112 protein-coding genes and 2 pseudogenes (2 of these 114 only partly in view) are annotated in these 111,091 nt (G+C 59.4%); 54 read left to right on the top strand and 60 right to left on the bottom strand.

Going from position 1 to position 111,091, the window contains the following annotated elements; translation table 11 throughout:
• The 4 genes from AC07W5_RS02540 to pilG all read right to left on the bottom strand — a co-directional run.
• On the bottom strand, positions 1-537 hold the 5' end (the start) of the coding sequence (locus tag AC07W5_RS02540) for a methyl-accepting chemotaxis protein (protein ID WP_495013105.1). 1,524 nt of this gene lie to the left of the window's left edge; only the first 537 of its 2,061 coding nucleotides appear in the window; it begins with the start codon at positions 535-537; the stop codon falls past the left edge of the window.
• A gap of 134 nt (positions 538-671) precedes the next feature.
• Positions 672-1,211, bottom strand: a complete 540-nt coding sequence (locus tag AC07W5_RS02535; protein ID WP_494990697.1) for a chemotaxis protein CheW — start codon at positions 1,209-1,211, stop codon at positions 672-674.
• Between the two features lie 10 nt (positions 1,212-1,221).
• Positions 1,222-1,599 carry a twitching motility response regulator PilH gene (gene pilH / locus AC07W5_RS02530; RefSeq protein WP_495013104.1) on the bottom strand — a complete coding sequence of 126 codons (378 nt, stop codon included), beginning with the start codon at positions 1,597-1,599 and terminating at the stop codon, positions 1,222-1,224.
• Positions 1,600-1,642: 43 nt separating this feature from the next.
• Positions 1,643-2,050, bottom strand: a complete 408-nt coding sequence (gene pilG / locus AC07W5_RS02525; RefSeq protein ID WP_494990699.1) for a twitching motility response regulator PilG — start codon at positions 2,048-2,050, stop codon at positions 1,643-1,645.
• Positions 2,051-2,276: 226 nt separating this feature from the next.
• Between pilG and gshB the strand changes: the two genes are divergently transcribed.
• From gshB to AC07W5_RS02490, 7 genes are all read left to right on the top strand, one after another.
• The gene (gene gshB / locus AC07W5_RS02520) at positions 2,277-3,230 is read left to right on the top strand and encodes a glutathione synthase (protein WP_494990700.1); all 954 of its coding nucleotides are present in this window, start codon (positions 2,277-2,279) and stop codon (positions 3,228-3,230) included.
• A 77-nt stretch (positions 3,231-3,307) separates the two neighbouring features.
• Positions 3,308-4,207, top strand: coding sequence for an energy transducer TonB (locus tag AC07W5_RS02515; RefSeq protein WP_494990701.1), 900 nt, complete (start codon positions 3,308-3,310; stop codon positions 4,205-4,207).
• Positions 4,208-4,443: 236 nt separating this feature from the next.
• A complete protein-coding gene (locus AC07W5_RS02510) occupies positions 4,444-5,013 on the top strand; it encodes a YqgE/AlgH family protein (protein WP_494991174.1) in 570 nt (189 codons plus the stop codon).
• Positions 5,013-5,453 (top strand): Holliday junction resolvase RuvX, encoded by a 441-nt coding sequence (gene ruvX, locus AC07W5_RS02505; RefSeq protein WP_494990702.1) that lies wholly within the window; start codon positions 5,013-5,015, stop codon positions 5,451-5,453. Before AC07W5_RS02510 ends, ruvX begins: the two co-directional genes overlap by 1 nt.
• Before the next feature lie 120 nt (positions 5,454-5,573).
• Positions 5,574-6,080: a bifunctional pyr operon transcriptional regulator/uracil phosphoribosyltransferase PyrR gene (pyrR, locus tag AC07W5_RS02500; protein WP_494990703.1), complete on the top strand. Its 507-nt coding sequence runs from the start codon at positions 5,574-5,576 to the stop codon at positions 6,078-6,080.
• A 12-nt stretch (positions 6,081-6,092) separates the two neighbouring features.
• Positions 6,093-7,097, top strand: a complete 1,005-nt coding sequence (locus tag AC07W5_RS02495; protein ID WP_494990704.1) for an aspartate carbamoyltransferase catalytic subunit — start codon at positions 6,093-6,095, stop codon at positions 7,095-7,097.
• Positions 7,094-8,365 carry a dihydroorotase gene (locus AC07W5_RS02490; RefSeq protein ID WP_495022729.1) on the top strand — a complete coding sequence of 424 codons (1,272 nt, stop codon included), beginning with the start codon at positions 7,094-7,096 and terminating at the stop codon, positions 8,363-8,365. The genes AC07W5_RS02495 and AC07W5_RS02490 overlap by 4 nt, the downstream gene beginning before the upstream one ends.
• Positions 8,366-8,513: 148 nt before the next feature.
• Here AC07W5_RS02490 and AC07W5_RS02485 read toward each other — a convergent pair whose 3' ends face one another.
• On the bottom strand, positions 8,514-8,933 hold the full coding sequence (locus AC07W5_RS02485) for an NINE protein (protein WP_494990706.1): 420 nt from the start codon (positions 8,931-8,933) through the stop codon (positions 8,514-8,516).
• Positions 8,934-9,184: 251 nt separating this feature from the next.
• Between AC07W5_RS02485 and AC07W5_RS02480 the strand changes: the two genes are divergently transcribed.
• Complete coding sequence (locus AC07W5_RS02480) at positions 9,185-9,808, top strand: C40 family peptidase (protein WP_494990707.1); 624 nt, start codon at positions 9,185-9,187, stop codon at positions 9,806-9,808.
• A 151-nt stretch (positions 9,809-9,959) separates the two neighbouring features.
• On the opposite strand, the gene AC07W5_RS02475 is transcribed toward AC07W5_RS02480, so the two are convergent.
• Complete coding sequence (locus AC07W5_RS02475) at positions 9,960-10,994, bottom strand: type IV pilus twitching motility protein PilT (protein ID WP_494990708.1); 1,035 nt, start codon at positions 10,992-10,994, stop codon at positions 9,960-9,962.
• 56 nt (positions 10,995-11,050) lie between these two features.
• Between AC07W5_RS02475 and AC07W5_RS02470 the strand changes: the two genes are divergently transcribed.
• The 10 genes from AC07W5_RS02470 to AC07W5_RS02425 all read left to right on the top strand — a co-directional run bounded on the left by AC07W5_RS02470 (position 11,051) and on the right by AC07W5_RS02425 (position 18,018).
• Positions 11,051-11,737 (top strand): YggS family pyridoxal phosphate-dependent enzyme, encoded by a 687-nt coding sequence (locus AC07W5_RS02470; protein ID WP_495022728.1) that lies wholly within the window; start codon positions 11,051-11,053, stop codon positions 11,735-11,737.
• A 34-nt stretch (positions 11,738-11,771) separates the two neighbouring features.
• Positions 11,772-12,590 (top strand): pyrroline-5-carboxylate reductase, encoded by an 819-nt coding sequence (proC, locus tag AC07W5_RS02465; protein ID WP_494990710.1) that lies wholly within the window; start codon positions 11,772-11,774, stop codon positions 12,588-12,590.
• 10 nt (positions 12,591-12,600) lie between these two features.
• The gene (locus tag AC07W5_RS02460; RefSeq protein WP_494990711.1) at positions 12,601-13,191 is read left to right on the top strand and encodes a YggT family protein; all 591 of its coding nucleotides are present in this window, start codon (positions 12,601-12,603) and stop codon (positions 13,189-13,191) included.
• Positions 13,192-13,206: 15 nt separating this feature from the next.
• The gene (locus AC07W5_RS02455) at positions 13,207-13,494 is read left to right on the top strand and encodes a DUF167 domain-containing protein (protein ID WP_494990712.1); all 288 of its coding nucleotides are present in this window, start codon (positions 13,207-13,209) and stop codon (positions 13,492-13,494) included.
• Between the two features lie 170 nt (positions 13,495-13,664).
• Entirely contained in the window at positions 13,665-14,804 is a 1,140-nt protein-coding gene (gene metX / locus AC07W5_RS02450) for a homoserine O-succinyltransferase MetX (RefSeq protein WP_494990713.1), read from the top strand.
• 7 nt (positions 14,805-14,811) lie between these two features.
• On the top strand, positions 14,812-15,432 hold the full coding sequence (metW, locus tag AC07W5_RS02445; RefSeq protein WP_494990714.1) for a methionine biosynthesis protein MetW: 621 nt from the start codon (positions 14,812-14,814) through the stop codon (positions 15,430-15,432).
• Positions 15,433-15,458: 26 nt separating this feature from the next.
• Positions 15,459-15,893, top strand: coding sequence for a DUF4426 domain-containing protein (locus AC07W5_RS02440; protein WP_494990715.1), 435 nt, complete (start codon positions 15,459-15,461; stop codon positions 15,891-15,893).
• Positions 15,893-16,486 (top strand): RdgB/HAM1 family non-canonical purine NTP pyrophosphatase, encoded by a 594-nt coding sequence (gene rdgB / locus AC07W5_RS02435; protein ID WP_494990716.1) that lies wholly within the window; start codon positions 15,893-15,895, stop codon positions 16,484-16,486. Before AC07W5_RS02440 ends, rdgB begins: the two co-directional genes overlap by 1 nt.
• Positions 16,483-17,685 (top strand): radical SAM family heme chaperone HemW, encoded by a 1,203-nt coding sequence (gene hemW / locus AC07W5_RS02430; protein ID WP_494990717.1) that lies wholly within the window; start codon positions 16,483-16,485, stop codon positions 17,683-17,685. The genes rdgB and hemW overlap by 4 nt, the downstream gene beginning before the upstream one ends.
• A 9-nt stretch (positions 17,686-17,694) precedes the next feature.
• Positions 17,695-18,018, top strand: coding sequence for a DUF3392 domain-containing protein (locus AC07W5_RS02425; protein WP_494990718.1), 324 nt, complete (start codon positions 17,695-17,697; stop codon positions 18,016-18,018).
• Between the two features lie 136 nt (positions 18,019-18,154).
• Here AC07W5_RS02425 and trmB read toward each other — a convergent pair whose 3' ends face one another.
• The 4 genes from trmB to AC07W5_RS02405 form a co-directional block, all read right to left on the bottom strand.
• Positions 18,155-18,880 (bottom strand): tRNA (guanosine(46)-N7)-methyltransferase TrmB, encoded by a 726-nt coding sequence (gene trmB / locus AC07W5_RS02420; RefSeq protein WP_495022727.1) that lies wholly within the window; start codon positions 18,878-18,880, stop codon positions 18,155-18,157.
• 9 nt (positions 18,881-18,889) lie between these two features.
• Positions 18,890-19,684 (bottom strand): thiazole synthase, encoded by a 795-nt coding sequence (locus AC07W5_RS02415; RefSeq protein WP_494990720.1) that lies wholly within the window; start codon positions 19,682-19,684, stop codon positions 18,890-18,892.
• Between the two features lie 61 nt (positions 19,685-19,745).
• Positions 19,746-19,946, bottom strand: a complete 201-nt coding sequence (gene thiS, locus AC07W5_RS02410) for a sulfur carrier protein ThiS (RefSeq protein ID WP_494991175.1) — start codon at positions 19,944-19,946, stop codon at positions 19,746-19,748.
• A 90-nt stretch (positions 19,947-20,036) separates the two neighbouring features.
• Positions 20,037-20,408: a DUF423 domain-containing protein gene (locus AC07W5_RS02405; protein ID WP_494990721.1), complete on the bottom strand. Its 372-nt coding sequence runs from the start codon at positions 20,406-20,408 to the stop codon at positions 20,037-20,039.
• 74 nt (positions 20,409-20,482) lie between these two features.
• On the opposite strand from AC07W5_RS02405, the gene mtgA reads away from it, so the two are divergent.
• Positions 20,483-21,205, top strand: a complete 723-nt coding sequence (mtgA, locus tag AC07W5_RS02400) for a monofunctional biosynthetic peptidoglycan transglycosylase (protein WP_495022726.1) — start codon at positions 20,483-20,485, stop codon at positions 21,203-21,205.
• Between the two features lie 174 nt (positions 21,206-21,379).
• Here mtgA and rpoH read toward each other — a convergent pair whose 3' ends face one another.
• The 4 genes from rpoH to ftsY all read right to left on the bottom strand — a co-directional run bounded on the left by rpoH (position 21,380) and on the right by ftsY (position 25,573).
• Positions 21,380-22,234 (bottom strand): RNA polymerase sigma factor RpoH, encoded by an 855-nt coding sequence (gene rpoH, locus AC07W5_RS02395; protein ID WP_494990723.1) that lies wholly within the window; start codon positions 22,232-22,234, stop codon positions 21,380-21,382.
• A 113-nt stretch (positions 22,235-22,347) separates the two neighbouring features.
• Positions 22,348-23,370, bottom strand: coding sequence for a permease-like cell division protein FtsX (gene ftsX, locus AC07W5_RS02390; protein WP_494990724.1), 1,023 nt, complete (start codon positions 23,368-23,370; stop codon positions 22,348-22,350).
• Positions 23,367-24,038 carry a cell division ATP-binding protein FtsE gene (gene ftsE / locus AC07W5_RS02385; protein WP_494990725.1) on the bottom strand — a complete coding sequence of 224 codons (672 nt, stop codon included), beginning with the start codon at positions 24,036-24,038 and terminating at the stop codon, positions 23,367-23,369. The genes ftsX and ftsE overlap by 4 nt, the downstream gene beginning before the upstream one ends.
• A complete protein-coding gene (gene ftsY, locus AC07W5_RS02380; protein WP_495022725.1) occupies positions 24,035-25,573 on the bottom strand; it encodes a signal recognition particle-docking protein FtsY in 1,539 nt (512 codons plus the stop codon). Before ftsY ends, ftsE begins: the two co-directional genes overlap by 4 nt.
• Here ftsY and AC07W5_RS02375 point away from each other — a divergent pair.
• The 8 genes from AC07W5_RS02375 (at position 25,572) to AC07W5_RS02340 (ending at position 32,477) form a co-directional block, all read left to right on the top strand.
• Positions 25,572-25,718, top strand: a complete 147-nt coding sequence (locus tag AC07W5_RS02375) for a hypothetical protein (RefSeq protein WP_494990727.1) — start codon at positions 25,572-25,574, stop codon at positions 25,716-25,718. The genes ftsY and AC07W5_RS02375 overlap by 2 nt on opposite strands.
• 290 nt (positions 25,719-26,008) lie before the next feature.
• Complete coding sequence (locus AC07W5_RS02370) at positions 26,009-27,364, top strand: M16 family metallopeptidase (RefSeq protein ID WP_495013095.1); 1,356 nt, start codon at positions 26,009-26,011, stop codon at positions 27,362-27,364.
• A complete protein-coding gene (locus AC07W5_RS02365) occupies positions 27,357-28,847 on the top strand; it encodes a M16 family metallopeptidase (protein ID WP_495022724.1) in 1,491 nt (496 codons plus the stop codon). The genes AC07W5_RS02370 and AC07W5_RS02365 overlap by 8 nt, the downstream gene beginning before the upstream one ends.
• A complete protein-coding gene (gene rsmD / locus AC07W5_RS02360; RefSeq protein WP_494990730.1) occupies positions 28,847-29,467 on the top strand; it encodes a 16S rRNA (guanine(966)-N(2))-methyltransferase RsmD in 621 nt (206 codons plus the stop codon). Before AC07W5_RS02365 ends, rsmD begins: the two co-directional genes overlap by 1 nt.
• Before the next feature lie 77 nt (positions 29,468-29,544).
• Positions 29,545-30,543, top strand: a complete 999-nt coding sequence (locus tag AC07W5_RS02355; protein ID WP_494990731.1) for a hydrolase — start codon at positions 29,545-29,547, stop codon at positions 30,541-30,543.
• Between the two features lie 2 nt (positions 30,544-30,545).
• Entirely contained in the window at positions 30,546-31,397 is an 852-nt protein-coding gene (locus AC07W5_RS02350; protein WP_494990732.1) for an AraC family transcriptional regulator, read from the top strand.
• A 34-nt stretch (positions 31,398-31,431) separates the two neighbouring features.
• The gene (locus AC07W5_RS02345; protein WP_494990733.1) at positions 31,432-32,151 is read left to right on the top strand and encodes an AzlC family ABC transporter permease; all 720 of its coding nucleotides are present in this window, start codon (positions 31,432-31,434) and stop codon (positions 32,149-32,151) included.
• Positions 32,148-32,477 (top strand): AzlD domain-containing protein, encoded by a 330-nt coding sequence (locus AC07W5_RS02340; protein WP_494990734.1) that lies wholly within the window; start codon positions 32,148-32,150, stop codon positions 32,475-32,477. Before AC07W5_RS02345 ends, AC07W5_RS02340 begins: the two co-directional genes overlap by 4 nt.
• A 119-nt stretch (positions 32,478-32,596) precedes the next feature.
• Here the strand turns inward: AC07W5_RS02340 and AC07W5_RS02335 are convergent, their stop codons facing one another.
• Together AC07W5_RS02335 and AC07W5_RS02330 are read right to left on the bottom strand one after the other, a co-directional pair.
• Entirely contained in the window at positions 32,597-33,451 is an 855-nt protein-coding gene (locus tag AC07W5_RS02335) for a sulfurtransferase (RefSeq protein ID WP_495013093.1), read from the bottom strand.
• A 33-nt stretch (positions 33,452-33,484) separates the two neighbouring features.
• Positions 33,485-34,156 carry a TetR/AcrR family transcriptional regulator gene (locus AC07W5_RS02330; protein ID WP_494990736.1) on the bottom strand — a complete coding sequence of 224 codons (672 nt, stop codon included), beginning with the start codon at positions 34,154-34,156 and terminating at the stop codon, positions 33,485-33,487.
• Between the two features lie 146 nt (positions 34,157-34,302).
• Here AC07W5_RS02330 and AC07W5_RS02325 point away from each other — a divergent pair, with 146 nt between their 5' ends.
• The 5 genes from AC07W5_RS02325 (at position 34,303) to AC07W5_RS02305 (ending at position 38,990) form a co-directional block, all read left to right on the top strand.
• On the top strand, positions 34,303-35,733 hold the full coding sequence (locus AC07W5_RS02325; protein ID WP_495022723.1) for a coniferyl aldehyde dehydrogenase: 1,431 nt from the start codon (positions 34,303-34,305) through the stop codon (positions 35,731-35,733).
• 27 nt (positions 35,734-35,760) lie between these two features.
• A complete protein-coding gene (locus AC07W5_RS02320) occupies positions 35,761-36,306 on the top strand; it encodes a twin-arginine translocation pathway signal protein (RefSeq protein WP_495022722.1) in 546 nt (181 codons plus the stop codon).
• 135 nt (positions 36,307-36,441) lie between these two features.
• Positions 36,442-38,037 carry a GMC family oxidoreductase gene (locus tag AC07W5_RS02315; protein WP_495013090.1) on the top strand — a complete coding sequence of 532 codons (1,596 nt, stop codon included), beginning with the start codon at positions 36,442-36,444 and terminating at the stop codon, positions 38,035-38,037.
• A 115-nt stretch (positions 38,038-38,152) separates the two neighbouring features.
• Positions 38,153-38,632: a pantetheine-phosphate adenylyltransferase gene (coaD, locus tag AC07W5_RS02310; protein WP_494990740.1), complete on the top strand. Its 480-nt coding sequence runs from the start codon at positions 38,153-38,155 to the stop codon at positions 38,630-38,632.
• Positions 38,633-38,738: 106 nt separating this feature from the next.
• Positions 38,739-38,990, top strand: coding sequence for a YfhL family 4Fe-4S dicluster ferredoxin (locus tag AC07W5_RS02305; protein ID WP_495013089.1), 252 nt, complete (start codon positions 38,739-38,741; stop codon positions 38,988-38,990).
• Between the two features lie 24 nt (positions 38,991-39,014).
• On the opposite strand, the gene mutM is transcribed toward AC07W5_RS02305, so the two are convergent.
• Positions 39,015-39,827 carry a bifunctional DNA-formamidopyrimidine glycosylase/DNA-(apurinic or apyrimidinic site) lyase gene (gene mutM, locus AC07W5_RS02300; protein ID WP_494990741.1) on the bottom strand — a complete coding sequence of 271 codons (813 nt, stop codon included), beginning with the start codon at positions 39,825-39,827 and terminating at the stop codon, positions 39,015-39,017.
• A 229-nt stretch (positions 39,828-40,056) separates the two neighbouring features.
• Between mutM and AC07W5_RS02295 the strand changes: the two genes are divergently transcribed.
• The 3 genes from AC07W5_RS02295 (at position 40,057) to ilvD (ending at position 44,068) form a co-directional block, all read left to right on the top strand.
• Positions 40,057-41,253, top strand: coding sequence for a class I SAM-dependent rRNA methyltransferase (locus AC07W5_RS02295; protein WP_494990742.1), 1,197 nt, complete (start codon positions 40,057-40,059; stop codon positions 41,251-41,253).
• Between the two features lie 179 nt (positions 41,254-41,432).
• A complete protein-coding gene (locus AC07W5_RS02290; protein ID WP_495022721.1) occupies positions 41,433-41,891 on the top strand; it encodes an REP-associated tyrosine transposase in 459 nt (152 codons plus the stop codon).
• Between the two features lie 335 nt (positions 41,892-42,226).
• Complete coding sequence (ilvD, locus tag AC07W5_RS02285; protein ID WP_494990744.1) at positions 42,227-44,068, top strand: dihydroxy-acid dehydratase; 1,842 nt, start codon at positions 42,227-42,229, stop codon at positions 44,066-44,068.
• 155 nt (positions 44,069-44,223) lie between these two features.
• Here the strand turns inward: ilvD and AC07W5_RS02280 are convergent, their stop codons facing one another.
• Complete coding sequence (locus AC07W5_RS02280) at positions 44,224-45,279, bottom strand: HAD family hydrolase (RefSeq protein ID WP_495022720.1); 1,056 nt, start codon at positions 45,277-45,279, stop codon at positions 44,224-44,226.
• Positions 45,280-45,520: 241 nt separating this feature from the next.
• Here AC07W5_RS02280 and AC07W5_RS02275 point away from each other — a divergent pair, with 241 nt between their 5' ends.
• On the top strand, positions 45,521-46,912 hold the full coding sequence (locus AC07W5_RS02275; RefSeq protein WP_495022719.1) for an L-cystine transporter: 1,392 nt from the start codon (positions 45,521-45,523) through the stop codon (positions 46,910-46,912).
• A gap of 112 nt (positions 46,913-47,024) precedes the next feature.
• Here the strand turns inward: AC07W5_RS02275 and AC07W5_RS02270 are convergent, their stop codons facing one another.
• Positions 47,025-47,537: a dihydrofolate reductase gene (locus AC07W5_RS02270; protein ID WP_495022718.1), complete on the bottom strand. Its 513-nt coding sequence runs from the start codon at positions 47,535-47,537 to the stop codon at positions 47,025-47,027.
• Positions 47,538-47,631: 94 nt separating this feature from the next.
• Between AC07W5_RS02270 and AC07W5_RS02265 the strand changes: the two genes are divergently transcribed.
• Together AC07W5_RS02265 and AC07W5_RS02260 are read left to right on the top strand one after the other, a co-directional pair.
• Positions 47,632-49,011: a DUF2868 domain-containing protein gene (locus tag AC07W5_RS02265; protein WP_495022717.1), complete on the top strand. Its 1,380-nt coding sequence runs from the start codon at positions 47,632-47,634 to the stop codon at positions 49,009-49,011.
• The gene (locus AC07W5_RS02260; protein ID WP_495022716.1) at positions 49,004-50,368 is read left to right on the top strand and encodes a GTPase/DUF3482 domain-containing protein; all 1,365 of its coding nucleotides are present in this window, start codon (positions 49,004-49,006) and stop codon (positions 50,366-50,368) included. Before AC07W5_RS02265 ends, AC07W5_RS02260 begins: the two co-directional genes overlap by 8 nt.
• A 112-nt stretch (positions 50,369-50,480) precedes the next feature.
• On the opposite strand, the pseudogene AC07W5_RS02255 reads toward AC07W5_RS02260, so the two are convergent.
• The 7 genes and pseudogenes from AC07W5_RS02255 to AC07W5_RS02225 all read right to left on the bottom strand — a co-directional run.
• Positions 50,481-50,729 (bottom strand): annotated as a pseudogene (locus AC07W5_RS02255) (HD domain-containing protein); the annotation flags it as partial.
• Positions 50,729-51,862, bottom strand: a complete 1,134-nt coding sequence (locus AC07W5_RS02250) for a TIGR03364 family FAD-dependent oxidoreductase (RefSeq protein ID WP_495022715.1) — start codon at positions 51,860-51,862, stop codon at positions 50,729-50,731. The gene AC07W5_RS02250 and the pseudogene AC07W5_RS02255, both read right to left, overlap by 1 nt.
• A 126-nt stretch (positions 51,863-51,988) precedes the next feature.
• Positions 51,989-53,014, bottom strand: coding sequence for a putative 2-aminoethylphosphonate ABC transporter substrate-binding protein (locus AC07W5_RS02245; protein ID WP_495022714.1), 1,026 nt, complete (start codon positions 53,012-53,014; stop codon positions 51,989-51,991).
• 47 nt (positions 53,015-53,061) lie between these two features.
• A complete protein-coding gene (locus AC07W5_RS02240; RefSeq protein WP_495022713.1) occupies positions 53,062-54,786 on the bottom strand; it encodes a putative 2-aminoethylphosphonate ABC transporter permease subunit in 1,725 nt (574 codons plus the stop codon).
• The gene (locus AC07W5_RS02235; RefSeq protein ID WP_495022712.1) at positions 54,786-55,862 is read right to left on the bottom strand and encodes a putative 2-aminoethylphosphonate ABC transporter ATP-binding protein; all 1,077 of its coding nucleotides are present in this window, start codon (positions 55,860-55,862) and stop codon (positions 54,786-54,788) included. The genes AC07W5_RS02240 and AC07W5_RS02235 overlap by 1 nt, the downstream gene beginning before the upstream one ends.
• 224 nt (positions 55,863-56,086) lie before the next feature.
• Positions 56,087-56,950 carry a LysR family transcriptional regulator gene (locus AC07W5_RS02230; protein WP_495022711.1) on the bottom strand — a complete coding sequence of 288 codons (864 nt, stop codon included), beginning with the start codon at positions 56,948-56,950 and terminating at the stop codon, positions 56,087-56,089.
• 16 nt (positions 56,951-56,966) lie between these two features.
• Positions 56,967-59,246 carry a heavy metal translocating P-type ATPase gene (locus AC07W5_RS02225; RefSeq protein WP_495022710.1) on the bottom strand — a complete coding sequence of 760 codons (2,280 nt, stop codon included), beginning with the start codon at positions 59,244-59,246 and terminating at the stop codon, positions 56,967-56,969.
• A gap of 84 nt (positions 59,247-59,330) precedes the next feature.
• Here AC07W5_RS02225 and cadR point away from each other — a divergent pair, with 84 nt between their 5' ends.
• Positions 59,331-59,780: a Cd(II)/Pb(II)-responsive transcriptional regulator gene (cadR, locus tag AC07W5_RS02220; protein WP_495022709.1), complete on the top strand. Its 450-nt coding sequence runs from the start codon at positions 59,331-59,333 to the stop codon at positions 59,778-59,780.
• 93 nt (positions 59,781-59,873) lie between these two features.
• On the opposite strand, the gene AC07W5_RS02215 is transcribed toward cadR, so the two are convergent.
• The 3 genes from AC07W5_RS02215 to AC07W5_RS02205 all read right to left on the bottom strand — a co-directional run bounded on the left by AC07W5_RS02215 (position 59,874) and on the right by AC07W5_RS02205 (position 62,582).
• Entirely contained in the window at positions 59,874-60,845 is a 972-nt protein-coding gene (locus AC07W5_RS02215; RefSeq protein WP_495022708.1) for a thymidylate synthase, read from the bottom strand.
• A gap of 48 nt (positions 60,846-60,893) precedes the next feature.
• Positions 60,894-61,715, bottom strand: coding sequence for a prolipoprotein diacylglyceryl transferase (gene lgt, locus AC07W5_RS02210; protein WP_489069213.1), 822 nt, complete (start codon positions 61,713-61,715; stop codon positions 60,894-60,896).
• Between the two features lie 84 nt (positions 61,716-61,799).
• Positions 61,800-62,582, bottom strand: coding sequence for a sulfite exporter TauE/SafE family protein (locus AC07W5_RS02205; RefSeq protein ID WP_494990759.1), 783 nt, complete (start codon positions 62,580-62,582; stop codon positions 61,800-61,802).
• Positions 62,583-62,704: 122 nt separating this feature from the next.
• Here AC07W5_RS02205 and AC07W5_RS02200 point away from each other — a divergent pair, with 122 nt between their 5' ends.
• A complete protein-coding gene (locus AC07W5_RS02200; RefSeq protein WP_495022707.1) occupies positions 62,705-63,451 on the top strand; it encodes an NRDE family protein in 747 nt (248 codons plus the stop codon).
• A gap of 116 nt (positions 63,452-63,567) precedes the next feature.
• Here AC07W5_RS02200 and ptsP read toward each other — a convergent pair whose 3' ends face one another.
• Both ptsP and AC07W5_RS02190 read right to left on the bottom strand, forming a co-directional pair.
• Entirely contained in the window at positions 63,568-65,847 is a 2,280-nt protein-coding gene (gene ptsP, locus AC07W5_RS02195; RefSeq protein WP_495022706.1) for a phosphoenolpyruvate--protein phosphotransferase, read from the bottom strand.
• Between the two features lie 22 nt (positions 65,848-65,869).
• Positions 65,870-66,349, bottom strand: a complete 480-nt coding sequence (locus tag AC07W5_RS02190) for an RNA pyrophosphohydrolase (RefSeq protein ID WP_150806187.1) — start codon at positions 66,347-66,349, stop codon at positions 65,870-65,872.
• Positions 66,350-66,492: 143 nt separating this feature from the next.
• On the opposite strand from AC07W5_RS02190, the gene AC07W5_RS02185 reads away from it, so the two are divergent.
• Entirely contained in the window at positions 66,493-67,149 is a 657-nt protein-coding gene (locus tag AC07W5_RS02185) for a histidinol-phosphatase (RefSeq protein ID WP_495022705.1), read from the top strand.
• A gap of 71 nt (positions 67,150-67,220) precedes the next feature.
• Here the strand turns inward: AC07W5_RS02185 and AC07W5_RS02180 are convergent, their stop codons facing one another.
• Positions 67,221-67,649: a DUF2269 family protein gene (locus AC07W5_RS02180; RefSeq protein ID WP_494990763.1), complete on the bottom strand. Its 429-nt coding sequence runs from the start codon at positions 67,647-67,649 to the stop codon at positions 67,221-67,223.
• A gap of 39 nt (positions 67,650-67,688) precedes the next feature.
• Positions 67,689-69,203 carry a threonine ammonia-lyase, biosynthetic gene (gene ilvA / locus AC07W5_RS02175; protein ID WP_495013070.1) on the bottom strand — a complete coding sequence of 505 codons (1,515 nt, stop codon included), beginning with the start codon at positions 69,201-69,203 and terminating at the stop codon, positions 67,689-67,691.
• A gap of 145 nt (positions 69,204-69,348) precedes the next feature.
• On the opposite strand from ilvA, the gene rpiA reads away from it, so the two are divergent.
• Positions 69,349-70,020: a ribose-5-phosphate isomerase RpiA gene (rpiA, locus tag AC07W5_RS02170; RefSeq protein ID WP_494990765.1), complete on the top strand. Its 672-nt coding sequence runs from the start codon at positions 69,349-69,351 to the stop codon at positions 70,018-70,020.
• Between the two features lie 136 nt (positions 70,021-70,156).
• Here the strand turns inward: rpiA and AC07W5_RS02165 are convergent, their stop codons facing one another.
• From AC07W5_RS02165 to AC07W5_RS02155, 3 genes are all read right to left on the bottom strand, one after another.
• Positions 70,157-71,074 carry an SdiA-regulated domain-containing protein gene (locus AC07W5_RS02165; protein ID WP_495022704.1) on the bottom strand — a complete coding sequence of 306 codons (918 nt, stop codon included), beginning with the start codon at positions 71,072-71,074 and terminating at the stop codon, positions 70,157-70,159.
• A gap of 169 nt (positions 71,075-71,243) precedes the next feature.
• Positions 71,244-71,909 carry a fumarylacetoacetate hydrolase family protein gene (locus AC07W5_RS02160; protein WP_495022703.1) on the bottom strand — a complete coding sequence of 222 codons (666 nt, stop codon included), beginning with the start codon at positions 71,907-71,909 and terminating at the stop codon, positions 71,244-71,246.
• Between the two features lie 70 nt (positions 71,910-71,979).
• Positions 71,980-73,374: an FAD-binding oxidoreductase gene (locus AC07W5_RS02155; protein WP_494990768.1), complete on the bottom strand. Its 1,395-nt coding sequence runs from the start codon at positions 73,372-73,374 to the stop codon at positions 71,980-71,982.
• 203 nt (positions 73,375-73,577) lie between these two features.
• On the opposite strand from AC07W5_RS02155, the gene serA reads away from it, so the two are divergent.
• The gene (gene serA, locus AC07W5_RS02150; protein WP_494990769.1) at positions 73,578-74,807 is read left to right on the top strand and encodes a phosphoglycerate dehydrogenase; all 1,230 of its coding nucleotides are present in this window, start codon (positions 73,578-73,580) and stop codon (positions 74,805-74,807) included.
• Between the two features lie 61 nt (positions 74,808-74,868).
• Here serA and AC07W5_RS02145 read toward each other — a convergent pair whose 3' ends face one another.
• Positions 74,869-75,309, bottom strand: a complete 441-nt coding sequence (locus AC07W5_RS02145; protein WP_494990770.1) for a DUF4399 domain-containing protein — start codon at positions 75,307-75,309, stop codon at positions 74,869-74,871.
• A 134-nt stretch (positions 75,310-75,443) separates the two neighbouring features.
• On the opposite strand from AC07W5_RS02145, the gene AC07W5_RS02140 reads away from it, so the two are divergent.
• Positions 75,444-76,217 carry a transporter substrate-binding domain-containing protein gene (locus tag AC07W5_RS02140; RefSeq protein WP_495010380.1) on the top strand — a complete coding sequence of 258 codons (774 nt, stop codon included), beginning with the start codon at positions 75,444-75,446 and terminating at the stop codon, positions 76,215-76,217.
• 187 nt (positions 76,218-76,404) lie between these two features.
• On the opposite strand, the gene AC07W5_RS02135 is transcribed toward AC07W5_RS02140, so the two are convergent.
• Positions 76,405-76,890 carry a 2-thiouracil desulfurase family protein gene (locus AC07W5_RS02135; RefSeq protein WP_495022702.1) on the bottom strand — a complete coding sequence of 162 codons (486 nt, stop codon included), beginning with the start codon at positions 76,888-76,890 and terminating at the stop codon, positions 76,405-76,407.
• 2 nt (positions 76,891-76,892) lie between these two features.
• A complete protein-coding gene (locus AC07W5_RS02130) occupies positions 76,893-77,525 on the bottom strand; it encodes a 2OG-Fe(II) oxygenase (protein ID WP_495022793.1) in 633 nt (210 codons plus the stop codon).
• A gap of 108 nt (positions 77,526-77,633) precedes the next feature.
• On the opposite strand from AC07W5_RS02130, the gene AC07W5_RS02125 reads away from it, so the two are divergent.
• On the top strand, positions 77,634-78,386 hold the full coding sequence (locus AC07W5_RS02125) for a DUF2059 domain-containing protein (protein ID WP_495010382.1): 753 nt from the start codon (positions 77,634-77,636) through the stop codon (positions 78,384-78,386).
• A 128-nt stretch (positions 78,387-78,514) separates the two neighbouring features.
• Here AC07W5_RS02125 and bipL read toward each other — a convergent pair whose 3' ends face one another.
• A complete protein-coding gene (gene bipL / locus AC07W5_RS02120; protein ID WP_495022701.1) occupies positions 78,515-79,468 on the bottom strand; it encodes a phospholipase BipL in 954 nt (317 codons plus the stop codon).
• A gap of 109 nt (positions 79,469-79,577) precedes the next feature.
• On the opposite strand from bipL, the gene AC07W5_RS02115 reads away from it, so the two are divergent.
• Positions 79,578-80,159 carry a DUF6436 domain-containing protein gene (locus AC07W5_RS02115; RefSeq protein ID WP_495022700.1) on the top strand — a complete coding sequence of 194 codons (582 nt, stop codon included), beginning with the start codon at positions 79,578-79,580 and terminating at the stop codon, positions 80,157-80,159.
• 104 nt (positions 80,160-80,263) lie between these two features.
• A complete protein-coding gene (locus AC07W5_RS02110) occupies positions 80,264-82,675 on the top strand; it encodes a penicillin acylase family protein (protein WP_495022699.1) in 2,412 nt (803 codons plus the stop codon).
• A 29-nt stretch (positions 82,676-82,704) separates the two neighbouring features.
• Here the strand turns inward: AC07W5_RS02110 and AC07W5_RS02105 are convergent.
• Positions 82,705-82,902 (bottom strand): annotated as a pseudogene (locus AC07W5_RS02105) (helix-turn-helix domain-containing protein); the annotation flags it as partial.
• A 52-nt stretch (positions 82,903-82,954) separates the two neighbouring features.
• Entirely contained in the window at positions 82,955-83,920 is a 966-nt protein-coding gene (locus AC07W5_RS02100) for a GlxA family transcriptional regulator (protein ID WP_495022698.1), read from the bottom strand.
• 200 nt (positions 83,921-84,120) lie between these two features.
• On the opposite strand from AC07W5_RS02100, the gene AC07W5_RS02095 reads away from it, so the two are divergent.
• The gene (locus AC07W5_RS02095) at positions 84,121-84,777 is read left to right on the top strand and encodes an HD domain-containing protein (RefSeq protein WP_494990778.1); all 657 of its coding nucleotides are present in this window, start codon (positions 84,121-84,123) and stop codon (positions 84,775-84,777) included.
• A gap of 185 nt (positions 84,778-84,962) precedes the next feature.
• On the opposite strand, the gene AC07W5_RS02090 is transcribed toward AC07W5_RS02095, so the two are convergent.
• The 8 genes from AC07W5_RS02090 to AC07W5_RS02055 all read right to left on the bottom strand — a co-directional run bounded on the left by AC07W5_RS02090 (position 84,963) and on the right by AC07W5_RS02055 (position 94,148).
• Positions 84,963-85,853: an ABC transporter permease subunit gene (locus AC07W5_RS02090; RefSeq protein WP_494990779.1), complete on the bottom strand. Its 891-nt coding sequence runs from the start codon at positions 85,851-85,853 to the stop codon at positions 84,963-84,965.
• On the bottom strand, positions 85,850-86,770 hold the full coding sequence (locus tag AC07W5_RS02085; RefSeq protein ID WP_494990780.1) for an ABC transporter permease subunit: 921 nt from the start codon (positions 86,768-86,770) through the stop codon (positions 85,850-85,852). The genes AC07W5_RS02090 and AC07W5_RS02085 overlap by 4 nt, the downstream gene beginning before the upstream one ends.
• On the bottom strand, positions 86,767-87,909 hold the full coding sequence (locus AC07W5_RS02080; protein ID WP_494990781.1) for an ABC transporter ATP-binding protein: 1,143 nt from the start codon (positions 87,907-87,909) through the stop codon (positions 86,767-86,769). Before AC07W5_RS02080 ends, AC07W5_RS02085 begins: the two co-directional genes overlap by 4 nt.
• 71 nt (positions 87,910-87,980) lie before the next feature.
• Positions 87,981-89,075 carry a polyamine ABC transporter substrate-binding protein gene (locus tag AC07W5_RS02075; protein ID WP_495010386.1) on the bottom strand — a complete coding sequence of 365 codons (1,095 nt, stop codon included), beginning with the start codon at positions 89,073-89,075 and terminating at the stop codon, positions 87,981-87,983.
• A 187-nt stretch (positions 89,076-89,262) separates the two neighbouring features.
• Positions 89,263-90,372 (bottom strand): polyamine ABC transporter substrate-binding protein, encoded by a 1,110-nt coding sequence (locus AC07W5_RS02070; protein ID WP_494990783.1) that lies wholly within the window; start codon positions 90,370-90,372, stop codon positions 89,263-89,265.
• 169 nt (positions 90,373-90,541) lie between these two features.
• The gene (locus AC07W5_RS02065; RefSeq protein WP_495022697.1) at positions 90,542-91,906 is read right to left on the bottom strand and encodes an aspartate aminotransferase family protein; all 1,365 of its coding nucleotides are present in this window, start codon (positions 91,904-91,906) and stop codon (positions 90,542-90,544) included.
• A 55-nt stretch (positions 91,907-91,961) separates the two neighbouring features.
• A complete protein-coding gene (locus AC07W5_RS02060; protein WP_494990785.1) occupies positions 91,962-93,320 on the bottom strand; it encodes a glutamine synthetase family protein in 1,359 nt (452 codons plus the stop codon).
• 36 nt (positions 93,321-93,356) lie between these two features.
• Entirely contained in the window at positions 93,357-94,148 is a 792-nt protein-coding gene (locus tag AC07W5_RS02055; protein WP_495022696.1) for a gamma-glutamyl-gamma-aminobutyrate hydrolase family protein, read from the bottom strand.
• A 278-nt stretch (positions 94,149-94,426) separates the two neighbouring features.
• Here AC07W5_RS02055 and AC07W5_RS02050 point away from each other — a divergent pair, with 278 nt between their 5' ends.
• From AC07W5_RS02050 to AC07W5_RS02040, 3 genes are all read left to right on the top strand, one after another.
• The gene (locus AC07W5_RS02050; RefSeq protein WP_495010387.1) at positions 94,427-95,803 is read left to right on the top strand and encodes a glutamine synthetase family protein; all 1,377 of its coding nucleotides are present in this window, start codon (positions 94,427-94,429) and stop codon (positions 95,801-95,803) included.
• A 244-nt stretch (positions 95,804-96,047) separates the two neighbouring features.
• Complete coding sequence (locus AC07W5_RS02045) at positions 96,048-96,800, top strand: carbonic anhydrase (RefSeq protein ID WP_494990788.1); 753 nt, start codon at positions 96,048-96,050, stop codon at positions 96,798-96,800.
• A gap of 92 nt (positions 96,801-96,892) precedes the next feature.
• The gene (locus tag AC07W5_RS02040; RefSeq protein WP_495010388.1) at positions 96,893-97,525 is read left to right on the top strand and encodes a TetR/AcrR family transcriptional regulator; all 633 of its coding nucleotides are present in this window, start codon (positions 96,893-96,895) and stop codon (positions 97,523-97,525) included.
• Positions 97,526-97,734: 209 nt separating this feature from the next.
• Here the strand turns inward: AC07W5_RS02040 and AC07W5_RS02035 are convergent, their stop codons facing one another.
• From AC07W5_RS02035 to argE, 9 genes are all read right to left on the bottom strand, one after another.
• Entirely contained in the window at positions 97,735-97,950 is a 216-nt protein-coding gene (locus tag AC07W5_RS02035) for a TOBE domain-containing protein (RefSeq protein ID WP_419113863.1), read from the bottom strand.
• Between the two features lie 42 nt (positions 97,951-97,992).
• The gene (ssuB, locus tag AC07W5_RS02030) at positions 97,993-98,799 is read right to left on the bottom strand and encodes an aliphatic sulfonates ABC transporter ATP-binding protein (protein WP_495022695.1); all 807 of its coding nucleotides are present in this window, start codon (positions 98,797-98,799) and stop codon (positions 97,993-97,995) included.
• The gene (gene ssuC / locus AC07W5_RS02025) at positions 98,796-99,584 is read right to left on the bottom strand and encodes an aliphatic sulfonate ABC transporter permease SsuC (RefSeq protein ID WP_495022694.1); all 789 of its coding nucleotides are present in this window, start codon (positions 99,582-99,584) and stop codon (positions 98,796-98,798) included. The genes ssuB and ssuC overlap by 4 nt, the downstream gene beginning before the upstream one ends.
• Before the next feature lie 88 nt (positions 99,585-99,672).
• On the bottom strand, positions 99,673-100,641 hold the full coding sequence (locus tag AC07W5_RS02020) for a sulfonate ABC transporter substrate-binding protein (RefSeq protein ID WP_495022693.1): 969 nt from the start codon (positions 100,639-100,641) through the stop codon (positions 99,673-99,675).
• 89 nt (positions 100,642-100,730) lie between these two features.
• Positions 100,731-101,324, bottom strand: a complete 594-nt coding sequence (gene ssuE, locus AC07W5_RS02015) for an NADPH-dependent FMN reductase (RefSeq protein WP_495010392.1) — start codon at positions 101,322-101,324, stop codon at positions 100,731-100,733.
• A 349-nt stretch (positions 101,325-101,673) separates the two neighbouring features.
• A complete protein-coding gene (locus AC07W5_RS02010; protein WP_495022692.1) occupies positions 101,674-102,312 on the bottom strand; it encodes a peroxiredoxin in 639 nt (212 codons plus the stop codon).
• A 155-nt stretch (positions 102,313-102,467) separates the two neighbouring features.
• Positions 102,468-103,796, bottom strand: coding sequence for an OprD family porin (locus tag AC07W5_RS02005; RefSeq protein WP_495022691.1), 1,329 nt, complete (start codon positions 103,794-103,796; stop codon positions 102,468-102,470).
• A 555-nt stretch (positions 103,797-104,351) separates the two neighbouring features.
• Positions 104,352-105,650 (bottom strand): amino-acid N-acetyltransferase, encoded by a 1,299-nt coding sequence (gene argA / locus AC07W5_RS02000; RefSeq protein WP_495022690.1) that lies wholly within the window; start codon positions 105,648-105,650, stop codon positions 104,352-104,354.
• A 160-nt stretch (positions 105,651-105,810) separates the two neighbouring features.
• Positions 105,811-106,959: an acetylornithine deacetylase gene (argE, locus tag AC07W5_RS01995; protein WP_494990798.1), complete on the bottom strand. Its 1,149-nt coding sequence runs from the start codon at positions 106,957-106,959 to the stop codon at positions 105,811-105,813.
• Between the two features lie 157 nt (positions 106,960-107,116).
• On the opposite strand from argE, the gene AC07W5_RS01990 reads away from it, so the two are divergent.
• A complete protein-coding gene (locus AC07W5_RS01990; RefSeq protein WP_494990799.1) occupies positions 107,117-108,484 on the top strand; it encodes a CYTH domain-containing protein in 1,368 nt (455 codons plus the stop codon).
• Between the two features lie 120 nt (positions 108,485-108,604).
• Here the strand turns inward: AC07W5_RS01990 and AC07W5_RS01985 are convergent, their stop codons facing one another.
• Positions 108,605-109,069, bottom strand: a complete 465-nt coding sequence (locus AC07W5_RS01985; protein ID WP_494990800.1) for an Lrp/AsnC family transcriptional regulator — start codon at positions 109,067-109,069, stop codon at positions 108,605-108,607.
• A 126-nt stretch (positions 109,070-109,195) separates the two neighbouring features.
• Between AC07W5_RS01985 and AC07W5_RS01980 the strand changes: the two genes are divergently transcribed.
• Positions 109,196-109,534 (top strand): ACT-like domain-containing protein, encoded by a 339-nt coding sequence (locus tag AC07W5_RS01980; protein WP_494990801.1) that lies wholly within the window; start codon positions 109,196-109,198, stop codon positions 109,532-109,534.
• A gap of 140 nt (positions 109,535-109,674) precedes the next feature.
• A protein-coding gene (tfpB, locus tag AC07W5_RS01975; RefSeq protein WP_495022689.1) for a type IV pilus assembly ATPase TfpB crosses the window boundary here: on the top strand, positions 109,675-111,091 show its 5' portion. The gene runs 365 nt beyond the window's last position; the window shows 1,417 of its 1,782 coding nt (coding positions 1-1,417); it begins with the start codon at positions 109,675-109,677; its stop codon lies beyond the right edge, outside the window.

The following is a 111,091-nucleotide window of genomic DNA, read 5'->3' as shown; positions in this document are numbered from 1 at the left end:
GGCCACCTGACTGGCAGGAGCCCCGCGCTGCAGCAGGATCTCCACGACTTTTTCGTACTCGACCTGCAATTGCGGCACGGTCTCGGCCAGCGTCGCCGCGACCTGGTGCAAGGACAGCACGGTTTGTTCGCTGGAAAGAATCGCATCGGTGTTCTTCAGCAAGCGTTCCCAATCCAGCTGCACCGCACGCATTTCCGGGCGCACGTCCGGCGGCGCCCCCGGCAGACCGGTGCTCGGGTCGCCTTTTTTCAGATAACCCCAGCGTTGCGCAAAATCATTGCGCGCATCGCTCAGCAGCTTGAATGCGGCCGCCTTGCCGGCCGCCGCCTCGGTGGCGTTCTTGGCGATACGCTGGGACAGCACCCGCAGTTCACCGGCATGGCCGATGTACTGCTTGTCGTAGTTGGACTGAGTGTTGAGGTAAGCGAAGTTGGCGAACAGCAGCATGATGAACACGATCAGGGCGATGAACAGCACGATGATCTGCGAACGGCTGCGTGACCCTTCCATTGATTTGCCTGTATTTGCTTTTATCATCGGTCCTCGCCTAAATACCTGAATTCCTACCTTCTGTAGGAGCGAGCGGTGCGGCGATCCGACTTGCCCGCGAAATGGGCAGCGCGGTTTTACAGGTTCACCGCGTTATCGTTCATCGCGGGCAAGCCTCGCTCCTACAGCGCTACATCCATGAAGCCCGGCGACTGTGCCAGGGCGAACGGGCTGAAGACCTGCCAGAGTTGTTCGCGCTGGAACTGCCCCTTCACGTACGGTGCAATCGCGACTTCCAGCGGGTACGACGACACCGACTCTAGACTGTCGTGCGCAAAGTGCTGCATGCCGAACACCTCATCCACCATCAAGCCGGCAAACACATCATTGTGCTCGACCACCAGCACTCGCCGCTGTTTACGCAACGCTGACAGCTCGTGTCCGAAGAAACCGCACAAATCCATGATTGGCAACAGCCGTCCGCGCAGATTGGCGACACCTTTGACCCAGGGTTTTACCCCGGGTAGCACGGTATAACGCGGCTCATGCAGGACCTCGCTGACTTCACCCATGGGCGCGACGTACCAGCATTCGCCGATACGAAAGCCAATCCCGCTCCAGCTCTGCTGGCGGGTTTCCTGGGACGGCAAATCCGCCGCCAGCAGGCGACAGCGCTGGTCGATCTCCAGCAATAGCTCAAAAGCAGTTTGCGAGTCGGTCATACGACCGCCGTCAGCCGGCCGACTTGTTATCAAGAACCGCGCTCAAGGTCTTGATCAGGGTTTCTTCATCCACAGGTTTGGTCAGGTAGTCCTTGGCGCCCTGGCGGGTACCCCAGACTTTGTCGGTTTCCTGATCCTTGGTGGTGATGATGATCACCGGAATGTGGCTGGTTTCAGCGTCCTTGGTCAGCTGGCGGGTCGCCTGAAAACCGTTGAGGCCCGGCATGACGATGTCCATCAGGACGGCGTCGGGCTTTTCCTGGCGGGCCAGGGCCACACCGTCGGCGCCGTTTTCAGCCTTTAACACTTCATGGCCGTGCTTTTCCAGCATGCCAGTCAGTTTGTACATTTCGGTCGGCGAGTCATCGACGATCAGAATACGTGCCATGGTCTTCCCCATTGGTATAGGCGTGCGGCCCGCTGGCCGCACGTCAATGTGCTTGCTCTACTGCAGCGAAACCCGGCACATGGGCCTTGATCGCGCTCAGCAGTTCTTCCTTGCTGAAGGGCTTGGTCAAAAACTGGTCAGAGCCGACGATCCGACCCTTGGCCTTGTCGAACAGACCGTCCTTGGAGGACAGCATAATCACTGGCGTGGACTTGAACGCGCTGTTGTTCTTGATCAGGGCGCAGGTTTGATAACCATCCAGACGCGGCATCATGATGTCGACGAAGATGATTCCGGGATGATTATCGGCAATCTTGGCCAGCGCATCGAAACCATCGATCGCCGTGATCACTTCGCAACCCACGTTCTTCAATAATGTTTCGGCAGTACGGCGAATCGTCTTCGAATCGTCGATCACCATGACCTTCAAGGCGCTGGAATGCTGTTCCATATCTGCTCTACCATCGCCACAGCGAATCGATTTTGTCCGTGTACCGGTTACCAGCACTTGAAACCCTTGATGTTCAAGGGCTCGGGAGCCTTTTTAGCACAGTCGCAAGCTTCAATCTATCGGCCGACCAGCGAGGTGTTTTTTCCTTGACCGGGAACAAGCCGAGCGCCACTCTGACGCCACTTTTTCAAGCCATATCGGCCTTGCCGAATCGAGGATATTGCCCATGAGCGTTCGCGTCGGGATTGTCATGGACCCCATTGCCAGCATCTCCTATAAAAAGGATAGCTCGCTGGCCATGCTGCTTGCCGCCCAGGAGCGCGGCTGGTCGCTGTTCTATATGGAGCAGCGCGACCTCTACCAGAATGCCGGTGAGGCGCGGGCGCGGATGCGTCCCCTGAAAGTTTTTGCCAACCCGGAAAAATGGTTCGAACTGGAAGCCGAAACCGACAACGCCCTGAGCGATCTGGACGTGATCCTGATGCGCAAGGATCCGCCGTTCGACATGGAGTTCGTCTACTCCACCTACCTGCTGGAACAAGCCGAACGCGCCGGTGTGTTAGTGGTGAACAAGCCGCAAAGCCTGCGCGACTGTAATGAAAAGCTGTTCGCCACACTATTCCCGCAGTGCACGCCGCCGACCGTGGTCAGCCGTCGCCCGGATATCTTGCGCGAGTTCGCCGACCACCACGGTGACGTGATTCTCAAACCGCTGGACGGCATGGGCGGCGCATCGATCTTCCGTCACACCGCCGGCCACCCGAACCTCTCGGTCATTCTGGAAACCCTGACCCTGCACGGCAAGCAGCAAATCATGGCTCAGGGCTATTTGCCGGCGATCAAGGACGGCGACAAACGCATTTTGATGATCGATGGCGAGCCGGTACCGTATTGCCTGGCGCGAATCCCGGCAGCCGGCGAAACCCGCGGCAACCTCGCGGCCGGTGGTCGTGGCGAAGCGCGACCGCTGACGGAGAAGGATCGCTGGATCGCCGCTCAGGTTGGTCCGACCCTGCGTGAAAAAGGCCTGCTGTTCGTCGGCCTCGACGTGATTGGCGAGCACCTGACGGAAATCAACGTCACCAGCCCGACCTGTATCCGTGAGATCGACAACGCCTATGGCACGAAAATCGGCGAAATGCTGATGGATGCCATCGATCTGAAGCTTAAAGCCCGTTGATATAGAACACACAAGCACAAACCAACATTGCGTTATCATGCGCCGCCTGTGAAACGCGCGATGTTGGTTTTCTTGACATGACACTCCCCGCCGATCTACCCCCCGAACTCTCCAACAGCGGCGTGCGTGCGGCCGATCGCCTCGGCTTTACCCTGTTTCTCGCGGCGCTGATTCATCTGGCGCTGATCCTGGGTCTGGGGTTTACCTTCGCCGAACCCAGGCAGATCAGCAAAACCCTGGAAATCACTCTCGCCACCTTCAAAAGCGAAACCAAGCCGAAGAAGGCTGATTTCCTCGCCCAGGACAACCAGCAAGGCAGCGGCACCCTGGACAAAAAAGCGATCCCGAAAACCACCGAAGTTGCGCCATTCCAGGACAACACGGTGAAAAAGGTCACGCCACCGCCCTCAGTGAAAGCCGAGGTCCTGGAGGCCGCGCCGAAAGCTGCGGTCGCCACCATTACGCCGAAACCGAAGAAGACCACCACCACGCGTGAAGAGCTCAAGACCGAGCCCAAACCCAAGGCCGCCACACCGAGTTTCGACAGCTCACAACTCTCCAGCGAAATCTCCAGCCTGGAAGCCGAACTTGCCAATGAACAGCAGTTGTATGCCAAGCGCCCGCGCATCCACCGCCTGAGCGCCGCTTCGACCATGCACGACAAAGGTGCCTGGTATAAGGACGAATGGCGCAAGAAGGTCGAACGCATCGGCAACCTGAACTATCCCGACGAGGCCCGGCGCAAGCAGATTTACGGTAATTTGCGACTGATGGTCTCGATCAACCGCGACGGTTCGCTGTATGAAGTGCTGGTGCTGGAGTCCTCAGGTCAGCCGCTGCTGGATCAGGCAGCACAGCGAATCGTCCGCCTGGCTGCGCCCTTTGCACCGTTCAGCGGCGACCTGTCGGATATCGACCGACTGGAAATCATCCGTACCTGGAAGTTTGCCCGTGGGGACAAGTTGTCGAGTAATTAGGTAAACGCAGGCTCTTTGTAGCAGCTGGCGAAGCCTGCGTTCGGCTCGGTCCGCGTTCGGGCGCAGCAGTCGTAAATGGCCAAACCGCGTTTTCCCGGAAGGATCGCGATCACAGGTTTTACGAGGACTGCGTCCTCGAACGCAGGCTTCGCCAGCTGCTACGGGGGAGTACCGCTCACCATTTCCTGTGCATCACCAGCTTGTCAGCTCGCCCCGCCAACGCCACACTAGCGCACATGAAGAACGTCAGCCCCAGCTACCTCAAGCATCACTTCCTGATCGCCATGCCGCATATGGCCGACCCGAACTTTGCGCATTCCTTGATCTACATCGTCGAGCACACTGCCAATGGTGCCATGGGGTTGGTGATCAATCGCCCACAGGACCTGAGCCTGGCGGACATCCTCGAACAGCTGCGCCCCGACATCGAGCCTGCGCCGCTCTGCCAGCACGTGCCGATCTTTACCGGTGGCCCGGTGCAGACCGACCGCGGGTTTGTCTTGCACCCCAGCGGTTCGACCTACCAGGCAACGGTGGAGCTCAACGGCCTGGCGCTGTCGACTTCCCAGGATGTGCTGTTCGCCATCGCCGATGGCGTTGGCCCGCCAAAAAGCCTGATCGCCCTCGGCTACTCCGGCTGGGACGCCGGGCAACTGGAGGCCGAACTGGCCGAAAACGCCTGGCTGACCTGTCCGTTCGACGCTGACATTCTGTTCAACACCAGCAGCGAACTGCGCCTGGAAGCAGCTGCCAAGCGATTGGGCATCAACCTGAACCTGTTGACCAGCCAGGCGGGGCACGCCTGATGGCCGCATTGCGTTTGCTGCTGGGTTTCGACTTCGGGACCAAACAGATCGGCGTCGCCGTCGGCCAGGTGATTACCGGCCAGGCCCGTGAACTCTGCACCCTGAAGGCGCAGAACGGCATTCCCGACTGGAATCAGGTCGAAGCACTGATCAAAGAGTGGAAACCCGACGCCGTGGTGGTTGGCCTGCCGCTGAACATGGATGGCACGCCCAGCGACATGTGCGCGCGTGCCGAGAAATTCGCCAGGCGCTTGAATGGCCGCTACAACCTGCCCTTCTATACCCATGATGAACGCCTGACCACCTTCGAGGCCAAGGGCGAACGCCTGGCCCGCGGCGGCCAGCGTGGCAGCTATCGCGACAACCCGGTCGACGCCATCGCCGCAGCCCTGCTGCTGCAAGGCTGGCTCGACGAAAATGCAGCGCTGTTCGAATCCTGAAAAGTCGAATCCTGAAGACGTGTGGCTGTCATCAGCGACGCGCCTCCTGGCCGCAAACCAAGCAGTTACAACCCGAGCCTCATTGTGCAGAACCCGGCTCGGGCCCATGAAGGAGCAACCATGAGCCTGCCCAACCCCACCGAACTGATCAGCCAGATGGCGATCGATCTCAAGGTCCACCTGGCCCAACGCGCCATCAGCGAGCCGCGCTACATCGGCATTCGCACTGGCGGCGTCTGGGTTGCCCAGGCCTTGCTGGAAGCCCTGGGCAGCAATTCGCCACTGGGCACGCTGGATGTCTCTTTCTACCGCGACGACTTCAGCCAGAATGGCCTGCACCCACAAGTGCGCCCATCCGAGCTGCCATTCGAGATCGAAGGCCAGCATCTGGTGCTGATCGACGATGTGCTGATGAGCGGACGGACCATCCGCGCGGCGCTCAACGAGCTTTTCGATTACGGCCGCCCTGCCAGCGTCACGCTGGTCTGCCTGCTGGATCTGAACGCCGCCGAGCTGCCGATCCGACCGAATGTGGTCGGCGCCACGCTGTCACTTGCCGCAAACGAAAGGGTAAAGCTGTCCGGCCCTGCGCCGTTCCAACTCGAACTTCAAGACCTCGCCCTTTAAGAGTCCATTGCGATGACGCCTCTCAATACCAAGCGCCCGCTGCAGCTCAATGATCAGGGCCAGCTGCGCCACTTCCTCTCGCTCGACGGTTTGCGCCGCGAGTTGCTGACCGAAATCCTCGACACCGCTGACTCCTTCCTTGAAGTCGGCGCCCGGGCGGTCAAAAAAGTCCCGTTGCTGCGCGGCAAAACCGTGTGCAACGTGTTCTTCGAGAACTCCACCCGCACCCGTACCACCTTCGAACTGGCCGCCCAGCGGCTGTCGGCGGACGTCATCACGCTGAACGTGTCGACCTCCTCCGCGAGCAAAGGCGAAACCCTGCTCGACACCCTGCGCAACCTTGAAGCCATGGCTGCCGATATGTTCGTGGTGCGCCACGGCGATTCCGGTGCAGCACACTTCATCGCCGAACACGTATGCCCGCAGGTGGCGATTATCAACGGTGGCGACGGCCGTCACGCGCACCCGACCCAGGGCATGCTCGACATGCTGACCATCCGTCGGCACAAGGGTGGTTTTGAAAACCTCTCGGTGGCCATCGTCGGCGACATCCTGCACTCGCGGGTCGCGCGCTCGAACATGCTCGCGCTGAAGACCCTCGGATGCCCGGATATCCGCGTGATCGCGCCGAAAACATTGCTGCCAATCGGTATCGAGCAGTACGGCGTGAAGGTCTATACCGACATGACCGAAGGTCTGAAAGACGTCGACGTGGTGATCATGCTGCGCCTGCAGCGCGAGCGCATGACCGGCGGCTTGCTGCCGAGCGAAGGCGAGTTCTACCGTTTGTTCGGCCTGACCACCGCGCGTCTGGCCGGCGCCAAACCGGATGCCATCGTCATGCACCCGGGGCCGATCAACCGTGGGGTGGAGATTGAATCGGCGGTAGCCGACGGTCCGCACTCGGTGATCCTCAACCAGGTGACCTATGGCATCGCAATACGTATGGCCGTGCTGTCCATGGCCATGAGCGGGCAAACTGCCCAGCGTCAATTCCAGCAGGAGAACGCCCAGTGAAGCTCAGCATCCTCGGCGCCCGCGTCATCGATCCAGACAGCGGTCTGGATCAAGTTACCGATATCCACGTCGAAGCCTGCAAGATCGTCGCCCTTGGCGCTGCTCCGGCCGGTTTCGTTGCCGTCGACACCATCGACGCCAAAGGCCTTGTGGCCGCACCCGGCCTCGTCGACCTGAATGTCGCCCTGCGCGAGCCGGGTTACAGCCGCAAAGGCACGATTGCCAGCGAAACCCGCGCTGCCGCGGCCGGTGGCGTCACCAGCCTGTGCTGCCCGCCCCGGACCAAACCGGTACTCGATACCTCGGCAGTCGCCGAACTGATCCTGGACCGTGCTCGCGAAGCCGGCAACTGCAAGGTTTTCCCGATCGGCGCATTGAGCAAAGGCCTGGAAGGCGAGCAGCTGGCAGAGCTGATCGCCCTGCGCGATGCCGGCTGCGTCGCGTTTGGCAACGGCCTGGACAGTTTCCGCAACACCCGCACCCTGTGCCGGGCGCTGGAATACGCAGCGACTTTCGATTTGACGGTGATTTTCCACTCTCAGGATCATGATTTGGCAGAGGGCGGCCTGGCCCACGAGGGCCCGACCGCCAGCTTCCTGGGTTTGCCGGGGATTCCGGAAACCGCCGAAACCGTGGCTCTGGCCCGGGATCTGCTGTTGGTCGAGCAAAGCGGCGTGCGCGCGCACTTCAGCCAGCTGACCAGCGCACGTGGCGTGGCCCTGATCGCGCAGGCCCAGGCTCGCGGGTTGCCGGTGACTGCCGATGTGGCACTGTATCAATTGATTCTGACGGACGAAGCGCTGATCGATTTCAACAGCCTGTATCACGTGCAACCACCGCTGCGCACCCGCGCCGACCGCGATGGCCTGCGCGCGGCGGTGAAATCTGGCGTGGTTCAGGCCATTTCCAGCCATCACCAGCCCCATGAGCTGGACGCCAAACTGGCGCCGTTCGGTGCTACCGAACCGGGCATCAGCAGTGTCGAATTGCTGCTGCCATTGGCCATGACCCTGGTTGAAGATGGTTTGCTGGATCTGCCAACGCTATTGGCGCGCCTGAGTGCCGGACCGGCCAACGCACTGCGCCTGCCAGCTGGCAAGCTTGCGGCAGGCGCGCCTGCCGACCTGGTGCTGTTCGATCCGGCCGCGTCGACGGTTGCCGGTGAGGCCTGGCTGTCCAAAGGCGAAAACTGCCCGTTCCTCGGCCATAGCCTGCCGGCGGCCGTGCGTTACACGCTGGTGGACGGGCGGATCAGCTACCAGGCCTGATACCGCGTGATGATCGTTCCCACGCTCCCGCGTGGGAATGCCTCACTGGACGCTCTGCGTCCGCTCCTGAATGTGACGCGGAGCGTCACGGGCTGCATTCCCACGCAGAGCGTGGGAACGATCATCGCGCGAGCGTGGGAACGATCATTTAACGACGCTGTGCATTCCTGATGGAAATCTGATCATTCAGCGTCCAGAAGTCATACAGCACGCCAATCAGGAACAACCCTCCGGTCAGCAGGTAAATAATCCCGCTGATCCATTTTCCCTGATACATGCGATGTAAACCGAACACACCGAGGAACGCCAGCAGTATCCAGGCGACGTTGTACTCGATCGGGCCTGCGGTAAATCGCAGGTCGGCTTCGCGATCCATGCCTGGAATCAGAAACAAATCGATCAGCCAGCCAATCCCGAGCAAACCGAAGGTGAAAAACCAGAGAGTCCCGGTCACCGGCTTGCCGTAATAGAAGCGATGCGCTCCGGTAAAGCCGAAAATCCAGAGCAGGTAACCGATCACCTTACTGTGGGTGTCCTGCGGCGAAACATCCTGACGATAGGTGCTCATGGGTTCCCTCTTTCGATGTGATAGATAAATTTTTTTAGTAGCTCTGTGACTTTTTTGTGTCGAGCCGACGTGTGGCTCATCGACCTTGCAGTCGGCGCAAAGCCTTGTAGCGCCTGACTTGTGTCGGACAGTTGCGCCAATTTACCGCATATTTGCCGAACTTGACCCCTAGGTTGAATCGACCAGCGGCCTTAAAAAAGCCCAAAAAGCTGTTATAAAGTTGCGCGCTTACCTACATAGAGCCTTGCCTTATGCGTCCATTTTTCAAGACATGGCTAACCATTTGCCTATTAATGCCACTGGCCGCCCACGCCACCAATCGTGAGCAACGTCTTCCAAACGTTAATGGTCACACACCGAAATCCCACGTTTCACTAGCCACCACTAAACACAAACATTCTGTAAAACACCCGATTCATCTGAGCAAGGCCGACACCACTCAGGTCCCGCCAATGGCGACCAAGCAAAGCAGCAACGTGTTGAGCCGTGCCGTGAACGTGTTGGGTACTCCTTATCGTTGGGGCGGTAGCAGCCCAAGTAAAGGTTTCGATTGCAGCGGCCTGGTGAAATACGCGTTCACCGATGTCGACGAGGCCGATCTGCCACGCACCTCGAATGCCATGGCCAGCGGTCACGGACAGAAAGTCGACCGTAAGGACCTCAAGCCAGGCGATCTGATCTTCTTCAACATCAAAAGCCACAAGGTCAACCACGTGGCCATCTACCTGGGCAATGACCGCTTCATCCATGCGCCGCGCCGCGGCAAGTCGGTGACCATCGATACACTGAAGAAGCCATACTGGGAAAGCCACTACGTCGTCGCCAAGCGGGTACTGCCGAAAGACCCGAACGCCATGCGTATTGTTCAGCGTTGATTTGAAGCCTTCGAGTTTAGATCGTTCCCACGCTCCAGCGTGGGGATGCAGCCAGTGACGCTCTGCGTCACATTCAAAAAGCGGACGCAGAGCGTCCAGTGAGGCATTCCCACGCGCAGCGTGGGAACGATCAAGGCCCTCATTTCCCACTTCAAAAACCATCCGGCGACCTGGCCTTCTCACGGGCGTGCTCGCGGCTGATCAAGCCCTTGGCCACAAGGTCCTTGAGACACATATCCAGGGTTTGCATCCCCACCGAGCTACCGGTCTGCATTGACGAGTACATCTGCGCAACCTTGTCTTCACGGATCAAATTACGAATTGCCGGGGTGCCGATCATGATTTCGTGGGCCGCAACCCTGCCACCACCAATCTTTTTGATCAGACTCTGAGAAATTACCGCCTGCAACGACTCGGAAAGCATTGACCGAACCATCGATTTCTCCTGTGCTGGAAACACGTCCACCACCCGATCGATGGTTTTCGCCGCAGAAGTGGTGTGCAGCGTTCCGAACACCAGGTGCCCGGTCTCTGCAGCCGTCAGCGCCAGACGGATAGTCTCCAGGTCGCGCATCTCGCCCACCAGAATCACGTCCGGGTCTTCACGCAGGGCCGAACGCAGCGCGGTGGAAAAACTTCGGGTATCGCGGTGCACTTCACGCTGGTTGATCAGGCACTTCTTCGACTCGTGGACGAACTCGATAGGGTCTTCGATGGTGAGGATGTGGTGATGTCGATGGTTATTCAGGTAATCGATCATCGCCGCCAGGGTAGTCGACTTGCCCGAGCCGGTCGGCCCGGTGACCAGCACCAGCCCGCGGGGCACATCGGTAATCTTGCGAAACACTTCATCCATACCAAGATCGTCCAGGCTCAGGACTTTCGATGGAATAGTCCGCAACACCGCGCCGATGCCCCGATTCTGGTTGAACGCGTTGACCCGAAAGCGCGCCACACCAGGCACCTCGAAAGAGAAGTCGAGTTCCAGCAGTTCCTCGAAATCCGCCCGTTGCTTGTCGTTCATGATGTCGTAAATCAGCTCATGAACCTGCTTGTGGTCCAACGCTGGCAAATTAATCCGCCGCACATCACCATCAAGCCGGATCATCGGTGGCAAGCCAGCGGAAAGGTGCAAGTCGGACGCCCCCTGCCTGACGCTGAAGGCCAGCAGCTCAGTGATATCCATAGCGCTCCCCAATTCCAGTAGAATGCCGCAAACCTCAAACCCCTGGCGCACATTGAATGTCCACGATAGCAGACAACATCGCTCAGGTTGATGCACGGATCCGCGCCGCGGCACTTGCCGCGCAACGTGACGAAAACAGCGTCCGCCTGCTGGCTGTGAGCAAGACCAAACCCGCCGAGGCGCTACGCGAGGCTTACGCCGCCGGGATCCGCGACTTCGGTGAGAACTATCTGCAGGAAGCCTTGGGCAAACAGCTCGAATTGGCTGATCTGCCCTTGAGTTGGCACTTCATCGGCCCCATTCAATCGAACAAGACTCGCGCTATCGCCGAGAACTTCGCTTGGGTGCACTCCGTGGATCGTTTGAAAATCGCACAACGCTTGTCCGAACAACGTCCTGCCGAACTACCGCCGCTGAACATCTGTATTCAGGTCAATGTCAGCGGTGAAGCCAGCAAGTCCGGTTGCACCCCGGCCGACTTGCCTGCCCTGGCCAGCGCCATCAGTGCCTTGCCGCGCTTGAAACTGCGCGGGTTGATGGCCATTCCCGAGCCGACTGAAGATCGTGCCGCCCAGGACGCCGCCTTTGCGGTGGTGCAAACCTTGCAATCCAGCCTGAATTTGCCACTCGACACGCTTTCCATGGGCATGAGCCACGATCTGGAATCGGCCATCGCCCAAGGCGCCACCTGGGTACGGATCGGTACCGCACTGTTTGGCGCCCGCGATTACGGCCAGCCCTGAACGTGGCTGACTCACCTCTCTATAAGGACCTGTCATGAGCAAGACTCGTATTGCCTTTATCGGTGCTGGCAACATGGCCGCCAGTCTGATCGGCGGCCTGCGCGCCAAGGGGCTGGAAGCGGCACAGATCTGCGCCAGCGATCCGGGCGCCGAAACCCGGGCCAAAGTCCATGCCGAACACGGCATCGAACTGTTCGCCGACAACGCCGAAGCTGTTCAGGGCGCCGATGTGATCGTCCTGGCGGTCAAACCCCAGGCGATGAAGGCTGTGTGTGAAGCTCTGCGCCCAAGCCTGCAACCCCATCAACTGGTGGTGTCCATCGCTGCCGGCATCACCTGCGCCAGCATGAACAAGTGGCTCGGTGAGCAGCCGATCGTACGTTGCATGCCCAACACCCCGGCGTTGCTGCGCCAGGGCGTCAGCGGCCTGTACGCCACTGCCCGGGTTTCCGCCGAGCAACGTCAGCAAGCCCAAGAGCTGCTCTCGGCTGTCGGCATCGCCCTGTGGCTGGACCAGGAACAGCAGCTCGATGCCGTCACCGCCGTCTCCGGCAGTGGCCCGGCGTATTTTTTCCTGCTGATCGAAGCCATGACCGCTGCCGGCGAGAAGCTTGGCCTGCCACGGGAAACCGCCGCGCAACTGACCCTGCAAACCGCCTTGGGCGCCGCGCACATGGCAGTTGCCAGTGATGTCGACGCCGCCGAACTGCGTCGCCGCGTGACTTCACCTGCGGGCACCACAGAAGCTGCAATCAAGTCGTTCCAGGCTGGCGGCTTCGAAGCTCTGGTGGAAAAAGCACTCGGCGCCGCTGCGCACCGCTCGGCCGAAATGGCCGAACAACTGGGTCAATAAGGAGCCAAGAATGATTGGATTGAATACCGCAGCGGTTTACGTGCTGCAAACCCTCGGCAGTCTGTATCTGCTGATCGTGCTGCTGCGCTTTGTGCTGCAACTGGTGCGGGCGAACTTCTACAACCCGCTCTGCCAGTTCGCCGTGCGCGCCACCCAACCACTGCTCAAGCCCCTGCGCCGGATCATTCCAAGCATGTTCGGCCTGGACATGTCCTCACTGGTGTTGGCGATCATCGTGCAGCTGGCCTTGATGGCCCTGACCCTGTTGTTGACCTACGGCACCACCGGCAACCCGCTGCAATTGCTGATCTGGTCAATCATTGGCGCGACGGCACTGTTCCTGAAGATTTTCTTCTACGCCCTGATCATCAGCGTGATCCTCTCCTGGGTCGCTCCTGGCAGCCATAACCCGGGCGCCGAACTGGTCAATCAGATCTGCGAACCGGCCCTGGCGCCATTCCGCAAAATCCTGCCGAACCTCGGCGGCCTGGATATTTCGCCGATCCTGGCGTTCATGGTGCTCAAGCTGCTGGACATGCTGGTGATCAACAACCTCGCCGCCATGACCATGATGCCGGAAATCCTGCGCCTGCTGATCTAGCCCAGGTCTTTCTGAATGAGCTATTTCCGTTGGGACGGTGACGATCTGATTCTGGAGTGTCACCTGCAACCTGCAGCCCGTAGCGACGAGTTCGCGGGACTGCATGGTGAGCGGCTGAAAATCCGCCTCACTGCGCCACCGGTCGAAGGCAAGGCCAACGCACACCTAATGGCGTTTCTGGCCAAGGCTTTTGGGGTTTCCAAGAGCCAGGTGAGTCTGATCAGCGGTGAGTTGAATCGACAGAAACGGGTTCGGGTGAACTCGCCGAAGAAGCTTCCGGATTTGCCGGGACTGGTGCGTTAAGGCTGGCAGACTGCGTCAAGATCGTTCCCACGCTCCACGCTCTGCGTCCGCTTTGGAGGTGACGCGGAGCGCATTCCTTTGTGGCGCGTGGGAACTATCATTGATTCCTTGGTTGCTGGTCTGGGCAGCGGTCTTTAGACTTACGCCTCATTCAAGCGAGAGCAGGGTCGATGTCCACTGTCTTTCCCCACGATTCTGTTGGTCTGGTGACGCCGCAGATGGCGCACTTCAGCGAACCCCTGGCCCTTGCCTGCGGTCGTTCACTAGCTGCCTACGACCTGATCTACGAAACCTATGGCAAGCTGAACGCCACGGCCAGCAACGCCGTGCTGATCTGTCACGCCTTGTCCGGTCACCACCACGCGGCAGGCTTTCACAGCCCCGCTGACCGCAAGCCCGGCTGGTGGGACAGCTGCATCGGCCCCGGCAAGCCGATTGATACCAATAAATTCTTCGTCGTCAGCCTGAACAACCTCGGCGGCTGCAACGGCTCCACCGGCCCGAGCAGCATCAACCCGGAAAACGGCAAGCCGTTTGGCGCCGATTTCCCGGTGCTGACCGTGGAAGACTGGGTCCACAGCCAGGCGCGTCTTGCCGATCTGCTGGGCATCAGCCAGTGGGCCGCAGTAATCGGCGGCAGTCTGGGCGGCATGCAAGCCTTGCAGTGGAGCATCAGCTACCCCGACCGCATCCGCCACTGCCTGGCGATTGCCTCGGCGCCCAAATTGTCTGCGCAGAACATCGCCTTCAACGAGGTGGCCCGCCAGGCAATCCTGACCGATCCCGAGTTCCATGGCGGTTCGTTCCAAGAACTGGGCGTGATCCCCAAGCGCGGGTTGATGCTGGCGCGGATGGTCGGGCACATCACCTACCTGTCGGACGACTCCATGGGCGAGAAATTCGGCCGTGGCCTCAAGAGCGAAAAGCTTAACTACGACTTCCACAGCGTCGAGTTCCAGGTTGAAAGTTACCTGCGTTATCAGGGCGAAGAGTTTTCCGGGCGTTTTGATGCCAACACTTACCTGCTGATGACCAAAGCACTGGACTACTTCGATCCGGCGGCGAACTTCGACGATAACCTGGCGAAAACCTTCGCCGGTGCCAAGTCGAAATTCTGCGTGATGTCCTTTACCACCGACTGGCGCTTCTCGCCGGCCCGCTCGCGGGAGCTGGTGGACGCACTGATGGCAGCCAAGAAAGACGTCTGCTACCTGGAGATCGATGCTCCGCAAGGCCACGACGCCTTCCTGATTCCGATCCCGCGCTATCTGCAGGCGTTTAGCAACTACATGAACCGAATTTCGCTTTGAGGACGCCATGAGAGCCGACCTGGAAATCATCCAAGAATGGATCCCCGCCGGCAGCCGCGTGCTCGACCTCGGTTGCGGTGATGGCGAACTGCTGACCTGGCTGCGGGACCACAAGCAAGTCACTGGCTACGGTCTGGAAAACGACCCGGACAACATTGCCGAGTGCGTGGCCAAGGGCATCAACGTCATTGAGCAGGATCTGGACAAAGGGCTTGGCAACTTTGCCAGCAACAGTTTCGATATCGTTGTCATGACTCAGGCCCTGCAAGCCGTGCACTACCCGGACCGGATCCTCGACGAAATGCTGCGGGTCGGCCGTCAGTGCATCATTACCTTCCCCAACTTCGGTCACTGGCGCTGCCGCTGGTACCTGGCCAGCAAAGGCCGGATGCCCGTTTCGGAGTTCCTGCCCTACACCTGGTACAACACGCCGAACATCCACTTCTGCACGTTCGGAGACTTCGAAGAACTGTGCCGTGAGCGTGAAGCGCGGGTCATCGATCGCCTTGCCGTCGATCAACAACATCGACATGGGTGGGCCAGTAAGCTATGGCCTAATCTATTAGGTGAGATCGGCATCTACCGCGTCAGCAGCCCCGGACTGCAAGACCACAAGGTCGCGGTGTAAACCACGTTATTTCGAGGAGAACGATCATGGGTCGTTTAGCTCTGTTTCTGCTCACAGCCTGCCTGAGCGTTACGGCCATGGCGGCCGAAGCAATCAAGAGCGATCGCCAGGAAACCTTCGGTGATCTGACGGTGCACTACAACACCTTCAACTCCACCTACTTGCAACCGGATATTGCCAAAGCGGCAGAGCTGATCCGCAGCAAGAACCAGGGCGTGATCAACGTGGCGGTGCTCAAGGCCAACAAACCGGTGATCGCACAGGTCAGTGGCTCGGTAAAGGACCTGACCAGCAAGAGCATCCCGTTGAGCTTCAAACAGATCACTGAACAAGGCGCGGTCTACTACATCGCGCAATTCCCTGTGGACCAGCAGGAAACCCGTACCTTCACGATCAACGTTCAAACTGGCAGCGACACCAACAGCTTCAGTTTCAACCAAGAGCTTTTCCCAGGCGAATAATGAACTTCACGCAACTCGTATTGGCCAGCCATAACGCCGGCAAACTCAAAGAACTCCAGGCCATGCTCGGCGAGTCGGTGCACTTGCGCTCGATCGGCGAGTTCAGCAGCGTCGAGCCAGAAGAAACCGGCCTGTCGTTCGTCGAAAACGCCATTCTCAAGGCCCGTAACGCCGCACGTATTTCTGGCCTGCCGGCATTGGCCGACGATTCAGGGCTGGCGGTGGACTTCCTCGGCGGTGCGCCAGGTATCTACTCGGCACGCTACGCCGACGGCCAGGGCGATGCGGCCAACAACGCCAAACTGCTGAATGTCTTGAAAGATGTGCCTGAGGCCGAACGCGGCGCGCAGTTCGTTTGTGTGCTGGCGCTGGTGCGACATGCCGATGATCCGTTGCCGATTCTCTGCGAAGGGCTGTGGCACGGCCGTATCCTGACCCAAGCCAGCGGCGAGCACGGTTTCGGCTACGACCCGCTGTTCTGGGTGCCGGAACGCGCTTGCTCCAGTGCACAACTCAGCCCGACCGAGAAAAACCAGCTGAGCCATCGCGCCCGCGCCATGGCTCTGCTGCATCAGCGTTTGGGTCTGGCATGACTCAGGATTCATCCGTGCAGCCGCTGATTTTCGGCGGTTCGCAGACGCCTCGCGCGGCCCTGCTCCAGCTGCCGCCCCTGGCGCTGTACATCCACATCCCGTGGTGCGTGCGCAAATGCCCGTATTGCGACTTCAACTCCCACACTGCCAGCCCCGTGCTGCCGGAAGAGGAGTATGTGGACGCCCTGTTGGCTGACCTTGATCAAGACCTGCATGCGGTTTACGGCCGTGAGCTGAGTTCGATTTTCTTCGGCGGCGGCACACCAAGCCTGTTCAGCGCGCAAGCGTTGGGCCGTTTGCTTAAAGGTGTGGAGCAGCGAATTCCGTTTGCCAGCGACATCGAAATCACCCTGGAGGCTAACCCCGGGACTTTCGAGCAAGAAAAATTCGTCGCTTACCGCGCTTTGGGCATCAATCGTCTATCGATTGGTATTCAGAGCTTCCAGCAAGAGAAGCTCAAGGCGCTGGGGCGGATCCACAACGGCGATGAAGCGATTCGCGCCGCTGGCATGGCCCGACAGGCCGGGTTCGACAACTTCAACCTGGACCTGATGCACGGTTTGCCCGATCAGTCCCTGGACGATGCCCTGGACGACTTGCGTCAAGCCATCGCATTGAAGCCGACTCATCTGTCCTGGTATCAGCTGACGCTGGAGCCGAACACAGTGTTCTGGAATCAGCCGCCGACCCTCCCGGAAGACGACACCCTGTGGGATATTCAGGAGGCCGGGCAAGCGCTGCTGGCCGAGCACGGTTACGCCCAGTACGAAGTGTCGGCGTATGCCCAACCCGGTCGCCCGGCGCGGCATAACCTCAATTACTGGAGTTTCGGTGACTTCATCGGCATCGGTGCCGGGGCGCACGGCAAGCTCAGCCATTCGGACGGGCGCATTGTCCGCACCTGGAAAACGCGCCTGCCGAAGGACTACCTCAACCCGGCCAAAAGCTATAAGGCTGGTGAGAAAGCCCTGACCAACGAAGAGCTACCGTTCGAGTTCCTGATGAACGCCCTGCGCCTGACTGACGGTGTCGAGGCGCGGCTGTATCCGGAGCGCACCGGCCTGACGCTGGAAAGCCTTGCCGAAGGCCGTCGCGAGGCCGAACAAAGTGGCTTATTGCAGGTCGAACCCACACGCCTGACGGCCACCGCCCGCGGACAGCTATTCCTCAATGACTTGCTGCAATATTTTCTGATCTAAGGAAATCGAATGGATCTGGTACTCGACCTGCTCGCCACCGTGTCCCGCTGGAGTCGCAGCAACCTTTCGGAAATCGCTCTGGCGCTTGTCGGCTGCCTGCTGGTGCTGTTCGGCGCAGACATCAAAGGCTGGATCGAGCAACGCCTGGGCAGCATCGCCGGCGCCTTGCGCGTCCCGTTGATGGCCCTGCTGTGCATGATCGGCAGCGGCGCCGCACTGATCTACGCCACACCGTGGATTGTTCGCGGCCTGAGCCAGTTCAACAACTACAGCCTGGCGCCGGTGTTGTTGGTGGTGCTGGTGTTGATCGGCGTCGTCGCAGACCGCCGCTGAGCCATTGATCGTTCCCACGCTCCGCGTGGTAACGCCGCCATGGACGCTCTGCGTCCGATTTTGGCTGTGAGGCAGAGCGTCACGGGATGTGCATTCCCACGCAGAGCGTGGGAACGATCATTTCAGCACTGGCTGATCAGGCCAGCTTTTCGAACTTCAAATCCCACACGCCATGCCCAAGACGTTCGCCACGGCGTTCGAACTTGGTGATCGGGCGTTCGGCCGGACGCGGTACGCATTTGCCGTCTTCGGCGAGGTTGCGGTAGCCCGGCGCGACGTCCATGACTTCCAGCATGTACTCGGCATAGGGTTCCCAATCGGTGGCCATATGCAGCACGCCGCCAACTTTCAACTTGCTACGCACCAGCTCAGCGAACGACTCTTGAACGATGCGACGCTTGTGGTGGCGGCTCTTGTGCCACGGGTCCGGAAAAAACAGCAGCAGGCGATCGAGGCTGTTATCCGCGATACAACGATTGAGCACTTCGATCGCATCGCAATCGTAGACCCGCAGGTTGGTCAGGCCCTGAGTCAGCACGCCATTGAGCAGCGCGCCGACACCCGGACGGTGAACTTCAACGCCGATGAAATCCTGTTCCGGTGAAGCCGCAGCCATTTCCAGCAGCGAATGACCCATGCCGAAACCGATTTCCAGGGTGCGCGGCGCGGAACGACCGAACACCTGGTCGAAGTCCACCGGCGCATCGGCCAGCGGCAGAACGAACAGCGGCGTACCTTGTTCCAGACCTTTTTGCTGGCCTTCGGTCATACGCCCGGCGCGCATCACGAAGCTCTTGATGCGGCGGTGCTGGCGTTCTTCGCCTTCTTCCTGCTGGATAGGCATGTCGTTTGATTCAGTCATCAATGGCTCTTACTTGATCAGACCATCCAGCGGCGAGGAGGCGCTGGCATAAAGTTTTTTCGGCATGCGCCCGGCGAGATATGCCAGACGGCCTGCCACAATGGCGTGTTTCATGGCTTCAGCCATCATGATCGGCTGCTGCGCGTTAGCGATGGCCGAGTTCATCAGCACCGCTTCGCAACCCAGCTCCATGGCGATGGTTGCGTCGGAAGCAGTACCGACACCCGCATCCACCAACACCGGGATCCTGGCTTCTTCGAGGATGATCTGCAGGTTGTACGGGTTGCAGATCCCCAGGCCAGTACCGATCAGGCCGGCCAGCGGCATCACGGCGATGCAGCCGATTTCTGCCAATTGTCGGGCAATGATGGGGTCATCGCTGGTGTAGACCATGACGTCGAAACCTTCTTTGACCAGTACTTCAGCGGCCTTGAGGGTTTCGATTACGTTGGGAAACAGGGTTTTCTGATCAGCCAGGACTTCAAGCTTGACCAGGTTATGACCATCCAGCAGTTCGCGGGCCAGACGGCAGGTGCGCACCGCTTCGATCGCGTCATAGCAACCGGCGGTGTTCGGCAGGATGGTGTAACGATCCGGCGGCAGGATGTCGAGCAGGTTCGGTTCACCCGGGTTCTGGCCGATATTGGTCCGACGTACGGCAACGGTGACGATCTCGGCACCCGAGGCCTCGATGGCCAGGCGGGTTTCTTCCATGTCACGGTACTTGCCGGTACCTACCAGCAAACGCGACTGGTAAGTACGACCGGCCAGGACGAAGGGCTTATCGCTACGAACGTTGCTCATGGGAAATCCTCTGTTGGGGTGAGGTTCTGCAGAATGTGTCGACGCTGAATAACCGAGTGATCTAACCGCCGCCGATGGCGTGCACCACTTCAACCTGGTCACCCTCGGCGAGGGCCGTCTCGGCGTGCTGGCTGCGCGGGACGATATCCAGATTGAGTTCGACCGCCACCCGTCGTCCGGTCAGATCCAGACGGTTCAGCAGGGCCGCGACGGTTTCGCCGTCGGGCAGTTCGAAGGATTCACCGTTCAACTGAATGCGCATGCCGGATGCCGTCATCATTTTTAGGGGCCAGCATTCTAGCCCGATCAGTCAGGCCGACCCAAGCCATTCGTCATGAAATGGACCGCTCGGTCAGCTCAACCGCCAAGCGGCAAGGCCGAGGCAGAACCAGCCGACCAGAAAGGCCAACCCGCCAAATGGCGTGACGATACCCAGCGTGCTGACACCGGTCAGGGTCAACAGGTACAGACTGCCGGAGAACAGCAAGATGCCGATGGCGAATGAAGCGCCCGCCCAGTTCATCAAACGCCCGGAAATCTGTGTCGCCAGCAACGCTACCGCCAGCAATGCGAGGGTGTGCACCAATTGGTAAGTGACCCCTGTGTGAAAAATCGCCAGGTACTCCGCGCTCAGGCGACTTTTCAGGCCATGAGCAGCAAACGCTCCAAGGGCGACGCCGGTAAACCCGAAGAAGGCAGCCAGCATCAGAAAGCCACGCAGCATGAGGAACTCCAGTCAGAATCATTCAACAAGGTCTGTATAATGACCCGCTCCACGGGTTCGACCAAGCCATCTCTATGCTGCGTTTACTTTTTCGTCGTTTCACCAAAGCCCTGTTCTGGTTCGCAGTTGGCAGCGTTTTGCTGGTACTGGTGTTTCGCGTCGTGCCACCACCAGGGACGGCGTTGATGGTCGAACGCAAGGTCGAATCCTGGTTCGACGGCGAGCCTATTGAGCTGCAACGCAGCTGGCGGCCGTGGAACGAGATATCCGACGACTTGAAAATCGCGGTGATTGCCGGCGAGGACCAGAAGTTCTCCGAGCACTGGGGTTTTGATTTCGGCGCGATTGAGGCGGCGCTCGCCCATAACGAGCACGGCGGCTCGATCCGCGGTGCCAGCACCCTGAGCCAGCAAGTATCGAAAAACCTGTTTCTGTGGTCCGGTCGCAGCTGGCTGCGCAAGGGCCTGGAAGCCTGGTTCACGGGGCTCATCGAAGTCTTCTGGCCCAAGCAGCGGATTCTTGAGGTGTACCTCAACAGCGTCGAGTGGGATGACGGCGTGTTCGGCGCCGAAGCGGCGGCTCGGCATCACTTCGGCGTCAGCGCGGCGTCCTTGTCGCGTCAGCAGGCCAGCCTGCTGGGGGCCGTACTGCCTAACCCGCGAGCCTGGAGCGCCAGCCATCCGAGCAGCTATGTTGCAGGACGCGCGAGCTGGATTCGTCAGCAGATGGGCCAGTTGGGTGGGGATGGCTATCTCGCGGGGTTGAACGATTCGCGCAGGGCGCCTTGGGCGCTGTGATCATTGGAGAGTGATGCAGAACCTGTAGGAGCGAGGCTTGCCCGCGATGAACGATGACGCGATGTTTCAGATATACCTCGGTCGCAGCTATCGCGGGCAAGCCTCGCTCCTACAACAGCACAAACAAAAACGCCCCGATCAGATCGGGGCGTTTTTTTGTCTGGATACTGCGTTCTAAGCGGCGATCGACAGTTTCAGCTTGTTCATCGCGCTCTTCTCAAGCTGACGAATACGCTCGGCTGACACGTTGTACTTCTGCGCCAGGTCATGCAGCGTGGCTTTATCTTCTGCCAGCCAGCGCTGGTAGAGAATGTCGCGGCTTCGATCGTCGAGCACTTCCAGCGCTTCGTGCAGGTTGCTGCTGGAGTTGTCGGTCCAGTCGGCGTCTTCCAGTTGACGCGCCGGATCGTACCGGTGGTCTTCCAGATAGTTGGCCGGCGACTGGAAGGCGCTGTCGTCGTCTGCTTCCGCAGCCGGGTCGAAGGCCATGTCATGGCCGGTCAGGCGACTTTCCATCTCGCGCACTTCCCGCGGCTCTACGCCGAGGCTTTCTGCCACACGATGGACTTCTTCGTTGTTCAGCCAGGCCAGACGTTTTTTCTGGCTGCGCAGGTTGAAGAACAGCTTGCGCTGAGCCTTGGTGGTGGCGACCTTGACGATGCGCCAGTTGCGCAGGATGAATTCGTGGATTTCAGCCTTGATCCAGTGCACGGCGAACGACACCAGGCGCACACCCATTTCCGGGTTGAAGCGTTTTACCGCTTTCATCAGGCCGACGTTGCCTTCCTGGATCAGGTCAGCCTGAGCCAGACCGTAGCCGGAATAGCTACGCGCTATATGTACTACAAAACGCAGGTGGGCGAGCACCATCTGCCGAGCCGCCCCAAGATCCTGCTCATAATAGAGACTCTCGGCCAGTTCACGCTCCTGCTCCGGTGTCAGCAATGGGATGCTGTTCACCGTGTGCACATAAGCCTCCAGGTTTGCACCCGGGACTAAAGCATATGCAGGTTGCAAAGAAGTGGTCATACGAAAAAACCTCCGACTCACATAACTCGTGCAGTTCAGCACTGCGAAAATTGACCGGAAACCGTAGGACAAGTTCCCTAGAAAACTGAAAGGTCAATACAAGCAAAAAGACACTACTTAGGCGCAAGCTCCCTGAGGTGGCGTGCTACCGCAATCCAAGCACCGATATACCCTAACAGCACCGCGCCAAGCAAGAGCGACAGACCATCGGCGGGTGGCACCCCCGCCAGTGCAAAATCACTGCCGTACAACCCGGCCAGCCCGACCACCGCGTCGTTCAGCCAGTTGAGCCCGAACGCCAATACGCCCCAGGAAAAAATCCCTGCACCGAAGCCATAAAGCGCACCCATATATAGAAAGGGCCTACGCACATAGCTGTCAGTGCCGCCGACGAGTTTAATCACTTCTATCTCTGTGCGGCGGTTTTCAATATGAAGACGAATGGTATTGCCTATCACCAAAAGTAATGCAGAAACCAAAAGCACGGTCAGACCGAACACAAAACGGTCCCCCAGCTTGAGAATCGCTGCCAGGCGCTCGACCCAGACTAGATCAAGCTGTGCCTGTTGCACCTTCGGCAGCCCGGAAAGTCTTTGTCTTAATGCTTCAAGGGTGGGCTTGTCGACTTCATTCGGGGTCACCAGGACCACGCCTGGCAACGGATTCTGCGGCAGCTCTTTGAGCGCCTCGCCCAGGCCAGACTGCTGTTGAAACTCTTCCAGCGCCTGATCACGGCTGATGTACTCAGCATCCGCGACGCCCGGCAGGCCCTTGATCTGCTCACGCAGGTGCTCGCCTTCGTTGGCGCTGGCGTCGAGTTGCAGGTACAGGGAAATCTGCGCCGCGCGCTGCCAGGACCCGCCTAGACGTTCGACATTGCTCAGCAACAGCGAAAGCCCCATCGGCAAGCTGAGGGCAACGGCCATCACCAGACAGGTGAAAAAGCTGCCGATCGGCTGTTTGCCCAGGCGACGCAGGCTGTCCAGCAGGCTGGCGCGGTGACTCTCGATCCAGGCATGCAGCAAGGTGCTGAAGTCCGGGCCGTCGTCATCGTCGCGTTTTTTCTTCTGCGGTTGCGGGTCGGCGGCCTTTGGCGCCACACGCTCGGAAACCTTCGGACTGCGTGTCGCACTCATGCCCCAGCCTCCCCGTCGCCGATAAGGCGGCCGCGTTGCAGCGTCAGCATGCGATGACGCATGCGGGCAATCAGCGCCAGGTCGTGGCTGGCGATCAGCACGCTGGTGCCCAGCCGGTTGATGTCTTCGAATACACCCATGATTTCCGCCGCCAGACGCGGGTCGAGGTTACCGGTCGGTTCGTCCGCCAGCAGCAGTGCCGGGCGGTGAACGATGGCACGGGCAATACCGACGCGCTGTTGCTGGCCGGTGGACAGGTCACCCGGGTACAGGTCGGTCTTGTCCGAAAGCGCCACACGCTCAAGGGCCGAGTCCACGCGCTTGGCGATTTCAGCCTTGGACAGGCCAAGAATCTGCAACGGCAAGGCGATGTTGTTGAACACCGTGCGATCGAACAGCAACTGGTGGTTCTGGAACACCACGCCAATCTGCCGACGCAGGAAAGGAATCTGGGCATTGCTGATCTGACCCAGATCCTGGCCGGCCAGCAGCAACTTGCCGGTAGTCGGGCGCTCCATGGCCAGCAACAGCCGCAATAAGGTGCTTTTACCGGCGCCGGAATGGCCCGTAACAAACAAAAATTCGCCCCTTCGGACTCGAAAGCTCAGCTCATGCAAGCCGACGTGTCCGTTCGGATAGCGTTTACCGACCTGTTCGAAACGAATCATGAACGCTCCCGCTCGGCAAAAAGTGCCTGGACAAAGGGTTCGGCTTCAAAAGTACGCAGATCATCGATGCTTTCACCGACACCGATGTAGCGAATGGGCAGGCCAAATTGCTTGGCCAGGGCGAAAATCACCCCGCCCTTGGCCGTGCCGTCGAGCTTAGTCAACGCCAGACCGGTCAGCTCGACCGTCTGATGGAATTGTTTGGCCTGGTTAATAGCGTTCTGGCCAGTGCCGGCGTCGAGCACCAGCAGTACTTCGTGCGGCGCATCGGCGTCGAGTTTGCCGATAACCCGACGAACCTTCTTCAGTTCTTCCATCAGGTTGTCTTTGGTGTGCAGGCGACCGGCGGTGTCGGCGATCAATACATCAATGCCACGGGCTTTGGCGGCCTGGACTGCATCGAAGATCACAGACGCGGAATCGGCCCCGGTATGCTGGGCGATCACCGGGATCTTGTTGCGCTCGCCCCAGACCTGTAATTGCTCGACCGCCGCCGCACGGAAAGTATCACCGGCCGCAAGCATGACTTTCTTGCCTTCGAGTTGCAGTTTCTTCGCCAGCTTGCCAATAGTGGTGGTTTTACCGGCACCGTTCACACCAACCACCAGAATCACGAATGGCTTGTTCTGCGAGGTGATGTTCAGTGGCTGCTCGACCGGTTTGAGCATGCTCGCAAGCTCGGCCTGCAGGGACTTGTAGAGTGCATCGGCGTCGGCCAGCTGTTTACGTGCGACCTTCTGGGTCAGGCTCTGGATGATCACCGAAGTCGCTTCGACACCGACGTCAGCGGTCAGCAGACGGGTTTCGATATCTTCCAGCAATTCGTCATCGATCAGCTTCTTGCCCAGGAACAGGCTGGCCATGCCCTCGCCGATGCTGGCACTGGTCTTGGACAGGCCTTGCTTGAGGCGGGCAAAGAAACCGACTTTGTTTTCTTCGCGACTGGCACCGACCGGCTCCGCGGCTGCAGGCAATTCACTCGGCGCGCTGGGTACTGGCGCAACAGGCGCAGTAACAACCGGTGCAGCGACTGGCACTGGCGCCGGAGCCTGGACAGGTTCTGGAGCAACAAATGCGGCAATCACTGACTCTGGGACATCGGGTTCAACAGCAACCGGCTCAACAAACGAAATCGGCTCGACAGCCAGTAGCTCTACCGCTTGCTGAGTGACCGTTGGCGCAGGAATCGGCGGAGTGATATGCGGCGCCAGCTCATCTTCGACCAGCCCCACCGGCTCTTCTGCCACCGGCAGGACCAGCCAGGGCTTGTGCTCGACTTCCGGCGTCAGCGGTGCTTCCTGCGCCAGAGCAGGTTCAGCTACAGACTGATGCACCGACTCAGTGATCGGCAACACCAGCGGCGCCGGCGCTTGTGCAACAGGCGCAGCTTCTATTACCGGCTCAGGAACGGCCTCAGGAAGTGGCTTTGGCTGTTCGACGACGGTTTCCTGCGGCTTTTTGCGCAGCCACCCGAACAGGCTTTTTTTCTCGCCAGCCGCAGCTGGGCTCTTCTTGTCGTCGTTGGAACCAAACATGGATGACGGCTATCTCAAGGTAGCGACGCGCCAATGTGACGCCTCGACAGATAAATATTCGATGCAGAACAGACTGCTTTTTAGCCAGCTTGTTCACGCGCAACATTTTGTCGAGGTGCCCATCGGCACCTCAAAGGTCGACTAATACGAAGGACTGGTACGGCATCGTCGGCGAAAACGCAGAGTTTAGTTGACAAACTCAAAGCTTCAGCCGCAAACCCAAACAACCTGCTGACCGTTCAAAGGCCTGATAGGCGTGGCCGCCAGTAAAACGGATCAGTATCCTAGGGCGTGTCATCAATCATTACCAGTACCGCGTGGCCGCCTGAAAACCGGCCTGATAGTGCGCGGTACTGGTAATGATTGATGACACGCCCCAACCTCTCGCCCGCCGACGCCAAGACCAAGCGGGCAGCCCAACAGGTTTAAAAACGAATGAATGCTCTAGCCCGCCGCGCCGCAGGCCTGTTGCTCAGCACAGTTTGTCTGCCTCTTTCAGCTCTGGCTGCCGACCCACAGCCCACCCACGAGTTCACCCTCGACAACGGCCTGAAAGTGGTCGTGCGCGAAGACCATCGCGCTCCCGTGGTGGTTTCGCAGATCTGGTACAAGGTCGGCTCCAGTTATGAAACCCCGGGCCAGACCGGTTTGTCCCACGCTCTGGAACACATGATGTTCAAGGGCAGCGAGAAAGTCGGTCCCGGCGAAGCATCGTTGATCCTGCGCGATCTGGGCGCCGAAGAGAACGCGTTCACCAGCGACGATTTCACCGCCTTTTACCAGGTACTGGCTCGCGACCGCCTGGGCGTGGCTTTCGAACTGGAAGCCGACCGCATGGCCAACCTGCGCCTGCCGGCCGATGAGTTCAGCCGCGAAATTGAAGTGATCAAGGAAGAGCGTCGCCTGCGCACCGACGACAAGCCGACGTCCAAGGCCTTCGAGCGCTTCAAGGCCATGGCTTACCCGGCGAGCGGTTACCACACGCCGACCATCGGCTGGATGGCGGACCTGGACCGGATGAAGGTCGAAGACCTGCGCCGCTGGTACCAGTCCTGGTATGTGCCGAACAACGCCACGCTGGTGGTGGTCGGTGATGTGACCCCGGATGAAGTCAAAGCCTTGGCCCAACGCTACTTTGGTCCGATCGCCAAACGTGCCATACCGCCAGCGAAGATCCCGCTGGAGCTGGCCGAGCCCGGCGAACGCCAGATCACCCTGCACGTGAAGACCCAACTGCCGAGCCTGATGCTGGGCTTCAACGTGCCAAGCATCGCCACTGCGGTGGACAAGCGCTCGGTGAATGCCTTGCGACTGATCTCGGCCCTGCTCGATGGCGGTTACAGCGCACGCCTTCCGACCCAACTGGAGCGCGGCGAAGAGCTGGTCTCCGGTGGCTCGTCGAGTTACGACGCCTACACCCGTGGCGACAGTCTGTTCACGCTCTCTGCGACGCCCAACTCCCAGAAAAAGAAAACCATGGCCCAGACCGAAGCGGGCCTGTGGCGCCTGCTCGAACAGTTGAAAACCACCGCCCCCACCACGGATGAACTGGAGCGCGTCCGCGCCCAGGTGATCGCCGGCCTGGTCTTCGAGCGTGACTCGATCACCAGCCAGGCCACTGCCATCGGCCAGCTGGAGAGCGTCGGTCTGTCCTGGAAACTGATGGATACCGAACTCGCCGAGCTGCAAAGCGTGACTCCGGAAGACATCCGCAACGCCGCCCGCACCTATTTCACCCGCGAACGTCTCAGCGTTGCGCATGTCCTGCCCGAGGAGACAACACATGAGTGAGCGCAAAAAATCACGCCTGGCCTTGATCGGCCTGGTACTCGTCGCGCTGGTCCTTTCACTGGGTTTCTACTTCAGCCGCCCAGGCCAATCCGATGCCAGCCAGGCACTCGATCAGGCCAAGGCCAGCAAAAAGCTGCAATCGCTGACCGAGCTGGACGGCAAGGCGCCAAGCCACCGTGCGCTGGACGTACAAACCTGGAAAACCGCCGAAGGCGCCAAGGTGCTGTTCGTTGAAGCCCGCGAACTGCCGATGTTCGACATGCGCCTGACCTTCGCCGCGGGTAGCAGCCAGGATGGCAGCACACCCGGTCTGGCGCTGCTGACAAACGCCATGCTCAATGAAGGCGTGGCTGGTAAAGACGTCGGAGCGATTGCCGAAGGCTTCGAAGGTTTAGGTGCCGATTTTGGCAATGGGGCTTATAAAGACATGGCGATAGCATCGCTGCGCAGCCTGAGCGCCGTTGATAAACGCGCACCTGCCTTGAAGCTGTTTGCCGAAGTCGTGGGCAAACCGACACTCCCGGCTGACTCGCTGGCGCGAATCAAAAACCAGATGCTCGCCGGTTTCGAATATCAGAAGCAGAGCCCCGGCAAACTGGCGAGCCTTGAGCTGATGAATCGCTTGTACGGCAATCATCCTTATGCCCACGCCAGCGATGGCACGGCAAAAAGTATTCCGTCGATCACCCCTGCGCAAATACGGACGTTCCATGACAAGGCTTATGCCGCTGGCAATGTGGTGATTGCCTTGGTCGGCGACCTGTCACGCACGGAAGCCGAAGCCGTTGCCGCGCAAGTTTCCGCCGCGCTGCCGAAAGGTCCGGCGCTGGCCAAAATCGAGCAACCGGTTGAGCCAAAGGCCAGCATTGGCCATATCGAGTTCCCGTCCAATCAGACCAATCTGATGCTCGCGCAACTGGGCATTGACCGTGATGATCCGGACTACGCGGCGCTGTCCCTGGGCAACCAGATCCTCGGCGGCGGTGGTTTCGGTACACGGCTGATGGACGAAGTCCGCGAGAAGCGCGGCCTGACCTATGGCGTATACTCCGGTTTCTCCCCGATGCAGGTCCGCGGGCCGTTCATGATCAATCTGCAAACCCGCGCCGAGATGAGCGAAGGAACGCTGAAACTGGTCCAGGACGTTCTCGCCGATTACCTGAAAACCGGTCCGACCCAGAAAGAACTGGACGACGCCAAGCGTGAACTGGCCGGCAGCTTCCCGCTGTCCACCGCGAGCAACGCCGATATCGTCGGTCAGCTTGGTGCCATGGGTTTCTACAACCTGTCACTGAGCTACCTTGAAGACTTCATGCAACAGTCCCAAAGCCTGACCGTCGACCAGGTCAAGACTGCGCTGAACAAACACCTGAGCGCTGACAAAATGGTTATTGTCAGCGCCGGGCCAACCGTTCCACAAAAGCCGTTACCGGCCCCTACTGACAAACCTGCCGAGCAACCGCTCGGGGTTCCGGAGCATTAATGGCCAGCCCATCGCGTCCCAGCAAAAAACCTGTTCACAACGTCCATAACGGCGTTGGTCAGCTGCGTATCATCGGCGGAGAATGGCGTAGCCGTCGCCTGAGCTTCCCGGACGCTCCGGGCCTGCGCCCGACCCCGGACCGCGTCCGCGAAACCCTGTTCAACTGGCTCGCACCGTACGTCGTCGGGGCCAAAGTGCTCGACCCGTTTGCCGGTAGCGGCGCACTGTTCCTCGAAGCCCTGTCCCGTGGCGCTGCCATGGGCCAGGCGCTGGACAGTAGCAACATTGCCGTTTCCAGTCTGCGCGAGCACCTGGGCACCCTGCGCTGCACCACCGGTCACGTGCAGACCGCCGACGCCTTGCGCTACCTGGAAACCCAGCCGGCGACGCCGTTCGACCTGGTATTTCTCGATCCACCGTTCAACCAGAACCTGTTGCCCGCTGCCTGCACACTGCTGGAAGAGCGCCAATGGCTGGCCGACGCCGCGTGGATCTATACTGAAAGCGAAACGGCGCCCTCGACGCTCGGCCTTCCAGCCAGCTGGCGCCTGCACCGGGAGCAAAAATCCGGGCGGGTGCACTACGCGCTGTGGCAACGTATGGCAGAGACCGTCGGTTAATCGACCGGCCTGAAAAAGGTTCATACCCGGGGTCTGTTGACAGACCTTGGGTACGCAATTGTGCACCGAGAAAAATCGTGCCTACACCGTCAGATCGTTTCACCCCTGCCTTTGGCTTGGGCAACCCGCACCTGCAAACCTTGTGGGGCCCACTGTGGCGCAAAACCACTCATCTCGACCGGCAACGTGAACGACTCTGGCTTGAAGATGGCGACTTCCTCGACCTCGACTGGCATGGCCCTCATAGCTCCAATGCCCCCTTGGTGCTGGTGTTGCACGGACTGACCGGGTCTTCAAACTCGCCCTATGTGGCCGGGTTGCAAAAAGTGCTGGCAGCTCGAGGCTGGGCCAGCGTGGCGCTGAACTGGCGCGGCTGCTCGGGCGAACCGAATCTGTTGCCACGCAGCTATCACTCCGGCGCCAGCGAAGACCTCGCGGCAACGATCAGCCATCTGCGGGCCCAGCGGCCGTTGGCTCCGTTGTATGCAGTCGGCTATTCGCTGGGCGGTAATGTGCTGCTCAAACATCTCGGGGAAACCGGCCACGACAGCGAGCTGCTGGGCGCCGTGGCGGTTTCGGTACCCTTTCGTCTCGACCAGTGCGCTGACCGTATCGGCCAGGGTTTTTCCAGGGTTTATCAGGCGCATTTCATGCGCGAGATGCTGGCCTACATCAAAAACAAGCAACGGCGATTCCTGCATGACGGCCGCCACGAAGGCCTGGCCACCCTGGACGGGCTCGGCTCGCTGGACAACTTGCGGACTTTCTGGGATTTCGACGGCCGGGTCACCGCGCCACTGAATGGGTTTCTGGATGCCGAAGACTATTACCGGCGCGCCTCCAGTCGTTATTTTCTCGGGGCCATCCGCACACCGACCCTGATCATTCAGGCAGCTGACGATCCGTTCGTATCCCTCCACAGCTTGCCGCAGGCTGAAGAGCTGTCACCGAGCACGCAGTTTGAATTGCAGACCAAGGGTGGGCATGTCGGTTTTGTCGACGGAACCCTGCACAAACCCGGCTACTACCTGGAACGCCGTATCCCGCATTGGCTGACCGGTGCAGGTCACAGGTAGCGATGATGAACACTGAGGGCGAGTCGATCCGCTTCTGGCAAGCCGCGCCGCTGGCCGGTGTCGAGTTATTGGCCGCCCGCTACATCGAGCACCGTTTTGTACCCCATGTGCATGATGGTTATGTCATTGGCCTGATCATGGCCGGCGCCCAGCGTTATCGCTATCGCGGCGCAGAACATCTGGCGGGCACCGGGACATTGGTGCTGATCAATCCGGACGAATTGCACACCGGCCACAAAGGTACCGATGACGGGTGGCTGTATCGGGCCTTTTATCCAGACAACGAGCAGATTCTCTCACTGCTGGCCGAGCTCGAACTCCCGGCCAACAGCCTTCCGGCATTCGGTGCCACGCTCTATCGCGATCCGGACCTGGTGAGCGGCTTCTGCCAGCTGCACCGGTTGCTGGAAAGCCCGGCCACGGCGCTGCAACAGCAGACAGTCTGGCGGGAAATGATGCTGTCTTTGCTGCAACGGCACGCGGGAGTGCCCACGCCCGGTAAGCCAGGGCAGGAACATCGCGCCATCGTCCAGGCCAAAGAGCTGCTGCAATCGCAACTGGCCTCGCCGCCCTCCCTCGAAGAACTGGCCACTGCGGTTAACCTGTCACCCTTTCATTTCGCCCGAGTGTTTCGCCGGGCAACCGGCATGCCGCCACATACCTGGCTGATGCAGCAGCGCATTGCTCAAGCGCGGGCATTGTTGCGCAAAGGTTGCCTGCCGCTGGAAGTGGCGACGCAATTGGGCTTCGCCGACCAGAGCCATCTGAGCCGGCAGTTCAAGCAAGTCTATGGCGTCGGGCCGGGGGCTTATCGGACCGCAAGCGCAAGATCGTTCAAGACAGACTTTTCCTGAGCTGCCTAAGATGCGGGCAACAAGGAGAGTCTTGATGACCCGCAAACAGCTTTATTCCCGAGGTATCCGCGACAGCTTTGCCATGGCCGTGGGCATTCTGCCGTTCGGGCTGATCTTCGGCACATTGGCCGGCGCCGCTGGCCTGACGTTATGGCAAGCGGTCGGTATGTCGCTATTCGTCTACGCCGGTTCCGCGCAATTTATCGTCATCAGCCTGTTCGGCGCAGGTGCCAGTGCGGTGGTGATTCTGCTGACGACCTTTATCGTCAATCTGCGCCACGTGCTTTACAGCGCCACCCTGCAGCCTCATGTCAGCCAGTTGCCGCAGCGTTGGCGAGTGTTGTTGGCGTTTTGGCTGACGGATGAAACCTTCGCAGTGGTTCAACGCTTCTATCTGCTGCACGGTGATCGCCCGCTTGCGCACTGGTATTGGCTGGGCGTCACCAGTTCGCTGTATGTGTGCTGGGTGTCGAGTTCACTGGTGGGTGTGCTGTTCGGTCAGGCCGTGCCGGACTTGGCGAGCTGGGGGTTGGAGTTTGCCATGCTGGCGACCTTTATCGGCATCGTCGTGCCGTTGCTGCGCAATAAACCACAAGTTGCTGCCGCACTGGCGGCAGGCGCCGTAGCATTGGTGACCTATGGCTGGCCCTACAAACTCGGACTGATGGCAGCCGCCTTCAGCGGGATTGCGGTGGGCGCAGTGTTGGAGCGTCGACGATTGGCGACTCAGACTGGCAAGGAGTTGCACTCATGAGTTACTGGTGGCTGATTTTCGGCATGGCCGCGATTACCTTTGTGCTGCGCTACAGCTTGTTCGCCTGGCCAAATCTGAGCTTCCCGCCGCTGGTGCGCCAGGGTTTGCACTATGTGCCGACAGCAGTGCTGACAGCTATTGTAGTGCCCGGCATGTTGCTGCCCGATGGTGAGCATTGGGCGCTGAACCTGAGTAATGCGTACCTGTTGGCGGGGTTGGTCGCGATTGCCATTGCCGCGTTGACCCGGCATTTGCTGGCGACCATTGGAGGCGGGTTGCTGGTGTTCTTTTTGTTGCGCTGGATGATGGGGCAATTGCCGGTCTAGTGATCGTTCCCACGCTCCGCGTGGGAATGCCGCCCGGGACGCTCTGCGTCCGCCGTTGATGTGACGCAGAGCGTCACTGGATGCATTCCCACGCAGGAGCGTGGGAACGATCGTTATCTTCAATCGCCCTTGGCGATGCCACGCTTGGGATCGGTAATCCACTCACTCCACGATCCTGCATACAGACTGGCCAGCGGATAACCTGCCAGGCACAACGCAAAAAGGTTATGGCAAGCCGTCACGCCGGAACCGCAATAGGCCACCAGTTCACTCGGCGAGCGGTCACCCAGCTTCGCAGCGAAACGTTGCTTGAGCTGGTCTGCCGGGAGAAAACGCCCGTCGCCACCCAGGTTTTCGCTGAACGCCGCGCATTGTGCGCCGGGGATGTGCCCGGCCACGGGGTCGATCGGCTCCACCTCGCCACGGAAACGCGGCTGGGCGCGAGCATCGAGCAAGGTCAGGGTTGGCTGGCCGAGGCGCTTTTGCAGTTGTTCGGCACTCAATAGCAGCGAGTCGTCTGGTGTACCTGCAAAGCTGCCGGGGCGTGTATCAGGCGCGTCCAGACTCAACGGCAAACCAGCCGCGTGCCAGGCCTTCAAGCCGCCATCGAGAATGAACACACCGTCGCGCTTGCCCAGCCAGGCCAGCAGCCACCAGGCGCGTGCGGCAAATGCACCGGGGCCATCGTCATACAGCACAATTTCACTTTCGGCATTGATACCCCAGGCCTGCAAACGCTCAGTCAGCTGCTCAGGATCCGGCAACGGATGGCGACCGGTCACCCCCTTGATCACAGGACCGCTGAGGTCACGCTCCAGATCGGCGAAAGATGAGCCGGCGATATGCCCTTCGGCATAACTGCGCTGGCCGTAGTCCGGGTCTTCCAGGGCAAAACGGCAATCCAGAATCACCAGCCCGGCCTGCTCCTTTTTCAAGTCCAGAGCTTGAGGGCTGATCAATTGCGCAATGGGCATAACGGGCTCCTGTGATTAAGTCTGTGGTTGATCCTACTGCACTTCTTCCAGTGCCTGCGCCAGCGGCACATAAAACTCATCGAACAGCGCAGTCACTGCCTCCCGAGCCTGGTCAGTGACAAATCCGGCTTCCAGTACCAACACCTGATAGACCCCGCGCTTGATGGCCTCTTCACTCAGATGCGTGGAATTTTCCCTCGTGGTGCAGAGAAAGCGCACCCAGGAGGTGAGGATGATCCAGGCGTTGAGGGTCAGCGATTCAATCTGGACCCTGCCCATGCTCAGGATTCCGGCCTCGACAAAGCCCTCGTAAATGGCCGTGCCCTGGATCAGACAGCGCTGGGAAAACCGTCGGTAGCGAGCGGCCAGTTCCGGGTCACTGTCGAGCAGGTGTTCGAGGTCTCGGTGCAGGAATCGGTAGCGCCACATGGCGGCGAGCAGCGCCTGCAGGTAATAACGTTTGTCTTCGACCGTAGCCGCACGGCCCTGGGGTGGGCGCAGGAAACTGTCCACCAGGTTTTCGTACTCACTGAACAGCACGGCGATGATCGCCTGCTTGTTGGGGAAGTGGTAGTACAGGTTGCCCGGGGAAATTTCCATGTGGGCCGCGATGTGGTTGGTGCTGACGCTACGCTCGCCCTGCTGATTGAACAGCTCAAGGCTGTTCTGGACGATGCGCTCGCTGGTTTTTATCCGTGGGGCCATGGGCTGGGCTTTAATTCAGAGTGCGTTAACGAGCATCTTACGACCTATCCCGAATCGGATAAATCAAAGCTGTCGAGTGATGTCATTTGACATTTTAGAGCATAGACTCTAAAAACAAGCCTCTCGAATAAAAATCGGAGCCATCCATGCCTGCCGACATTGCCTATCTGCAAGACTCTCAACCGCAACTGGATGAGCTCCACAGGCTGTTTGCCGCCCAGCGCCAGGCCTATGCGGCCCACCCAATGCCACCAGCGGCGCAACGCCAGCAATGGCTCAAGGCCTTGCGTCATGTGTTGAGCGACGAACGCCAGGCGTTGATCGACGCCATCAGCCAGGATTTCAGCCACCGCAGCGCCGATGAAACCTTGCTTGCCGAACTGATGCCCAGCCTGCACGGCATTCATTACGCCAGCAAACACCTCAAAGGCTGGATGAAATCGTCCCGACGCAAAGTAGGCGCAGCCTTCCAGCCCGCCTCGGCCAAAGTCATCTATCAACCACTGGGCGTGGTCGGGATTATCGTGCCGTGGAACTATCCGCTTTACCTCGCCATCGGCCCCTTGGTCGGCGCGTTGTCCGCCGGTAATCGGGTGATGCTCAAGCTCAGCGAGTCGACGCCGGCCACCGGGCAATTGCTCAAGGAATTGTTGGCTCGGGTCTTTCCAGAAGACCTGGTCTGCGTTGTATTGGGAGAAGCCGAGGTCGGCATGGCGTTTTCCAGACTACGCTTCGATCACCTGCTGTTTACCGGCGCCACCAGCATTGGCAAGCATGTCATGCGCGCCGCGGCAGAACACCTGACCCCCGTGACCCTGGAACTGGGCGGCAAATCGCCGGCCATTGTCTCCGCCGACGTACCGCTCAAGGATGCCGCTGAACGCATCGCCTTCGGCAAAACCCTGAACGCGGGACAAACCTGTGTCGCTCCGGATTACGTGCTGGTGCCGGAGGACCGCGTTGGCGCCTTCATCGAAGCCTATCGCAAGGCCGTTCGCGGGTTTTATCCCAAGCTTGCAGACAACCCGGACTACACCGCGATCATCAATGACCGACAAATGGCACGGCTCAACGGTTACCTCAGCGACGCCACCAGCAAGGGTGCGTTGCTGATCCCGCTGTTCGAACAGGGTCAGGGTCGACGCATGGGCCACAGCCTGTTGCTGAACGTCAACGACGAAATGACCGTAATGCAGGACGAAATCTTCGGTCCAGTGCTGCCCATCGTCCCCTACACCGGCCTGGATCAAGCCTTTACCTACATCAACCAACGACCGCGTCCGCTGGCGCTCTACTACTTCGGCTACGACAAGGCAGAACAAAGCCGCGTGCTCAACGAAACCCACTCAGGGGGCGTTTGCATCAACGACACCCTGCTGCACGTCGCTCAAGACGATATGCCGTTCGGCGGCATCGGCGCATCGGGGATGGGCCATTACCACGGCCGTGAAGGCTTCCTGACGTTCAGCAAGGCCAAGGGCGTGCTGACCAAGCAGCGGCTGAATGCGGCGAAACTGATTTACCCGCCTTACGGAAAATCCATCCAGAAGCTGATTCAGAAGCTGTTTGTCCGCTAACCACATTGCTGTCGGGTAATAACAATAATGAACCCAAGCCTGTCTGAATCACCCGAGCTGTCACGACGCGGTCTATTGACGTTCGGCCTGTGCGCCAGTGCCTTCCTGGCCACTGCCGGGCTTGGCGCCAGCCTCAGCGGCTGCTCGGCCAGCACCCCGGCCAGCGGTTTTGCGATTCTGCGCAGCAGCGACCTGCCATTTCTACGGGCACTGATCCCGGTGATGCTCGAGGGTGCCGTGGCCATCGAGAAAATGCCTGTGGCCATCGACGGCACCCTGCAAAGCCTGGATCGCGGTCTCGATCACCTGTCGCCGGAAATGCTCAAGCTGACCCGGCAACTGTTCGATGTGCTCGGCATGGCCATCACCCGTGGGCCATTGACCGGCATCTGGGGCAGTTGGGAGAACGCCAGCGTCAATGACATCCGGCACTTTCTCAAGCGTTGGGAAAACAGCTCGTTGAGCCTGCTGCGCATGGGCCACAGCTCGCTTGTGCAACTGGTGATGATGGCCTGGTACGGTCGCACCGAATCGTGGGCGCACTGCGGTTATCCGGGGCCGCCGAAGGTTTGAGATTTGCGGTGCCCCATTCGCGGGCAAGCCTCGCTCCTACGGACTGGTCCAAAAAAACTGGACCACAACAGTTTGCTCGCGATTGCCCGCGTAGCGGCCACCTGCGTTTAATCCATAAAAACAAGAGCACCTGATATGCCCGTACCTGATCTGTTTCGCGAGGGCCTGGCCCGTGGCTGGAAAACCCATGACGGCTCGCAACTGGAGCAGGACCTGACGCTGGAAGCGGACGTGGCGATCATCGGCAGCGGTGCCGGCGGCGGCACTACGGCAGAGATTCTCAGCGCCGCCGGCTACAAGGTGCTGCTGATCGAAGAAGGCCCGCTCAAGACCAGCAGCGACTTCAAGATGCTGGAAGATCAAGCCTACGCCAGCCTCTATCAGGAAGGCATCGGCCGCATGAGCAAGGACGGTGCGATCACCATCCTGCAAGGCCGCGCGGTCGGCGGCACGACGTTGATCAACTGGACTTCGAGCTTTCGAACCCCGCAGCCGACTCTTGAGCACTGGGCCAAAGAACACAATGTCAAAGGCCACAGCCCTGCCGAGATGGCGCCCTGGTTCGAGAAAATGGAGCAGCGCCTGGGCATCGCGCCGTGGATGGTGCCGCCCAATGCCAACAACGACGTGATCAAGAATGGCTGCGAAAAGCTCGGCTACAGCTGGCATGTGATCCCGCGCAACGTTCGCGGGTGCTGGAACCTCGGTTATTGCGGCATGGGCTGCCCGACCAACGCCAAACAATCGATGTTGGTGACCAGCATTCCGGCAACCCTGGAAAAAGGCGGCGAACTGCTGTATCTGGCCCGCGCCGAACATCTGTTGATCAAAGATGACAAGGTCACTGGCCTGCAATGCGTGGCCATGGACGCACGCTGCGTCGCGCCGACCGGGCGCAGCATCACCGTCAAGGCACGGCACTATGTTCTGGCCGGCGGCGGCATCAACAGCCCGGCGTTGCTGCTGCGTTCCAAGGCGCCCGACCCCCATGAGCGGCTCGGCAAACGGACCTTCTTACACTTGGTAAACATGTCTGCCGGGCATTTCGACGGCGTAATCAACCCGTTCTACGGCGCGCCCCAATCGATTTATTCCGACCATTTTCAATGGCAGGACGGCACTACCGGCAAAATGTCCTACAAGCTGGAAGTCCCCCCGCTGCACCCGGCGCTGGCCAGCACCCTGTTCGGTGGTTTCGGTTCCGACAACGCACTGCGCATGGAACAACTGCCCCACACCCACGCCATGCTTGCACTTCTGCGTGATGGCTTTCACCCCGACAGCCCCGGCGGCAGTGTCGAGTTGCGCGGTGATGGCACACCGGTGCTCGACTATCAGGTATCACCTTATGCCTGGGATGGCCTGCGCCGGGCCTTCCACAGCATGGCGCAAATCCAGTTCGCCGGCGGCGCAAAGGAAGTCATGCCCCTGCATAACGATGCCCGTTATGTAAAAACCCTCGCGCAAGCCCGCACGCTGATCGACGGTCTGAGCCTTGAGTTGTATCGCACGCGCCTGGGTAGCGCTCACGTGATGGGCGGCTGCGCCATGGGCGAAGACCCGAAAAATGCCGTCTGCGACAGCCTCGGCCGGCATCATCAGTTGGGCAATCTGTCGATCCACGATGGCTCGTTGTTCCCCACCAGCATTGGCGCCAACCCGCAGCTGTCGGTCTACGGACTGACGGCGCAATTGGCGACTTCACTGGCCGAGCGTTTAAAAAACTCGTGAAAAAGCACATTATTCGTATCGTCTATAGTGCTTTCTTCCCCCAAAGGCGACTTGGCCGACCGGGAAGGCTGCGATACCATCCGACTCCCCAACGGACTCCCGCCAGGACGACGCGATGAACCGAGTGTTGTACCCAGGTACCTTCGACCCGATTACCAAGGGCCATGGCGATCTGGTCGAACGCGCCGCGCGCCTGTTCGACCATGTGATCATTGCCGTCGCCGCCAGCCCGAAGAAAAACCCGCTTTTCCCCCTGGAACAGCGTGTGGAGCTGGCCCGCGAGGTCACCAAACATATACCGAACGTTGAAGTCGTCGGTTTCTCCACGCTGCTTGCGCACTTTGCCAAGGAAAAGAACGCCAATGTGTTCCTGCGTGGCCTGCGAGCGGTGTCGGACTTCGAATACGAATTCCAGCTGGCCAACATGAACCGCCAGTTGGCGCCGGATGTGGAAAGCCTTTTCCTCACCCCGTCAGAGCGTTATTCGTTCATTTCTTCGACGCTGGTTCGTGAAATTGCCGCCCTGGGCGGCGATATCGCCAAGTTCGTCCACCCGGCCGTCGCTGACGCCCTGACCCTGCGCTTCAAGAAGTAGTCAGGGAACAGCCCATCGCGCCCGCGTGCACTGCGGGCGCCAATGCGGCACAATTGCAGCATTAGTTTTCAGATGCCTGGGCCAGCCGCCCCGGCAGGAGTGCGCCATGTCCCTGATCATCACCGACGACTGCATCAATTGCGACGTCTGCGAACCCGAGTGCCCGAACGCCGCCATCTCGCAAGGCGAAGAGATCTACGTGATCGACCCGAACCTGTGCACCCAGTGCGTCGGCCATTACGACGAACCGCAGTGCCAGCAGGTCTGCCCGGTAGACTGCATCCCGCTGGATGAAGCCCATCCGGAAACCAAAGAACAGCTAATGGCCAAGTACAAGATCATTACTGGCAAGGCGTAAACTTCAGATGATCGTGCGGTTTCGTCAGCTCTGGCAACGCGGGCAATAGACGCTGGCGCGCTGCCCCAGACGAACCTCACGAAGGCCAGTGCCACACACCTTGCAGTGTTCATTGCCACGACCGTAGACGAACAGTTCCTGCTGGAAATAGCCGGGCTGGCCGTCGCCACCAATAAAGTCGCGCAATGTGGTGCCGCCGCGCTCGATGGCATGAGCCAAAATGCGCTTGATCTCGATAGCCAGCTTCAGATAACGCGCCCGGGAAATGCCCTTGGCTTCGCGTCGCGGATCGATGCCTGCCGCAAACAGCGCTTCGGTCGCGTAGATATTGCCCACTCCCACCACCACCGCGTTGTCCATGATGAACGGCTTTACCGCCATGGAGCGCCCGCGCGATAGCTGGAACAGCCGCTCGCCATCAAACAGGTCGGTCAACGGCTCCGGCCCCAGCCGGATCAGCAGTTCATGATTGAGCGGATCAAGACTCCAGAGCATCGCCCCAAAACGCCGAGGGTCGGTGTAGCGCAAAGCCAGACCCGATTCCAGTTCGATATCCACATGTTCATGCCTGGCCGCCGGCATGCCGACTTCCACCAGCCGCAAATTCCCCGACATCCCCAAATGGCTGATCAACGTCCCGACCTCGGCATTGATCAGCAGATACTTGGCACGTCTATCGACCGTCACGATGCGCTGCCCGGACAGACGCACATCAAGATCTTCCGGAATGGGCCAGCGCAAGCGGCGGTCACGGACGATCACGCGGCTGACGCGCTGGCCCTCCAGATGCGGTGCGATACCGCGCCGGGTGGTTTCGACTTCAGGTAGTTCAGGCATGGCGCTCTCAGATCAATAAATAGCCGACCACGGCATTGCGCGCTGGCTCTGGCATATGGGCCAAGCAGCGATTCTAACCCTTATAAAGTCCGACCCGACACATCCAAAACCCGAAGCAGCGCCCGCTTTCTATAGGAGCGTCGACCGGCGGCTCCTACAGTACATCTGCCCGCGCGGCCATTCTTTACACAACGCGCTATACTCCCGCTCTTTTTTCCGGAGCGACGTCATGTCCCTGCCAAGCCTGCGCCTCAAAGCCAACGCCGACCGTCGCCTGCGCAACGGTCACCTGTGGGTCTACAGCAACGAAATCGATGTAGCCGCCACCCCACTGCACGGTTTCAAGGCAGGCGATCAAGCGGTTCTGGAAGCCGCCGGCGGCAAGCCGCTGGGCATCGTCGCCATGAGCCCGAACAACCTGATCTGCGCACGCTTGCTGTCCCGTGACATCAAGTTGCCGCTGGACAAGTCGCTGCTGGTACACCGCCTCAACGTGGCCCTGTCCCTGCGCGAGCGCCTGTTCGACAAGCCGTTCTATCGCCTGGTCTACGGTGATTCCGACCTGATGCCGGGTCTGGTGGTCGACCGTTTCGGCGACATTCTGGTGGTCCAGATCGCTTCGGCGACCATGGAAGCCCATAAAGACGACGTGATTGCGGCGCTGACCCAAGTGATCAAGCCAAGCGGCATTCTGTTCAAGAATGACTCCGCGGCCCGTGATGCCGAAGGCCTCAACCGCTACGTCGAAACTGTCTTCGGTCTGGTGCCAGAGTGGGTTGCCCTGGAAGAGAACGGCGTGAAGTTCGAAGCGCCGGTCATGGAAGGCCAGAAAACCGGCTGGTTCTATGACCACCGCATGAACCGCGCCCGCCTCGCTCCGTACGCCAAGGGCAAGCGCGTGCTCGATCTGTTCAGCTACATCGGTGGCTGGGGCGTGCAAGCCGCAGCCTTCGGCGCCAGTGAAGTGTTCTGCGTCGACGCCTCGTCCTTCGCCCTCGACGGCGTCGAGCGCAACGCCGCGTTGAACGGTTTCGCCGAGAAAGTCACCTGCATTGAAGGCGACGTGTTCGAAGCCCTGAAAGAACTGAAAGCCAGCGAAGAACGCTTCGACGTGATCGTCGCCGACCCACCGGCCTTCATCAAACGCAAGAAAGACCTGAAGAACGGCGAAGGCGCCTACCGTCGCCTGAACGAGCAAGCCATGCGCCTGCTCAGCAAGGACGGTATTCTGGTCAGCGCGTCGTGCTCCATGCACCTGCCGGAAGACGATCTGCAAAACATCCTGCTGACCAGCGCCCGTCACCTGGACCGCAATATCCAGATGCTCGAACGCGGTGGTCAGGGGCCGGACCATCCGGTGCACCCGGCGATTGCCGAAACGCGCTACATCAAGAGCATTACCTGCCGGTTGCTGCCTAACAGCTAAGGCAGCGCCGCTTCGCGGCTGATCGCGAGCAAGCTCGCTCCTGCAGGGGTACCCGATCACCTGTAGGAGCGAGCTTGCTCGCGATGCTCTCAGGCAGACACATCCAGATCTACTGTCAAAAAGACTATCCTCCTTGCCTCACGTAACGTTGCTCTTCCAGCCACAGGGAGGACAACGGAATGTCCAAAACACCTCATGCCCATCGCTTACGCACCGGCCGTTTCTCGGACTCCGGACGCATTTATCTGCTCACCGCCGTCACTCATTTGCGCCAACCGCTCTTCCACGATTGGAGCATTGGCCGCCTGGTCGTGAACGAATTTAGAAAAGCTCAAGAAGACGGTGCCGCTGACTCCGTTGCCTGGGTGGTCATGCCAGATCACATTCACTGGCTGGTTGAGTTGCATAACGGCGACTTGCCCAAATTGATGCAAGCAACCAAGTCCCGCTGCGCCCGGGCCATCAACAAAGCAAGAAACAGCCATGAACCTGTATGGCAAAAAGGCTATTTCGACCGAGCACTGCGCCGGGAGGAAGATCTAAAAACCATGGCCCGATGCATCGTTGCCAATCCCCTACGAGCCGGATTGGTCATTCATATTGGTGACTATCCGCTTTGGGATGCCATCTGGCTCTAACTGTAGGAGCGAGCTTGCTCGCGAAAAATTAACAGGCGCCGCGGCATATCAGGTACACCGCGTCATCGTTAACGTTTTTCGCGAGCAAGCTCGCTCCTACAAGGGAAGGCGGCGTACGTCCCGTCATCGCACCATTCCTTCCTGACGCCAGCGGTGTAGAATCACAAGATTCATCGCCAGTCATCCCCCGGCGGGTTTATGAGCTCAGGCTGAGGCGCGCGGCGATCCCGCAGCGTTATCGGCATCTTCCGGGCACACGGCCATTTCTGTGTGTTCCAGACGTCAATAGAAGCTCACTTCCCTTTTGATACCCGATTAGCCGCCCGGAGTGCTCCATGCCTGATTACCGCTCGAAAACATCCACCCACGGCCGCAACATGGCCGGTGCTCGCGCCCTGTGGCGCGCCACGGGGATGAAAGATGACGACTTCAAGAAGCCGATCATCGCCATTGCCAACTCCTTCACCCAGTTCGTACCGGGCCACGTGCACCTGAAGGATCTGGGCCAACTGGTTGCCCGGGAAATCGAACGGGCTGGCGGCGTCGCCAAGGAATTCAACACCATCGCCGTGGATGACGGCATCGCCATGGGCCACGATGGCATGCTCTATTCGCTGCCGAGCCGCGAGATCATCGCCGACTCCGTCGAGTACATGGTCAACGCCCACTGCGCCGACGCCATCGTCTGCATCTCCAACTGCGACAAGATCACCCCCGGTATGCTGATGGCCGCCCTGCGCCTGAACATTCCGGTGATCTTCGTTTCCGGCGGCCCGATGGAAGCCGGCAAGACCAAACTGGCCAGCCACGGTCTCGACCTGGTCGATGCCATGGTGATCGCCGCCGACTCCAGCGCTTCTGACGAGAAGGTTGCCGAGTACGAGCGTAGCGCCTGCCCGACCTGCGGTTCGTGCTCCGGCATGTTCACCGCCAACTCCATGAACTGCCTGACCGAAGCTCTGGGCCTCGCCTTGCCGGGCAACGGTTCGACCCTGGCCACCCACAGCGACCGCGAAGAGCTGTTCCTGCAAGCCGGCCGCACCATCGTCGAACTGTGCAAACGCTACTACGGCGAGAACGATGAATCGGTGTTGCCGCGCAACATCGCCAACTTCAAGGCGTTCGAAAACGCCATGACCCTGGACATCGCCATGGGCGGTTCCACCAACACTATCCTGCACTTGCTGGCTGCGGCCCAGGAAGCCGAGATCGATTTCGACCTGCGCGACATCGACCGTCTGTCCCGCCATGTACCGCAATTGTGCAAGGTCGCGCCGAACATCCAGAAGTACCACATGGAAGACGTGCACCGTGCAGGCGGGATCTTCAGCATTCTCGGTTCCCTGGCCCGTGGCGGTCTGCTGCACACCGACCTGCCGACCGTACACAGCCGCAGCATGGAAGAAGCCATCGCCAAGTGGGACATCACCCAGACCACCGACGAAGCCGTGCATCACTTCTTCAAGGCCGGTCCTGCAGGCATCCCGACTCAGACCGCGTTCAGCCAGTCGACCCGTTGGGAAACCCTGGACGACGACCGTGAAAACGGCTGCATCCGCAGTGTCGAACACGCCTACTCGCAAGAAGGCGGCCTGGCCGTTCTGTACGGCAACATTGCCCTGGACGGTTGCGTGGTAAAAACCGCCGGCGTCGATGAGTCGATCCACGTCTTCGAAGGCAACGCGAAGATCTTCGAAAGCCAGGACAGCGCCGTACGCGGCATCCTCGCCGACGAAGTGAAGGAAGGCGACATCGTAATCATTCGCTACGAAGGCCCGAAAGGCGGCCCGGGCATGCAGGAAATGCTGTACCCGACGTCCTACCTGAAATCCAAAGGCCTGGGCAAAGCCTGCGCCCTGCTCACCGACGGCCGTTTCTCCGGCGGCACCTCGGGCCTGTCCATCGGCCACGCTTCGCCAGAAGCCGCTGCCGGCGGTGCAATCGGCCTGGTACAGGACGGTGACAAAGTGCTGATCGATATCCCGAACCGCTCGATCAACCTGTTGATCAGCGATGAAGAACTGGCGGCGCGCCGGGTTGAACAGGACAAGAAAGGCTGGAAACCGGTCGAAGTGCGTCCACGTAAAGTGACCACCGCATTGAAGGCCTATGCCCTGCTCGCCACCAGCGCCGACAAAGGCGCGGTGCGTAACAAGGCGATGCTCGACGGTCTGTGATTGCTTAGCCGTTGAATAAAAATGCCCCGCCAAGTGCGGGGCTGATCGTTCCCACGCTCCCGCGTGGGAATGCCTCAAGGGACGCTCTGCGTCCAGTGACGCGCAGCGTCACGGGCTGCATTCCCACGCGGAGCGTGGGAACGATCATCCAGTACCTACTGAATATCTTCAGGCTTGACGATCACCCAGTTCTTGTCCGCCGTCACCACCAGGCCTTCTTTGGCCTGAGCGGCAGCATGCCTGGTCATCATGCCGTTGAGCTGAGTCATGTACTTGTCCTTGCGGTTGACCCACAGGTGCACACCACCCTTGGCCACGTCAACGCTGTGGAACAGCATGTAACCATCGCTGGATGGAGTATCGCCACCCACCAGAACCGGTTTTTTCCACTCGTCGATGTAGGTCAGGATCGCTGCCTGTTTGCCGGCCATCCAGGTGGCCGGAGTCCACAGGTAAGGCGTCAACTCCAGGCCCAGGTTGGCTTTCTCGTCATATTTGCCGGCGGTGATCTGCTTGCGTGCGGTGGTCAGCTCGCCGGTCTTGCGATCCTTGAGCAGCGTGCTCACGCCAATCACGTTCTGTGGCTTGACGTTGTAGCCGTACTTCGGATCGGCGGCGACCATCCGCACCAGCTCTTCAGAGGCGGCGGTCATCACATAGACCTCGATACCGTTTTCCATCAGCTTGTTGTACAGCTCGGCCTGGCCGGTGTAGACCTTTGGCGGCTGAACCTCGATGGTCTTGACCACATCGCCGTCGTAATAGGTGCTCGGCACTGGCTTGCCGGAGGCCATCATCTCATCGACATAGCCTTTGAGTTCTTTGAGGGTGAAGCCTGCGAACACTTGCGCGACCCATGGATAGCAGACCATGTCGTCGACTTCGCAGAGGCGGTAGTAGTAACTGAACAGGCTTTCCTTGTGGTCGGCGGTGTCTTTGAACGGGATCAGCTTCAGGGAAGGATCGAGTGTCTCGCGGGTGATCAGGCCCTTGTTTTCCATGAACGGCAACAAGGACTCTTCCAGGTCGTAGCGGTAACTGGTGTTGTCCATGTCGAACACCGCGAAGTTACCCTTGTTGGCATTGGCCGCGATCATCGCGTCCAGTTGCCTGGCCTGAGCCTCTGGCCAGTGTTTCAACTCGGTGGCAAAGGCCTGGCCGGCAAGGCCAAGGCACAGCGCGGCGGCAAACAACCCCGGAGCGAGCTTCATGTTCATTTTCTCCCTGAATGAAAGTCATCGACGCTAACAAATCCATATGACAGTTCTCTCCTGCGCACGACGGCTTGCGTCCAGATCACGTCATCGACATTCGTTTGAGCGTCAGCGGCTTATTCCAAAAACGACAGCGATCATTCCATCCAGGTATTAATTCATTAGATATCAAGCTGTTAGGCTTGCCGGTTCGCAATCGCCCTGGAACGCGATTGGCACAAGTCTTATCGGAGCCTCAATGAATTTGCCGCTGGTCCTCAATCTGCTGGTATTCCTCGCCTTACTGCTGGGCCTGGCACAAACCCGTCACACCACCTGGAGCCTGGCCAGGAAGGTCCTGTTCGCCCTGGTGCTGGGTGTGATCTTCGGCGTCGCGCTGCACGCCATTTATGGTTCGGACAGCCTGCCCCTGAAAGCCTCGATCGGCTGGTTCGATCTGGTGGGCAATGGTTACGTGCAATTGCTGCAGATGATCGTGATCCCGCTGGTGTTCGCCTCGATCCTCAGTGCCGTGGCCCGTCTGCACAACGCGTCCTCGCTGGGCAAGATCAGCTTCCTGACCATCGGCACGCTGCTGTTCACCACCGCCATCGCGGCGCTGATCGGCATCGGCCTGACCAACCTGTTCGGCCTGACTGCCGATGGCCTGGTCGCTGGCACCCAGGAAATGGCTCGCCTGCAAGTGATCCAGAGCGACTACGCCGGCAAGGTCGCCGACCTGAATATCCCGCAACTCCTGCTGTCATTCATCCCGCAGAACCCGTTCGCCGACCTGGCTCGGGCCAAGCCGACCTCGATCATCAGCGTAGTGATCTTCGCCGCCTTCCTCGGGGTCGCCGCGCTGCAGCTGCTGAAGGACGATGCCGACAAAGGCCAGAAAGTGATCAATGCCATCGACACCCTGCAAGCCTGGGTGACCCGTCTGGTGCGTCTGGTGATGAAGCTGACCCCGTACGGGGTGCTGGCGTTGATGACCAAAGTGGTCGCCGGTTCCAACCTGCAAGACATCATCAAGCTCGGCAGTTTCGTGGTGGTGTCGTACATCGGCCTGGGGTTGATGTTCGTGGTTCACGGCTTGCTGGTCTCACTGGCCGGGATCAACCCGCTGCGCTTCTTGCGTAAAGTCTGGCCGGTGCTGACGTTTGCCTTCACCAGCCGTTCGAGCGCCGCGAGCATTCCGCTGAGCATCGAAGCGCAGACTCGTCGTCTGGGCATTCCACAATCGATCGCCAGCTTCGCCGCCTCGTTCGGCGCGACCATTGGTCAGAACGGTTGTGCCGGGCTTTATCCGGCAATGCTGGCGGTGATGGTGGCGCCGACCGTGGGCATCAACCCTCTGGATCCACTGTGGATCGCGACGCTGGTGGCGATTGTGACGTTGAGCTCGGCAGGGGTTGCCGGTGTGGGTGGTGGTGCGACGTTTGCCGCGCTGATCGTGCTGCCGGCCATGGGCTTGCCGGTGTCACTGGTGGCGCTGCTGATCTCGGTCGAACCGCTGATCGACATGGGCCGTACCGCATTGAACGTCAGCGGCTCGATGACCGCCGGCGCGATCACCAGCCAGATCATGCAGCAGACCGACAAGAGCCTGTTGGATGCCGATGAGCACGAAGAGCTGGCGCAGGCTTAATCAGACAGATCATTCCCACGCCCTGCGTGGGAATGCCTCTATGGACGCTCCGCGTCCACTGTGACGCAGAGCGTCACAGGCTGCGTTACCACGCGGGAGCGTGGGAACGATCCTAGACGCGTTCCCAAACTTCGAAGTTGTACGCCGGCTTGTCATCCAGCGCCGGGTTCTCGGTGTTGGACACCAGTTTCCACTGTGCCAGATCAAACTCCGGAAACCACGCATCGCCCTCCGGGCTCAGCGCCACGCGGGTCAGGTACAGGCGATCCGCCTGATCCAGGCCTTGCGCATACAGCTGCGCGCCGCCAATCAACATCACCTCATCGGCGCCCTGCTCCAGCGCCCATTCCTGAGCCCGGGCCACAGCGGCTTCCAGCGATGGATACACCTCGGCGCCTTCGGGCTGCAGATCGACCTGACGGCTGACCACGATGTTCAACCGGCCCGGCAGTGGACGACCGAGGGAATCCCAGGTCTTGCGACCCATGATGATCGGCTTGCCCAGGGTCGTGGCCTTGAAGTATTTGAAATCCCCCGGCAAGTGCCAGGGCATGCTGTTGTCGACGCCGATCACGCGGTTTTCACCGAGAGCTGCAATCAGGCTGAGAGGGAGAGTTTTTTTCATGGAGGCGAGGATACCAGAGGCTTGCATGCTCGCAACGTGCCCGATCGACGTACAGCGGTTATGCTCTGGGCTCACTTGAGCAATGGGATGCCGCGTGACTGCACTCACCCCGCTGGAAAACCTCTGGCTGACTGAAACCGTGCGCCTGCGCGAAGAACACGCAGGCCCTTTGGAAGATCTTGAAGCCAACCGCCTGGCCCGCAACGCTGGCGGCGACCTGCCGAGCCGAATCCAGTACCGCGCCCTGTGGCTGGCCGAGCGCGATGGCCTGACCAGCGCGCTGCGCCATTGGCTGCAAGGCGCGCGACTGGCGTTGATCGTACTGGCGGTGCTGGCCATCGTCAGTGGCGCCGGTCTGGCGTTTGCGGCGCTGGGCGACGGCCAGGCCCCGGTCAACGTGTTCTGGGCCTTGGGCAGTCTGCTTGGCTTGAACCTGATTCTGCTACTGAGCTGGGCCTTGAGTCTGCTGTTCGCCGGCGAACACGGCGCCAGTCTCGGGCGCCTATGGTTGTGGCTCAGCGAAAAGCTCGCCCGCGACGCCAAAGCTGCGCAACTGGCGCCGGCCTTGTTGCTGTTGCTGCAACGCAAGAAGCTCAACCGTTGGGCCGTCGGCGTATTGGTCAACAGTCTGTGGTTGCTGGTGTTACTCAGCGCCTTGGCGATTCTGCTGATGCTGATGGCGACCCGGCGCTATGGTTTCGTCTGGGAGACCACCATTCTCAGTGGCGATACCTTTGTCGTCGTGACTCAGACCCTTGGCGCCCTTCCGGCATTATTGGGCTTCAGCGTCCCGACCGTGGAAATGATTCGCGCCAGCGGCGATACCGCGCTGAACATCGAAAGCGCCCGGCAAGCCTGGGCCGCGTGGCTGGTGGGTGTGCTAGTGGTCTACGGAGTATTGCCGCGCCTGATTCTTGCGCTGTTCTGTTTGGCGCGCTGGAAAACCGGCCGCTCGGCCTTGCACCTCGACCTGAACCTGCCCGGCTACAGCCAATTGCGCGAACACCTGATGCCCAGCAGCGAACGCCTTGGCGTCAACGATACCGCCCCCGAACAATTGCACGCGGTTCAGGGTGGCCTCAGCACATTGGAAAGTGACGGCGCCTTGCTGGTGGCCATCGAGCTGGACGATCAGCGTCCGTGGCCGCCACAGTTGCCGAAAACCGTGAAAGACGCCGGCATCCTCGACAGCCGTGAGTCCCGGCAAAAGCTGCTGGAGCAAATGACCCGTTTTCCCCCGGCACGCCTGACCATTGCTTGCGACCCGCGCCGTTCACCGGATCGCGGCAGCCTGGCGCTGATCGCCGAACTGGCGCGCAACGCCACAGCGACCCGCGTCTGGCTGCTGCAAGCGCCGCCTGGCCAGGCGCTGGATGCAGAACGCCTGGGCGACTGGCACGATGCCCTGCGACAGCTGGAATTGCCGTTCGCCGATTGCGCGCCGTTGAACTGGCTGGAGAGTGGCCATGACTAAGCCGTTGAGGCTCGCAGTAGTCGGCCACACCAATGTCGGCAAGACCTCATTGCTACGGACTCTGACTCGCGATGTCGGCTTCGGCGAAGTCTCCCATCGGCCGAGCACCACCCGGCATGTCGAAGGTGCACGTTTGTCGGTGGACGGCGAAGCCTTGCTGGAGCTGTACGACACGCCGGGGCTGGAAGACGCGATTGCCCTGCTTGACTACCTGGAACGCCTGGAACACCCCGGCGAACGTCTTGATGGCCCGGCGCGACTGACACGGTTTCTCGACGGCAGCGAGGCGCGCCAGCGTTTCGAACAGGAAGCCAAGGTCATTCGCCAGTTGCTGACCTCGGATGCCGGGCTGTATGTGATCGACGCCCGCGAGCCGGTGCTGGCCAAGTACCGCGATGAACTGGAAGTGCTGGCCAGTTGCGGCAAACCGTTGTTGCCGGTACTGAATTTCGTCAGTAGTGCCAACCACCGCGAACCCGATTGGCGCGAAGCCCTGGCCCGACTCGGGCTGCATGCATTGGTGCGTTTCGATAGCGTCGCGCCACCGCTAGACGGTGAGCGGCGACTCTACGAAAGCCTCGCCCTGCTGCTGGAGAGTTCTCGCGGGCAACTGGAACGGCTGATTGCCGATCAACAAGCACAGCGTCTGGCCCGCCAGCAAAGCGCAGCACGCTTGATTGCTGAACTATTGATCGATTGCGCCGCCTGCCGACGCAGCGTGGTCAGCAAAGCCGATGCACAACAGCACGCCATCAGCGAACTGCGCAAAACCATTCGCCAGCGCGAGCAGCGTTGCGTCGACGCGCTGCTCAAGCTCTACGCTTTCCGCCCGCAGGACGCCGCCGCCAGTGATTTACCCTTGCTCGATGGCCGTTGGGGCGATGACTTGTTCAACCCCGAAACCCTCAAACAGCTTGGAGTACGGGTGGGTGGAGGGATCGCAGCGGGTGCGGCGGCCGGTGCCGGCGTGGACTTGCTGGTGGGCGGCCTGACCTTGGGCGCCGCCGCGCTAGCGGGGGCAATCGCCGGCGGCGCACTGCAAACTGCCCGCAGCTATGGCAGTCGCTTGCTCGGCAAGATCAAAGGCCAACACGAATTGACCGTCGACGACAGCGTGCTGCGCCTGCTCGCCTTGCGCCAACGGCAATTGCTCCAGGCACTGAATCTGCGCGGGCATGCGGCGATGGACAGCATCCAGGTCGCCACCCCACAGGACAAGACCTGGCGCGAAGGGAAATTACCGGAGGCTCTGAACAAGGCCCGAGCGCATCCGCAGTGGTCGTCGCTCAATCCTCATGCGCGGTTGAGCCAGACGGAGCGCCAGGAACAGGTTGAGGTGTTGGCGCAGCAACTCTGATCGTTCCCACGCTCTGCGTGGTAATGCCTCTATGGACGCTCCGCGTCCACTGTGACGCGGAGCGTCACGGGCTGCATTCCCACGCAGGAGCGTGGGAACGATCGGTGGCTTACGCGCCCAAGCGCTCGTGGCTGACCACGCCAAAACCGCCCATGTTCTGTGCGTCTTGAGCGCAGATGTGCCCGATGTCGTGAAAGAACGCCGCCAGCACCACTTCATCATCGAAACCCTCGGCCATCGCCAGCTGCGCGGCCTGGGACATGTGCTCGATCTGCGACACTGGCTCACCGATGTAATCGTTGTCACCGAATTGCTCATACCAACCGAAGACCTCGGCGATGACTTGCTCGCTGTGATTCATCACAACTCCCCCAACAAGGTCGCGACATTACGTTCAGCCATCGCCGGCCCGACACTCATGCCCACCCCCGTGTGCATCAGCGCCACGCTCACTCCCGGGGCCGCGCGCAGGAACGAAAACGGCCCAGGCCCGCGAGAACCATAGACGCCTTGCCAGCGTTCAAGCACCTGCACCTTGCAGCCCAGGGTTTGCTCGGCCAGGTCAATCAGCCAGTTGTCCACCCGCTCAGCATTGAACGGCGAGGGATCACTGCCGTAATGGTGAGAGTCGCCGATGATCAGCTCACCATAAGGCGTCGGGCTGATCAGCAGGTGAATCCCCTGCTCGTGCAGGTGCGGCGATTCGCGAAGAATCTGGGCCTGCACCGCCGCGGCTTCCGGCAAATCGGCAAAGGCGCCGTAATGCACGCAACTCAAGCCGGTCAGCAACGCGTGTTGCAGATTCAGATTGATCTGCGGCCGCGCGCGGAGCATTTGCAGGCGACAGATTTGCGGGTTTAACTCAGCAATTTGTTCAGCAAGCAGCGTCTGATAATCGTGTCCGGAACAGACGATGATCTGTTCGCCACGGAAGGTGCCTGCCGTGCTCTGCAACTGCCCGGGTTCGATGTCGCGAACCAGTGTGGAAAAGTGAAACTCCACACCCAGCTCACGGCGCAGGTATTCGATCAGCGCCGGTATCGCCTCGCGAGAATACAGTTGCTGGTCATCCAGTCCGTGCAGCGCCGCACGGTGATGGCTGAACTGGCCCCCGTACAGGTCGCGCAATGCAGTACCGCGCAGCAGTTCAACACGATAACCGTGCGCCACTGCGCGGCCGCTGCAGAAGGCTTCCAGCAGCTGTTCTTCGGCTTCGTTGCGGGCAAACAGGTACGAGCCGTTGCGCTTGAGTTGCAAACCGGCTGACTGCGCCCATTGGCCCCAGATATCGCGGCTGGCCCGCGCCAGATCAAACATCACCCCCGGCGGCTGACCGGTAACCAGCGCCTGACCGAAGTTGCGCACCGAGGCGCCAAGCGGTGTGGCGCTGCGCTCGAAGACCTTGACCCGCAAGCCACGTTTGGCTGCGGCATAGGCGTGGGACAAACCAAGAATCCCCGCGCCGACAATCAGCATGTCGCTGTGATTAGCCATGTTTTTCTCCCCATGATCGTTCCCACGCTCTGCGTGGGAATGCCTCCATGGACGCTCCGCGTCCACTGTGACGCAGAGCGTCACGGGCTGCATTCCCACGGGGACCGTGGGAACGATCGAACTGACTTACTTGGCGACGACTTTTTCCGACTTGCCGTCATAGCGCTTGCGCCATTCGGTGAGGATGTTGTCGCGGTTTTTCGAGGCCCAGGCGAAATCGTTTTTGATCAGACGCTGCTCATAGTCCGCCGGCAGTTCGGTCTGTGGCTTGGCGATACCGGGCTGCGCGAGCACCGCGAAGTTTTCCTTGTACAGCTCCATCGCCGCGGGACTTGCGGAGAAGTCGGCAAGTTTCTTCGCCGCTTCTTCATGAGGCGTGCCCTTGATCAGCGCAGTGGCTTCGATTTCCCAACCCAGGCCTTCTTTTGGCAGGATGATATCCAGCGGCGCGCCTTGGCGTTTCAGCTGCACGGCCGGGTATTCGAAGGAGATGCCAATCGGGAATTCACCGGCTGCCGCCAACTTGCATGGCTTGGAACCCGAATGAACGTACTGGCCGATGTTCTGGTGCAGGTCGTCCATGTACTGCCAGCCCTGCTTCTCGCCGAAGGTCTGCAACCAGGCACTGACGTCGAGAAAACCGGTACCGGACGACGCCGGGTTCGGCATGACGATCTTGCCTTTGTATTCAGGTTTGGTCAGGTCCTGCCAGCTCACAGGCTTGGTCAAACCCTGCTTCTGGGCTTCGACGGTGTTGAAGCAAATGGTCGCGGCCCAAACATCCATACCGACCCAGGCCGGCGGGTTGGTGACATCACGGTAATTGCCGCCGATCTTGCCCAAGTCCTTCGGTGCGTAGCTTTGCAGCATGCCTTGCTGGTCAAGGATCGCCAGGCTCGATGCTGCCAGGCCCCAGACCGCGTCAGCTTGCGGACGGGCTTTTTCGGCCAGCAGTTTGGCGGTGATGATCCCCGTGGAATCGCGCACCCACTTGATTTCGACGTCCGGGTTGGCCTTTTCGAAGGCCTCTTTGTAGGACTTCAGTTGCTCGGCTTCGAGGGCGGTGTACACCGTCAGTTCGGTTTTCGCCGCGAAGGCATTCAAGCTGAAAGCAGTGAGGACAGCAGCGGCAAGAGCCAGGGGCTTGAACATGGTGCGGTTCCTTTGTGAGTGCGGATCAGGGTGAGTGGTGGAGCGAATCAGTTGCCGGGCGCGGTTTGCCGCCAGGCCTGGGAGCGACGCAGCAAACCGCGCGAGGCCCAGGCCAGCAGCAGCGAGACGCCTGCCGAGGTGAACAGAATCAGGGTCGACATGGCCGCCGCGCCGCCGACATTGCCGGCGTCGTCCATGTTTAGCACCGCCACCGCCGCGAGGATGGTGTCGGGGCTGTAAAGAAAGATCGCCGCCGAGACCGTGGTCATGGCCGAGACGAACAAGTAGCGAACGATGTCCAGCAGCGCCGGCAGGCAGATCGGCACGGTGACCCGCAGGTAATGGCGGTACAGCGGCGCCTTCAGCGACAGCGCGGCGGCTTCGAACTCGGAGTCGAGCTGGCGTAGCGCGGTGGTGGCGGTCATTTGCGCGGTGGTCAAATAGTGAGCAATGGTGCAGACCACCAGCAGGGTCATGGTCCCGTAGAACACATGCAGCGGATTGCCATTGAGGTTGAAGAAAAACACATAGCCCAGCCCGAGCACCAAACCTGGCACCGCCATCGGCACAAAACTGAGCATACGCAGCGCCAGGTTCAAACCACGCTGGCCGTTGGTTTTCTCCATCAGGTAGGCGCCGGTGAAAATCAGCACACTGCCGATCAACGCCGTGCACAAGGCCATCTTCACGCTGTTGCCATAAGCCAGCCAACCGCCGCCCGCGGTGTCGTTGAACTGGTAATGATTGAGCGACAGCGACAGGTTGTACGGCCAGAACTTCACCAGCGACGAGTACACCGCCATGCCGAACACCAGCAACAACACCGCACAAATCAGCAATACGATGGCCAGGAAACAAGCGTCCCGCAGCCGTGACAGCGCTGGCTGAAAGACCTGCGCCCGACCGCTCATGGAATCGCCATGACGACGACGCAACCAGGCATCGACGCCGAAACTGAACAGCGCCGGCAGCAATAGCACCATGCCAATCAAGGCGCCACGACCGAATTGCTGCTGGCCGACCACTGCTTTGTAGGCTTCCAGCGCCAGCACCTGATAATCGCCGCCGACCACCACGGGCACACCGAAATCGGTGATGGTCAGGGTAAACACCAGGCAGAACGCAGCGAAAACAGCCTGGCGGGTCGCCGGCCAGGTGATGCTGCGAAACGCCTTGGCCGGGCTCGCGCCCATGCTCGACGCGACGTCGAACAAACGCGCATCGGCCAAGGACAAGGCCGAGAGCAGAATCATCAAAGCATGAGGAAAGGTGTAAATCGCTTCACCAAGGACAATGCCCCAGAAGCCGTAGATGTTTTCCGACACCAGCCCGCGAAGCATCCCCTGGTTGCCGAACAGATAAACCAGGGCGATTCCCGGCAACATCGACGGCGCCATCAGCGGCAACAACGACATCCCGCGCCAGATGCCTTTTGCCGGGATCAACGTGCGCTGCAGAGCGTAGGCAAACAGATAGGCCAGCGGCACGACAATGGCCGCCACGCTGAGAGAAACTTTCAGGCTATTGCCCAGCAGCCAGTGAAAATTCGCGCTGGTCACCAGTTCACGAGCGGCTACCAGACCGCCGCCCTGCCCGGCTTCGGCACTGAAGCCACGCCAAAAGATCGCCAACAACGGCATCAGCACCGCAACGCCCAACAGGCATAGCAGCAAAACCTTGCCACCGACCACGAACACCCGGTCGCCAAGTTCGGCGCGGGTGGTTTGCCGAACCTGCTTGTGCGGTATCGGCAGGACCACGTGCGCGCTCATCAGGCAAACACCTGCAGGCTGCGTGGCGGCAAGGCGACCATGATGTCCTGGGCGCCGAGGCGTGGCATGTCTTGTGGCGCCAGCTCGGCGAGCAGCGAGTGACCCGGCAGTTCGTTGAGTTCGAAGCTCATGCGGCAGCGATTGCCGAGGAAGGTGATCTCACGGACCTTCGCCGGGAACAGATTCTCTTCATGCACCGGCGGGTTGACGCTGATGGATTCCGGGCGGCAGAACAGACGGCCCGAGACGGCCCGGCCGGAACCCTCGGCCAGCCGCACATGCATGCCGCCGACCTGGGCGTGGCTGTCGCTACTGCGCTGGAACGGTAGCCAATTACCCTGGCCAACGAACTCGGCCACAAACGGCGTCGCCGGCTTGTCGTAAATTTCCTGGGGTGTGGCGTACTGCTCGACCTTGCCGTTGTTCATCACGGCAATCCGGTCGGCCATCAACATCGCTTCGTCCTGATTGTGGGTAACCATCAGGGTGGTGACGCCCAGGTTGCGCTGCATTTGGCGCAGTTCGGTACACAGATGCTCGCGCACCCGGGCGTCGAGGGCCGACATTGGCTCGTCGAGCAGCAGCAACGATGGCGCCGGCGCCAAGGCACGAGCCAGGGCTACGCGCTGCTGCTGACCGCCCGAAAGTTGGCCGGGGTATTTCTTTTCGCTGCCGATCAGGCTAACCAGTTCAAGCATCTGCCCGACGCGTTTGCGCACTTCATCGCGGCCACTGCCTGCCAGGCCGTAGGCGATATTGGCTTCGACGGTGAGATTGGGGAACAGCGCGTAGGACTGAAACAAAATGCCGTAGTCCCGGGCTTGCGGTGCAAGGTGGGAAACGTTGCGGGCACCGAGGTACAACTCACCGCTGTCCTGACGCTCCAGGCCGGCGATGCAGCGCAGCAGCGTAGTCTTGCCGCACCCGGACGGCCCGAGCAGGCACACCAGTTCGCCAGCGGCGACGTCCAGCGAAACGTTATCCAGCGCAGTGAATGCGCCAAAGCGCTTCTGAATGCCGCGCACCTTCATCGGCGTACCGGGAAAGGTCTGAGCAGTTGCGATCGGGTTGTTCATGGACGGGCCTCATCAAGCAGATGAAAGCCATCCTAGGGACTGAATGCGTAGGTCATGTGGCAACGAGGCAAAAGTTGCCGATAGTGGTATTGGTGGATTTGGGTGATCGTTCCCACGCTCTGCGTGGGAATGCAGCCCGTGACGCTCTGCGTCGCAGCCGAAGCGGACGCGGAGCGTCCAGTGAGGCATTCCCACGCGGGAGCGTGGGAACGATCATCGGCGATTCAGCAACCGGCCATTTCCTGCGCCAACCCCAGGAACGCTGCCGGCAGGCGCGCGCCCTTTCGCTCTTTGAGGCAGTACAGATACTCGGAAATCTGCGGCGCGCCTTCGAAGGTCAGCACCCGCAGTTGCGGATCATGAGGCACTTCATGGCGGGCGATGATGCTGATGCCGATGTTGCGCAGCACCGCTTCACGAATCGATTCGCGGCTGCCGATTTCCAGCAACGGGCCGAAGCTGACGTTGGCGTTTTGCAGCAGGTCCTCGGTCAGTCGGCGAGTGGTCGAGCCCGGCTCGCGCATCAACAAGGTATGCCCGGCCAATGCGCTGAGTGGAACATGGCCATGGGTCGCCAACGGATGATTGCGATGCACCGCCAACACCAGCGGATCGCTGCCCAACACCCGGCGAATCAGCCGCGCATCTTCCAGCAACTGCGAAGAGGCGGCAATGTCGACCCGGTACTCCTCCAGGGATTCCAGCACCTGTTGTGAATTGCCGATCTCGACGGAGACCTCAACCTGTGACAAGCGCTCGCGGAAGGTTTTCACCAGATCGAGAATGTAATACGGCGCCGTGGCGGCGATGCGCAGCGTACCTTGGACCTGGCCACTGTTGCGCAGGAAAAACTCGATATCGGCTTCCTGCTGCAACAACGCTTTGACCATCGGCAGCAGCCGCGCGCCTTGATCGCTGACGCTCAAGCGGCGGCCGCCGCGGTAGAACAACTCAACGCAATACTGGCTTTCCAGGTGACGAATCTGCGTCGTCACCGTCGGTTGGCTCAGACCGAGCTTTTTCGCCGCCTGGGTGATGCTGCCCAGGCGGGCGACCATATAAAAAGCCTTCAGCTCGGCACTCAGCACTGCACCCTCTCATTGTCTATTTGCGCAACAGGCGCAAACCATTGAACACCACCAACAGGCTGACGCCCATATCGGCAAAAACCGCCATCCACATCGTGGCGAGGCCTGCGAAGGTTACCCCAAGAAAGATCGCCTTGATGACCAACGCCAACGCGATATTTTGTTTGAGGATGCTCGAGGTCTGCCGAGAGAGACGGACAAATGCCGGAATCTTGCGTAAATCGTCGTCCATCAGGGCGACATCGGCAGTTTCGATGGCGGTGTCGGTGCCAGCCGCGGCCATGGCGAAACCAATCTCGGCTCGAGCCAGCGCCGGCGCATCATTGATGCCGTCGCCGACCATGCCAACCCGATATCCTTGAGTGTACAAGGCTTGAACGGCTTGAAGCTTGTCGCTCGGCAGCAGATTACCCTGAGCCTGATCGATACCAACCTGGGCCGCAATCGCCTGGGCAGTGTGTGGGTTGTCGCCGGTGAGCATCAGCGTCTTGATGCCCAGCTCATGCAACTGCCGGATCGCTTCGCGGCTGGATTCCTTGACCGTATCCGCCACGGCGAACAGCGCCAGTGGGCCAGAGGCATCGAGCAGCAGCACCACCGACTTGCCCTGCTCCTCCAGTGCGAAAAGCTTCTCTTCCAGCGCTGGCGAGCACAGACCCAGTTCTTCCACCAGGCGATGGTTGCCCAGGTGGTAGAGCTGACCACCGATTTCACCGCGCACACCGCGACCGCTCAGGGCTTCGAAGTTATCCACAGCGTGCAGCGTCGGCTGTTTATCCACAGCCGCATTGGCGATGGCCAAAGACACCGGGTGATCCGAGCGGCTGGCCAGGCTGGAGGCAATGGCCGGCGCGATCTCATTGGCTATCGGATCAAGGGACAGATAGTCGGTCTGCACCGGTTTGCCGTGGGTGATGGTCCCGGTCTTGTCCAGGGCCAGGTAATCGAGTTTGTAACCACCCTCCAGATAGACACCGCCCTTGATCAAAATACCTTTGCGCGCTGCTGCCGCGAGGCCGCTGACGATAGTCACCGGGGTGGAAATCACCAAGGCGCAGGGGCAAGCGACAACCAGCAGCACCAGTGCCCGATAGATCCACTCGAACCAGACTCCGCCCATGAACAACGGCGCAATCACCGCAACAGCCAAGGCGAAGATGAACACCACCGGCGTGTAAACCCTGGCGAAGGTGTCGACAAAACGTTGAGTCGGCGCGCGTGCGCCCTGAGCCTGCTCGACGGCGTGAATGATCCGCGCCAGGGTCGAGTGATTGGCCGCAGCCGTCACTTTGTATTCCAGAGAGCCGGACTGGTTGATGGTGCCGGCGAAGACTTTATCGCCGAGACCTTTCTCGATCGGCAGGCTTTCACCGGTGATCGGTGCCTGATCAATGGTCGAACTACCGGACACCACTTCACCGTCCAGGCCGATACGTTCGCCAGGACGAACCCGCACCAATGCGCCCAATTCGATGGTTTTCACCTCGCGTTCAAGCCAACTGCCGTCAGCTTGCTGCACGGTAGCCTGCTCCGGGGTCATCTGCATCAGGCCGCTGATGGCATTGCGCGCGCGGTCGAGGGATTTGGCTTCGATCAGCTCGGCCACGGTGAACAGGAACATCACCATCGCCGCTTCCGGCCATTGGCCGATCAACACCGCACCGGTCACGGCGATGCTCATCAACGCATTGATGTTCAGGTTGAAATTTTTCAGGGCAATCCAGCCCTTTTTATAAGTAGCGAAACCGCCACTGAGGATCGACACCAGTGCGACCAACGCCACGACCCAGGTCGGTGCTGCACTGGTGAAGTGGATCACTTCGGCTACCAAAGCGCCGATACCGGACAATGCCAGCGGCCACCAGGGCTTTTTTGCCGGTATCGGGATTGCTGCCTCAGCATCGGATCCCGGCTCGATGGGCTCGGCTTGCATGCCCAGGGACTTTATCGCCTCAACGATAGGCGCAGTGGACGCCAGGTCATGAGTGACGCCCAGCACCCGGTTGATCAGGTTGAACTCCAGTTGTTGCACACCCGAAAGCTTGCCGAGTTTGTTCTGGATCAGTGTCTGCTCCGTCGGGCAGTCCATCGCCTCAATGCGGAAACTGCTCAGGCGTGCCCCGGCAGTGGGCGCTTCGCTGAGCTTGATCAGCGACGGCGCTTGAGCCGTCGAACAGCAGGAATGCTGATGGCTGGCGTGATTGTGCTTATCGACTGGCCGGAGTTTTTGCCCGTGATCGTGATCAGCATGCTGATGGTCAGCATCGGGTTTGTGGGTGTGGATGGAATCGCTCATTGGGTCGCGTCCGAAAGGTGCCTGTTGCCAAGTGAACACCCTGTAGCCACTATAGGGTCAAGCAGCCAATGGAGATGATCTGAAATGAAAATAGGTGAGCTGGCGAAACTGACTGACTGTCAGGTCGAAACCATCCGTTATTACGAACGCGAAGGCTTGCTGCCGCCACCTGCGCGCAGTGAAGGCAATTATCGGTTGTACACCCAGACCCACACCGAACGGCTGACCTTTATTCGTAACTGCCGAACCCTGGACATGACCCTCGAGGAAATCCGCAGCCTGCTGGGTTTGCGCGACAGCCCGCAAGGCCAGTGCGAAAGCGTGAATGCCTTGATCGACGAGCACATCCTCCACGTCAAGGCGCGAATCGACGGCTTGCTGGCCTTGCAGGAGCAACTGCTCGACCTGCGCCAACGCTGCAGCGAAGGGCCGGGTATCGATCAGTGCGGGATTTTGCAGCGTCTGGAAGTGAGTGGCTCAGTGGTGGCCAGTGAAGCCGAGCATTCACATGTCGGCAGAAGCCACGGGCATTGAGGACGCCATCGCGGGCAAGCCTCGCTCCTAAAGGTTCGATGTGATTCCGTAGGAGCGAGGCTTGCCCGCGATCACCGCAAAGCGGTGCCTAAATCAGACCGCCATCGGCGCAGTCATTGGCGCGTGGTGTTCGTAGCCCTCGAGTGAGAAGTCACTCGGCTCGATCTGTTCCAGCCACTCGGGCTGGTACACACCGGTCTTGGCGAACTCCGGGACACGCTCGGAAATCACCAGTTTCGGCATCGGGAACGGCTCACGGGTGAGTTGTTCGTTGAGCATGTCCAGGTGGTTTTCGTAGACGTGGGCGTCACCGATGAAATAGGTGAACCAGCGTGGCGTGTAACCGGTCAGGCGGCCGATCAGGCTCAGCAGCGCCGCGCCTTCGGTCAGGTTGAACGGCGTACCCAGCCCCAGGTCGTTGGAGCGGATGTAGAGGGTCAGGGAGATTTCCCGGGTCTCGACATTCGGGTGAAATTGGTACAGCAGATGGCACGGCGGCAAGGCCATTTCATCGAGCTGGGCGCAGTTCCAGCCGTGGAACAGTATCCGGCGACTGCCCGGGTCCTTGATGATGGTGTCGACACACTGACGAATCTGGTCGATGGCCTTGTACAGCACCACGTAGGCCTGGCCGTCTTCTTCACCTTCGGCGATCTGCCGATAGCCCTGGCTCAGCGCCAGTTCGATAGCGGCCTGGTTGCTGGTGTTGATCTGTTTGTACGCCGGCCATTTGCGCCATTGCACGCCGTAGATCTCGCCCAGATCGTCGTCGCCCTGACGGAACGGGTTGGCCAGCCACTGAGCGTTTTCGTTGGCGTTCTGGTCCCAGACCTTGCAGCCCAGAGCACGAAACTCAGCGGCGTTGTTCACGCCGCGCAGGAAACCGACCATCTCGCCGATGGCCGACTTGAAGGCCATCTTGCGGGTGGTGATTGCCGGGAAACCTTCCTTCAGGTCATAGCGCAGCATCGCGCCGGGAAAACTGATGGTGTTCACACCAGTGCGGTTGGCCTGCTTGGTGCCGTGCTTGATGACGTGGGCGACCAGATCGAGATATTGCTTCATGAATTACCTGTGTCCTTGAACCCGGGGCCTGCGCCCCGGGATTCGAATTTAAAGCGCCGCGTCTTTGGCAGCAGGGGCTGCCGGGGCACGGTGATAGGCCAGCCAGATCAGGAACAGACCGCCGACAATCATCGGCACGCAGAGTACCTGCCCCATGGTCAGCCAGTCCCATGCCAGATAACCGAGTTGTTTGTCTGGAACACGAACGAATTCGACGATGAAACGGAAAATCCCGTAAAACAGGGCAAACATCCCGGATACGGCCATCGTTGGTCGAGGCTTACGTGAGTACAGCCAGAGGATGGCAAACAGTGCGACACCTTCCAGGGCGAACTGGTACAGCTGTGACGGGTGACGCGCCAACTGATCAGGATCGCTGAAAGGCGGGAAGATCATCGCCCACGGCACGTCGGTCGGCTTGCCCCACAACTCGGCGTTGATGAAGTTGCCAATACGCCCGGCTCCCAGGCCAATCGGCACCATCGGCGCGACAAAATCCATAAGCTCGAAGAACGACTTGCCATTGCGCTTGCCGAACCACCAGGCCGCCAGCATGACCCCGATGAAGCCACCGTGGAACGACATCCCGCCTTTCCAAACTTCGAAGATCAGGGTCGGGTTGGCCAGATAAGCACTCAGGTCGTAAAACAGCACATAGCCCAGTCGGCCACCGACAATCACCCCCATCGACATCCAGAACACCATGTCGGAGAGTTTCTCCTTGGTCCAGGTCGGGTCGAAACGGTTCATCCGGCTCGACGCCAGCAGCCAGGCGCCGCCGATGCCGACCAGGTACATCAGGCCGTACCAGTGGATTTTCAGCGGGCCGATGGCCAGGGCCACCGGGTCAATCTGCGGGTAAGGCAGCATTGCGACTCCTCGTTAGAGTTGAAACCTAAAAATTCGGGGCTGGACCATGTCAATCCAGGATTAAGCCAATATTGCGACACGCTGTCAGAACAGAAAACTCAAGCCCACACAAAACAGCAATGCGGCGAACATTCGTTTCAGCAAACGCGGCGACAGCCTGTGCGCCATCCGTGCGCCGAAACGTGCGAAAACCATACTGGTCAGGGCTATCCCGAGCAGCGCTGGCAAATAAATGAAACCCAGACTATGAGCCGGCAAACGTGAATCATGCCAGCCCAGAATCATAAAACTTAACGCACTCACCACGGCAATCGGCAAGCCGCAGGCCGATGAGGTGGCCACCGCCTGCTGCATCGGCACGCTGCGCCAGGTCAGGAACGGTACGGTCAACGAGCCACCACCGACCCCGAAGATCGCCGACGCCCAGCCGATCACGCTGCCGGCCAGGGTCAACACGAGCTTTCCGGGAACGGTTTGGCTGGCCTTGGGTTTGAGATCCAGGGTCATCTGCAGGGCGATGACCAAGGCAAAGACACCGATGATCTTCTGCAAGTTCGGTCCGGAGATAGCCTCTGCCGTCAGCGCGCCAACACCCGAGCCGATCAGGATCCCGACCGTCATCCAGAGAAAAATCGGCCAGCGCACTGCGCCTCTGCGCTGATGCTCGCGGACCGCGTTGACCGAGGTAAAGATAATCGTCGCCAAGGATGTACCCACCGCGAGGTGAGTCAGCACCGACGCATCGAAACCTTGCAAAGTGAAACTGAACACCAGCACCGGGACAATAATGATTCCGCCGCCAACGCCAAACAGCCCCGCCAGCACGCCTGCACAGGCGCCCAGCAGCAGGTAGAGCAGAAATTCCATGGGTGCATCCCGAAATAAGACCGGCATGGTAACGGATGCATGGCCTTGGGCTCCACTGGATGGCGATGGATACCCGCCCGATCTGTGCGTAGAGTGAGCAAAAAACACAGAGGGATAACCCCATGTGCTTGATCGTGTTCGCCTGGCGACCCGGCCATGCCCAGCCTTTGGTTGTAGCCGCCAACCGCGATGAGTTCTACGCGCGCCCCAGCCTGCCGTTGGCGCAATGGCCTGAGGCGCCGCAGATCTATGCCGGTCGGGATCTGGAGGCAGGAGGCACCTGGCTCGGAGTCGGTGCCGCTGGACGCTTTGCTGCGCTGACCAATATACGCAACCCGCATCAGCCACCGGCCCGTCGATCGCGCGGTGAGTTGGTGGCGCGTTTTCTGAACGAGAACACGCCGATTGAAGACTATTTAGCCGACGTTGTCGACAGATCGGTTGATTATGCGGGGTTTAACCTGCTGGTTGGTACGACTGATCAATTATGGCACTACAACGCGCTGGAGCCTGGGCCGGTGCTTTTGGCGGCCGGTGTCTACGGACTGTCCAATGCGGGACTCGATACTCCATGGCCGAAAGTGCTCAAGGCCAAGGCGGCATTGAGCGAGGTCCTGGACGATCCGCAACCACAGGCGCTACTCGCCTTGTTGAACGACCCACAAACCGCTCCGATCGCCGAATTACCCGACACCGGGGTTGGCCTCGCTACCGAGAGTCTACTGTCGAGCGTGTTTATCGCCAGCCCCAGCTATGGCACCCGAGCCAGCACGGCGCTGATCGTTCGGGCCGACGGCTCGCGGCACATCGTCGAGCGCAGCTTCGGGCCCTATGGCGGGCATTTGGGGGAGGTTGAGCTGAGGGTTTAATCCAAGGATCGTTCCCACGCTCTGCGTGGTAACGCATCCCGTGACGCTCCGCGTCACCGGCGCAGAGCGTCGAAGGCTGCATGCCCACGCAGAGCGTGGGCATGCTCAGTAAGGACTTAAAGCGCCTTCATCGCCGCCGGATTGATCATCCGCGCCAGCCCGAGATTCTTCAGCGCCAGTTGCAGCGAGCTGTGGATAACTTGCGGGTTGTCGATGGTCATCAGCTCGGCCAGCAGTTCCCTGGCCTTGCTCAGGTTGATCTGGCGCAGCATCCACTTCACTTTCGGCAAGTTGGTGGCGTTCATCGACAGGCTGTCAAAGCCCATCGCCATCAACAACACCGCCGCCGCAGGATCACCGGCCATCTCTCCGCAGATACTCACCGGTTTGCCTTCGGCATGGGCGTCGCGTACGACACTCTGCAAGGCTTGCAGCACGGCTGGGTGCAGGTAGTCGTAGAGGTCGGCAACCCGGGGGTTGTTGCGATCCACGGCCAACAGATATTGGGTCAGGTCGTTGGAGCCGACCGAAAGGAAGTCCACCTGCCGCGCCAGTTCCTTGGTCTGATACACCGCTGCGGGGATTTCGATCATCACGCCAATAGGCGGCATCGGTACGTCGGTGCCTTCGTCGCGCACTTCGCCCCAGGCGCGGTGAATCAGGTGCAGCGCCTCTTCCAGCTCATGGGTGCCGGAGATCATCGGCAGCAGGATTCGCAGGTTGTTCAGGCCTTCGCTGGCCTTGAGCATGGCGCGGGTCTGGACCAGGAAGATTTCCGGGTGGTCGAGGGTGACGCGGATCCCGCGCCAGCCGAGGAACGGGTTGTCTTCTTTGATCGGGAAATACGACAGCGACTTGTCGCCACCAATGTCCAGGCTGCGCATGGTCACCGGTTGCGGATGGAAGGCAGCGAGTTGCTCGCGATAAATCGCCAGCTGCTCCTTTTCGCTCGGGAAGCGCTGATTGATCATGAACGGCACTTCGGTGCGGTACAGACCCACGCCTTCTGCGCCACGCTTCTGCGCTCGCGCCACGTCCGCCAGCAGGCCGGTGTTCACCCACAGTGGCATGCGGTGACCATCGAGGGTCACGCACGGCAAGTCGCGCAGTGCATCCAGCCCCAGGGCCAGTTGCCGCTCTTCTTCGACCACTTCGGCGAATTGCTTGCGCAACACGTCACTCGGGTTGGTGTAGACCTCGCCGTGGTAGCCGTCGACAATCATCTGGATGCCGTCGACCTTGGAGTACGGCAGGTCAACCAGACCCATCACCGTCGGGATACCCATGGCGCGGGCCAGGATCGCCACGTGGGAGTTGCCCGAACCCAACACCGAGACCAGGCCCACCAGCTTACCTTCCGGCACCTCGCCGAGCATCGCCGGCGTCAGTTCTTCGCTGATCAGAATGGTGTTGTCAGGGTAGACCAGCGTCTGCTGACGCTCCTCTTGCAAATAGGCCAGGAGACGGCGGCCCAGGTCCTTGACGTCCGATGCCCGCTCGCGCAGGTAGGCGTCGTCCATCAATTCGAAACGGTTGACGTGATCGGTGACCACCTGGCGCAAGGCGCCTTGAGCCCACTGGCCGGTCTTGATCACGGTAGTCACTTCGCTACCCAGCGAAGCATCGTCGAGCATCATCAGGTAGACGTCGAACAGCGCCCGTTCTTCAGGGCGCAACTGGGTCGCGAGCTTTTCCGACAGCGTGCGCATATCGGCGCGCACACCTTCGATGGCGGTCTTGAACAGCCCCAGCTCGGCGTCGATGTCGGTGATGGTCTTGTCCGGCACCACGTCCAGATCCGCCGGTGGCAGCATGACCACCGCCGTACCGACCGCGGCACCGGGCGAACCGGGTACGCCGACGAACTTGGCTTCCTGAATGCCTTTGCCCTGACGCCCCAGACCGCGGATCGAGCCAGTGGCTTCGGCGTGAGCGATAACCCCGGCGAGCTGGGCGCTCATGGTCACCAGGAAGGCTTCTTCACCTTCATCGAACTGGCGACGTTCTTTTTGCTGAATGACCAGCACGCCGACGACGCGGCGGTGGTGAATGATCGGTGCGCCAAGGAAGGAGGCGAAGCGCTCCTCGCCGGTTTCGGCGAAGTAGCGATAACGCGGGTGATCAGCGGCGTTTTCGAGATTCAGGGGTTCTTCACGCGTGCCGACCAGGCCGACCAGACCTTCGTTGGGCGCCATGCTGACCCTGCCGATCGAGCGCTTGTTCAAGCCCTCGGTGGCCATCAGCACGAAGCGATTGGTCTCTGGGTCCAGCAGATAGACTGAGCAGACCTGGCTGCCCATGGCTTCTTTGACGCGCAACACAATAATCCCCAACGCCGCCTTGAGATCCTTGGCGGAGTTAACTTCCTGGACGATCTTGCGCAGCGTATTGAGCATGGCTCGGGGTCGAACTCCGTCGTCAGTCGCGCGCTAAAAGGCGCGGGGCAAGCTCTTTGAGGGCGCGTCGATACACCTCGCGCTTGAATGTCACTACCTGGCCCAACGGATACCAATAGCTGACCCAGCGCCAGCCATCGAATTCCGGTTTGCCGGTCAAATCCATCCGCACCCGCTGCTCGTTAGAGACCAGGCGCAGGAGAAACCATTTCTGTTTCTGGCCGATGCACAGCGGTTGGCTATGCGTCCTCACCAGACGTTGCGGCAAACGATAGCGCAACCAGCCCCGAGTGCAGGCGAGAATTTGCACATCTTCGCGTTCCAGACCCACTTCTTCGTTCAACTCACGGTACAAGGCGTCTTCCGGTGTCTCCTGAGGGTTGATACCACCCTGCGGAAACTGCCAGGCATCTTGATTGATACGGCGAGCCCATAGCACCTGGCCGGCATCATTCGTCAGAATGATCCCAACATTGGGGCGGAAACCATCTGGGTCGATCACGGCAACAACCTCGCAAACGCATGTCGCCGCATTGTTCCACAAAGGCTGTGAAAGCAGCAACGAGCCGGCCTACCTTATGTGCACTCTTGTGAAAAGACCGTATTCTGGACGCCTTTTTACAGACTTTTCAGCGAGTAACTGCAATGCGCCTGGCTTTATTCGACTTGGACAACACGCTTTTGGGCGGTGACAGTGACCACGCCTGGGGTGATTACCTGTGCGAACGGGGCATCCTCGACGCTGTCGCCTACAAGGCGCGTAACGATGAGTTCTACCAGGATTACCTGGCCGGCAAACTGGACAACGCCGAGTACCTGAACTTCTGCCTGGAAATCCTCGGCCGCACCGAGATGGCCAAGCTGGACGAATGGCATCGCGACTACATGCGCGATTGCATCGAACCGATCATGCTGCCCAAGGGCATCGAGCTACTGGCCAAACACCGGGCCGCCGGCGACAAGCTGGTGATCATCACCGCCACCAACCGCTTCGTTACCGGGCCGATTGCCGCACGCCTGGGTGTCGAAACCCTGATCGCCACCGAGTGCGAAATGATCGACGGCCGCTACACCGGGCGCAGCACTGACGTACCGTGCTTTCGTGAAGGCAAGGTGACGCGCTTGAATCGTTGGCTGGAAGAAACCGGATTTAGCCTGCAAGGCAGCTACTTCTACAGCGATTCGATGAATGATTTTTCGCTACTGGAACGGGTGACGAATCCGGTGGCGGTAGATCCTGATCCAAATTTGCGGGCTGAGGCCAAGAAACGGGGTTGGCCGGTGATTTCGCTGCGCGACTGATGACACCATCGCGAGCAAGGGTTCCTGCAGGAGCGAGCTTGCTCGCGATAGGACCGGCACTATTTCTGGATTTAAACCGGCTTGGCGCCCATCAATCCTGAAATGGCAATGAAGCAAACAAAGCTGAACACCGCCAACGCCAAGGTGAATTTCAAATTGCTCGCCGCCTGCGCCACCCGCAGGCGATTGAGCCGTATCAGCAGCCATAACCAGCTCAGCGCGCCGAACATATAGATCACGCTGGAGGCCAGAACCCAGGTCTGCCCCAGTGGCCAGCCCACCAGATGCGCCATCCACCAGCCGCTGAACGGCAAGCTCAGCAGCGCAATCCCCATCACCAACCAGACGAACAGCCACGGCCGATGCAAGGTGCGGGTGTAGATCGTCGCATCACCCTTGCTGTCACCACGCCATACCCGGATTGCCAACCCCAACGCGCTGCCCAAGAGCAGCACCGTCGCCAGGACGTGGGCTATTTTCAGGGCGGTAAGCGTTTCCATGTATGCGACTCCTTAGGCCGTGACCATCAGCGTAGTCGCTCAACCGAGGAACAGTTGATACGCCGGATTATTGCTTTCATCCCAGTACGGGTAACCGATCTCTGCCAACGCTGCCGGCACCAGATGGCGTTCATCGGCAGGCACTTGCAGGCCTGCGACCACTCGCCCATCGGCAGCACCGTGGTTGCGGTAGTGGAACATCGAGATATTCCAGCGACCGCCGAGTTTGTTGAGGAAGTTGAACAACGCGCCCGGTCGCTCCGGGAACTCGAAGCGCAGCACTATCTCATCGCTGACCCGCGCCGCATGACCACCCACCATATGACGAATGTGCAACTTGGCCAGTTCGTTGTCGGTCAAGTCGAGTACCGGGAAACCCTGGATCATAAGGCTACTGATCAACGCACTGCGCGGATCGTTTTCCGGGTGCGTCTGCACGCCGACGAAAATGTGCGCTTCGCTGCCGGTGTTGTAGCGATAGTTGAATTCAGTGATCTGACGTTTGCCGATGGCTTCGCAGAATGCCTTGAAGCTGCCGGGCTTTTCCGGAATGGTCACGGCGATGATTGCTTCGCGCCCCTCGCCCAATTCGGCGCGTTCGGCGACGTGACGCAGTCGGTCAAAATTGACGTTGGCGCCGGAGTCGATGGCCACCAGAGTCTGGCCGGTGACGCCGCGCATCTCGACATATTTCTTGATCCCGGCTACGCCCAAAGCACCGGCAGGCTCAGTGATCGAGCGGGTATCGTCGTAGATATCCTTGATCGCCGCACAGATCTCGTCGGTGCTGACAGTGATCACTTCATCAACATAGTCTTTGCAGATGTCAAAGGTGTGCTGACCGATCTGCGCCACTGCTACGCCGTCGGCGAAGATGCCGACAGTCGGCAACACCACGCGCTCGCCCGCCGCCATGGCCGCTTGCAAGCAATTGGAATCGTCCGGTTCGACGCCGATGATTTTGATTTCCGGCCGCAGGTATTTCACATAAGCGGCGATCCCGGCGATCAGGCCGCCGCCGCCTACCGGAACAAAAATGGCATCCAGACGCCCCGGGTGCTGGCGCAGAATCTCCATCGCCACGGTGCCCTGCCCGGCAATGGTGTGCGGATCATCGTACGGATGGATGTAGACGTAGCCTTTTTCGTCGACCAGTTTCAGCGAGTAAGCCAATGCTTCCGGGAAGGTATCGCCGTGCAGCACCACTTTGCCGCCACGGGAGCGCACGCCTTCGACCTTGATCTCCGGGGTGGTCTTGGGCATCACAATGATCGCCTTGACCCCCAGCACTTTGGCCGCCAGGGCCAGGCCCTGTGCATGGTTGCCGGCTGATGCGGTGACCACGCCGCGGGCGCGCTCCTCATCAGTCAGCTGTGTGAGCTTGTTGTAAGCACCGCGAATCTTGAACGAGAACACGGGCTGCAAGTCTTCACGCTTGAGCCAGATCTGATTGCACAGCCGCTCGGAGAGCTGGCGGGCAGTCTGCAATGGAGTTTCTACGGCAACGTCATAAACGCGCGAGGTGAGGATCTTCTTGACGTACTGTTCGAGCATCGGAAAGCATCACTGAGCGGGTTGGGCAGGGCCAAGGAGTCTAACTCAGCGTTTGGCCGTGCGACCATACGAATCAAGAGGTTTTAACCGGGCATACAGCTATAATGGCGGCCTTCTGTTCCCCTCTGCCCGCTTCGGAGCCCGCATGACCCAGGATCAACTCAAACAGGCAGTGGCTCAGGCCGCCGTCGACTTTATCCTTCCAAAACTCGACGACAAGAGCATCGTTGGGGTCGGCACAGGCTCCACCGCCAACTGTTTCATCGACGCCCTGGCCCTGCACAAGGGCGCGTTCGACGGCGCGGTCGCCAGCTCCGAAGCCACCGCGGCACGCCTCAAGGGCCACGGCATTCCGGTGTATGAGCTCAATACCGTCAGCGACCTGGAGTTCTACGTCGATGGCGCCGATGAAAGCGACGAACACCTGAACCTGATCAAGGGTGGCGGCGCAGCCCTGACCCGCGAGAAGATCGTCGCGGCGGTGGCCAAGACCTTCATCTGCATCGCCGACGCCAGCAAACTGGTGCCAGTACTGGGCGCCTTCCCGCTGCCGGTCGAAGTGATCCCGATGGCCCGCAGCCATGTGGCCCGCGAACTGGTGAAGCTCGGCGGCGACCCGGTTTACCGCGAAGGCGTGTTGACCGACAACGGCAACATCATCCTCGACGTGTTCAACATGCAGATCACCAATCCGGTCGAGCTGGAAACCCGGATCAACGCTATCGTCGGCGTGGTCACCAATGGCCTGTTCGCAGCGCGTCCGGCCGACCTGCTGCTGCTGGGCACTAGCGAAGGCGTGAAAACCCTTCGCGCATGACCCTGTAGGAGCAGCCGGTCGACGCTCGATTGCTCGCGATGAGGCCGTCACAGGCGACAGAGATGTCGACTGACAGACTGCTATCGCGAGCAATCGAGCGTCGACCGGCTGCTCCTACATGGCTCTGCGGTGTTTATCAGGGTTGCGGCGGTTTCTTGAAGACGTAAAACAGGTTGGGTTCGCTGACGAGGTACAGGGTGCCGTCGTCGTCCATAGCGATCCCCTCAGCTTGCGGCACGGTCTCATGCAACCCCTGATGACCCTTGCGTAATGACAGGCTGCTGAGCGGCCGTCCGTCGACATCCAGCTCCAGCACCAGCCTCGACTCATCTGACAGCGCCAGCAAATGCCCGCTGAGCTTGTCGTATTGCAGACTGGACAGATCGCGGACAAACAACCCGGCGTCACGCTTGGGATTGTTCACCACATGCACCGCGTACGACTTTTCAGGGTTGTAATGAGGAAAACCCTGAATCTCATAGATCAGCATCGGGTCGCGCTCCCTTGCGACGAACAGCCGCTTGCCCACCGAGTCGTATGCCAACCCCTCAAAGCCTTTGTTGCCGCTGGTGTGCACGCCGAGGGTCATCTGCTCGGCATCTGCCGCATCGAGGAACACCGTGTTGTCTTCCAGATGAATTTTGATCAGTCGCTGCCCGTGCTCATCGGCAACCACATAGGTGTCGGCGTTAATGAACTCGACAGCTTCCGGATCGCCAAACCCGATCAATGTCACACGTCGAAGGATCCGACCATCGAGGGACAGTTCAATCAACTCAGCATTTTTGTTGGTGACCGTAAACAGGCTTTTACGCACCGGGTCATAGGTCAGCCCAGAGACGTCGGCATCCAGCCCCTCGATGACCCTGGCCTCAAGCGATACCCGGTAATCCGCCAGACCAATGGACCGGGCGTCCGCAGGCTGCCACCACGTCTGCACGTTGAACCAGGCGCGCTCGAACAGTCGATAGTGCTGCCCGGCCAGTACCAGCAGCACCAGAGCGACAAGACTCACAAGCAGGAAGAACGGTTGGGGACGGGCAAGTCGGCGCATTCGGCAAGCTCAAAAACAGGACGGGCGGATGAAATACCACGACTGCATGAATTCAAACTTAATGACCGCAGGCGGCGCCTGCACCTACCGCGTACACCCATGAGTTATCAGGCGTACGCAAAGCCGTAGAAGCTATTGCCTGCGATCTTTTTGCACCCAGGCTCAGACTTCAGCGAACGCTACTGTTGAAGCTACTGACGCCTGGCAATTCCAGCACCAGTTCATCACCGACATTCAGCGGGCCGACGCCAACCGGGGTGCCGGTCAGGATCACGTCACCGGCTTGCAGCGTGAAGCAGCCGGCCATGTACTGGATCATCGGCACGATCGGGTTGAGCATGTCGCGACTGTTGCCGTCCTGACGGACTTCGCCATTGATGGTCAGGCGAATACCGATGTCGGTCAGGTCAGCAAAGGTGCTGCTGACGACGAACGGAGCCAGCACGCAAGCGCCGTCGAAGGATTTGGCGACTTCCCACGGCAGACCTTTGGCTTTCAGTTCCGCCTGCTTGTCGCGCAGGGTCAGGTCCAGCGCCGGGGCAAAACCGGAGATCGCGTCGAGTACTTCTTCGCGGCTCGGCCTGGTCGACAGTGGTTTGCCGATCAACACGGCAATTTCGGCCTCGTAGTGCACCGAGCCACGTTCGGTGGGAATCGCAAAGCCGCCTTCCAGCTCGACTACGCAACTGCCCGGCTTGATGAACAGCAACGGCTCGGTAGGCACCGGGTTGTCCAGTTCCTTGGCGTGTTCGGCGTAGTTACGGCCAATGCACACCACTTTCCCGACCGGAAAGTGAATACGAGTACCGTCGACATACTGGTGCTGATAGCTCATTACCGACTCCTGCTTCATTGATTCATCTGGTACTGCTGTTTCAAAGACAGAAAGTCCCGGCCCTGGAAAGTCACAGGGCGAAAATCTTGCCCGGATTCATGATGCCGTTCGGGTCGAACACCGCTTTGACCGCTTTCATGTATTCGATCTCAACCGGCGAGCGACTGTAGGTCAGGTAGTCGCGCTTGGTCATGCCGACGCCATGTTCGGCGGAAATCGAGCCGTTGTACTTCTCGACGGTTTCGAACACCCACTTGTTGACGGTCGCGCACTTGGTGAAAAACTCGTCCTTGCTCAGGTTTTCAGGCTTCAGGATATTCAAGTGCAGGTTGCCATCACCGATATGGCCGAACCAGACGATTTCGAAGTCCGGGTAGTGTTCGCCGACGATTGCATCAATTTCCTTCAAGAAAGCCGGGACTTTCGACACAGTGACCGAAATGTCGTTCTTGTACGGCGTCCAGTGGGAAATGGTTTCGGAGATGTATTCGCGCAGCTTCCAGAGGTTCTGCAACTGCGACTCGCTCTGGCTCATCACGCCGTCGAGCACCCAGCCCTCTTCGACGCAATGCTCGAAGGTTTCCAGGGCGTGGTTGGCCACTTCTTCGGTGGTCGCTTCGAATTCCAGCAGCGCGTAGAACGGGCAATCGGATTCGAACGGCGCCGGCACGTCGCCGCGCGCCAGGACTTTGGCCAGAGCCTTGTCGGAGAAGAACTCGAAGGCAGTCAGATCGAGCTTGCTCTGGAATGCGTGCAGCACCGGCATGATCGAGTCGAAATCGGTAGTGCCGAGGACCATTGCGGTGAGGTTTTTCGGCGCACGATCCAGACGCATGGTGGCTTCAACCACGAAACCGAGGGTCCCTTCAGCGCCAATGAACAGCTGACGCATGTCGTAGCCGGTGGCGTTCTTGATCAGGTCGCGGTTCAGCTCCAGCAGGTCGCCCTTGCCGGTCACGACTTTCATGCCGGCGACCCAGTTACGGGTCATGCCGTAGCGAATCACCTTGATCCCACCGGCATTGGTGCCGATATTGCCGCCAATCTGACTGGAACCGGCCGAAGCGAAATCCACTGGGTAGTACAGGCCTTTTTCTTCGGCCAGGTTCTGCAACTGCTCGGTGACCACGCCCGGCTGGCAGACCACGGTGCGGTCGGTGCTGTTGAATTCCAGCACCTGGTTCATATAGTCGAACGACACCACCACTTCGCCATTGGCCGCTACCGCAGCAGCAGAAAGCCCGGTACGCCCGCCGGAAGGCACCAGCGCGATTTTGTGCTGATTGGCCCAGCGCACGATGGCCTGGACTTGCTCAGTGGTTTTCGGGAACACGATGGCCGTCGGTGCCGGGGCGAAATGCTTGGTCCAATCCTTGCCGTAAGCATTCAGGGAGTCGGCATCGGTCAGCACCTTGCCAGGCTCAACCAGGGTCTTCAGCTCATCAATCAGGGCAGGATTGGTCATCGGCAGAACTCTCGAACAATTCATGGTCATCCTGAGAACGCTTCACGTCGCAGGAATGAGTGTTTAGCGGGGCGCATATGCTAGCATACCGCCCCCGCAGGATAGTGCCCAAGGCGTTCTGCGGTGACGGCTATAATGCCGCCCAGGTCAGCTCAGGCTGTCCACTTCCCTGCCATTTTTCTCCGGGACACAGGTTTACGCAGATGAGCAAGACTTCCCTCGATAAGAGCAAGATCAAGTTCCTTCTTCTCGAAGGCGTCCACCAATCGGCTGTCGACGTCCTCAAGGCCGCCGGGTACACCAGCATTGAGTACCTCACAGGTTCTCTGCCGGAAGCCCAGCTCAAGGAAAAGATCGCTGATGCTCACTTCATCGGCATTCGCTCCCGTACTCAACTGACCGAAGAGATTTTCGATCACGCGAAGAAACTGGTCGCTGTTGGCTGCTTCTGCATCGGCACCAACCAGGTCGACCTGAACGCTGCTCGCGAACGCGGTATCGCGGTCTTCAACGCACCGTACTCCAACACCCGCTCGGTGGCTGAGCTGGTGCTGGCTGAAGCGATCCTGTTGCTGCGCGGTATTCCTGAGAAAAACGCTTCCTGCCACCGTGGCGGCTGGATCAAAAGCGCGGCCAATTCCTTCGAAATCCGCGGTAAAAAGCTGGGTATCGTCGGTTACGGCTCGATCGGCACTCAACTGTCGGTCCTGGCTGAAGGCCTGGGCATGCAGGTGTATTTCTACGACACCATCACCAAGCTGCCACTGGGCAACGCCACTCAGGTCGCCAGCCTGACCGAGCTGCTGGGCATGTCCGACATCGTCACCCTGCACGTTCCGGAAACTGCTTCCACCCAGTGGATGATCGGCGAGAAAGAAATTCGCGCGATCAAAAAAGGCGGCATTCTGATCAACGCTGCTCGCGGCACCGTGGTCGAGCTGCAAGCCCTGGCGGACGCGATCAAGGACAAGCACCTGATCGGCGCGGCTATCGACGTATTCCCGGTGGAGCCTCGCTCCAACGACGAAGAGTTCGAAAGCCCGCTGCGCGGCCTGGACAACGTGATCCTGACCCCGCACATCGGCGGCTCCACCGCTGAAGCGCAAGCCAACATTGGCCTGGAAGTGGCTGAGAAGCTGGTCAAGTACAGCGACAACGGTACGTCGGTGTCCTCGGTCAACTTCCCGGAAGTGGCGCTGCCGGCTCACCCTGGCAAACACCGTTTGCTGCACATCCACGAGAACATTCCGGGTGTGATGAGCGAGATCAACAAGGTCTTCGCCGAAAACGGTATCAACATCTCCGGTCAGTTCCTGCAGACCAACGAGAAAGTCGGCTACGTCGTCATCGACGTCGACGCCGAGTACTCGGACCTGGCGCAAGAGAAGCTGCAACACATCAAAGGCACCATCCGTTGCCGCGTGTTGTTCTAAGCCTGGAGCACCAACGAAAAAAGGAGACCCTCGGGTCTCCTTTTTTATGCCTGCGATACGCTTATTTCACAGTGACGGTGATTTTCTTCGAGAGAATCGGCGGATCGAACGGCACGTGATTCTTGTCGCCCAGCTCCATCTGCAAGGTGTGCTTGCCCGGGGCCAGTTTGATGTCAGTTTCGGTTTGCGCCATGCCGAAGTGCATGTGGTTAGCGTCCTTCGGGATCGGCGCAGTTTCGGCCGGCAGCTTGTCGACGTCGATCAGCAGATGGTGGTGACCGGTGTTTTTGGTCGGGTCACCCGCTGGCGCCAGCGCCACGCCCTCGACGCCAAATCTGACCTTGAAGCTCTCACCCACCGTGGCGCCGTCCGCCGGAGAGACGATGCTCACCGTCGCGCCCTTGGGAGCCGGAGTGCGCGCGATACTATCCGCAGCGCTCGCCAGCATCGAAGCACCCAGCAACAGGCTGGCCAAAGCAGCACGAGACATAAACGTTTTCATTCTGTTCTCCAGTTTTTCTGCGAAATCTGTACGGTTAAGACAACTTCGTCGTAATTCGTTGTCGAAGGCACTCATCACCATAGCAAAGCGCGCCAGAACCCGCGTACAGCACATTAGAATTCAAAGGAGTGACCATGCGTTTTTTGCCTGGCCTGTTACTTTTACTGCCCCTTGTGAGCACTTACGCTCAAGCCGAATTGATCGACGATGTAAACGACCGTGGCGAGCTGCGCATCGCCCTGCAAGCCAACACACCACCGTTTAACTTCAAGGATGACGGCAAACTCACCGGCTTCGAGGTCGAGTTGGGCCAAATGCTCGCCAGTGAGCTGGACGTGCGCACGGACTTCGTCATCACGGACTCGGCTGACTTGCTACAAGGCGTCGAGAGCGGCAAGTACGATGTGGCCATCAACCACATAGCAGTGACCCCCGAACTCAAGGGGCGCTTCGACTTCAGTGAACCCTATAGTTATTCCAATGCGCAGTTGATCGTGCGTCAGGAAGAGCCCCGACCGCTGGGCACACTGCAAGCACTCAACGGTCGGGCGCTGGGGGTGGCGCAAAGCAGCCAGTTCGCCGAGCCGACTCGCACGGTCGAAGGCATCGATCTGCGCAGCACCCCCAATACGCAGCAACAGCTCAAAGACGTAGCGGACAAGCAAATCGATGCGGCCATCAGTGACCGCTTGCCGGTCCCTTACGCCGTTCGTGACAGCCACTTGCCCGCTCAGGAAGGCGCCAATGCTGGCCCGACGTTGAGCCTGGTGATCCCGTTTCAGAAAGGCAATCCGGCGTTTCAGGCCAGTATCGACAACGCGCTGCAACGCATCAAAGCCGATGGTCGGTTGATGGCACTCTCGGAAAAATGGTTTGGAACGGATGCGAGCAAGCCACCGAAGCCTTGATAGTTGGAATGAGGAATTTGTTACACCGAAGATCTAATGTGGGAAGGGCCGGGCGACGTTCGCTTGCTCGCGATAAGGCCATCACATTCAAAAGTGATGTCGACTGCCAGTCCGCTATCGCGAGCAAGCGAACGTCGCCCGGCCCTTCCCACACTAGATCTGCGTAGTTTTGTAAATCCAGGCAAGTTCAGTCCAGTGCCGCCAACGCCGCCAACGCCTCAGGCAACTCCAGCTCACTGAAAACCTGGACCCCATTGCGTTTCAACAACGCCGCGGTAACACCTTCCCCGCTGACTTTGACCCCACTGAAAGTGCCGTCATAGGTCTGCAGGTTGCCGCAGGACGGGCTGTTGGCCTTGAGCACCGCAATCCAGATGCCGTATTGTTCGACCAACGCCAGGGCCTGTCGCGCACCGGATAGAAACTCGGTACTGACGTCCTCTCCCTCAGCGGTCAGCACCCGCGCGCTGCCATCCAGCACTTCGACACCTTGCCCACCGGGAATCTCGGCTGCAGGCCGCGGCGTCGGTAAACCACCGGCCACTTCCGGGCACAGCGCCACCACCCGACCTTCGGCCATCCAGCTCGCCAATTGATCGAACGGCCCGCCAGCCCCGCCGTCGTAACGCACACGGTGTCCCAGCAGACAGCGGCTCACCAGAATTTTTTGCATGATCAAAACGGCTCATTGCCGCGACGACGAAACCACCCCGTCAGCGACAGGCGATCTCGAGTGGCGGGCAGGACTTCATGGGGCACTTCGCCGGAGAGGAATACCACCAGGCAACCACCCGTGGGCACCACGTCATATTCAACCCCCTCGCCCAGATACATCCGCAGCTGTCCGCCATGCTCGGGCAACCACGCCTGATTGAGATAAATCACGGTGGACACCATGCGCCGGTCATCATCGCGAAAGCGGTCGACATGCTTGAGGTAAAACGCACCCGGCGGGTACAGCGCGAAATGGCTTTCGAAATCTTCCAGCCCCAGGAACAACCCACGGTTCATGGCGACCCGAAGGCTCTCCATCAACCCCAGGTAGCTGTCGCAAGACTCAACCTGGCCGGGTTCGAGCCACTGAATATGGTCACCTCGAATACCCTCGCGAATTTCCTGGAAGGAGCCCCGGCCCACTGCGGCCGGAGCCAATCCACCCTCGGCGGCGCGTTTGCGACACTCATCTGCCAGTTCCAGGGTCAGCCCCTCGGGCAGGAAAATATTTTGCTGCGACCAGCCGCGTGCAGCCAGGTCGTCGACGATACGTAACAGCAGCGGGTGATCGGAGGGTATTTGCATGCCGAGCATAGTATCCATACGCCTGTAAATCCGACAGAGCCGCAGAGCGCACTGATACGAATTCTCGACAAGACGAGACCTCACACGGAGAATAGTGGCCTGCTGACAGGAGCCCTTATGCGTCGCTTGCTTTTTCCCCTGCTAATGCTCTGCATTTTGCCCGCTTGGGCAGACGGCCTCGACCAGTTGTACAAGGTCGCCGGTTGGCCAGAACAACGCGCGCATTTTAATGACGCCCTCACCGCCGCCCAGCAACGCTACAAAAACAGCCTGCCGCCTGCGGTGTTCCAGGCGCTGGTTAACAACAGCAATCAGCGCTTTGCGCCACAGGCGATGGATCATCGAGCCCAGGCGCAGTTGCGGCAGAAACTCGCCGACCCGAAACCTGCTCTGGCATTTTTCCAGTCACCGCTGGGGCGCAAGATTGTCGCCGCTGAACTGCAGGCGACCCGCCGCGATCAGCTGGCAAAAAATGCCCAGGGCTTGCCGAAGATCCAGGCCAGCGACACCCGTCAATTGATCATCGGCCATTTGGCGCAAGCACTGCCTGCCCGCGAGGCCGGTGCCGAAGTCAGTCTGGCGATCGCCGGGGTTGCCGCCGACAGCCTGAGCCAGATGATTCCCGGCCTGCTCGGTGGTGGTCAGGCGCAAGGGATGTTGAACGGTCAGCGCCAGCGGCTGATGGAGCAAATCGGTAACGACCTGAACAACACCTTGCTCTACGTCTACCGCGACCTGTCTGATCCGGAACTGGAAGAATTCGCCACGTTTGCCGAGTCCTCTGAAGGCAAGGCTTATTACCAGGCGGCGTTGGCGGCGATTCGGGCGGGATTGGCGGTGGGGCAAAGCACCTCGAGCCTTAGCCAGTAAGCTTCGGTGCCTGGAAGATCGCCATCGTCGGAACGCCGCCCGGAGCAAGCTCGCTCCCACACTGGATCTGTGAACGACATCAAACCAATGTGGGAGCGAGCCTGCTCGCGATGGCAGCATAACGGTCGCTAGAGATTTCTCCCCTTCATTCGCTTGGTCAAAAACCCGAAATACTCCTGGCGCAACGCCTGGGTTTCATTCGCCAGATGATGGCGGGCCTCGGGCAGTTTCAACACCTGTGGCCGGTCGAATTTGCCCCCCAGCACTTCAAGGTTGTGTTCCCAATCAACCGTCATGTCCGCTTGCCCCTGGATGATCAGTGGCCGACGACTGCTGCGCGGTGCCGCTTCGATACGCTTGATCCAGCGCGCCAGTGCCCCGACCCAGGCGGTCGGCAAGCGCAGCGGTTGTAGCGGATCGGCTTGCAGGAAGGGCAAGAACGCCGGGTCATTGGTGTTCTCGCTGAAACGCCGGGCGATGCCTTTGACGAAAGGCTTCATCAGGTAATAACTCAAGTGCGACCAGCCCCAGGAGCGCGGCCGAACCAGCGGCGAAAGCAGCACCACCTGCCCTTGCGCCGGGCTGTCTACGCCTTCATTCAGCACATGGTCGATCACAATCGCGCCGCCCGTACTCTGCCCGCACAGGTGCCACGGTTGCGGCAGGTCCAGAGAGCGTGCCTCATCGAACAACCCTTGCAGCGCCGCCTGATACTCGGCGAAATCCTTGATGTTGGCGCGCTCACCGCTGGACAGTCCATGCCCCGGCAAATCACAGGCAATCACCACGAACCCCTGATCCAGCGCCCAGTCGATCACGTGCCGATAAAGGCCCATGTGATCGTAGAAACCGTGGAACACGAACATCGTCGCCACCGCCCGTGGTGGCCACCAGACCTGACTGACCAACTGATAGCCACCAACGTTGAAACTGCCGAGACCGCATTTGACTGGCCTGCTGCGCTGCGGGAAATCCAGCCCATAAAAATGCTGATAGGCCTGCGCCTCCTCCGACAGCGGCTGCGCCTCGGCCAAGGGCCGCAGGCTGGCACGCAGATGATCGGGGTTGAAGGTGGCAGGCATGACGAATTTCCAGGTAAAGCGCGGAGCGCGAAACAGACTTTATGGCCCTGCGATATTCATCTGTCGCGGCAAGCATGGCAAGCTACGTGACCTTCGAGGATTGATCCGTATGCGTCTGCCCTACCGCACGACACTGCTTGCCAGCCTGCTCGCCCTTGTGTGTGCCGGCGTGTTGTGGGCCGCTTATGACTGGTTTCAGGGACGTTACCTGCGTGCATTCAACGAACACGCCGCGGTGTTTTCCGGCGACCCTCTGAGCCTGCCTCCGGAACTTGCCGGCCCTGGATCGATCCGTCTGGTGCACTTCTGGGACCCGGCCTGCCCGTGCAACGTCGGCAACCAGCAGCACCTGGCCGAACTGTTCGAGCATTACGCGCCACAAGGCGTGGAGTTCTATTCGGTGCAAAAGCCCGGTAGCCATGGCCAGTTGCCTGGCACCCTGAGCAACCTGAAAACCCTGTCGGTCCTGCCCGGCTCCGGGCAGATACCGGCAAGCCCGGCCGTAGCGATCTGGGATCGCAATGGCAAACTTGCGTATTTCGGGCCCTACAGCGAAGGGTTGACCTGTAATTCCAACAACAGCTTTATCGAGCCGATGCTACAGGCACTCAGTAACGGACGCCCGGTCAGCGCCACCCACACCCTGGCGGTGGGCTGTTATTGTCCGTGGCCCGGTAGCCTGACTAACTAAGGCATTCCTGACTTTTCAAGGACAACGCTGCACAGCACCGAAGGCCTGTGCTAATTGTTTGCGAGCGTCAGTGACGGCAACCCGAAAAAGAACCAGGAGTTTCAATGAAACGCAGTCTGTCCTTACTTGCCATCCTGATCGTCGCACTCGCCGTCGGTGGGGGCTGGTACGTGTACAGCAAACAACCATCGCGCCAGGGAATGGTGGAGCTGGAGGGTCTGCAAGACTCGGTCACGGTGCGTTATGACGAACGCGGTGTACCGCATATTCGCGCCGGGAACGAAGCCGACCTCTATCGCGCCCTCGGTTATGTGCACGCTCAAGACCGGTTGTTCCAGATGGAAATCATGCGCCGCCTGGCTCGAGGCGAGCTCGCCGAAGTGCTCGGTCCCAAGCTGATCGATACCGACAAACTGTTCCGCAGCCTGCGCATTCGCGAGCGCTCCGAGACTTACGCGGCCAGCCTTGACCGCCAATCACCGACCTGGAAAGCCCTGCAAGCCTATCTGGACGGGATCAACCAATATCAGAACACCCACGCCCAACCGATGGAGTTCGACGTACTGGGCATCCACAAACGCGCGTTCACCGCTGAAGACACCATCAGTGTCGCCGGTTACATGGCCTATAGCTTTGCTGCAGCCTTTCGCACCGAGCCCCTGTTGACCTATATACGCGATGAACTGGGTAGCAATTACCTGAAAATCTTCGATCTCGACTGGCAGCCTAAAGGCGTGTTGGCCAAAGGCCCGGCGCGTACCTCGCCGGCCCTCGCCGCCATTGACTGGAAAGACCTTAACGCGATCGCCCGACTGAGCGAAGAGGCGCTGGCCGACAACGGCCTGCCGCAGTTCGAAGGGAGCAACGCCTGGGTGGTTTCCGGTAACCGGACCAAGAGCGGCAAACCGCTGCTGGCCGGCGATCCGCACATTCGCTTCTCTGTGCCTTCGGTGTGGTACGAAGCACAATTGTCGATGCCGGGTTTTGAGCTGTACGGTCATCACCAGGCACTGGTGCCCTTCGCCTTCCTCGGCCACAACCTCGACTTCGGCTGGAGCCTGACCATGTTCCAGAACGACGATCTCGATCTGATCGCCGAAAAGGTCAACCCGGATAACCCTAATCAGGTCTGGTACCGCGACAAATGGGTGGAGCTGGTCAGCACGCAGCAGCAGATTGCAGTGAAGGGCCAGGCGCCGGTCGCGCTGGTTCTGCGCCAGTCGCCCCACGGGCCGATCATCAATGATGTGCTCGGCGCTGGCGTCGGCAAGGCGCCGATTGCCATGTGGTGGGGGTTCCTCGAAACCCAAAACCCGATTCTCGAAGGTTTCTACCAGCTCAACCGCGCGGACACCCTGGCCAAGGCCCGCAACGCCGCAGCCAAGGTGCACGCTCCTGGCTTGAATCTGGTGTGGGCCAATGCCAAGGGCGATATCGGCTGGTGGGCCGCAGCGCAACTGCCCAAACGCCCGGCCGGGGTCAAACCGCTTTTTATCCTCGACGGCAGCACCAATCAGGCAGACAAGGATGGTTTCTATCCATTCAGCGCCAACCCTCAGGAGGAGAACCCGGCGCGCGGTTACATCGTTTCGGCCAACTTCCAGCCACTCTCGCCAACCGGAATGGAAATCCCCGGCTATTACAACCTGGCGGATCGCGGCCAGCAGCTGAACAAGCAGCTGAGCGATGCGAACGTCAAATGGGACCTGGATAACAGCCAGAAGCTGCAACTGGGCACCACCACCGGCTATGGCCCTCGCCTGTTGGCTCCGCTGTTGCCAGTGCTGCGTGAGGTGGTGAAAGACTCCACGGAACTCAAACTGGTGGCGCAACTGGCGCAATGGAAAGGCGACTACCCGCTGAACTCCACCAGCGCCACGCTGTTCAACCAGTTTCTATTCAACCTGACCGACGCCGTGTTCCACGATGAACTCGGCGATGGGTTCTTTGACACATTGCTCTCCACCCGGGTAATCGATGCCGCGTTGCCGCGTCTGGCGGCGTCGCCCGATTCGCCGTGGTGGGACAACCGCAACACCATCGGCAAGGAAACCCGCGCCGACATCGTCAAAGCTGCATGGCAGGCCAGCATTGCCCATCTCAAAGCCACCCTCGGCGAAGACCCGGCGCAATGGCAGTGGGGCACGGCCCACACCCTGACTCACGGACATCCGCTAGGCATGCAAAAGCCGCTGGATCAAATCTTCAACGTCGGCCCGTTCGAAGCCCCCGGCACTCACGAAGTGCCGAACAACCTCTCGGCCAGGATCGGCCCTGCGCCGTGGCCGGTGACCTACGGACCCTCGACCCGACGCATCATCGACTTCGCCGACCCGGCACACAGCCTGACCATCAACCCGGTGGGGCAAAGCGGCGTACTGTTCGACAAGCACTATGACGACCAGGCCGAGGCGTATATCGAAGGGATTTACCAGCAGGCGTATTTCAACGACGAGGAGGTGACGGCCAATACCCGCAGTACCTTGAAGCTGTTGCCGGCTCGGGTGGCTCAGTAGTTGGGGAAATCCAGGTATTCGGTCGAGATCTAAATCTCCTTACGCAACCGCCCAGGCGCTTCGCCATAGGTCTCTTTGAACTTCTTGCTGAATGCCGCCCGGGATTGGTAACCCGACTGGGCGGCGATATCACTCAGGCCCAAACGTGACTGGCTCAGCAGATTAAAGGCCAGCTCCATCCGTGCCTGCGTCGGCAGCACCCACGGTGATACGCCGGCCACGCGGACCGAACCGAACAGGAGCGAGTTCCCTCGCCACAATCGAGAATGCTCGACAATCTCAAACCATCGCCGAAAAATTCACTCGAAACTGCTGCGGCGTCACTCCAAGCCTGCGGTTGAAAACACTGCGCATGTGCTGCGCATCGCGAAACCCGCATTGGTAAGCAACGGTTTTGAGCGGCGCGCTTCCGCTTTCCAGCATCACTCGCGCCGCGTCCACCCTCGCCCGCTCGACGAATTCTGCCGGGGTGATTTTTGCGTCCCTGGCAAACACCCGGGAGAAATTGCGCGCGCTCATGTTGGCAGCTTTGGCCAGGTCGGCAATGGTCAAGCCCCCAGTCAGATTGGCCAACACGTAGTGCTGGACCATCGCCACCGGCGAGCTCGCCTCGGCATGGGGCGTCAGGAACGGGCTGAACTGCGATTGCCCGCCTGAGCGCTGAGTGAACACCACCAATCGCTTAGCCACGCTCAACGCGAGTTCCGGGCCGTAGTCCCTGGCCAGCAGGTACAACGACAAATCGATCCCTGCCGTCACTCCCGCCGATGTGTAGAGCTGACCGTCCTGCACGTAGAGCCGATCGGCCTCGACTTGAGTCAATGGGCACAGCGTCGCTAGCGCAACGGCATCGTTCCAGTGGGTGGTGACGGTTCTCCCGTCGAGCAATCCTGCGCGGGCAAGCATGAACGCGCCATTACAGATCGAGCCGAAGCGATTCGCACGAACACTCGCTTCGCGCAGCCAAGTATGAAACCGCGCGCCGAAATCCTGATATGGCAACTGTGGACCGCCAGCGACCAGCAGCAAGTCATAGGCCTGCAGCGCTTCGCTGAAATGTCGATGAGCCTGCAGCGCCAAACCATTTGAACAGGGCATCACGCCGCGCTCCACGCCAATCACCTCCAACCGGTAGTGGTCTTCGGGCGCAAGAAAGCGGTTGGCTTCGGAAAACACATCCATGGGCCCCGTGACATCCAGGGACTGAACCCCGGAAAAAACCACGATGGCAACGTTTCTGCTCATGGGATGAATCACCTTCTATGGCTTTCAGGAATCGTGGGGGCAGCCGACCAACCCTAGCGAAACACCGGCCAAGAAGCGAGGTGGCACGATATGCGCACTGATTGGCCGGGATCGCAGCTTCATGTCGATTGTTCGTCCCAGGACGCGGGAACAGACTGGATTCATCAGCGCCGCCAGGCGTTCCTCACAAGGCAACTTCCATGAGCACCACCCCCCTCAGCAGCACTATCGCCGGTATCAAAATCCCCGACAGCGCCCTTGCCAAGGCGACGACGCAATACATCCGAGATCTGGAATCAGATTTGCTGTATCACCACTCGCGCCGAGTGTTTCTGTTTGGCGCCTTGAGCGGTGAGCGCCAGCAACTGGCCTACGACCCGGAGCTGTTGTACGTTGGCGCGATGTTCCATGATCTGGGCCTGGTGGAAGGCCATCGCAGCGATGACGAACGCTTCGAAGTGGATGGTGCGAATGCGGCCAAAGCCTTTCTCAAGCCTTACGGGCTGAGCGATGACGATATCGAGCAAGTCTGGCTGTCCATAGCCCTGCATACGACTCCGGGTGTGCCCAAACATCTGCGTCCGACCGTGGCGCTGGTGACCGCCGGGGTGGAAATGGATGTGCTGGGGATGGATTACACAGCGTTTTCCACCGAGCAACGTGAGGCCGTGGTGCATGCACATCCACGAGGTGAAGGGTTCAAAGAGTGCATCATCTGCGCATTTGCCGATGGCTTGCGTCATCGCCCACAGACTACCTTCGGGAATGTGAAGACTGATGTGTTAGTGGATCAGGACCCGGGGTTCAAACCGATGAACTTCGTCGAAGTCATCCGCAAATCGCCCTGGGTGGCGTGACCCACTGTAGGAGCGAGCTTGCTCGCGATAGCATCAACCTCGATTTACAGTCGAACCGAGTTGGTCGAATACGACCCCGGTGCATCGCGAGCAAGCTCGCTCCTACAGTGGATCCGGGCTGACCACATATCTGTGGTCAACCGAAAATCCTCTAAGAGCGGGGTTGCCCGCGAAGCTTTTGAGGCTTAAGCCGCTTCCGGCGTCTGGGCGCGGCGTATGTCCGGTTGTTTCCACGAGTCGGCAGCGCTTTCATCGATCGCTAGCTGAATGGCACGTTTGCGGATTTCTTCAGCGCGGCGGCTGAAGAACCAGACCAGGAAGGTCACCAGCGACACCACCAGCAGGATCAGACTGGCCACGGCGTTGATCTCGGGTTTCACGCCCAGACGCACTGCCGAGAAGACTTCCATCGGCAAGGTCGTCGAACCCGGACCCGACACGAAGCTGGCCAGCACCAGGTCGTCCAGCGACAGGGCGAAGGACATCATGCCGCCTGCCCCCAGCGATGGCGCGATCATCGGGATGGTGATCAGGAAGAACACCTTCCACGGCCGCGCACCAAGGTCCATGGCCGCTTCTTCGATGGACAGGTCCAGCTCACGCAAGCGTGCCGAGACCACCACCGCCACATAGGCCGCACAGAACGTCGTGTGAGCGATCCAGATGGTGACAAGGCCACGCTCTTGCGGCCAGCCGATCATCTGCGCCATAGCCACGAACAGCAGCAACAGCGACAGACCGGTGATCACTTCGGGCATCACCAGGGGCGCGGTCACCAGGCCACCGAACAGCGTGCGTCCCTTGAAGCGGGTCACGCGGGTCAGCACGAAGGCCGCCAGGGTACCCAGCACCACCGCCGCAATGGCGGTGTAGCAGGCGATTTCCAGCGAGCGCACCACCGAGCCCATCAGCTGGGTGTTGTCCAGCAGGCCGACATACCACTTCACCGACCATCCGCCCCACACGGTCACCAGCTTGGAGGCGTTGAACGAGTAGATCACCAGAATCAGCATCGGCGCGTAGATGAACACCAGCCCCAATATCAGCATCAGGCTTGAAAAACCGAAGCGCTTCATTCTTTGCCCTCCATTTCTTTAGCCTGACTACGGTTGAAGAGGATGATCGGCACAATCAGGATCGCCAGCATCACCACGGCCAGGGCGGACGCCACCGGCCAGTCACGGTTGTTGAAGAACTCCTGCCAGAGCACTTTACCGATCATCAGGGTTTCCGGCCCGCCGAGCAGTTCCGGGATCACGAATTCACCCACCACCGGGATGAACACCAGCATGCAGCCGGCGATGATGCCGTTTTTCGACAGCGGCACGGTGATTTTCCAGAAACTGTTGAAGGTGCTCGAGCCCAGGTCCGACGCGGCCTCCAGCAGACTGTTGTCGTGCTTCACCAGGTTGGCGTAGAGCGGCAGGATCATGAACGGCAGGTAGGAATAAACCACGCCGATATAGACCGCCAGGTTAGTGTTGAGGATCTGCAGCGGCTCGTTGATCCAGCCCATCGACATCAGGAAACCATTGAGCAGGCCGTTGTTGCTGAGGATGCCCATCCACGCGTAAACGCGGATCAGAATCGCCGTCCAGGTCGGCATCATGATCAGCAGGATCAGCACGGTCTGCATTTCCTTGCGGGCGCTGGCGATGGCATAGGCCATCGGATAACCGATCAGCAGGCAGAGGATGGTGCTGAAAAATGCCATCTTCAGCGAGCCGAGGTATGCGGCGATGTACAACTCATCGTCGCCCAGCAGCGCGTAGTTACCGAGGTTGAGCAGCAGTTGCACCTTGTGTTCGACGTAGCTGTAGATCTCGGTGTACGGCGGAATGGCCACGTCGGCCTCTGCGAAGCTGATCTTCATGACGATGAAGAACGGCAACATGAAGAACATGAACAGCCAGAGGAACGGTATCCCGATGACCAATTGACGGCCACCGGGGGTTATTCGTTGTAGCTGGCGCTTGAGTCTTTTCATGTTCATGAGCGCAGTACCACGCCACTGTCGTCTTCCCACCAGACGTAGACCTGGTCACCCCAGGTCGGCCGTGCGCCACGGCGTTCGGCGTTGGCCACGAACGACTGGACCAGTTTTCCGTTTGGCAATTCGACATAGAACACCGAGTGACCACCCAGGTAGGCGATGTCATGCACTTTGCCGCTCGACCAGTTGTATTCGCAGGTCGGCATCTCGGAGGTGACCAGCAGTTTCTCCGGGCGAATCGCGTAAGTGATGGACTTGTCCTGAACCGAGGTGCTGACGCCGTGACCCACGTAAATATTGCGATCCAGGTCCTTGCAGGTAATGAGTGCATGGCCCTCGGCGTCGTCCACCACCTCACCTTCGAAAATATTGACGTTACCGATGAATTCGCAGACCAGACGGCTGGTCGGGGTTTCGTAGATGTCGATCGGGCTGCCGATCTGGGCGATCCAGCCCAGGTGCATGATCGCAATGCGTTCAGCCATGGTCATGGCTTCTTCCTGGTCGTGGGTCACCATTATGCAGGTCACGCCGACCCGCTCGATGATCTCTACCAGTTCCAGTTGCATTTGCGAGCGTAGCTTCTTGTCCAGCGCACCCATCGGTTCATCGAGCAGCAACAGCTTCGGCCGCTTGGCCAGAGAGCGCGCCAACGCCACTCGCTGACGCTGGCCACCGGACAGCTGATGCGGCTTGCGCTTGGCATACTGGCTCATCTGTACCAGCTTGAGCATTTCGGCCACGCGGGCGTCGACTTCAGCCGTCGGAATCTTGTCCTGCTTGAGACCGAAGGCGATGTTCTGCGCCACTGTCATGTGCGGGAACAAGGCATAGGACTGAAACATCATGTTGATCGGCCGCTCGTACGGCGGCATGTCGGTGATATCCACACCATCGAGAAAAATGCGCCCCTCCGTTGGCCGCTCGAAACCTGCAAGCATCCGCAGCAGGGTGGATTTGCCCGATCCCGAGCCGCCGAGCAAAGCGAAAATTTCGCCTTTCTTGATTTCCAGGGACACATCGTCCACCGCAATCGTCTCGTCGAACTTCTTCGTGACCCGGTCGATTTTGACCAACACCTGTTTAGGTAATTGGTCGCCCTCGAGGGCTTTCTTATAGGCGCCGGAGGCAACAGCCATTTACGAAACTCCCAACAAAATTTGCAGTTCACCCAATACAGGCAAACCTTGGATAGTCTGAGCCTTTGTCACTACTTACCCGACTTGACCTTGGTCCAGCTGCGGGTCATCAAACGTTGAATCCTGGGTGGCAACTCAGCGTTGACGTAAAGCTTGTCGACGATGGCTTGCGACGGATAAACCGCCTCGTCTGTACGTACTGCCTGATTCATCAGCTCACCCGCTTCAGGGTTCGGGTTGGCATAACCAACGGCATCACTGACCTGAGCGATCACTTCAGGCTTGAGCAAATAGTTGATGAAGGCATGAGCCTCTTTGACGTTGCCCGCATCCCGAGGAATCGCCAACATGTCGAACCACAGGTTGCCGCCTTCTTTGGGGATCACGTAGGCAATGTCGATACCTTTGCCAGCTTCAGCGGCACGCGCCTTGGACTGGAATACATCGCCGGAGAAACCGGCCGCGACACAGATCTCGCCGTTGGCCAGATCGGAGATGTACTTGGATGAGTTGAAATACGTCACGTAAGGCCGCACCGCCAACAGTTTGGCTTCAGCCTTTTTGTAGTCTTCAGGGTTCTGGCTGTTAGGCGACAGGCCCATGTAATTCAGCATGGCGGGGAGCATTTCATCCGCCGAGTCGAGGAAGGCGACACCGCAGCCAGACAGCTTCTTGATGTTCTCCGGCTCGAACAGCATGGCCCACGAGTCGATCTTGTCGACGCCCAGTGCCGCTTTGACTTTCTCTACGTTGTAACCAATACCGTTGGTGCCCCACAGGTAAGGCACGGCGTACTGGTTACCCGGATCGTTTTTCTCCAGACGCTTGAGCAGCAACGGATCGAGGTTGGCGTAATTCGGCAACTGCGACTTGTCGAGCTTCTGGAATGCCCCGGCCTTGATCTGCTTGCCCAGGAAGTGGTTGGACGGCACGACCACGTCATAACCGGTGTGCCCGGCCAGCAACTTGCCTTCCAGAGTTTCATTGGAATCGAACACGTCGTACACCGGCTTGATGCCAGTGGCTTTATCGAAATCTGCCAGGGTGGTCTGCCCGATGTAGTCCGACCAGTTATAAACATGCACGGTAGGCGCAGCTTGAACACTGACGGCGAGCGTCAGGCCGGCGCCGATCAGCATGGCGTTGCGAAACAAAGAAATAGGCAAGTGGAGGTCCTCTAAAATAGTTGGGCCCAAGTTGCCCAGCGTTACGTGACAGCCATGGCTGCCTGGCAACAAAACCGGCGCGCAACTTACCCTCGATAAACCTTTCCAGCAAAACTTTCTGTCATTTGATTATTGCTGTTGCCGTCTTTGCGTTGACGACGGCAACAGCCTGTTGCCTCAAACCGGCTTATTTACCGGATTTGATCTTGGTCCAGCTGCGGGTCAGCTCACGCTGGGTAGCGGCTGGCAAATCGGCGATCGCATAAAGCTTGGCCTGCACGTCGGCTGGCGGGTAGATGCCCGGATCCGAGGTGATTTCTTTGTTCACGTACTGAGTTGCTTCAGCATTACCGTTAGGGAAACGTACGCTGTTGGTGATTTCAGCCATCACTTTCGGCTGCAACAGGTAGTTCATGAACTTGTAGGCACCCTCGACGTTCTCCGCATCTTTAGGGATAGCGACCATGTCGTAGAAGCTGCCGGCACCTTCTTTCGGAATGGCATAGCTGATTTTCACCTTGTCACCGGCTTCGGCGGCGCGGGATTTGGCCTGTTGGACGTCACCCGAATAACCGACGGCTACGCAAATGTTGCCGTTGGCCAGGTCGGAGATGTACTTGGAGGAGTGGAAATAGGTGATCGAAGGACGGATCTTCAGGAACAGATCTTCAGCTTTCTTCACATCTTCCTTTTTCTGGCTGTCGGTCGGCAGCCCCAGGTAATGCAGGGCAACCGGCAGCATTTCGGTTGGCGAATCGAGGAAGCTCACGCCGCAGCCCTTGAGTTTGGCGATGTTCTCCGGCTTGAGCACGACATCCCAGGAGTCGATCTTGTCGACGCCCAGCGCGGCTTTGACCTTCTCGGGGTTGTAACCGATACCGATCGAACCCCACATGTAAGGGAAGGCGTGTTTGTTATCCGGGTCGCTGACGGAAACCGCTTTGAGCAGTGACGGGTTGAGATTCTTGTAGTTGGACAGTTTGGACTTGTCCAACTCCTGGTAAACGCCGGCCTTGATCTGCTTGGCCAGGAAGTTGTTAGACGGTACGACAATGTCATAACCGGACTTGCCTGCCAGCAACTTGGCTTCCAGGGTTTCGTTGCTGTCAAAAACGTCATACACCACCTTGATTCCGGACTCTTTCTCGAAGTTCGCGATGGTGTCCGGTGCGATGTAATCGGACCAGTTGTACACGTGCAGCACCTTGTTATCGGCCTGGGCTGCGCCAGCTATCACACCCATCAGAGACAAGGCGAGGAGGGTCTTGCCGGCTTTATTTAAACCTGATGCCTTCATGCGTAATGCTCCAATTATTCTTTTTGATCACATGTTCAGTGGCCGATTCCCGGGCAACTGGAACAGTGGGTAGTCTGGCAAGATCCAACACGGGCTTTCAAGGAAAGACCCATCCTTTGTTTACACCGAGCGGAGTACCAAACTTGGCACCCCGCTCAGAGCCTAGCACTTAGCCTTGCAATGCACTCAAGGTCAGGTCCAGACACTTGCGTGCCTTGGCAACCAGCTCGTCGATTTCGGCAAGGCTGATCACCAGTGGCGGAGCAATGATCATGGTGTCGCCCACGGCGCGCATGATCAGCCCGTTGTCGAAGCAGAATTGCCGGCAAATCATGCCAACACCCTTCCCGACATACCGCGCACGGGTGGCCTTGTCCTGAACCAACTCAATGGCCCCCAACAGACCGACACCACGAACCTCTCCCACCAGCGGGTGATCGTTCAGTTCCCGTAGACGCTTTTGCAAATAAGGTGCCGTTTCGGCATGAACGCGCTCGATAATTTTCTCGTCGCGCAGGATGCGGATGTTTTCCAGTGCGACCGCCGCCGCTACCGGGTGCCCGGAGTAGGTGAAACCGTGGTTGAAATCGCCACCTTCGTTGAGCACCTCGACCACTTCGTCACGCACGATCAGGCCACCCATAGGGATGTAACCGGAGGTCAGGCCCTTGGCGATGGTCATCATGTCCGGCTTGAGGTCGTAGAAATCGGTACCGAACCACTCACCGGTACGGCCGAAACCACAAATCACTTCATCGGCGACGAACAGAATGTCGTACTTGGCGAGGATTTCCTTGATGCGCGGCCAGTAGCTTTCTGGCGGCACAATCACGCCTCCCGCGCCCTGGATCGGCTCGGCAATGAAAGCACCGACATTGTCGACGCCCAGCTCGAGAATCTTTTTCTCAAGCTGATCGGCCGCCCAGATACCGAACTCTTCGGGGCTCATGTCGCCGCCTTCGCCAAACCAGTACGGCTGCGGGATGTGCACAATCCCGGGGATCGGCAAGTCGCCCTGTTCGTGCATATACGTCATGCCGCCCAGGCTCGCGCTAGCCACGGTCGAACCGTGGTAGCCGTTGATGCGGCTGATGATGACTTTCTTGTTCGGCTGACCTTTGATCGCCCAGTAGTGGCGGACCATACGCAGCATGGTGTCGTTGCCTTCGGAGCCGGAACCGGTGAAAAACACATGATTCATGCCTTCAGGCGCGATGTCGGCGATGGCCTTGGCCAATTCCAGCACCGGCGGGTGAGCGGTCTGGAAGAACAGGTTGTAATAAGGAAGCTCGCGCATCTGTTTGCTGGCGACATCGGCCAGTTCATCGCGGCCGTAACCGATGGCCACGCACCAGAGGCCGGCCATGCCGTCGAGGATCTTGTTGCCTTCGCTGTCCCAGAGGTAAACCCCTTTGGCATTAGTGATGATCCGCGGGCCCTTCTCTTTCAGCTGTTTGAAGTCGCTGAAGGGGGCCAGGTGGTGATCATTGCTCAGGATTTGCCATTCACGGGTTTGCGGGTTCTTGCTGGTCATACGAGTCTCCTAAGTTCAGGTTAGAGTGCGGCCTTTCTCGACCGCACCCGGCGCATCAGACGGCGAAGAGCAGGAATTCCCGCTCCCACGAACTGATCACGCGCTTGAAGTTTTCATGCTCGGCCCGCTTGACCGCGACGTAGCCAGTAATGAATTTCTTGCCCAGGTACTTCTCGATGGTGGTGCTGTGCTCCATGCGCTCGAGCGCATCTTCGATGGTCAATGGCAGACGCAAATTGCGTCGCTCATAACCACGCCCGACCACTGGCGCACTTGGGTTGATGGCCTCGACCATGCCGATAAAACCGCACAGCAGGCTCGCTGCGATTGCCAGGTACGGGTTGGCATCAGCCCCCGGCAGGCGGTTTTCCACCCGGCGGTTCTGCGGACCGGCATCCGGCACGCGCAAGCCGACGGTTCGGTTCTCTTCGCCCCACTCCACGTTCACCGGTGCCGAGGTGTCTGGCAGGAAGCGGCGGAACGAATTGACGTTCGGCGCGAACAGCGGCAACAACTCGGGGATGAACTTCTGCAAGCCGCCGATGTGGTGCAAGAACAGCTCGCTCATCGAACCATCTTCATTAGAGAAGACGTTTTTACCTGTCTCGATGTCGATGATGCTCTGGTGCAAGTGCATGGCACTGCCCGGCTCACCGGTCATCGGCTTGGCCATGAAGGTCGCGGCAACGTCGTGCTTGAGCGCCGCTTCACGCATGGTCCGCTTGAACACCAGAATCTGGTCGGCCAGGGACAGGGCATCGCCGTGACGGAAGTTGATTTCCATCTGCGCCGTGCCGTCTTCGTGGATCAATGTGTCGAGATCCAGTTCCTGCAGTTCGCACCAGTCGTAGACGTCTTCGAACAACGGGTCGAATTCGTTGGCTGCTTCTATAGAGAAGGACTGGCGACCGGTTTCCGGGCGACCGGAGCGGCCAATTGGCGGCTGCAACGGGAAGTCCGGGTCTTCACAGCGCTTGGTCAGGTAGAACTCCATTTCTGGCGCCACGATCGGCTGCCAGCCTCTATCGGAGTAGAGCTTGAGCACCTTCTTGAGCACGTTGCGCGGCGACAACTCGATCGGGTTGCCTTGCTTGTCGTAGGTGTCGTGAATCACTTGGGCCGTAGGCTCGATGGCCCATGGCACGAGAAATACCGCGTTCTGATCGGGACGGCAGATCATGTCGATGTCTGCCGGATCGAGGAGTTCGTAATAGATGTCGTCTTCGACATAGTCGCCCGTCACTGTTTGCAACAGCACACTCTCGGGCAGGCGCATGCCTTTCTCGGCGATGAACTTGTTGGTCGGCGAGATCTTGCCGCGAGTAATCCCGGTAAGGTCGCCAATCATGCATTCGACTTCTGTGATCTTATGGTCTTTCAACCAATCGGTGAGCTGGTCGAGGTTGTTACTCATAAATGCCTCTGGGCTGAGTTTCCTGACTTTTATAAGTCAGGCGTTAGTTGACGCATCCGCGTCGCGTTGAATTGCCCGCGTCCGGCAGGCATCACCAAATGCCTGGAAGATGGCAAGGTAATGGGGATTGGAGCTCACTTGCCATTCAGGGTGCCATTGCACACCTAAAGCAAAAGCCTTGCCTCCCCTGACCCCGCCCCTTTCAACAGATAGCGCTTCGATCAAACCATCCGGCGCCCTGGCCTCGACGCGAAGGCCCGGCGCCAGACGATCAACGCCCTGACCATGAATCGAGTTGACGGTAATTTCGCTCGGCAGGCCCAGGCCCGCCAGTACACCGCCCGGTTCAATGCGCATCGGATGGCTGGGCGCGTATTGCATTTCAAGCGGCTCGTTGTCGTCCTCACGATGGTCCATGAATGTGCCAACCTCATGAACCTTCTGATGCAGACTGCCGCCGAACGCGACGTTCATCTCCTGGAAGCCGCGACAAATCCCGAGCACCGGAACACCCGCCGCAACAGCGGCACGAATCAACGGGAGGGTGGTGCGATCGCGTTCAGGATCATGAGCAGTCCCCGGTGCGCTGGCAGGTCCGCTATAGTGAATAGGTTCAACGTTGGAAGGAGAGCCGGTCAGGAGGATGCCGTCCAGACCGTCAAGAATATCGGTCGGATCGAGCAATTCCGCCAGGGATGGAAGTATCAACGGCAAGCCCTTGGCAGCGACTGCGACTGCACGGACGTACTTATCGCCACTAATGTGATAAGCATGCAAACCGATCTGCCTGGAGCAGGCGGTGACGCCGATTAACGGCAGGCGAGACATGAAGCACCCCGGTATTATTGCTGTTATGGGTTTAAATCGAGCTTAGCCTTGTTCATTTTTTTACACAACACCCCCGTAAAAAATACAACACGGCCCGCTCAAGCCTGCGGTCGCCACAGACGCCGAAGACAAAAAAACGCCCTAAATTGCTCCAAAACTGCTCCTCAAGCGCTTTTTGAGGGCAAAAAAGGCCTCGCTTGACTTCGGCATGCCGTTCGGGTTGACTGGAATCTGAAAAGATCAATGATTGATATTTTTAACAACAAAGGTGTTGCATCATGTCGGTACCCCCGCGTGCCGTTCAGCTTAACGAAGCGAACGCGTTCCTTAAGGAACATCCTGAGGTTCTGTACGTTGACCTTCTGATTGCGGATATGAATGGTGTGGTGCGCGGCAAGCGCATTGAACGCACCAGTCTCCACAAGGTTTACGAGAAAGGCATCAACCTGCCGGCCTCTTTATTTGCCCTGGATATCAACGGCTCGACGGTGGAAAGCACCGGTCTGGGTCTGGATATCGGTGATGCTGACCGAATCTGCTATCCAATCCCCGATACCCTGTGCAATGAACCCTGGCAGAAGCGCCCTACCGCGCAACTGTTAATGACCATGCACGAACTTGAAGGTGAACCTTTCTTCGCCGACCCACGCGAAGTCCTGCGTCAAGTCGTGACCAAGTTCGATGAACTGGGTCTGACCATCTGCGCCGCATTCGAACTTGAGTTCTACCTGATCGACCAGGAGAACGTGAATGGCCGGCCACAACCTCCACGCTCGCCGATTTCCGGCAAACGTCCGCACTCGACCCAGGTCTACCTGATCGACGACCTGGACGAATACGTCGACTGCCTCCAGGACATTCTGGAAGGTGCCAAAGAGCAAGGCATCCCTGCCGACGCCATCGTCAAGGAAAGTGCTCCGGCGCAGTTCGAAGTGAACCTGCACCACGTTGCCGACCCGATCAAAGCGTGCGATTACGCGGTACTGCTCAAACGTCTGATCAAGAACATCGCCTACGACCATGAGATGGACACCACCTTCATGGCCAAGCCTTACCCGGGCCAGGCAGGTAATGGTCTGCACGTACACATCTCGATCCTTGATAAAGAAGGCAAGAACATCTTTGCCAGTGAGGATCCCGAGCAGAACGCCGCACTGCGTCACGCGATCGGCGGTGTGCTCGAGACCCTACCGGCGCAAATGGCGTTCCTCTGCCCGAACGTCAACTCGTACCGTCGTTTCGGCGCACAGTTCTACGTGCCGAACTCGCCGTGCTGGGGCCTGGATAACCGTACGGTAGCCTTGCGCGTACCGACAGGCTCAGCCGATGCGGTACGTCTGGAGCACCGCGTTGCCGGCGCCGACGCTAACCCGTATCTGTTGATGGCTTCGGTTCTGGCGGGTGTGCACCACGGTCTGACCAACAAGATCGAACCTGGCGCTCCGGTCGAAGGCAACAGCTACGAGCAAAACGAGCAGAGCCTGCCGAACAACCTGCGCGACGCGTTGCGCGAGCTGGACGACAGCGAAGTCATGGCCCGTTATATCGACCCGAAATACATCGATATCTTCGTCGCCTGTAAAGAGAGCGAGCTGGAGGAGTTCGAACACTCGATCTCCGACCTCGAGTACAACTGGTACCTGCATACCGTGTAAGCGATCGTAGTAAAAAAAACGCCGCCGGCCGAAAAGCCTGCGGCGTTTTTTTTGGGCTGCAATTATTGGCAGGATTGTAGGACACAAGTCGTAGGTCTATTCCTGCAAGAGAACAGGACATAAACCTACATAAAAACTCTCGTATCAAACCCAGAATGCAGGCCGCCGGATTTACCGTCTGGATGAAACCCGGAAGGAATCATCTGCCAGCCTGCCTTTACATCCCCCCTCGAGAGTATCAATCATGAAAACCCATATCCTTGGCGCGGCCTTTTCTCTTGTCGGGATCAGCTTATGCTCTGCCGCGTGGGCTCAGTCCCAGCAGCACCCCCAATGGAGCTACGCCAACCCTTCAGGCCCGGATAATTGGGGCGAGCTGCGACCCGATTACAAACTCTGCAAGCTCGGAAAAGTGCAATCGCCCATTGATATTCGCGATGCTGCCAAAGCAGATCTGGCACCGCTGGTTTTTGATTATCGATCCAGTCCGATAGCAGTTTTGAACAATGGACACACCGTTCAGGTCACGCCATCGAATGCGGGCGGGATCACACTGGCCTCCGGTAACTACTCATTAGTACAGTTCCACTTCCACAGTCCCAGTGAAGAAAAAATACAGGGCCGTGCCTTTCCCATGGTCGCGCACCTGGTTCACCGCAATCAATCAGGCGAACTCGCCGTCGTTGCCATTCTTTTCGAGGAAGGTGCGCATAACCCGGCCCTGGCGCCCATCCTTGCAGCAATGCCAGACGTAGTGGGCGCAACGAAGACCCTGGACAATCAGAGCATTGCAGACTTGCTACCCGAAAAACGTGATTACTATGCCTACATGGGCTCCTTGACCACTCCGCCTTGCAGCGAAAATGTGCGCTGGCATGTCCTGACGACTCCCGTTGCGTTGTCCCGAACCCAGCTGGATGCGTTTCGGGAGCTTTACCCAATGAATGCGCGACCCGTTCAACCCTTGAACGGCCGGACCGTGCAAATGGGTGGCTAGCCCATAGCGAGTACGCTCCAGGGGGCAACGGCGCTATACAGACAACATCGAACCCGACTCGTACAATGCTCGCTGCCTTGTAGGAGAGTTCAATGACGCGCCCCGCCACTATCCGCAAACCCCGCGCACGCAGCCAGGCCCGGATCGATTCGATACTCGACGCCGCCCGTACGCTGCTTGCCGCCGAGGGCGTGGCCAGCCTGTCGATCTACAGCGTGGCGGAACGAGTGCAGATCCCACCGTCGTCGGTTTATCACTTCTTCGCCAGCGTCCCTGCCCTGCTCGAAGCCCTGACCGCCGATGTCCACGCCGCTTTTCGCGCTTGCCTGCAAGCGCCGATCGAACACGCATCGCTCAGCGGCTGGCGCGACCTGTCGCGACTGGTGGAACAGCGCATGTTGAGCATCTACAGCGAAGACGCTGCCGCCCGCCAACTGATCCTCGCCCAGCACGGCCTGACCGAAGTCACCCAGGCTGACCGTCAGCACGACATCGAGCTGGGCGATCTGATGCACAAACTGTTCGATCACCATTTCGAACTGCCGGTACTGCCCAAAGATGTCGACGTCTTTGCCCTGGCCATGGAACTGGGTGACCGCGTCTACGCCCGTTCAGTGCAACAGCACGGGCAGATCACTGCGCGCATGGCCGAGGAAGGCATGCGGGTGTTCGACGCTTATCTGGGACTGTACCTGCCACCCTATCTGCCCAAACGCGACGCGTAACACAGGAAATATCAATGCATCAGGTTACGCAACGTTATCCTGGTGCCTCGGATATTTTCGCCAATGAAGCCGTCATGTCTTCACTCGGCACCTTGATTCCCTCTGGCGGTTGGCGCTGTGCGCCTGATCCGTAACCCCCCTACCGTCATCAATCAGCATAAAAAACCCCGAAGGGCTCAAGCCGTTCGGGGTGGTCTGTAGCGCACGGCTTACAACTTGGCGATCGATACCTCTGTAGATTTCACGAAAGCAATCACTTCACTGCCAACCACCAGTTCCAACTCTTTGACCGAGCGCGTGGTAATCACCGAGGTGACCACGCCGGAGGCGGTCTGCACGTCGATTTCCGACAGTACATCACCCTCTACGATTTCCTTGATGGTGCCTTTGAACTGGTTACGGACGTTGATGGCTTTAATAGTCATGAGCGGTATTCCTGTTTGGGTAAGAGGTTTTTTGAAACCGGGTTACTGGGCCCAACGCAATTGCGTGGGCAACGGTGAAACGGGTTCCGGTTCAGGTGGCGAACCGGGGAGCGACAACACGCGGTTGAGGACTTCGGTTTCCAGCGCCGCCAGCCGATGGGAGCCGCGAACCCGAGGGCGCGTAAGCTCCACTTGCAGGTCGAGGCCGATTTCGCCCTCCTCGATCAGAATCACCCGATCGGCAATCGCCACGGCTTCACTGACGTCGTGGGTCACCAGCAGCACCGTGAATCCGTGTTTCTGCCACAGGCGTTCGATCAGTTGCTGCATCTCGATACGGGTCAGGGCATCCAATGCGCCCAGCGGCTCGTCGAGCAACAGCAGCCGAGGTTGATGAATCAATGCGCGGGCCAGCGCAACACGCTGCTTCTGCCCGCCAGACAATGCCGCCGGCCACTCGTTGGCGCGATCCGCCAGGCCGACCGCTTCCAGCGCTTGCAGTGCGTTTGGCCGCCAGTTGCCCTTGAGCCCGAGGCCAACGTTGTCGATGACTTTTTTCCAGGGCAGCAAACGCGCTTCCTGGAACATCAAACGGGTATCCTCGATCGCATCGCTCAACGGTGCCGAGCCTGCGAGCAATTCACCGCCTGTAGGAGTGTCGAGACCGGCGAGCAAGCGCAGCAAGGTACTTTTCCCGCAACCGCTGCGACCAACCACTGAGACGAACTGACCGGCCGGGATATGCAGATCGATCTCACGCAGCACTTGCCGCTGACCGAAGGTTTTTTGCAGCTTGCGCACCGCCAACGGAATTCCGCGCAGCAAACGAGGTGGTTGTTGAGCCGTCATGCAGCACCGCCCTTGACCACTTGATAGGCCGGATGCCAGCGCAACCAGACACGCTCCAGCCCGCGGGCGGCGAGGTCGGCCAATTTGCCGAGCACCGCGTACAACAGGATCGCCAACACCACCACGTCAGTCTGCAAAAACTCCCGGGCATTCATAGCCAGATAGCCGACTCCGGAGCTGGCGGAGATAGTCTCGGCGACGATCAACGTCAGCCACATAAAGCCCAGCGCGAAGCGCACACCCACCAGAATCGAAGGCAGCGCTCCCGGCACAATCACCTGACGGAACAGGCCAAAACCGGACAAGCCATAACTGCGGGCCATTTCCACCAGCGCCGGATCGACGTTGCGAATGCCGTGATAGGTGTTGAGATAGATCGGGAACAAGGTGCCCAACGCCACCAGAAAAATCTTCGCCGACTCATCGATGCCGAACCACAGAATCACCAGCGGAATCAGCGCCAGATGCGGCACATTGCGAAGCATCTGCACCGAACTGTCGAGCAGGCGCTCGCCCCATTTCGACAGACCGGTGATAAAGCCCAGGGTCAGACCGATGCCGCCACCGATCAGGAAACCGACCGCCGCGCGCCAGCCGCTGATGGCCAGGTGGGTCCAGATTTCGCCGCTACGGACCAGGCTCACACCGGCCTCGATCACTGCGCTCGGTGCCGGCAGAATTCGTGTCGACAACCAACCCGCCGATACCGACAACTGCCACACCGCCAGCAACAACACCGGCAAGGCCCACGGCGCGAGGCTGTGAATAATATTGTTGTTCTTCATGGCCACGCCTCAGCTCTGGGACACAGCTTTAGGGAAGATAGAGCGCAAAATAGTGAGGCTCATGGAGTTGTCTCCCAAGGAATTCGAGTTACGGTGCTTTGGCAACGGTCGCCGGTGGCGTCCAGATCACGTCTTTGATGCTCAGCGGTTTCGGGATCAGCTTGAGCTGGTAAAAGCTGTCGGCAATTTTTTGCTGAGCCGCGACCACCTCGGGGGTGAGGAACAACGCGCCGTAGCCCTGGCGTTTCACCGAGGTCAGGGTGATGTCCGCAGGCAGGCCGAGCAGTGGCGAAACCTGTTGGGTCACGTCTTCAGGATTGGCCTTGGACCACTCACCGACTGCGCGTACCTCTTCCACCAGCGCCTTGATCACTTGCGGTTGTTTTTCGGCGTAGGGCCTGGTTGCCAGATAGAACTGATGGTTATCGACGATGCCGCTGCCGTCACGCAGGGTGCGTGCTTGCAGTTGCTGTTCGGCGGCGGCCTGGTACGGGTCCCAGATCACCCAGGCATCGACACTGCCACGCTCGAACGCGGCGCGGGCATCGGCCGGCGGCAGGAATACAGTCTGAATGTCGGTGTACTTCAGACCGGCGTCTTCGAGGGCGCGGACCAATAGGTAATGAACGTTGGAGCCTTTATTGAGGACGACCTTTTTGCCTTTGAGGTCTTTCACCGATTTGATCGGCGAGTCTTTCGGGACGAGGATCGCTTCGCTGGTCGGCGCTGGCGGCTCATAAGCCACGTAAAGCAGATCGGCACCGGCCGCCTGAGCGAACACCGGAGGCGTTTCGCCGGTCACGCCGAAATCGATGGAGCCGACGTTCAGCCCTTCGAGCAGTTGCGGGCCACCGGGGAATTCAGTCCATTGCACGTCGACACCTTGAGCGGCGAGGCGTTTCTCCAGCGTGCCTTTGGCCTTGAGCAGCACCAGGGTGCCGTATTTCTGATAGCCGATACGCAAGGTCTCGGCTGCTTGAGCTTGAGTGATAACGCCGAAGGACACAGCCGCAGCAAACAGAGCGACCAGACCACGACGCAAAATGACAGTGCGCATAGCGCTCTCCTTTTTGCTGTTGGTTTTTGGCTGCACCTGCTTGGCCGTTAGCGGCTGAGTAAGGTGGGTACTTCAAATTCCGGTGAGGCTTAAATGCTCCAGCGAGCACTCAACAAACGGTCGTTCAACAGACTCGGGTCCAGCGGTTTCGGCCGCCGTGCCATGGCGCTATAAAACTGCTCCAGCGCTTCGCTCAGGCGTTCTTCCAGTACCGGCACCAATTGCGCCTGAGCGCTGCCTTCGCCATAAGCGATCTGGCTGTCTTCGGCGAAAATCCCGTGAAGCATTTCCTCAGCCTTCAGTGCCGACAGCACCGGTTTAAGCGCGTAATCCACTGCCAGCATGTGAGCGATGCTGCCGCCAGTGGCCATGGGCAACACGACCTTGTGGCTCAGTGCGCGCTCCGGCAACAGATCGAGCACAGTCTTCAGTGCGCCGGAGAACGACGCTTTGTAAACCGGCGTGGCGATCAGCAGACCATCGGCGTTTTCAATCTGTTGCAGCAGGTCGCTCACCTTCGGGCTATCGAAGCGTGCGTGGAGCAAGTCTTCGGCCGGGAAGTCCCGTACCTGATAACTCACCACCTCCACGCCTTGCTGCTGTAACCAGCGTTTGGAGTGGTCCAGCAACACTCCGGAACGGGAGCGCTGGCTGGGACTTCCACCGAGTGAGACGACCAGCATGCAGATAATTCCTCAGGGGGTTGTTGGCGATTCGCTCTCTGCGATTTCGCTAAGATGAACAGACCATAACAGGTGATTTATATATCTATAAATCTTATTTATTCATTTGTTTATTCCATAAGCGCATATGCGAAAAACATTCCTCCAGACAAAAAAACAGGCGGTCGAAACGGCCTGAAACCCTTGCTTGTGAACCTTGAGATTTGCCGCGACTGTCAGTCCGCCATCGCGAGCAAGCCCGCTCCCACATTAAATCTGTGGTGAATATGGAAAGTGCGTCTGACCCCGATCAAGTGTGGGAGCGGGCTTGCTCGCGATGCGATTTCAGCCGCGCAGAAAGTGGTGAGCCTTATCGATTAGGCTGCGGCGTCAGTCGCAGATACGGTTTCACCGCGCGGTAGCCTTTCGGGAAGCGTTTTTTGATCTCGTCCTCATCCTTGAGCGATGGCACGATCACCACTTCATCACCGTCCTGCCAATTGGCCGGCGTGGCCACTTTGTAGTTGTCGGTGAGCTGCAGCGAATCGATCACCCGCAAAATCTCATTGAAATTACGCCCGGTGCTGGCCGGATAGGTAATGCTCAGGCGCACCTTTTTGTTCGGGTCGATGACGAACAGCGAACGCACGGTCAGGGTGTCGTTGGCATTGGGATGGATCAGGTCGTAGAGGTCGCAGACCTTGCGATCAGCGTCGGCGAGGATTGGGAAGTTGACGAGGGTGTTCTGGGTTTCGTTGATGTCTTCGATCCACTTGTGGTGCGAGTCCACCGGGTCGACTGACAGGGCAATCGCCTTGACGCCGCGCTTGGCGAATTCGTCGTTCAGCCTGGCGGTGAAACCGAGCTCCGTGGTGCAAACCGGGGTGAAGTCCGCTGGATGGGAAAACAGCACGCCCCAGCTGTCACCCAGCCACTGGTGAAAACGAATCGTGCCGGCGCTGGAGTCCTGTTCAAAATCGGGGGCGATGTCGCCAAGTCTGAGGCTCATGATGCTGCTCCATTGCGTGCGTGATGAGCCTACTTTGCTTGCCTGCGATGAAAATTAAAAAGAATAAAAATAATTAAACTTATACCCGCTGGGAATATTAAAAAAAATACAAAAAAAAGGTCTCGCCATTAGGCGAGACCTTTTTCTGAAGCCGATTACATGAAGCTGTAGGTGTAGTTGAAGATCAGACGGGTCTGGTCCTGGGCGTCGATACCCTCGGCGTTGCCACGGTAAGTGCCATGTCGCAAGGTCGTGCCGAAGCCTTTGAGAGCGCCCTCCTGGATGGTGTAATCCACACGCAGGTCGGTTTCCCACTCGGACTGGTCACTGCCAGTGCCGTTCTTGGCTTTGATGTTGTCGCCATGCAAGTAGGCAACCGAGGTTTTCAAGCCCGGAACACCCAGCTTGGCGAAGTCATAGGAGTACTGACCGAAGGTAGTGTTTTCACCGGCACGGGCAAACTGGCCGACCGTGGCGTCAGTGAACAGGTAGAAGCTCGAGCCACCGGCACCTTCATTAACACCGTTGCCATTGACCACGTTAGCCTGGTTCAACCAGACGAAGCCGCCGCTATCGTTGACGCGCTGATGACCCAACAGGAAGGCGTTACCGCCCAAGGTGTAGGTGAACATAGCGCTCCAGGTCTTGTTATCGACCTGGCCCGGGGTCTTGGCGAAACCACCGTTGTTGTTGAACTGAAAGCCCGGATCGCCGTTCTTGCCGTCGGACCTGCTGTCGAAATAGCGAACATCCGTCTTGAAGGACTGGTCGGTACCGATCGGCAGGACGTGCACCAGGCCCAGGAAGTTCTGCTTGTAGTAGTCTTCCAGGTTCGCGTAGTAGTACTGCAGGGTAAGGTCTTTGGTGACTTTCCAGTCAGCGCCGCCATAAAGGAACTTGTTGCTGGCCTCGGTACCGCCCGCAACCGCCAGGCCAGTGGCGTTACTCGAAGCACGACCCGTTGCGTGTTCGAGCTGACCTGCGTTAAAGGTCACACCGTCGATTTCCTTGGAGGTGATGGTGCCACCTTCAAAGGTCTGGGGCAGCAGACGACTGTCGTTTGCTATCAGGATCGGCAGGTTCGGTGCCAGAGCACCACCCAGGTGAGCCTCGGTCTTGGAGTAACGCGCTTTGACGTTCCCGGCCAGACGGCTCCATTCGTGCACTGCTGAGCCATCGCTATCGCTTGGCACGAACGTATTGCTGTCCGGGTGATGACCTCTACCGCCATCCAGATGGATGCCAACCAGCGCTTGGGCATCAAAACCAAAGCCAACAGTCCCTTGGGTGAATCCGGACAGATAATCGAATTTGAAACCCTGAGCCGCCTCGCGCTGGTCAGCTTTACCGGCGCGATTGTCATTGTCGAAATACATGGTCCGGGAACTGAGGCTCGCCTTGCTGTCTTCGATGAAACCCGCGGCGCCTGCCTGCTGCGCCAAAACCCCTACGGCCACAGCCAGGGCTAAGGTGGACTTATTCATGTTTCGCTCCTCTACGTTTCTAATTTTTTGTGCACTTTGGTCCAGGGTCTAGCGCCCCGTTTGCCACAGATGCTCGATTAGTGCAAGACCGTGACTGATAAGTCAATCGTAAGCAGTCGCGTCTACGACCTTGGTCTAATCGCAGTGTTTGATCCGTTCAGGTTAATGAATTTCTCATAAGCCCAAAAAGAATTGTTTATTCATTTTTCATACGATTCGGGAATATAGCTCAACCCGCCTCAACCGAACCGGATGCAGAGGTATCGGCCTACGAGCTAATTCCTAAATGGTATTTTCAACCGCTTATTTAGACCAATTCGGGCTCGCGTATTCTTCATACGTCAATCACGATCAAATAGGCGACGCTATCATGGCCAAACGTGCATCTTCCCGTCAAATTGTTACAGTTTGTATATCGATGTTATTTTTTACCGCCCGTCCGGTAAACACTGCAACGGGCAGCAAAAACGGCGGAGCTGATCGGCGCATTCCCCTGTAAGAACAGGCGCAACCTGCGATCTGTCAGTGCCCGGAGCGAAGTCTAAGCTCATCAGGTTACAGAGTCTTTTCGAAAATCTTGGAATTACGCTGATAGTTGTACAGCGAGGCCCGTGCCGAGGGCAGGCGCTCGACACTGCTTGGCACAAAGCCGCGCTCGCGGAACCAGTGCGCGGTACGTGTAGTCAGCACGAACAAGGTTTTCAGCCCCCGAGCCCGAGCGCGGGTCTCGATCCGTTCCAGCAATTCATCACCGCGACCACCATGGCGGTATTCCGGGTTCACCGCCAGGCAAGCCAGTTCCCCCGCATCCGAATCGGCAATCTGATACAGCGCTGCACACGCGATAATCATCCCTTCGCGCTCGACCACGCTGAACTGCTCGATCTCGCGTTCCAGCACTTCACGGGAACGGCGAACCAGAATGCCCTGCTCTTCCAGCGGGCTGATCAGATCCAGCAGACCGCCGACGTCTTCAATGGCCGCTTCACGCACCAACTCGAATTGCTCTTGCGCGACCAGCGTACCGCCACCGTCACGGGTGAAGAGTTCGGTCAGCAACGCGCCGTCTTCAGCGTAGCTGACAATATGGCTACGGCCCACGCCGCCACGACAGGCTTCAGCCGCCGCATCCAGTAATTCAGCCTGATAGTTGCCGCCCAGGCGTTGCAAATGCGCCGGCACCTGCTGCGGACGCAGCTCGCGCACCAACCTGCCGTTTTCATCGATCAGGCCAGGATCGGCACCGAACAGCAGCAGTTTATCGGCGCCCAGGTCGATGGCGGCGCGGGTAGCGACGTCTTCGCAGGCCAGGTTGAAGATTTCCCCGGTCGGCGAATAACCCAAAGGCGAAAGCAGAACGATTGAACGCTCATCCAGCAGACGGTTGATGCCCTTGCGGTCTACCCGACGCACTTCGCCAGTGTGGTGAAAGTCGACACCTTCAAGCACGCCGATCGGCCGGGCAGTCACCAGATTGCCGCCCGCCACCCGCAGGCGCGAGCCCTGCATCGGCGAAGCGGCCAAGTCCATGGACAGGCGCGCTTCAATGGCGATCCGCAGCTGGCCGACCGCATCGATGACGCACTCCAGAGTCGCCGCATCGGTGATGCGCAGGCCATGATGGTAATGCGGGGTCAGGCCTCGGGCAGCGAGACGGGTTTCAATTTGCGGACGCGAACCATGAACCAGTACCAGCCGTACCCCCAGGCTGTGCAACAACACCAGGTCGTGGACGATATTGCCGAAGTTCGGATGCTCGACCCCATCGCCGGGCAGCATGACGACAAAGGTGCAATCGCGGTGGGCGTTGATGTACGGAGAAGCGTGACGAAGCCAATTGACGTATTCGGGCATAAAACCAGCGCCTGTAATAAAAAGCAGCCGAAAAAGGGACGAAACAGAAAACGCACAGCGGGCTGTTGGTTATCGTCGGAACAGGCTTGGCGACACGCGAGCTCTCCTTATAGATACGGCCTTGATCATCGGCGATTTACTGGGTGGCCGGTGCGGACCACTAAGCCGGGATCAGGCAATAATGTTCGATCAATTGACGTAGTAGATGCACGGTAGGCTGCAAGCGTGACATTTCGAGGTATTCCCCAGGTTGGTGAGCGCAGGCAATGTCGCCCGGGCCGAGCACCAGCGTCTCGCAGCCAAGGCGCTGAAGATAAGGTGCTTCGGTGCCAAACGCTACTGCTTCGGCGAGATGGCCCGTGAGTCTTTCCGCGACCCGGACCAATTCGCAATCTTCAGCCTGCTCGAAAGGCGGCACTTCGGGGAATAACGGCGCGTAATCAATCTTCACCTTATGCCACTCGGCTATCGGCTCAAGCTTCTGCCGGATCGCTGCGCGCAAGACACTCGGGTCCATGCCTGGCAAGGGCCGCAGGTCGAACTCCAGCGAGCACTGGCCGCAAATCCGGTTCGGGTTGTCACCGCCGTGGATGCAACCAAAATTCAGGGTCGGCTGCGGCACGCTGAACTGCGGATTGCGGTACTCGCGCTGCCAAAGCAGTCGCAGCCCTCTCAATTCGCCGATGGCGTCATGCATGGCTTCGAGGGCGCTGTGGCCCAGGCTCGGGTCTGATGAATGGCCACTTTGTCCGAGAATATCGATGCGCTCCATCATCACGCCTTTGTGCAGACGAATCGGTTTGAGCCCGGTCGGCTCGCCGATCACTGCTGCTCGCCCAAGCGGTCGACCGGCTGCAGCCAGCGCACGGGCGCCAGCCATGGAGCTTTCTTCGTCGCAGGTGGCGAGGATCAGCAATGGTTGCTTGAACGGCTTGTCCAGCAGCGGCAGCACTGCTTCGATGGCCAGCGCAAAAAAGCCCTTCATGTCGCAACTGCCCAGGCCAACCCAGCGACCGTCGACTTCGGTCAGTTTCAGCGGATCGGTCTGCCACAGCGCGCCGTCGAACGGCACCGTGTCGCTGTGCCCGGCCAGCACCAGGCCGCCGGGGCCGCTGCCAAAACTGGCGAGCAGATTGAACTTGCCGGGGCTGACCTGCTGAATGTCGCAGGCAAAACCCAGATCGCCGAGCCAGGTCGCCAACAGGTCGATCACCGCGCGATTGGATTGATCCAGACTCGGCTGGGTACAACTGACCGACGGCGCGGCGATCAGCGCAGCAAACTGATCTTTCATGGATGGCAAAGACATGCGCTGACTCCTGACTCCCTAGAAGAACCTCATCATAGAACCATCCGCGTCATGGAATAAACCGCCGCGGCACGTCGAGTCGACGAGTCCTGTACACTGCTCGGCCTTGGCAGCCACACATTCCCCGGCTGCGCTCCCGATCCTGGATTTTCCGGCCATGCAGAAAGAAACCGAAATCAAACTCCGCGTCAGCCGCGAAACCCTCGCTGCCCTGCGCGAGCATCCGTTACTGAAAAAACGCAACAAAAGTGGCTGGGAACGCCGTGAACTGATGAACCAGTACTTCGACACGCCGGAGCGTGACCTGGCCCGTGCCAAGGTTGCCCTGCGCCTGCGTCGTGATGGCGAAGAAGTGATCCAGACCCTCAAGACCCGTGGTCAAAGCATCGCCGGCCTGTCCGAGCGTAACGAGTACGACTGGCACCTGCCAAAAGCCAAGCTCGACGTGAAAAAACTCGACGGCGAATGCTGGCCTGAGCAACTGGCCGAGCTGGACAAAAAGACCCTCAAGCCAATCTTCACCACCGATTTCGTCCGCGAACGCGCCGAAATCGCCTGGGGCCGTGGCAAGACCAAAGTGGTCATCGAAGCCGCGCTGGACCTGGGCCACGTCATCGCTGGCAAGCAGAAAGAAGAAATCTGCGAACTGGAACTGGAACTGCGCGAAGGCGAACCGGCTGCCCTGCTGGAACTGGCTGCCGAACTGGCCGCCACTCTGGCCCTGATGCCGTGCGATATCAGCAAGGCCGAGCGTGGCTATCGCCTGTTCGACGCCAACAGCTATTCGTTGAGCCTGCCCCCTGCGCAACTGTCCGCTGAACTGCCGCTGGACGACGCGTTCGCTGCATTGAGCTGGCACTTGCTGAGCAGCAGCCAGCGCCTGGCCGAGCAATACCGTTTCAATGGCCACTGGCGTCTGCTGCAGGATTGGGTAGAAAACCTCGCCGAATTGCGCGCGCTGATAGGCAGCCTCGGCCAGGCCGCACCGCGTCAATCGACCCACGACCTGCGGGCCTCGCTCGATGCGTTGCTGGAAGACTGGCGCCCGCTGGTGCAAGCCGGTCAGGAGGACGAAGACGTGCGCAAAGCCGCACCGGAGCAATTCGCTGAAGAACTGGAAGACGTTCGCTGGGGCCTGTTCTCGCTGAACGCCTCGCGCTGGTTGCTGGCCCGCACCTGGGCCGCCGACCGCAACACCCGGGGCAATCGCCAGGGTGCTGCGCAACTGGGCAACTGGTTGCCGCGCCTGCTGGCCGAAGAAGCCGTCGCCCTGCAACTGCCGCGTTATCAGCAACAACCGGAAGACCTGGCCGAGCAATTGCCGCGTATCGAACGCATCCAGGCCTGGCTGCACCTGGCTCGTGGCGTGCTGGAGATCCCGGAAACGGATCGCCTCTACGGTGAGCTGAAACAGTTGCAGCAACTGGCCAATGAGCCCATCACCGATGAAGCGCTCGATGCCCGCAAGCAGCAGGCGATTGCCGTGTTCCAGAACCGTGCCTGGAAGACTCTTCTGCGTATGTGATGATCGTTCCCACGCGCAGCAAAGGAATGCATCCCGTGACGCTCTGCGTCACATCAAAAAGCGGACGCAGAGCGTCCTGCGGCATTCCCACGCGGGAGCGTGGGAGCGATCTCGCCCCCCCTACACCGGCAAACTCGTCGTGGACTTGATTTCGGACAAGGCCACGATCGAGTTGACCTCCTGAATCCCCGGCACCATCGACAGTTTCTCGAAAAAGAAGCGCTCATACGCCTCGATATCCGCCGTCACGATGCGCAGCAAAAAGTCCACTGCCCCCATCAACACATAGCACTCCAATACTTCCGGAAAGCCACGAATCGCCTCGGTAAATTCGGTGAAGTTGGAACGACCGTGGGCGTTGAGCTTGACCTCGGCAAAAATCTGCGTGTTGAGACCGATCTTCTTGCGATCAAGCAAAGTCACTTGCCCTCGAATTACGCCCTCCTCCTTGAGTCGCTGAATCCGTCGCCAGCACGGCGACTGCGACAGCCCGACCCGTTCGGCAATCTGTGCACTTGAAAGCGAAGCGTCCTCCTGGAGCAATGCCAAAATCCGTCGGTCATAAGCGTCCAGTTCGCTATGCATAAAAAAACCCTCAAAGTAAATAAAAGCGAAATACTTAATTCAATTTATGACCAATCAACCCAATCATAGATAAGAAATACCCCGAACCGCATGTAAAAATTTCTCCGGTTATTTTGGAGAACGACCATGCCCCCTCTCGAAGCTGTCAGCACCGCCCCAAGCCGCGCCGATGTCTGGAACGTCAGTAACGCCCATTGCCGCGTGCACTATCAGCTGCTCGCTGAAGCCGAACCGGATCTGCTGTGCCGGGTGCTCAATCATTTCGCCTTGCAGTTTCTGGTTCCGCAGCAGGTCAACGTATTGCAACAGAACGACTTGCTATCGATTGATGTGGTGCTCGACGGGTTGAGCTGGCACCGCGCCCAAGTGATCGCAGAAAAATTGCGTAACTTGATCAGCGTTTGCTCGGTGGATCTGCAACCCGCTGATTCTTCATGGGTTCATCCCGCACAGGCGGCCAGCTAGGAGCAGTCAGCAAAAGCTCGCAATGCTTGGTCAGGCAACGGCCAAACGGACGGCTCATCCGGGGACTATTCTTGGCGATCTGTGATCAGAGGCGCACACCTCTAAACCGCTAATTGCAAGATCGTTCAAAAGGAGCCCGCATGTCCGTTCCCCTCCTAGCTCAGGACCGCTGGCTGGATCTCAACGATCTGCTGCGTGATCTGGTCGCTCAGGGCTTTATCAGCCAGGACTCGGCCGAACACGCATTGACCACCCGACGCAATACCGCCCACAACCAGCTCCACCCGCTGGAGTTCCTCGCCAGCCAACACCTGGGCGACTTCAGCCGACCTGGTAAACGGCTTGACCTGGAAAGCCTCACCTTGTGGCTTGCACAGCAGGCCGATCAGCCTTATTTGCGCATCGACCCGCTGAAGATAAACGTCGCGAGCATTACCCCGCTGATGTCCTATGCCTTCGCCCAACGCCACAAGATTCTTGCTGTTTCGATCGATCGCGATGCAGTAACCGTGGCCAGCGCGCAGCCCTACGTCAACGCCTGGGAGGCCGATCTGACCCACGTCTTGAAGCTGCCGATCAAACGCGTGGTGGCCAACCCGGCGGACATCCAGCGCTTTACCGTGGAGTTTTATCGGTTGGCCAAGTCAGTCAGCGGCGCCAACAATTCTGATCAAAAAATGAACACCCTGGGCAACTTCGAACAGTTGCTAAACCTCGGCGCCAGTGATCAGGAGCCCGATGCCAACGACGCGCACATCGTCAACATCGTCGACTGGCTGTTCCAGTACGCCTTCCAGCAACGCGCCAGTGATATCCACATCGAACCCCGTCGCGAGCAAGGCACCGTACGCTTTCGCATCGACGGCGTGCTGCACAACGTCTATCAATTCCCACCGCAAGTGACCATGGCCATCGTCAGCCGCCTGAAAAGCCTGGGCCGAATGAATGTTGCAGAAAAACGTAAACCCCAGGACGGTCGAGTCAAGACCAAGACCCCGGAGGGCGGTGAGGTCGAGTTGCGGCTGTCGACGCTACCCACGGCCTTTGGCGAAAAGATGGTCATGCGGATTTTCGATCCCGAAGTACTGCTCAAGGACTTCGACCAGCTGGGTTTCTCCACCGAAGACCTGCGCCGCTGGCAAGACATGACCCGCCAGCCCAACGGCATCATCCTGGTCACCGGCCCCACCGGTTCGGGTAAAACCACCACGCTCTACACCACGCTGAAAAAACTGGCGACGCCCGAGGTCAACCTCTGCACCATCGAAGACCCGATCGAGATGGTCGAACCGGCGTTCAACCAGATGCAGGTTCAGCACAACATCGACCTGACCTTTGCCAGCGGCGTGCGGGCACTGATGCGGCAAGACCCGGACATCATCATGATCGGCGAAATCCGCGATCTGGAGACCGCCGAAATGGCGATCCAGGCGGCACTCACCGGGCATTTGGTTCTGTCGACGCTGCATACCAACGACGCACCCAGCGCCATGAGCCGCTTATTGGAGCTCGGTGTGCCGCATTACCTGATCAAAGCCACCGTGCTCGGGGTCATGG

This window comes from Pseudomonas sp. GW821-FHT01E05 (assembly GCF_059422425.1).
This window is presented reverse-complemented; position numbering and strand designations above follow the sequence as displayed.

What these genes read in the sequence shown, in the direction of transcription:
- argE (WP_494990798.1), bottom strand. Translation starts at nt 106,959, where the DNA reads ATGTCTTTGCCATCCATGAAAGATCAGTTTGCTGCGCTGATCGCCGCG.
- AC07W5_RS02115 (WP_495022700.1), top strand. Translation starts at nt 79,578, where the DNA reads ATGCGTCTGCCCTACCGCACGACACTGCTTGCCAGCCTGCTCGCCCTT.
- hemW (WP_494990717.1), top strand. Translation starts at nt 16,483, where the DNA reads ATGACTCAGGATTCATCCGTGCAGCCGCTGATTTTCGGCGGTTCGCAG.
- AC07W5_RS02185 (WP_495022705.1), top strand. Translation starts at nt 66,493, where the DNA reads ATGCGCCTGGCTTTATTCGACTTGGACAACACGCTTTTGGGCGGTGAC.
- ruvX (WP_494990702.1), top strand. Translation starts at nt 5,013, where the DNA reads ATGGCCGCATTGCGTTTGCTGCTGGGTTTCGACTTCGGGACCAAACAG.
- AC07W5_RS02295 (WP_494990742.1), top strand. Translation starts at nt 40,057, where the DNA reads ATGTCCCTGCCAAGCCTGCGCCTCAAAGCCAACGCCGACCGTCGCCTG.
- AC07W5_RS02035 (WP_419113863.1), bottom strand. Translation starts at nt 97,950, where the DNA reads ATGACTATTAAAGCCATCAACGTCCGTAACCAGTTCAAAGGCACCATC.
- mutM (WP_494990741.1), bottom strand. Translation starts at nt 39,827, where the DNA reads ATGCCTGAACTACCTGAAGTCGAAACCACCCGGCGCGGTATCGCACCG.
- AC07W5_RS02155 (WP_494990768.1), bottom strand. Translation starts at nt 73,374, where the DNA reads ATGACCAATCCTGCCCTGATTGATGAGCTGAAGACCCTGGTTGAGCCT.
- AC07W5_RS02370 (WP_495013095.1), top strand. Translation starts at nt 26,009, where the DNA reads ATGAATGCTCTAGCCCGCCGCGCCGCAGGCCTGTTGCTCAGCACAGTT.
- AC07W5_RS02215 (WP_495022708.1), bottom strand. Translation starts at nt 60,845, where the DNA reads ATGAAGCAATATCTCGATCTGGTCGCCCACGTCATCAAGCACGGCACC.
- ssuB (WP_495022695.1), bottom strand. Translation starts at nt 98,799, where the DNA reads ATGACGGCTCAACAACCACCTCGTTTGCTGCGCGGAATTCCGTTGGCG.
- AC07W5_RS02305 (WP_495013089.1), top strand. Translation starts at nt 38,739, where the DNA reads ATGTCCCTGATCATCACCGACGACTGCATCAATTGCGACGTCTGCGAA.
- AC07W5_RS02205 (WP_494990759.1), bottom strand. Translation starts at nt 62,582, where the DNA reads ATGGAATTTCTGCTCTACCTGCTGCTGGGCGCCTGTGCAGGCGTGCTG.
- AC07W5_RS02330 (WP_494990736.1), bottom strand. Translation starts at nt 34,156, where the DNA reads ATGGCCCCACGGATAAAAACCAGCGAGCGCATCGTCCAGAACAGCCTT.
- AC07W5_RS02225 (WP_495022710.1), bottom strand. Translation starts at nt 59,246, where the DNA reads ATGAGCGATTCCATCCACACCCACAAACCCGATGCTGACCATCAGCAT.
- mtgA (WP_495022726.1), top strand. Translation starts at nt 20,483, where the DNA reads ATGCTGCGTTTACTTTTTCGTCGTTTCACCAAAGCCCTGTTCTGGTTC.
- ftsX (WP_494990724.1), bottom strand. Translation starts at nt 23,370, where the DNA reads ATGAGTGCGACACGCAGTCCGAAGGTTTCCGAGCGTGTGGCGCCAAAG.
- AC07W5_RS02350 (WP_494990732.1), top strand. Translation starts at nt 30,546, where the DNA reads ATGATGAACACTGAGGGCGAGTCGATCCGCTTCTGGCAAGCCGCGCCG.
- ssuC (WP_495022694.1), bottom strand. Translation starts at nt 99,584, where the DNA reads ATGAAGAACAACAATATTATTCACAGCCTCGCGCCGTGGGCCTTGCCG.
- AC07W5_RS02020 (WP_495022693.1), bottom strand. Translation starts at nt 100,641, where the DNA reads ATGCGCACTGTCATTTTGCGTCGTGGTCTGGTCGCTCTGTTTGCTGCG.
- thiS (WP_494991175.1), bottom strand. Translation starts at nt 19,946, where the DNA reads ATGCGCATTCAGTTGAACGGTGAATCCTTCGAACTGCCCGACGGCGAA.
- AC07W5_RS02320 (WP_495022722.1), top strand. Translation starts at nt 35,761, where the DNA reads ATGAACCCAAGCCTGTCTGAATCACCCGAGCTGTCACGACGCGGTCTA.
- lgt (WP_489069213.1), bottom strand. Translation starts at nt 61,715, where the DNA reads ATGCTGCCTTACCCGCAGATTGACCCGGTGGCCCTGGCCATCGGCCCG.
- AC07W5_RS02425 (WP_494990718.1), top strand. Translation starts at nt 17,695, where the DNA reads ATGGATCTGGTACTCGACCTGCTCGCCACCGTGTCCCGCTGGAGTCGC.
- AC07W5_RS02200 (WP_495022707.1), top strand. Translation starts at nt 62,705, where the DNA reads ATGTGCTTGATCGTGTTCGCCTGGCGACCCGGCCATGCCCAGCCTTTG.
- AC07W5_RS01990 (WP_494990799.1), top strand. Translation starts at nt 107,117, where the DNA reads ATGCAGAAAGAAACCGAAATCAAACTCCGCGTCAGCCGCGAAACCCTC.
- AC07W5_RS02375 (WP_494990727.1), top strand. Translation starts at nt 25,572, where the DNA reads ATGGATGACGGCTATCTCAAGGTAGCGACGCGCCAATGTGACGCCTCG.
- AC07W5_RS02245 (WP_495022714.1), bottom strand. Translation starts at nt 53,014, where the DNA reads ATGTTCAAGCCCCTGGCTCTTGCCGCTGCTGTCCTCACTGCTTTCAGC.
- AC07W5_RS02260 (WP_495022716.1), top strand. Translation starts at nt 49,004, where the DNA reads ATGACTAAGCCGTTGAGGCTCGCAGTAGTCGGCCACACCAATGTCGGC.
- AC07W5_RS02140 (WP_495010380.1), top strand. Translation starts at nt 75,444, where the DNA reads ATGCGTTTTTTGCCTGGCCTGTTACTTTTACTGCCCCTTGTGAGCACT.
- rpoH (WP_494990723.1), bottom strand. Translation starts at nt 22,234, where the DNA reads ATGACCACTTCTTTGCAACCTGCATATGCTTTAGTCCCGGGTGCAAAC.
- AC07W5_RS02060 (WP_494990785.1), bottom strand. Translation starts at nt 93,320, where the DNA reads ATGAGTAACAACCTCGACCAGCTCACCGATTGGTTGAAAGACCATAAG.
- argA (WP_495022690.1), bottom strand. Translation starts at nt 105,650, where the DNA reads ATGCCCGAATACGTCAATTGGCTTCGTCACGCTTCTCCGTACATCAAC.
- ilvD (WP_494990744.1), top strand. Translation starts at nt 42,227, where the DNA reads ATGCCTGATTACCGCTCGAAAACATCCACCCACGGCCGCAACATGGCC.
- AC07W5_RS02080 (WP_494990781.1), bottom strand. Translation starts at nt 87,909, where the DNA reads ATGGCTGTTGCCTCCGGCGCCTATAAGAAAGCCCTCGAGGGCGACCAA.
- AC07W5_RS02100 (WP_495022698.1), bottom strand. Translation starts at nt 83,920, where the DNA reads ATGAGCAGAAACGTTGCCATCGTGGTTTTTTCCGGGGTTCAGTCCCTG.
- serA (WP_494990769.1), top strand. Translation starts at nt 73,578, where the DNA reads ATGAGCAAGACTTCCCTCGATAAGAGCAAGATCAAGTTCCTTCTTCTC.
- AC07W5_RS02480 (WP_494990707.1), top strand. Translation starts at nt 9,185, where the DNA reads ATGCGTCCATTTTTCAAGACATGGCTAACCATTTGCCTATTAATGCCA.
- AC07W5_RS02325 (WP_495022723.1), top strand. Translation starts at nt 34,303, where the DNA reads ATGCCTGCCGACATTGCCTATCTGCAAGACTCTCAACCGCAACTGGAT.
- AC07W5_RS02460 (WP_494990711.1), top strand. Translation starts at nt 12,601, where the DNA reads ATGATTGGATTGAATACCGCAGCGGTTTACGTGCTGCAAACCCTCGGC.
- AC07W5_RS02065 (WP_495022697.1), bottom strand. Translation starts at nt 91,906, where the DNA reads ATGACCAGCAAGAACCCGCAAACCCGTGAATGGCAAATCCTGAGCAAT.
- AC07W5_RS02040 (WP_495010388.1), top strand. Translation starts at nt 96,893, where the DNA reads ATGACGCGCCCCGCCACTATCCGCAAACCCCGCGCACGCAGCCAGGCC.
- AC07W5_RS02535 (WP_494990697.1), bottom strand. Translation starts at nt 1,211, where the DNA reads ATGACCGACTCGCAAACTGCTTTTGAGCTATTGCTGGAGATCGACCAG.
- AC07W5_RS01985 (WP_494990800.1), bottom strand. Translation starts at nt 109,069, where the DNA reads ATGCATAGCGAACTGGACGCTTATGACCGACGGATTTTGGCATTGCTC.
- metW (WP_494990714.1), top strand. Translation starts at nt 14,812, where the DNA reads ATGAGAGCCGACCTGGAAATCATCCAAGAATGGATCCCCGCCGGCAGC.
- rdgB (WP_494990716.1), top strand. Translation starts at nt 15,893, where the DNA reads ATGAACTTCACGCAACTCGTATTGGCCAGCCATAACGCCGGCAAACTC.
- AC07W5_RS02470 (WP_495022728.1), top strand. Translation starts at nt 11,051, where the DNA reads ATGTCCACGATAGCAGACAACATCGCTCAGGTTGATGCACGGATCCGC.
- AC07W5_RS02005 (WP_495022691.1), bottom strand. Translation starts at nt 103,796, where the DNA reads ATGAATAAGTCCACCTTAGCCCTGGCTGTGGCCGTAGGGGTTTTGGCG.
- AC07W5_RS02275 (WP_495022719.1), top strand. Translation starts at nt 45,521, where the DNA reads ATGAATTTGCCGCTGGTCCTCAATCTGCTGGTATTCCTCGCCTTACTG.
- ptsP (WP_495022706.1), bottom strand. Translation starts at nt 65,847, where the DNA reads ATGCTCAATACGCTGCGCAAGATCGTCCAGGAAGTTAACTCCGCCAAG.
- AC07W5_RS02415 (WP_494990720.1), bottom strand. Translation starts at nt 19,684, where the DNA reads ATGAGCAACGTTCGTAGCGATAAGCCCTTCGTCCTGGCCGGTCGTACT.
- AC07W5_RS02290 (WP_495022721.1), top strand. Translation starts at nt 41,433, where the DNA reads ATGTCCAAAACACCTCATGCCCATCGCTTACGCACCGGCCGTTTCTCG.
- AC07W5_RS02405 (WP_494990721.1), bottom strand. Translation starts at nt 20,408, where the DNA reads ATGCTGCGTGGCTTTCTGATGCTGGCTGCCTTCTTCGGGTTTACCGGC.
- AC07W5_RS02280 (WP_495022720.1), bottom strand. Translation starts at nt 45,279, where the DNA reads ATGAAGCTCGCTCCGGGGTTGTTTGCCGCCGCGCTGTGCCTTGGCCTT.
- AC07W5_RS02345 (WP_494990733.1), top strand. Translation starts at nt 31,432, where the DNA reads ATGACCCGCAAACAGCTTTATTCCCGAGGTATCCGCGACAGCTTTGCC.
- AC07W5_RS02475 (WP_494990708.1), bottom strand. Translation starts at nt 10,994, where the DNA reads ATGGATATCACTGAGCTGCTGGCCTTCAGCGTCAGGCAGGGGGCGTCC.
- AC07W5_RS02145 (WP_494990770.1), bottom strand. Translation starts at nt 75,309, where the DNA reads ATGAAAACGTTTATGTCTCGTGCTGCTTTGGCCAGCCTGTTGCTGGGT.
- AC07W5_RS02090 (WP_494990779.1), bottom strand. Translation starts at nt 85,853, where the DNA reads ATGAAGCGCTTCGGTTTTTCAAGCCTGATGCTGATATTGGGGCTGGTG.
- AC07W5_RS02130 (WP_495022793.1), bottom strand. Translation starts at nt 77,525, where the DNA reads ATGCTCGGCATGCAAATACCCTCCGATCACCCGCTGCTGTTACGTATC.
- pilG (WP_494990699.1), bottom strand. Translation starts at nt 2,050, where the DNA reads ATGGAACAGCATTCCAGCGCCTTGAAGGTCATGGTGATCGACGATTCG.
- pilH (WP_495013104.1), bottom strand. Translation starts at nt 1,599, where the DNA reads ATGGCACGTATTCTGATCGTCGATGACTCGCCGACCGAAATGTACAAA.
- AC07W5_RS02055 (WP_495022696.1), bottom strand. Translation starts at nt 94,148, where the DNA reads ATGTCTCGCCTGCCGTTAATCGGCGTCACCGCCTGCTCCAGGCAGATC.
- trmB (WP_495022727.1), bottom strand. Translation starts at nt 18,880, where the DNA reads ATGACTGAATCAAACGACATGCCTATCCAGCAGGAAGAAGGCGAAGAA.
- AC07W5_RS02085 (WP_494990780.1), bottom strand. Translation starts at nt 86,770, where the DNA reads ATGAACATGAAAAGACTCAAGCGCCAGCTACAACGAATAACCCCCGGT.
- ftsE (WP_494990725.1), bottom strand. Translation starts at nt 24,038, where the DNA reads ATGATTCGTTTCGAACAGGTCGGTAAACGCTATCCGAACGGACACGTC.
- ilvA (WP_495013070.1), bottom strand. Translation starts at nt 69,203, where the DNA reads ATGCTCGAACAGTACGTCAAGAAGATCCTCACCTCGCGCGTTTATGAC.
- AC07W5_RS02135 (WP_495022702.1), bottom strand. Translation starts at nt 76,890, where the DNA reads ATGCAAAAAATTCTGGTGAGCCGCTGTCTGCTGGGACACCGTGTGCGT.
- pyrR (WP_494990703.1), top strand. Translation starts at nt 5,574, where the DNA reads ATGAGCCTGCCCAACCCCACCGAACTGATCAGCCAGATGGCGATCGAT.
- ftsY (WP_495022725.1), bottom strand. Translation starts at nt 25,573, where the DNA reads ATGTTTGGTTCCAACGACGACAAGAAGAGCCCAGCTGCGGCTGGCGAG.
- AC07W5_RS02315 (WP_495013090.1), top strand. Translation starts at nt 36,442, where the DNA reads ATGCCCGTACCTGATCTGTTTCGCGAGGGCCTGGCCCGTGGCTGGAAA.
- AC07W5_RS01980 (WP_494990801.1), top strand. Translation starts at nt 109,196, where the DNA reads ATGCCCCCTCTCGAAGCTGTCAGCACCGCCCCAAGCCGCGCCGATGTC.
- AC07W5_RS02510 (WP_494991174.1), top strand. Translation starts at nt 4,444, where the DNA reads ATGAAGAACGTCAGCCCCAGCTACCTCAAGCATCACTTCCTGATCGCC.
- bipL (WP_495022701.1), bottom strand. Translation starts at nt 79,468, where the DNA reads ATGCCTGCCACCTTCAACCCCGATCATCTGCGTGCCAGCCTGCGGCCC.
- cadR (WP_495022709.1), top strand. Translation starts at nt 59,331, where the DNA reads ATGAAAATAGGTGAGCTGGCGAAACTGACTGACTGTCAGGTCGAAACC.
- rsmD (WP_494990730.1), top strand. Translation starts at nt 28,847, where the DNA reads ATGGCCAGCCCATCGCGTCCCAGCAAAAAACCTGTTCACAACGTCCAT.
- AC07W5_RS02495 (WP_494990704.1), top strand. Translation starts at nt 6,093, where the DNA reads ATGACGCCTCTCAATACCAAGCGCCCGCTGCAGCTCAATGATCAGGGC.
- AC07W5_RS02250 (WP_495022715.1), bottom strand. Translation starts at nt 51,862, where the DNA reads ATGGCTAATCACAGCGACATGCTGATTGTCGGCGCGGGGATTCTTGGT.
- metX (WP_494990713.1), top strand. Translation starts at nt 13,665, where the DNA reads ATGTCCACTGTCTTTCCCCACGATTCTGTTGGTCTGGTGACGCCGCAG.
- AC07W5_RS02110 (WP_495022699.1), top strand. Translation starts at nt 80,264, where the DNA reads ATGAAACGCAGTCTGTCCTTACTTGCCATCCTGATCGTCGCACTCGCC.
- AC07W5_RS02160 (WP_495022703.1), bottom strand. Translation starts at nt 71,909, where the DNA reads ATGAGCTATCAGCACCAGTATGTCGACGGTACTCGTATTCACTTTCCG.
- rpiA (WP_494990765.1), top strand. Translation starts at nt 69,349, where the DNA reads ATGACCCAGGATCAACTCAAACAGGCAGTGGCTCAGGCCGCCGTCGAC.
- AC07W5_RS02335 (WP_495013093.1), bottom strand. Translation starts at nt 33,451, where the DNA reads ATGCCCATTGCGCAATTGATCAGCCCTCAAGCTCTGGACTTGAAAAAG.
- AC07W5_RS02365 (WP_495022724.1), top strand. Translation starts at nt 27,357, where the DNA reads ATGAGTGAGCGCAAAAAATCACGCCTGGCCTTGATCGGCCTGGTACTC.
- ssuE (WP_495010392.1), bottom strand. Translation starts at nt 101,324, where the DNA reads ATGCTGGTCGTCTCACTCGGTGGAAGTCCCAGCCAGCGCTCCCGTTCC.
- AC07W5_RS02235 (WP_495022712.1), bottom strand. Translation starts at nt 55,862, where the DNA reads ATGAACAACCCGATCGCAACTGCTCAGACCTTTCCCGGTACGCCGATG.
- AC07W5_RS02095 (WP_494990778.1), top strand. Translation starts at nt 84,121, where the DNA reads ATGAGCACCACCCCCCTCAGCAGCACTATCGCCGGTATCAAAATCCCC.
- AC07W5_RS02455 (WP_494990712.1), top strand. Translation starts at nt 13,207, where the DNA reads ATGAGCTATTTCCGTTGGGACGGTGACGATCTGATTCTGGAGTGTCAC.
- AC07W5_RS02045 (WP_494990788.1), top strand. Translation starts at nt 96,048, where the DNA reads ATGAAAACCCATATCCTTGGCGCGGCCTTTTCTCTTGTCGGGATCAGC.
- AC07W5_RS02050 (WP_495010387.1), top strand. Translation starts at nt 94,427, where the DNA reads ATGTCGGTACCCCCGCGTGCCGTTCAGCTTAACGAAGCGAACGCGTTC.
- AC07W5_RS02515 (WP_494990701.1), top strand. Translation starts at nt 3,308, where the DNA reads ATGACACTCCCCGCCGATCTACCCCCCGAACTCTCCAACAGCGGCGTG.
- coaD (WP_494990740.1), top strand. Translation starts at nt 38,153, where the DNA reads ATGAACCGAGTGTTGTACCCAGGTACCTTCGACCCGATTACCAAGGGC.
- AC07W5_RS02125 (WP_495010382.1), top strand. Translation starts at nt 77,634, where the DNA reads ATGCGTCGCTTGCTTTTTCCCCTGCTAATGCTCTGCATTTTGCCCGCT.
- AC07W5_RS02070 (WP_494990783.1), bottom strand. Translation starts at nt 90,372, where the DNA reads ATGAAGGCATCAGGTTTAAATAAAGCCGGCAAGACCCTCCTCGCCTTG.
- AC07W5_RS02340 (WP_494990734.1), top strand. Translation starts at nt 32,148, where the DNA reads ATGAGTTACTGGTGGCTGATTTTCGGCATGGCCGCGATTACCTTTGTG.
- AC07W5_RS02010 (WP_495022692.1), bottom strand. Translation starts at nt 102,312, where the DNA reads ATGAGCCTCAGACTTGGCGACATCGCCCCCGATTTTGAACAGGACTCC.
- gshB (WP_494990700.1), top strand. Translation starts at nt 2,277, where the DNA reads ATGAGCGTTCGCGTCGGGATTGTCATGGACCCCATTGCCAGCATCTCC.
- proC (WP_494990710.1), top strand. Translation starts at nt 11,772, where the DNA reads ATGAGCAAGACTCGTATTGCCTTTATCGGTGCTGGCAACATGGCCGCC.
- AC07W5_RS02165 (WP_495022704.1), bottom strand. Translation starts at nt 71,074, where the DNA reads ATGCGCCGACTTGCCCGTCCCCAACCGTTCTTCCTGCTTGTGAGTCTT.
- AC07W5_RS02440 (WP_494990715.1), top strand. Translation starts at nt 15,459, where the DNA reads ATGGGTCGTTTAGCTCTGTTTCTGCTCACAGCCTGCCTGAGCGTTACG.
- AC07W5_RS02270 (WP_495022718.1), bottom strand. Translation starts at nt 47,537, where the DNA reads ATGAAAAAAACTCTCCCTCTCAGCCTGATTGCAGCTCTCGGTGAAAAC.
- AC07W5_RS02240 (WP_495022713.1), bottom strand. Translation starts at nt 54,786, where the DNA reads ATGAGCGCGCACGTGGTCCTGCCGATACCGCACAAGCAGGTTCGGCAA.
- AC07W5_RS02180 (WP_494990763.1), bottom strand. Translation starts at nt 67,649, where the DNA reads ATGGAAACGCTTACCGCCCTGAAAATAGCCCACGTCCTGGCGACGGTG.
- AC07W5_RS02485 (WP_494990706.1), bottom strand. Translation starts at nt 8,933, where the DNA reads ATGAGCACCTATCGTCAGGATGTTTCGCCGCAGGACACCCACAGTAAG.